Annotated in this window: 113 protein-coding genes and 2 tRNA genes (1 of these 115 only partly in view); 68 read left to right on the top strand and 47 right to left on the bottom strand. The window is 69.8% G+C overall.

What is annotated here, in order from left to right; all coding sequences use genetic code 11:
- Positions 1-424, top strand: partial view of a dihydroxy-acid dehydratase gene (locus tag H976_RS0118775; protein WP_027862800.1) — the 3' portion only. 1,292 nt of this gene lie to the left of the window's left edge; 424 of the gene's 1,716 nt are visible here — the last part of the coding sequence; its start codon lies off the left edge, out of view; it ends in the stop codon at positions 422-424.
- Between the two features lie 25 nt (positions 425-449).
- On the opposite strand, the gene H976_RS0118770 is transcribed toward H976_RS0118775, so the two are convergent.
- Together H976_RS0118770 and H976_RS0118765 are read right to left on the bottom strand one after the other, a co-directional pair.
- Positions 450-1,478, bottom strand: a complete 1,029-nt coding sequence (locus H976_RS0118770) for a LacI family DNA-binding transcriptional regulator (protein WP_027862799.1) — start codon at positions 1,476-1,478, stop codon at positions 450-452.
- A gap of 26 nt (positions 1,479-1,504) precedes the next feature.
- A complete protein-coding gene (locus H976_RS0118765) occupies positions 1,505-3,910 on the bottom strand; it encodes a glycoside hydrolase family 3 N-terminal domain-containing protein (RefSeq protein WP_027862798.1) in 2,406 nt (801 codons plus the stop codon).
- A gap of 346 nt (positions 3,911-4,256) precedes the next feature.
- On the opposite strand from H976_RS0118765, the gene H976_RS0118760 reads away from it, so the two are divergent.
- Genes H976_RS0118760 through H976_RS0118750 form a run of 3 tightly spaced genes read left to right on the top strand, consistent with a single transcriptional unit; the run spans position 4,257 to position 7,427 of the window.
- Positions 4,257-5,603, top strand: coding sequence for an extracellular solute-binding protein (locus H976_RS0118760; RefSeq protein ID WP_027862797.1), 1,347 nt, complete (start codon positions 4,257-4,259; stop codon positions 5,601-5,603).
- Positions 5,600-6,526: a carbohydrate ABC transporter permease gene (locus H976_RS0118755; protein WP_027862796.1), complete on the top strand. Its 927-nt coding sequence runs from the start codon at positions 5,600-5,602 to the stop codon at positions 6,524-6,526. Before H976_RS0118760 ends, H976_RS0118755 begins: the two co-directional genes overlap by 4 nt.
- Before the next feature lies 1 nt (position 6,527).
- Positions 6,528-7,427: a carbohydrate ABC transporter permease gene (locus H976_RS0118750; RefSeq protein ID WP_027862795.1), complete on the top strand. Its 900-nt coding sequence runs from the start codon at positions 6,528-6,530 to the stop codon at positions 7,425-7,427.
- Positions 7,428-7,442: 15 nt separating this feature from the next.
- Here H976_RS0118750 and H976_RS0118745 read toward each other — a convergent pair whose 3' ends face one another.
- Positions 7,443-8,459: a LacI family DNA-binding transcriptional regulator gene (locus tag H976_RS0118745; RefSeq protein ID WP_027862794.1), complete on the bottom strand. Its 1,017-nt coding sequence runs from the start codon at positions 8,457-8,459 to the stop codon at positions 7,443-7,445.
- Positions 8,460-8,514: 55 nt separating this feature from the next.
- Positions 8,515-9,894, bottom strand: coding sequence for a GH1 family beta-glucosidase (locus H976_RS0118740; protein ID WP_036227345.1), 1,380 nt, complete (start codon positions 9,892-9,894; stop codon positions 8,515-8,517).
- Positions 9,895-9,985: 91 nt separating this feature from the next.
- On the opposite strand from H976_RS0118740, the gene H976_RS0118735 reads away from it, so the two are divergent.
- Positions 9,986-10,558 (top strand): HD domain-containing protein, encoded by a 573-nt coding sequence (locus H976_RS0118735; protein WP_027862792.1) that lies wholly within the window; start codon positions 9,986-9,988, stop codon positions 10,556-10,558.
- A 10-nt stretch (positions 10,559-10,568) separates the two neighbouring features.
- Here the strand turns inward: H976_RS0118735 and H976_RS0118730 are convergent, their stop codons facing one another.
- Complete coding sequence (locus H976_RS0118730) at positions 10,569-10,778, bottom strand: hypothetical protein (protein ID WP_027862791.1); 210 nt, start codon at positions 10,776-10,778, stop codon at positions 10,569-10,571.
- A gap of 151 nt (positions 10,779-10,929) precedes the next feature.
- On the opposite strand from H976_RS0118730, the gene H976_RS0118725 reads away from it, so the two are divergent.
- From H976_RS0118725 to H976_RS0118680, 10 genes are all read left to right on the top strand, one after another.
- Complete coding sequence (locus H976_RS0118725; protein WP_027862790.1) at positions 10,930-11,916, top strand: LacI family DNA-binding transcriptional regulator; 987 nt, start codon at positions 10,930-10,932, stop codon at positions 11,914-11,916.
- Between the two features lie 82 nt (positions 11,917-11,998).
- Complete coding sequence (gene araB, locus H976_RS0118720; RefSeq protein WP_036227342.1) at positions 11,999-13,651, top strand: ribulokinase; 1,653 nt, start codon at positions 11,999-12,001, stop codon at positions 13,649-13,651.
- Positions 13,648-14,337: an L-ribulose-5-phosphate 4-epimerase gene (locus tag H976_RS0118715; RefSeq protein WP_027862788.1), complete on the top strand. Its 690-nt coding sequence runs from the start codon at positions 13,648-13,650 to the stop codon at positions 14,335-14,337. Before araB ends, H976_RS0118715 begins: the two co-directional genes overlap by 4 nt.
- Positions 14,334-15,827 (top strand): L-arabinose isomerase, encoded by a 1,494-nt coding sequence (gene araA / locus H976_RS0118710; protein WP_027862787.1) that lies wholly within the window; start codon positions 14,334-14,336, stop codon positions 15,825-15,827. The genes H976_RS0118715 and araA overlap by 4 nt, the downstream gene beginning before the upstream one ends.
- A gap of 124 nt (positions 15,828-15,951) precedes the next feature.
- Complete coding sequence (locus H976_RS27260; protein ID WP_196804142.1) at positions 15,952-17,121, top strand: sugar ABC transporter substrate-binding protein; 1,170 nt, start codon at positions 15,952-15,954, stop codon at positions 17,119-17,121.
- A gap of 6 nt (positions 17,122-17,127) precedes the next feature.
- Entirely contained in the window at positions 17,128-18,225 is a 1,098-nt protein-coding gene (locus tag H976_RS0118700) for an ABC transporter permease (protein ID WP_081683025.1), read from the top strand.
- Positions 18,218-18,997, top strand: a complete 780-nt coding sequence (locus tag H976_RS0118695; RefSeq protein ID WP_027862785.1) for an ATP-binding cassette domain-containing protein — start codon at positions 18,218-18,220, stop codon at positions 18,995-18,997. The genes H976_RS0118700 and H976_RS0118695 overlap by 8 nt, the downstream gene beginning before the upstream one ends.
- 28 nt (positions 18,998-19,025) lie before the next feature.
- A complete protein-coding gene (locus H976_RS27255; protein WP_081683024.1) occupies positions 19,026-19,445 on the top strand; it encodes a PaaI family thioesterase in 420 nt (139 codons plus the stop codon).
- Between the two features lie 29 nt (positions 19,446-19,474).
- Positions 19,475-20,587, top strand: coding sequence for a DNA glycosylase AlkZ-like family protein (locus H976_RS0118685; RefSeq protein ID WP_027862784.1), 1,113 nt, complete (start codon positions 19,475-19,477; stop codon positions 20,585-20,587).
- A 10-nt stretch (positions 20,588-20,597) separates the two neighbouring features.
- The gene (locus H976_RS0118680) at positions 20,598-21,059 is read left to right on the top strand and encodes a DUF4440 domain-containing protein (protein ID WP_027862783.1); all 462 of its coding nucleotides are present in this window, start codon (positions 20,598-20,600) and stop codon (positions 21,057-21,059) included.
- A 48-nt stretch (positions 21,060-21,107) separates the two neighbouring features.
- Here H976_RS0118680 and H976_RS0118675 read toward each other — a convergent pair whose 3' ends face one another.
- A complete protein-coding gene (locus H976_RS0118675) occupies positions 21,108-21,494 on the bottom strand; it encodes an SRPBCC domain-containing protein (RefSeq protein ID WP_036227339.1) in 387 nt (128 codons plus the stop codon).
- Positions 21,495-21,498: 4 nt separating this feature from the next.
- Positions 21,499-24,597 carry an AAA family ATPase gene (locus tag H976_RS0118670; RefSeq protein ID WP_027862781.1) on the bottom strand — a complete coding sequence of 1,033 codons (3,099 nt, stop codon included), beginning with the start codon at positions 24,595-24,597 and terminating at the stop codon, positions 21,499-21,501.
- 107 nt (positions 24,598-24,704) lie between these two features.
- On the opposite strand from H976_RS0118670, the gene H976_RS0118665 reads away from it, so the two are divergent.
- Entirely contained in the window at positions 24,705-25,802 is a 1,098-nt protein-coding gene (locus H976_RS0118665; RefSeq protein WP_231388985.1) for a class I SAM-dependent methyltransferase, read from the top strand.
- Positions 25,803-25,814: 12 nt separating this feature from the next.
- Entirely contained in the window at positions 25,815-26,174 is a 360-nt protein-coding gene (locus H976_RS0118660; protein ID WP_027862779.1) for a nuclear transport factor 2 family protein, read from the top strand.
- Positions 26,175-26,207: 33 nt separating this feature from the next.
- Here H976_RS0118660 and H976_RS0118655 read toward each other — a convergent pair whose 3' ends face one another.
- Complete coding sequence (locus H976_RS0118655; protein WP_231388984.1) at positions 26,208-27,128, bottom strand: LysR family transcriptional regulator; 921 nt, start codon at positions 27,126-27,128, stop codon at positions 26,208-26,210.
- A gap of 74 nt (positions 27,129-27,202) precedes the next feature.
- On the opposite strand from H976_RS0118655, the gene H976_RS27250 reads away from it, so the two are divergent.
- Together H976_RS27250 and H976_RS0118645 are read left to right on the top strand one after the other, a co-directional pair.
- A complete protein-coding gene (locus H976_RS27250) occupies positions 27,203-28,189 on the top strand; it encodes a DMT family transporter (RefSeq protein WP_231388983.1) in 987 nt (328 codons plus the stop codon).
- Positions 28,190-28,251: 62 nt separating this feature from the next.
- Positions 28,252-28,989 (top strand): excalibur calcium-binding domain-containing protein, encoded by a 738-nt coding sequence (locus tag H976_RS0118645; RefSeq protein WP_081683022.1) that lies wholly within the window; start codon positions 28,252-28,254, stop codon positions 28,987-28,989.
- An 8-nt stretch (positions 28,990-28,997) separates the two neighbouring features.
- On the opposite strand, the gene H976_RS27245 is transcribed toward H976_RS0118645, so the two are convergent.
- On the bottom strand, positions 28,998-30,443 hold the full coding sequence (locus tag H976_RS27245; RefSeq protein ID WP_036227334.1) for an MFS transporter: 1,446 nt from the start codon (positions 30,441-30,443) through the stop codon (positions 28,998-29,000).
- A gap of 123 nt (positions 30,444-30,566) precedes the next feature.
- Between H976_RS27245 and H976_RS0118635 the strand changes: the two genes are divergently transcribed.
- The 3 genes from H976_RS0118635 (at position 30,567) to H976_RS0118625 (ending at position 32,893) form a co-directional block, all read left to right on the top strand.
- Positions 30,567-30,983 (top strand): HIT family protein, encoded by a 417-nt coding sequence (locus H976_RS0118635; protein WP_027862776.1) that lies wholly within the window; start codon positions 30,567-30,569, stop codon positions 30,981-30,983.
- A 48-nt stretch (positions 30,984-31,031) separates the two neighbouring features.
- Positions 31,032-31,790 (top strand): glucose 1-dehydrogenase, encoded by a 759-nt coding sequence (locus H976_RS0118630; RefSeq protein WP_027862775.1) that lies wholly within the window; start codon positions 31,032-31,034, stop codon positions 31,788-31,790.
- Between the two features lie 74 nt (positions 31,791-31,864).
- Positions 31,865-32,893: a DUF3048 domain-containing protein gene (locus tag H976_RS0118625; RefSeq protein ID WP_081683021.1), complete on the top strand. Its 1,029-nt coding sequence runs from the start codon at positions 31,865-31,867 to the stop codon at positions 32,891-32,893.
- Between the two features lie 21 nt (positions 32,894-32,914).
- Here the strand turns inward: H976_RS0118625 and H976_RS0118620 are convergent, their stop codons facing one another.
- A complete protein-coding gene (locus H976_RS0118620; protein ID WP_027862773.1) occupies positions 32,915-33,616 on the bottom strand; it encodes a TetR/AcrR family transcriptional regulator in 702 nt (233 codons plus the stop codon).
- A gap of 132 nt (positions 33,617-33,748) precedes the next feature.
- Here H976_RS0118620 and H976_RS0118615 point away from each other — a divergent pair, with 132 nt between their 5' ends.
- From H976_RS0118615 to H976_RS0118600, 4 genes are all read left to right on the top strand, one after another.
- Positions 33,749-34,294, top strand: a complete 546-nt coding sequence (locus H976_RS0118615; RefSeq protein WP_027862772.1) for a hypothetical protein — start codon at positions 33,749-33,751, stop codon at positions 34,292-34,294.
- 110 nt (positions 34,295-34,404) lie between these two features.
- Complete coding sequence (locus tag H976_RS0118610) at positions 34,405-34,674, top strand: DUF3039 domain-containing protein (protein ID WP_027862771.1); 270 nt, start codon at positions 34,405-34,407, stop codon at positions 34,672-34,674.
- Complete coding sequence (locus H976_RS27240; RefSeq protein ID WP_036227331.1) at positions 34,671-35,642, top strand: zinc metalloprotease; 972 nt, start codon at positions 34,671-34,673, stop codon at positions 35,640-35,642. Before H976_RS0118610 ends, H976_RS27240 begins: the two co-directional genes overlap by 4 nt.
- A 114-nt stretch (positions 35,643-35,756) precedes the next feature.
- On the top strand, positions 35,757-37,442 hold the full coding sequence (locus H976_RS0118600; protein ID WP_231388988.1) for a DEAD/DEAH box helicase: 1,686 nt from the start codon (positions 35,757-35,759) through the stop codon (positions 37,440-37,442).
- Here H976_RS0118600 and H976_RS0118595 read toward each other — a convergent pair.
- A complete protein-coding gene (locus H976_RS0118595) occupies positions 37,439-38,458 on the bottom strand; it encodes a 1-aminocyclopropane-1-carboxylate deaminase (protein WP_027862769.1) in 1,020 nt (339 codons plus the stop codon). The two genes, H976_RS0118600 and H976_RS0118595, sit on opposite strands and share 4 nt — an antisense overlap.
- Positions 38,459-38,470: 12 nt before the next feature.
- The gene (locus tag H976_RS0118590; RefSeq protein WP_027862768.1) at positions 38,471-38,947 is read right to left on the bottom strand and encodes an Lrp/AsnC family transcriptional regulator; all 477 of its coding nucleotides are present in this window, start codon (positions 38,945-38,947) and stop codon (positions 38,471-38,473) included.
- 81 nt (positions 38,948-39,028) lie between these two features.
- Here H976_RS0118590 and hppD point away from each other — a divergent pair, with 81 nt between their 5' ends.
- Entirely contained in the window at positions 39,029-40,225 is a 1,197-nt protein-coding gene (gene hppD / locus H976_RS0118585; RefSeq protein WP_027862767.1) for a 4-hydroxyphenylpyruvate dioxygenase, read from the top strand.
- Between the two features lie 70 nt (positions 40,226-40,295).
- Here the strand turns inward: hppD and H976_RS0118580 are convergent, their stop codons facing one another.
- Positions 40,296-40,949 (bottom strand): slipin family protein, encoded by a 654-nt coding sequence (locus tag H976_RS0118580; RefSeq protein ID WP_027862766.1) that lies wholly within the window; start codon positions 40,947-40,949, stop codon positions 40,296-40,298.
- A 360-nt stretch (positions 40,950-41,309) separates the two neighbouring features.
- Here H976_RS0118580 and H976_RS0118575 point away from each other — a divergent pair, with 360 nt between their 5' ends.
- Positions 41,310-42,011: an RDD family protein gene (locus tag H976_RS0118575; RefSeq protein ID WP_081683020.1), complete on the top strand. Its 702-nt coding sequence runs from the start codon at positions 41,310-41,312 to the stop codon at positions 42,009-42,011.
- A 9-nt stretch (positions 42,012-42,020) separates the two neighbouring features.
- On the opposite strand, the gene H976_RS0118570 is transcribed toward H976_RS0118575, so the two are convergent.
- Complete coding sequence (locus H976_RS0118570; protein ID WP_081683019.1) at positions 42,021-43,313, bottom strand: MFS transporter; 1,293 nt, start codon at positions 43,311-43,313, stop codon at positions 42,021-42,023.
- 15 nt (positions 43,314-43,328) lie between these two features.
- Positions 43,329-43,751, bottom strand: coding sequence for a MarR family winged helix-turn-helix transcriptional regulator (locus H976_RS0118565; protein ID WP_027862763.1), 423 nt, complete (start codon positions 43,749-43,751; stop codon positions 43,329-43,331).
- A 187-nt stretch (positions 43,752-43,938) separates the two neighbouring features.
- Here H976_RS0118565 and H976_RS0118560 point away from each other — a divergent pair, with 187 nt between their 5' ends.
- Genes H976_RS0118560 through H976_RS0118540 form a run of 5 tightly spaced genes read left to right on the top strand, consistent with a single transcriptional unit; the run spans position 43,939 to position 49,237 of the window.
- Positions 43,939-44,763, top strand: coding sequence for an SDR family oxidoreductase (locus tag H976_RS0118560; protein ID WP_051277031.1), 825 nt, complete (start codon positions 43,939-43,941; stop codon positions 44,761-44,763).
- 25 nt (positions 44,764-44,788) lie between these two features.
- The gene (locus H976_RS0118555) at positions 44,789-46,159 is read left to right on the top strand and encodes an FAD-binding oxidoreductase (RefSeq protein WP_027862761.1); all 1,371 of its coding nucleotides are present in this window, start codon (positions 44,789-44,791) and stop codon (positions 46,157-46,159) included.
- A gap of 1 nt (position 46,160) precedes the next feature.
- A complete protein-coding gene (locus H976_RS0118550) occupies positions 46,161-46,601 on the top strand; it encodes an ester cyclase (RefSeq protein WP_027862760.1) in 441 nt (146 codons plus the stop codon).
- 6 nt (positions 46,602-46,607) lie between these two features.
- A complete protein-coding gene (locus H976_RS0118545) occupies positions 46,608-47,867 on the top strand; it encodes a hypothetical protein (protein WP_027862759.1) in 1,260 nt (419 codons plus the stop codon).
- The gene (locus H976_RS0118540; RefSeq protein WP_027862758.1) at positions 47,849-49,237 is read left to right on the top strand and encodes a Dyp-type peroxidase; all 1,389 of its coding nucleotides are present in this window, start codon (positions 47,849-47,851) and stop codon (positions 49,235-49,237) included. The genes H976_RS0118545 and H976_RS0118540 overlap by 19 nt, the downstream gene beginning before the upstream one ends.
- Position 49,238: 1 nt before the next feature.
- Here the strand turns inward: H976_RS0118540 and H976_RS0118535 are convergent, their stop codons facing one another.
- Positions 49,239-49,508: a DUF4873 domain-containing protein gene (locus H976_RS0118535; RefSeq protein ID WP_036227327.1), complete on the bottom strand. Its 270-nt coding sequence runs from the start codon at positions 49,506-49,508 to the stop codon at positions 49,239-49,241.
- Entirely contained in the window at positions 49,508-50,215 is a 708-nt protein-coding gene (locus tag H976_RS27235) for a TetR/AcrR family transcriptional regulator (protein ID WP_051277029.1), read from the bottom strand. The genes H976_RS0118535 and H976_RS27235 overlap by 1 nt, the downstream gene beginning before the upstream one ends.
- A gap of 66 nt (positions 50,216-50,281) precedes the next feature.
- Between H976_RS27235 and H976_RS0118525 the strand changes: the two genes are divergently transcribed.
- Both H976_RS0118525 and H976_RS29060 read left to right on the top strand, forming a co-directional pair.
- Positions 50,282-51,154 (top strand): diiron oxygenase, encoded by an 873-nt coding sequence (locus tag H976_RS0118525; RefSeq protein ID WP_231388982.1) that lies wholly within the window; start codon positions 50,282-50,284, stop codon positions 51,152-51,154.
- A gap of 19 nt (positions 51,155-51,173) precedes the next feature.
- Entirely contained in the window at positions 51,174-51,818 is a 645-nt protein-coding gene (locus H976_RS29060) for a GNAT family N-acetyltransferase (protein ID WP_051277027.1), read from the top strand.
- Here H976_RS29060 and fahA read toward each other — a convergent pair.
- Both fahA and H976_RS27225 read right to left on the bottom strand, forming a co-directional pair.
- Positions 51,803-53,035: a fumarylacetoacetase gene (gene fahA, locus H976_RS0118515; RefSeq protein ID WP_036227324.1), complete on the bottom strand. Its 1,233-nt coding sequence runs from the start codon at positions 53,033-53,035 to the stop codon at positions 51,803-51,805. The two genes, H976_RS29060 and fahA, sit on opposite strands and share 16 nt — an antisense overlap.
- Positions 53,032-53,949, bottom strand: coding sequence for a hypothetical protein (locus H976_RS27225; RefSeq protein ID WP_036227322.1), 918 nt, complete (start codon positions 53,947-53,949; stop codon positions 53,032-53,034). The genes fahA and H976_RS27225 overlap by 4 nt, the downstream gene beginning before the upstream one ends.
- Before the next feature lie 38 nt (positions 53,950-53,987).
- On the opposite strand from H976_RS27225, the gene H976_RS0118505 reads away from it, so the two are divergent.
- Genes H976_RS0118505 through H976_RS0118495 form a run of 3 tightly spaced genes read left to right on the top strand, consistent with a single transcriptional unit; the run spans position 53,988 to position 57,429 of the window.
- Positions 53,988-55,217, top strand: a complete 1,230-nt coding sequence (locus tag H976_RS0118505; protein ID WP_027862754.1) for a homogentisate 1,2-dioxygenase — start codon at positions 53,988-53,990, stop codon at positions 55,215-55,217.
- 8 nt (positions 55,218-55,225) lie between these two features.
- The gene (locus tag H976_RS27220) at positions 55,226-55,762 is read left to right on the top strand and encodes a DUF1697 domain-containing protein (RefSeq protein ID WP_036227321.1); all 537 of its coding nucleotides are present in this window, start codon (positions 55,226-55,228) and stop codon (positions 55,760-55,762) included.
- On the top strand, positions 55,759-57,429 hold the full coding sequence (locus H976_RS0118495; RefSeq protein ID WP_027862753.1) for an alpha-amylase family glycosyl hydrolase: 1,671 nt from the start codon (positions 55,759-55,761) through the stop codon (positions 57,427-57,429). Before H976_RS27220 ends, H976_RS0118495 begins: the two co-directional genes overlap by 4 nt.
- Here the strand turns inward: H976_RS0118495 and H976_RS27215 are convergent.
- Positions 57,397-58,425, bottom strand: a complete 1,029-nt coding sequence (locus tag H976_RS27215) for a LacI family DNA-binding transcriptional regulator (RefSeq protein WP_255337328.1) — start codon at positions 58,423-58,425, stop codon at positions 57,397-57,399. The genes H976_RS0118495 and H976_RS27215 overlap by 33 nt on opposite strands.
- Positions 58,426-58,745: 320 nt before the next feature.
- Here H976_RS27215 and H976_RS0118485 point away from each other — a divergent pair, with 320 nt between their 5' ends.
- Genes H976_RS0118485 through H976_RS0118470 form a run of 4 tightly spaced genes read left to right on the top strand, consistent with a single transcriptional unit; the run spans position 58,746 to position 62,982 of the window.
- Positions 58,746-60,020 carry an ABC transporter substrate-binding protein gene (locus H976_RS0118485; protein ID WP_196804141.1) on the top strand — a complete coding sequence of 425 codons (1,275 nt, stop codon included), beginning with the start codon at positions 58,746-58,748 and terminating at the stop codon, positions 60,018-60,020.
- Positions 60,017-60,925 carry a carbohydrate ABC transporter permease gene (locus H976_RS0118480; protein WP_051277025.1) on the top strand — a complete coding sequence of 303 codons (909 nt, stop codon included), beginning with the start codon at positions 60,017-60,019 and terminating at the stop codon, positions 60,923-60,925. The genes H976_RS0118485 and H976_RS0118480 overlap by 4 nt, the downstream gene beginning before the upstream one ends.
- A gap of 4 nt (positions 60,926-60,929) precedes the next feature.
- Positions 60,930-61,769 (top strand): carbohydrate ABC transporter permease, encoded by an 840-nt coding sequence (locus H976_RS0118475; protein WP_027862750.1) that lies wholly within the window; start codon positions 60,930-60,932, stop codon positions 61,767-61,769.
- Between the two features lie 31 nt (positions 61,770-61,800).
- Positions 61,801-62,982, top strand: coding sequence for an ABC transporter ATP-binding protein (locus H976_RS0118470; RefSeq protein ID WP_027862749.1), 1,182 nt, complete (start codon positions 61,801-61,803; stop codon positions 62,980-62,982).
- Between the two features lie 12 nt (positions 62,983-62,994).
- Here H976_RS0118470 and H976_RS0118465 read toward each other — a convergent pair whose 3' ends face one another.
- Both H976_RS0118465 and H976_RS0118460 read right to left on the bottom strand, forming a co-directional pair.
- Positions 62,995-63,876 (bottom strand): ParB/RepB/Spo0J family partition protein, encoded by an 882-nt coding sequence (locus H976_RS0118465; protein ID WP_036227313.1) that lies wholly within the window; start codon positions 63,874-63,876, stop codon positions 62,995-62,997.
- Positions 63,877-63,895: 19 nt separating this feature from the next.
- Positions 63,896-64,567: a metallophosphoesterase gene (locus tag H976_RS0118460; RefSeq protein WP_027862747.1), complete on the bottom strand. Its 672-nt coding sequence runs from the start codon at positions 64,565-64,567 to the stop codon at positions 63,896-63,898.
- Positions 64,568-64,643: 76 nt separating this feature from the next.
- Here H976_RS0118460 and H976_RS0118455 point away from each other — a divergent pair, with 76 nt between their 5' ends.
- From H976_RS0118455 to H976_RS0118445, 3 genes are read left to right on the top strand one after another with little or no spacing between them, the layout of a single operon-like run.
- Positions 64,644-66,179 (top strand): acyl-CoA synthetase, encoded by a 1,536-nt coding sequence (locus H976_RS0118455; RefSeq protein WP_027862746.1) that lies wholly within the window; start codon positions 64,644-64,646, stop codon positions 66,177-66,179.
- Entirely contained in the window at positions 66,176-66,946 is a 771-nt protein-coding gene (locus H976_RS0118450) for an enoyl-CoA hydratase-related protein (protein WP_027862745.1), read from the top strand. The genes H976_RS0118455 and H976_RS0118450 overlap by 4 nt, the downstream gene beginning before the upstream one ends.
- 19 nt (positions 66,947-66,965) lie before the next feature.
- Positions 66,966-67,802, top strand: a complete 837-nt coding sequence (locus H976_RS0118445; protein ID WP_051277023.1) for a DMT family transporter — start codon at positions 66,966-66,968, stop codon at positions 67,800-67,802.
- 10 nt (positions 67,803-67,812) lie between these two features.
- Here the strand turns inward: H976_RS0118445 and H976_RS0118440 are convergent, their stop codons facing one another.
- From H976_RS0118440 to H976_RS0118420, 5 genes are all read right to left on the bottom strand, one after another.
- Positions 67,813-68,286, bottom strand: a complete 474-nt coding sequence (locus H976_RS0118440) for a DNA polymerase ligase N-terminal domain-containing protein (protein ID WP_027862743.1) — start codon at positions 68,284-68,286, stop codon at positions 67,813-67,815.
- Positions 68,283-69,872 carry a BTAD domain-containing putative transcriptional regulator gene (locus H976_RS0118435; protein WP_027862742.1) on the bottom strand — a complete coding sequence of 530 codons (1,590 nt, stop codon included), beginning with the start codon at positions 69,870-69,872 and terminating at the stop codon, positions 68,283-68,285. The genes H976_RS0118440 and H976_RS0118435 overlap by 4 nt, the downstream gene beginning before the upstream one ends.
- A gap of 14 nt (positions 69,873-69,886) precedes the next feature.
- Positions 69,887-70,465, bottom strand: coding sequence for a GNAT family N-acetyltransferase (locus H976_RS0118430; protein WP_027862741.1), 579 nt, complete (start codon positions 70,463-70,465; stop codon positions 69,887-69,889).
- Positions 70,466-70,531: 66 nt separating this feature from the next.
- Positions 70,532-71,107, bottom strand: coding sequence for a nicotinamidase (locus tag H976_RS0118425; RefSeq protein ID WP_027862740.1), 576 nt, complete (start codon positions 71,105-71,107; stop codon positions 70,532-70,534).
- 9 nt (positions 71,108-71,116) lie between these two features.
- Positions 71,117-72,427, bottom strand: coding sequence for a nicotinate phosphoribosyltransferase (locus H976_RS0118420; RefSeq protein ID WP_036227311.1), 1,311 nt, complete (start codon positions 72,425-72,427; stop codon positions 71,117-71,119).
- A 34-nt stretch (positions 72,428-72,461) separates the two neighbouring features.
- On the opposite strand from H976_RS0118420, the gene clpS reads away from it, so the two are divergent.
- A complete protein-coding gene (gene clpS, locus H976_RS0118415; RefSeq protein WP_027862738.1) occupies positions 72,462-72,755 on the top strand; it encodes an ATP-dependent Clp protease adapter ClpS in 294 nt (97 codons plus the stop codon).
- A complete protein-coding gene (locus H976_RS30145) occupies positions 72,752-73,330 on the top strand; it encodes a DUF2017 domain-containing protein (RefSeq protein WP_027862737.1) in 579 nt (192 codons plus the stop codon). Before clpS ends, H976_RS30145 begins: the two co-directional genes overlap by 4 nt.
- Here H976_RS30145 and H976_RS0118405 read toward each other — a convergent pair.
- Complete coding sequence (locus tag H976_RS0118405) at positions 73,327-74,934, bottom strand: SulP family inorganic anion transporter (protein WP_155918508.1); 1,608 nt, start codon at positions 74,932-74,934, stop codon at positions 73,327-73,329. The two genes, H976_RS30145 and H976_RS0118405, sit on opposite strands and share 4 nt — an antisense overlap.
- A 68-nt stretch (positions 74,935-75,002) precedes the next feature.
- Complete coding sequence (locus tag H976_RS0118400; protein ID WP_027862735.1) at positions 75,003-75,344, bottom strand: helix-turn-helix transcriptional regulator; 342 nt, start codon at positions 75,342-75,344, stop codon at positions 75,003-75,005.
- Between the two features lie 117 nt (positions 75,345-75,461).
- On the opposite strand from H976_RS0118400, the gene H976_RS0118395 reads away from it, so the two are divergent.
- From H976_RS0118395 to rdgB, 11 genes are all read left to right on the top strand, one after another.
- The gene (locus tag H976_RS0118395) at positions 75,462-75,887 is read left to right on the top strand and encodes a Mov34/MPN/PAD-1 family protein (protein ID WP_027862734.1); all 426 of its coding nucleotides are present in this window, start codon (positions 75,462-75,464) and stop codon (positions 75,885-75,887) included.
- Positions 75,888-75,892: 5 nt separating this feature from the next.
- A complete protein-coding gene (locus H976_RS0118390; RefSeq protein ID WP_027862733.1) occupies positions 75,893-76,177 on the top strand; it encodes a MoaD family protein in 285 nt (94 codons plus the stop codon).
- A complete protein-coding gene (locus H976_RS0118385) occupies positions 76,177-77,127 on the top strand; it encodes a PLP-dependent cysteine synthase family protein (protein ID WP_027862732.1) in 951 nt (316 codons plus the stop codon). Before H976_RS0118390 ends, H976_RS0118385 begins: the two co-directional genes overlap by 1 nt.
- The gene (locus H976_RS0118380) at positions 77,124-77,486 is read left to right on the top strand and encodes a hypothetical protein (protein WP_051277020.1); all 363 of its coding nucleotides are present in this window, start codon (positions 77,124-77,126) and stop codon (positions 77,484-77,486) included. The genes H976_RS0118385 and H976_RS0118380 overlap by 4 nt, the downstream gene beginning before the upstream one ends.
- On the top strand, positions 77,479-77,904 hold the full coding sequence (locus tag H976_RS0118375; RefSeq protein WP_027862730.1) for a hypothetical protein: 426 nt from the start codon (positions 77,479-77,481) through the stop codon (positions 77,902-77,904). The genes H976_RS0118380 and H976_RS0118375 overlap by 8 nt, the downstream gene beginning before the upstream one ends.
- 54 nt (positions 77,905-77,958) lie before the next feature.
- Positions 77,959-78,774: a glutamate racemase gene (gene murI / locus H976_RS27210; protein WP_036227307.1), complete on the top strand. Its 816-nt coding sequence runs from the start codon at positions 77,959-77,961 to the stop codon at positions 78,772-78,774.
- Positions 78,771-79,529 (top strand): MBL fold metallo-hydrolase, encoded by a 759-nt coding sequence (locus tag H976_RS0118365; RefSeq protein ID WP_027862729.1) that lies wholly within the window; start codon positions 78,771-78,773, stop codon positions 79,527-79,529. Before murI ends, H976_RS0118365 begins: the two co-directional genes overlap by 4 nt.
- 65 nt (positions 79,530-79,594) lie before the next feature.
- Positions 79,595-80,509 (top strand): ABC transporter ATP-binding protein, encoded by a 915-nt coding sequence (locus H976_RS0118360; protein WP_027862728.1) that lies wholly within the window; start codon positions 79,595-79,597, stop codon positions 80,507-80,509.
- Complete coding sequence (locus H976_RS0118355) at positions 80,506-81,291, top strand: ABC transporter permease (RefSeq protein WP_027862727.1); 786 nt, start codon at positions 80,506-80,508, stop codon at positions 81,289-81,291. The genes H976_RS0118360 and H976_RS0118355 overlap by 4 nt, the downstream gene beginning before the upstream one ends.
- Before the next feature lie 41 nt (positions 81,292-81,332).
- The gene (gene rph / locus H976_RS0118350; protein ID WP_027862726.1) at positions 81,333-82,058 is read left to right on the top strand and encodes a ribonuclease PH; all 726 of its coding nucleotides are present in this window, start codon (positions 81,333-81,335) and stop codon (positions 82,056-82,058) included.
- Positions 82,051-82,662: an RdgB/HAM1 family non-canonical purine NTP pyrophosphatase gene (gene rdgB / locus H976_RS0118345; protein WP_027862725.1), complete on the top strand. Its 612-nt coding sequence runs from the start codon at positions 82,051-82,053 to the stop codon at positions 82,660-82,662. Before rph ends, rdgB begins: the two co-directional genes overlap by 8 nt.
- Positions 82,663-82,667: 5 nt before the next feature.
- On the opposite strand, the gene H976_RS0118340 is transcribed toward rdgB, so the two are convergent.
- Together H976_RS0118340 and bcp are read right to left on the bottom strand one after the other, a co-directional pair.
- Positions 82,668-82,741, bottom strand: a tRNA-Leu gene (locus H976_RS0118340).
- A gap of 31 nt (positions 82,742-82,772) precedes the next feature.
- On the bottom strand, positions 82,773-83,261 hold the full coding sequence (bcp, locus tag H976_RS0118335; protein ID WP_027862724.1) for a thioredoxin-dependent thiol peroxidase: 489 nt from the start codon (positions 83,259-83,261) through the stop codon (positions 82,773-82,775).
- Positions 83,262-83,369: 108 nt separating this feature from the next.
- On the opposite strand from bcp, the gene H976_RS0118330 reads away from it, so the two are divergent.
- Positions 83,370-83,615 (top strand): DUF3618 domain-containing protein, encoded by a 246-nt coding sequence (locus H976_RS0118330; RefSeq protein WP_027862723.1) that lies wholly within the window; start codon positions 83,370-83,372, stop codon positions 83,613-83,615.
- Positions 83,616-83,671: 56 nt separating this feature from the next.
- Entirely contained in the window at positions 83,672-83,971 is a 300-nt protein-coding gene (locus tag H976_RS0118325) for a co-chaperone GroES (RefSeq protein ID WP_051277042.1), read from the top strand.
- Here H976_RS0118325 and H976_RS29055 read toward each other — a convergent pair.
- From H976_RS29055 to H976_RS0118310, 3 genes are all read right to left on the bottom strand, one after another.
- Positions 83,968-86,082 carry an ATP-binding protein gene (locus H976_RS29055; protein WP_051277017.1) on the bottom strand — a complete coding sequence of 705 codons (2,115 nt, stop codon included), beginning with the start codon at positions 86,080-86,082 and terminating at the stop codon, positions 83,968-83,970. The genes H976_RS0118325 and H976_RS29055 overlap by 4 nt on opposite strands.
- A gap of 142 nt (positions 86,083-86,224) precedes the next feature.
- Positions 86,225-88,267, bottom strand: coding sequence for an ATP-binding protein (locus H976_RS0118315; RefSeq protein WP_027862721.1), 2,043 nt, complete (start codon positions 88,265-88,267; stop codon positions 86,225-86,227).
- Positions 88,268-88,452: 185 nt separating this feature from the next.
- Positions 88,453-88,809, bottom strand: coding sequence for a hypothetical protein (locus H976_RS0118310; RefSeq protein ID WP_027862720.1), 357 nt, complete (start codon positions 88,807-88,809; stop codon positions 88,453-88,455).
- Positions 88,810-88,941: 132 nt separating this feature from the next.
- Between H976_RS0118310 and H976_RS27200 the strand changes: the two genes are divergently transcribed.
- The gene (locus tag H976_RS27200) at positions 88,942-89,340 is read left to right on the top strand and encodes a nuclear transport factor 2 family protein (protein WP_051277015.1); all 399 of its coding nucleotides are present in this window, start codon (positions 88,942-88,944) and stop codon (positions 89,338-89,340) included.
- A 352-nt stretch (positions 89,341-89,692) separates the two neighbouring features.
- Here H976_RS27200 and H976_RS0118300 read toward each other — a convergent pair whose 3' ends face one another.
- The 4 genes from H976_RS0118300 to H976_RS27190 all read right to left on the bottom strand — a co-directional run bounded on the left by H976_RS0118300 (position 89,693) and on the right by H976_RS27190 (position 93,289).
- Entirely contained in the window at positions 89,693-91,000 is a 1,308-nt protein-coding gene (locus H976_RS0118300; RefSeq protein WP_027862719.1) for an HNH endonuclease signature motif containing protein, read from the bottom strand.
- 813 nt (positions 91,001-91,813) lie between these two features.
- The gene (locus H976_RS0118295) at positions 91,814-92,272 is read right to left on the bottom strand and encodes an SRPBCC family protein (protein WP_155918506.1); all 459 of its coding nucleotides are present in this window, start codon (positions 92,270-92,272) and stop codon (positions 91,814-91,816) included.
- Between the two features lie 15 nt (positions 92,273-92,287).
- Positions 92,288-92,695 carry a hypothetical protein gene (locus H976_RS27195; RefSeq protein ID WP_051277013.1) on the bottom strand — a complete coding sequence of 136 codons (408 nt, stop codon included), beginning with the start codon at positions 92,693-92,695 and terminating at the stop codon, positions 92,288-92,290.
- Positions 92,696-92,770: 75 nt separating this feature from the next.
- On the bottom strand, positions 92,771-93,289 hold the full coding sequence (locus H976_RS27190) for a potassium channel family protein (RefSeq protein WP_051277011.1): 519 nt from the start codon (positions 93,287-93,289) through the stop codon (positions 92,771-92,773).
- 106 nt (positions 93,290-93,395) lie between these two features.
- Here H976_RS27190 and H976_RS0118280 point away from each other — a divergent pair, with 106 nt between their 5' ends.
- The gene (locus H976_RS0118280) at positions 93,396-94,373 is read left to right on the top strand and encodes a YhjD/YihY/BrkB family envelope integrity protein (protein ID WP_027862717.1); all 978 of its coding nucleotides are present in this window, start codon (positions 93,396-93,398) and stop codon (positions 94,371-94,373) included.
- Here H976_RS0118280 and H976_RS27185 read toward each other — a convergent pair.
- The 6 genes from H976_RS27185 to H976_RS0118250 form a co-directional block, all read right to left on the bottom strand.
- Positions 94,282-95,640, bottom strand: coding sequence for a hypothetical protein (locus H976_RS27185; RefSeq protein WP_051277010.1), 1,359 nt, complete (start codon positions 95,638-95,640; stop codon positions 94,282-94,284). The genes H976_RS0118280 and H976_RS27185 overlap by 92 nt on opposite strands.
- A complete protein-coding gene (locus tag H976_RS0118270) occupies positions 95,637-96,257 on the bottom strand; it encodes an HdeD family acid-resistance protein (RefSeq protein ID WP_027862716.1) in 621 nt (206 codons plus the stop codon). The genes H976_RS27185 and H976_RS0118270 overlap by 4 nt, the downstream gene beginning before the upstream one ends.
- A gap of 113 nt (positions 96,258-96,370) precedes the next feature.
- Positions 96,371-99,031 carry a LuxR C-terminal-related transcriptional regulator gene (locus tag H976_RS30960; RefSeq protein WP_255337327.1) on the bottom strand — a complete coding sequence of 887 codons (2,661 nt, stop codon included), beginning with the start codon at positions 99,029-99,031 and terminating at the stop codon, positions 96,371-96,373.
- 202 nt (positions 99,032-99,233) lie between these two features.
- Positions 99,234-99,650, bottom strand: coding sequence for a hypothetical protein (locus tag H976_RS0118260; protein WP_027862714.1), 417 nt, complete (start codon positions 99,648-99,650; stop codon positions 99,234-99,236).
- 104 nt (positions 99,651-99,754) lie between these two features.
- Positions 99,755-100,267: a DUF1269 domain-containing protein gene (locus tag H976_RS0118255; RefSeq protein ID WP_027862713.1), complete on the bottom strand. Its 513-nt coding sequence runs from the start codon at positions 100,265-100,267 to the stop codon at positions 99,755-99,757.
- A gap of 41 nt (positions 100,268-100,308) precedes the next feature.
- On the bottom strand, positions 100,309-100,800 hold the full coding sequence (locus tag H976_RS0118250; RefSeq protein WP_027862712.1) for a DUF1269 domain-containing protein: 492 nt from the start codon (positions 100,798-100,800) through the stop codon (positions 100,309-100,311).
- A 227-nt stretch (positions 100,801-101,027) separates the two neighbouring features.
- On the opposite strand from H976_RS0118250, the gene H976_RS0118245 reads away from it, so the two are divergent.
- Positions 101,028-101,231, top strand: a complete 204-nt coding sequence (locus H976_RS0118245; protein ID WP_155918503.1) for a hypothetical protein — start codon at positions 101,028-101,030, stop codon at positions 101,229-101,231.
- 21 nt (positions 101,232-101,252) lie between these two features.
- Here H976_RS0118245 and H976_RS27180 read toward each other — a convergent pair whose 3' ends face one another.
- Entirely contained in the window at positions 101,253-102,371 is a 1,119-nt protein-coding gene (locus H976_RS27180) for an AI-2E family transporter (RefSeq protein WP_051277009.1), read from the bottom strand.
- A 126-nt stretch (positions 102,372-102,497) separates the two neighbouring features.
- On the opposite strand from H976_RS27180, the gene cls reads away from it, so the two are divergent.
- Entirely contained in the window at positions 102,498-103,982 is a 1,485-nt protein-coding gene (gene cls / locus H976_RS0118235; RefSeq protein WP_231388981.1) for a cardiolipin synthase, read from the top strand.
- Here cls and H976_RS27175 read toward each other — a convergent pair.
- Positions 103,954-104,955, bottom strand: coding sequence for a lysylphosphatidylglycerol synthase transmembrane domain-containing protein (locus tag H976_RS27175; RefSeq protein ID WP_051277008.1), 1,002 nt, complete (start codon positions 104,953-104,955; stop codon positions 103,954-103,956). The two genes, cls and H976_RS27175, sit on opposite strands and share 29 nt — an antisense overlap.
- Before the next feature lie 223 nt (positions 104,956-105,178).
- Between H976_RS27175 and H976_RS0118225 the strand changes: the two genes are divergently transcribed.
- From H976_RS0118225 to H976_RS0118215, 3 genes are all read left to right on the top strand, one after another.
- Complete coding sequence (locus tag H976_RS0118225; RefSeq protein ID WP_027862709.1) at positions 105,179-106,702, top strand: hypothetical protein; 1,524 nt, start codon at positions 105,179-105,181, stop codon at positions 106,700-106,702.
- A 179-nt stretch (positions 106,703-106,881) separates the two neighbouring features.
- On the top strand, positions 106,882-108,423 hold the full coding sequence (locus H976_RS0118220) for a hypothetical protein (RefSeq protein WP_027862708.1): 1,542 nt from the start codon (positions 106,882-106,884) through the stop codon (positions 108,421-108,423).
- Positions 108,424-108,655: 232 nt separating this feature from the next.
- Positions 108,656-109,258 carry a hypothetical protein gene (locus H976_RS0118215; RefSeq protein WP_027862707.1) on the top strand — a complete coding sequence of 201 codons (603 nt, stop codon included), beginning with the start codon at positions 108,656-108,658 and terminating at the stop codon, positions 109,256-109,258.
- 42 nt (positions 109,259-109,300) lie between these two features.
- Here the strand turns inward: H976_RS0118215 and H976_RS0118210 are convergent.
- Positions 109,301-109,373: transfer RNA gene (locus H976_RS0118210), tRNA-Lys, on the bottom strand.
- Positions 109,374-109,511: 138 nt separating this feature from the next.
- On the opposite strand from H976_RS0118210, the gene H976_RS0118205 reads away from it, so the two are divergent.
- Positions 109,512-110,498, top strand: a complete 987-nt coding sequence (locus H976_RS0118205; protein ID WP_027862706.1) for a pirin family protein — start codon at positions 109,512-109,514, stop codon at positions 110,496-110,498.
- Positions 110,499-110,919 lie beyond the last annotated feature (421 nt).

Genomic DNA, 110,919 nt, shown 5'->3' with positions numbered 1-110,919 from the left:
CGGGTGCGGGCCACGCGGCTATCCCGGCATGCCCGAGGTCGCCAACCTGCCGCTGCCCAAGAAGCTGCTCGAGTCCGGAGTCCGCGACATGGTGCGCATCTGCGACGGCCGGATGAGCGGCACGGCGTACGGCACGGTCGTGCTGCACGTCTCGCCCGAGGCTGCGGCCGGGGGACCGCTGGGCCTGATCCGCACCGGCGACGTCATCGTCCTCGACGTGGCCGACCGGCGACTCGATGTCGAGCTGTCCGACGAGGAGCTCGCCGCGCGCACGCCGGCCGAGGAGGCAACCGCTGCCTTCGCTGCTCCGACACGCGGCTGGGAGCGCCTCTACGTCGACACCGTGCTCCAGGCCGACACCGGCGCCGACCTCGACTTCCTCGTCGGGTCCAGCGGGGACGCCGTGTCCCGCGAGTCGCACTGAGTGAGCACGGGCGGCGTCGTTCCGCTCAGGGGGCAGCAGCGGTCGAGGAGCGTACGACGAGCTCGGTGGCCAGCTCGACGTGGTTGGAGTCGATCTTCTCGCCCGCGACCAGTCGCAGGACCGTGCGCAGCGCGACGGCGCCCATCTCCTGCAACGGCTGACGCACCGTGGTGAGTGGCGGCGAGGCGATGCGCGCGATCTCGGTGTCGTCGAACCCGACGATGCTGAGGTCGTCGGGCACGGCGAGCCCGACCGACCGGGCCGCCTCGATGGCCCCGCACGCCAGCTCGTCGCTGGCGGCGAAGATCGCGGTCGGTCGATCCGGGAGCGACAGCAGTCGCGGCGCCCCGCGCAGGCCGTTCTCGTAGAGGAAGTCCTCGGTGCTGTGCACGTACTCCTCGGGCAGCCCGACCCCGGCCCCCTCGAGGGCCGAGCGGAAGCCGGCCAGCCTGGCCAGGCTGCACTCCGCCGCGGCGCGCCCGCCGAGGTAGGCGATGCGCCGGTGCCCGAGGTCGACGAGGTGCCGGGCCGCAGCCTGGCCGCCTCGGAAGTTGGTCGACCCGACGCTGACGATGTCGGGCGAGGGCACGTTCATCGGGTCGATCACGACCAACGGCAGCCGGAGCCGCGCCAGGGCCTGGATCTCGTCGTACCCGAGCTCGTCGGTCACCGCGATCACCGCCCGGCGGCCGTTCACCGCGAGGTTGCGGGCCCAGGTGGACGCCTCGATGCGAGCCGATGGTCGCTGGTCGACCGACTTCACCCCGACGGTGACGGCGACTCCGAGATGGGCGGCGGCGACGGCGACGCCCTGGACGATCTCGGCGGAGTAGGACCCGATCTTCCCGCGCAGCGTCAGCTCGATGGTCGGGTGCCGCTCGATGGTCTTCAGCCGACCGCCGTAGTCGTGGGCACGGAGCATCTCCTGCACCCGGGCCCGGGTCGCCGGGGCGACGTCGCGCCGGCCATTGAGCACCTTCGAGACGGTGGCGACGGACACGCCCGCCGACGCGGCCACGGTGGCCAGCGTGGTGCGGGGCTCTGTCGTCGACATCTCGTGTCCTCTCACGTGCCGGGTGCCTAGTCTGTCGGTCGGTGCTCGACCCGCACCGGGGTGTCCATGCGACGGTCGTGGCCGACGACGCGGGTGGCGCCGGTGAGCTGGACCGGGACCCGGGCAACCTCGTCGGCGGCCGAGGTGCCGACGACGAGCTGGATCTCGCCCGTCTCCACGATCCGGTCCATCGCGGGGTCGGTGTAGGCCGTGCGGTCGGCGTGAACGTCGAAGACGACCTCGGCCGAACCCCCAGTCTCGAGGTGGACCCGGGCGAAGCCGACCAGCTGCCGCACCGGCCTGGCCACCCGTGCGACGGGGTCGTGCAGGTAGAGCTGGACGACCTCGTCGCCGGCCCGGTCGCCGGTGTTCGTCACGACCACACTGAGCTCCACCGCCTCGTCGGTGCCGATCTCCGCGGCGCTGGCGTGCACCTCGTCCAATCGGAAGGAGGTGTACGACGCGCCGTACCCGAAGGGGTAGAGCGGGGTCGAGTCGACCGTGGTGATGCCGGCACTCTCGACGCCGCCCAGGGGCGGCTGCAGGTAGGTGCTGGGCTGTCCGCCGGCCCGGCGGGGGAGCTGCACCGGCAGCTTGCTGCCGGGACACAGCCGTCCGGAGAGTACGCCGGCGATGGCGGGTCCGCCCTCCTCTCCGGGGAAGAACGACTGCACCAGACCGGCGAGGCGTTCGTGCAGCGTGCCCAGCGCGTAGGGACGGCCCGAGACCACGACCAGCACCACGGGCGTCCCGGTGGCGAGCAGCTCCTCGACCAGGTCGGCCTGCACTCCCGGCAGGCGGAGGTCCTCCGCGTCGCAGCCTTCGCCCGAGGACCCGTGGCCGAACAGACCGGCGAGGTCACCGACGAAGGCCACGCAGAGGTCGGCGTCGCGTGCGGCCGCCACCGCTGCCGCGAAGCCGCTGCGGTCCTCGCCCATCACGGCACACCCGGCCGCGTGGACGACCTCCACGTCGTCGAGCTCGGCGCGCAGGGCGTCGAGCGCGGTCGGGACCTCGATGCCCAGGCCGGCCCGTGGGTGGCGCGGGAGCACGTGGGTGGGGAAGGCGTAGCAGCCCATGAACGTCAGGGCGTCGTCGGAGGTCGGACCGACCACCGCGATCTTCTGCGGCAGCGGCCGCGACTCGCTCCGGATCGGCAGGGCGGTGCCGGCCTCGAGCAGGACGACCGAGCGCTCGGCCACCTCGCGGGCCAGCTCACGGTTGTCCGCGGAGTCGAGCTCGACCCCGGCGGCGTTGGCGACCGACGCCTCGGGGGTCCAGCCGGCGTCGAGCAGGCCGAGCTGTGCCTTGGCGAGCAGCGCCCGACGGGCGGCCCGGTCGACGAACGACTCGTCGAGAGCTCCCGACCGGACGAGCTCGACCAATCCGTCGCCGTACCCGAGCGTGTCCGGCAGCTCGACGTCGATCCCTGCCTCGAGGGCCAGTGCGCCGGCCTCGGCCGGGCCGGGCGCGACCCGGTGCATCGAGGCCAGGAACGGGACGGCCCAGTAGTCGGAGACGACCGTGCCCTCGAAGCCCCACTCCTCGCGCAGCACCTCGGTGAGCAGCCAGGGGTTGGCACCGGCCGGGACGCCGTCCACGTCGGAGTAGGAGTTCATCACCGACCCGACACCGCCGATCGCGACGGCCATCTCGAAGGAGGGCAGGATGACGTCGCGCAGCTCACGGGGGCCCATCGACACCGGTCCGTGGTTGCGGGCGGCGCGCGAGGCGGAGTAGCCGGCGAAGTGCTTGAGGGTCGCGATCACGCCGGCCGACTGCAGGCCCTGGACGTAGGCCGTGCCGAGTGATGCCACCAGGTAGGGGTCCTCGCCGATCGTCTCCTCGACCCGGCCCCACCGGTAGTCCCGGACCACGTCGAGCACGGGAGAGAGTCCCTGGTGCACGCCCAGGGCAGCCATGTCACGGCCGATGGTCGCGGCCATCCGGCGGACCAGCTCGGGGTCCCAGGTGGCGCCCCACGCGATGGCGGCCGGGTAGACCGTGGCGCCGTACGCCGTGAAGCCGGTCAGGCACTCCTCGTGCACGAGGGCCGGGATGTCGAACCGGGAGTTCTCGATGACGATGCGCTGCTGGTGGACCAGCTCCTCGGCGCCCTCGGTCACGCTGACCGGTTCACTGCCGTAGACCCGGGTCAGGTGTCCCAGGCCGTGCCGGCTGGCCTCGGCGAGCGGCACCGTCCCGGACGCCGCGAAGACGTCCTGCATCGGCGCCACCTGCAGGTCGCTGCCCTCCACGCCAGGCTCCCCGGCCAGGTTGTTGCCGACCCACCGGCTACCGAGCTGGCCGACCTTCTCCTCCAGGGTCATGGCTCCCAGGAGCAGCTCCACCCGCTCCGGGAGGGGCCGCGTCTCGTCCTGCCACGGCCGGTCGGAACCGGGGTCGAACTCGGTCGCGGGCTGTTCGGTCACGGGTCCTCCTGACGTCGATCGCCGCCCGACAGATACCGAAACAATTTTCGAGATGCCCGAAAGTACGGGGCGACGCAGGGGCACACTACCGCCCCTCCAGCCCCTTGGAAATGGCTGCGCCTGAGCAACTGATCCACGCTCTCGTCACGGAATGAAAACGTTTGCATGTGACGCTTGACACTCTCCGGAGACCGGCCTAGCCTCCCTTCAACTTGACCTTGCCCGGACCGAAACTTGTTTCGACCCGTTGCTCTCGCCGAGTGGTCGCCCACCGATGTGGCGACGCGTCGCACACGACGAGCCGTGGTGGTCGCGGCCGTCGACGTGGAGGTGAATGATGGAACCGATGAACACGTCCCGCCGCAATTTCCTTCAGCTCGTCGGCCTCGGTGTCCCGGTGAGCGTGGCCCTCGCGGCCTGTGGGGGCGAACCAAGCCAGACCGGTGCCGGAGGCGGGTCAGGTGGCGGCAAGGGAGTCGCGTCGTACTGGACTCTCTCGGGCAAGCCCCAGGAGGACATCCGCAAGGACACGATCGCGCGCTTCAACAAGGCCAACCCGAAGTCCAAGATCGACATCACGCTCTTCGCCAACGACGCCTACAAGCAGAAGGTGAAGACCGCGATCGGTGCCGGCAAGGCCCCGACGATGATCTGGGGCTGGGGCGGCGGTGGCCTGAAGAGCTACGTCGACGCCGACCAGGTGGTCGACCTGACCAGCTGGTTCGACGAGAACCCGGACCTGAAGGAGAAGCGGTTCCCGTCCACGCTGGGGGCGGCCACGGTCGACGGCAAGCTGTACGCCGTACCCATCGAGACCGTCACGCCGATCGTCCTGTACTGGAACAAGAAGATCTTCGACCAGGTCGGTGCCGAGCCCCCGCAGTCGTGGGGCGACATCATGGACCTCGTCCCGAAGTTCAACGCCAAGGGGATCGCTCCCTTCTCGCTGGCCGGGCAGTCGCTGTGGACCAACATGATGTGGCTGGAGTTCCTCTTCGACCGCATCGGCGGTCCGGACGTCTTCCAGGCCGTCTTCGACGGCGAGAAGAACGCCTGGAGCAACCCGGCGGCGCTGAAGGCACTCGGCGAGGTGCAGAAGCTCGTCAAGGCCAACGGCTTCCAGAAGGGCTTCCAGTCCACGGTCGCCGACCAGAACGCCGACCAGGCGCTGCTGTTCACCGGCAAGGCCGCGATGATGCTGCACGGCGCGTGGACCTACGGATCGATGAAGGCCGATGGCGGTGACTTCGTCACCGGTGGCAATCTTGGCTACATGAACTTCCCGTCGGTCGACGGAGGCAAGGGCGATCCCTCGGACACCGTGGGCAACCCCGGCCAGTACGTCTCGATCTCGTCGAAGGCCAGCAAGGAGGCGCAGGACGCCGCCAAGAAGCTGCTGACGACGACGATGCTGGACGACACCGAGGTCCAGAAGTGGATCGACAACGGCAACATCGCGGTGGTGAAGAGCGCGGGCGACCTGATCTCCGGTGTCTCCGACGCCAACGACAAGGCGTGGCTGCAGTTCGTCTACGACACCTCGAGCAAGGCCTCGGTCTTCGCCCAGTCGTGGGACCAGGCGCTGCCCCCGTCGCAGGCCACCCCGCTGCTGGACAACATCGGCAAGCTGTTCCAGATGGACATCTCGCCCCAGCAGTTCGCCGACAACATGAACAAGACCATCGGCACATGACGACCGACGCTGCCCCGCTCGCGCCCCCCCGACCAAGTTCTCGGGGTGCGCGGGCGGGGCAGAGCGGGTCGGTGGCCTGGATGGCCTTGCCCGCCCTGGCGATCTTCCTCGGCTTCGCGGTCCTTCCGCTCCTCGGAGTGCTGGCGCTGAGCTTCACCAAGTGGGACGGGCTCGGCGCGATCCACCCGATCGGCATCGGCAACTGGAGCTCGGTGCTCGCCGACCCGAGTCTGTTCCACTCCCTGTGGGTCACCTTCGAGGTGATGCTGTTCTCCTGGCTGGTGCAGACCCCGATCGCCCTGCTGCTGGGCGTCTTCATGGCCGGCCAGCACCGCTACCGAGCCGTGCTCGCGGTCTTCTACTTCGTCCCGCTGCTGCTCAGCGCGGCCGCGATCGCGGTCACCTTCAAGGCGCTGCTGGATCCCAACTTCGGCCTCGGCCCCGGGCTGCACTCCGACCTGCTGACCCAGAACTGGCTGGGCGACCCGGTGCTCGCCATGGGGGTGATCATCTTCATCGTCTCCTGGCAGTTCATCCCGTTCCACGCACTGATCTACCAAGGCGCCGTACGCCAGATCCCGTCGTCGCTCTACGAGGCAGCGGCCCTCGACGGGGCCGGCCGGATGCGCACCTTCTTCAGCATCACCCTGCCCCAGCTGAAGTACACGGTGATCACCTCCTCGACGCTCATGGTCGTCGGGTCGCTGACCTTCTTCGACCTGATCTTCGTGCTGACGGCCGGGGGGCCCGGGGACTCCACGAGGGTCCTCGCCCTGGAGATGTACCGCCGCGGCTTCGGGGCCAACCAGATGGGGCCGGCCAGCGTGCTCGCCGTGATCCTCGTCCTGGTCGGCCTGGTGATCGCCCTCGGCCTCCGCAGGCTGGGCGGCAACGCCGACGAGAGCCAGCTGGAAGGAGTCTGAGATGACCGCCCTCCTCGGCGCCACGACCGACACCCAGCCCCAGCAGGCCACGCCCCCCGCCTCGCATCCCGTGGGGCGTGGGTGGTCCAGGCACAACTGGCTGGCCGGGCTGGCCGGGTGGTTCTGGCTGGCCGTGGTGCTGATCCCGCTCTACTGGATCGTGATCACCAGCTTCAAGGCGCAGAGCGACTACTACCAGCAGAACGCCTTCGCCCCGCCGGGCGACCCGACGCTGGCCAACTACCGCCTGGTGCTCGAGAACGACTTCGTGCGCTACTTCTTCAACAGCGTCCTGGTGGCGGTCGGTACGACGGTCCCGACCGTGATCTTTTCCCTGATGGCGGCCTACGCCATCGTCCGTGGTGCGCACAGCCGGTGGTTGAGACGGGTCCAGGGACTGTTCCTGATGGGCCTCGCGATCCCGCTGCAGGCGGCGATCATCCCGATCTACCTGGTGATCATCAAGCTCGGTCTCTACGACAGCCTGCCCGCCATCGCGATCCCGTCGATCGCCTTCGCCATCCCGCTGGCGGTGCTGGTGCTGAGCAACTTCCTGCGCGACGTCCCTCGTGACCTCTTCGAGTCGATGCGGCTCGACGGGGCGACCGAGTGGACCATGCTCTGGCGACTCGCCTTTCCGTTGACCAGACCGGCGATGGTCACGGTGGCCGTCTACACCGGCGTCACCGTGTGGAACGGCTTCCTGCTGCCCCTGGTGCTCACGCAGAGCCCCACCGAACGGACCATGCCGCTGGCGGTGTGGAGCTTCCAGGGCCAGTTCCAGGTCAACGTCCCGGCAGTGCTGGCCTCGGTCGTGCTCAGCACCGTGCCCATCGTGGTGCTCTACACGATCGGCCGCCGCCAGCTGGTCAGTGGACTCAGCGAGGGCTTCAGCAAGTAGCCAGCGGCGTCGAGGTCAGCCGACTCGTGCCGTCGTACCCCGCACGATGAGCTGGGTCGGCACGATCGTCTCGACCGGCCGGAGCGGTGTCTCGGAGTGCAGCGCGTCGAGCAGCATCCGCGCGCCGAGGCGGCCGAGCTCCGGAGCCGGCTGGGCCATCGTGGTGAGGTCGAAGTACTCCGAGAGCTCGTGGTTGTCGATGCCGATCACCGAGATGTCGCCGGGGACGTCCAGCCCCGCTTCGCGAATGGCCTGGGCCGCGCCGATGGCCATCTCGTCCGAGCCGGCGAAGATGGCCGTGGGCCGGGTGCTCGCGGACAGCAGCAGCCGGCAGGCCGTCAGTCCGCCCAGTGCGGTGAAGTCGCCGGTCACCTCCCAGTCGGGCTCGATCGGCAGGCCTGCTTCCTGCATCGCCATCCGGTAGCCGGCCAGCCGGTCCCCGGGCGCGGAGAAGCCGAGACCGGCGTGCTCCGGGTCGGGCACGCCGCCGAGGTGGGCGATGCGGGTGTGCCCGAGCCCGACCAGGTGGCGGACGGCGGTGGCCGCGGTCTCCACGTCGTCGATGCGCACGCTCGACCAGCCGGGCACGGCCCCGCCGACCACGACGGTGGGTGACCCGGTCCGGTCCAGGGCCTCGACCTCCTCCGGCGTCGGGCGCAGCGCCAGCACCATCACGGCGTCGACCCGCTTGCTGAGCAGATGGGTGGAGAACAGGCGCTTCCGGGCGGCCGGGTCCGCGACGACGCTGTAGAGCAGCAGGTCGTAGCCCTCCTCGCGCAGCAGCTCCTCCGCGCCGTGCACGATCGAGCCGAAGAACCACCGCGTCACATTCGGTACGACGACACCGATCGCCCGGGTCTGGCCACTGGCGAGCGAAGCAGCGTGGGGCGAGGCGACGTACCCCATCCGTCCGGCGACCTCGAGCACCCGCTCCCGGGTGTCGGGGGAGACCCGCGGGAGTCCACGCAACGCTCGCGACACCGTCGCCGTGGAGACGCCGACCTCGCGGGCGACGTCCTTGATCCCGGTCATGGGCAACAACTCTCTCAGGCGGGGGTGACGGCGCACCCTACCGCGCAGATTTCGTTCAGCGCCCCCGTCGACGGACGAGGTCCGCGAACCAGTGGTAGGACCGCTTCGGCGTACGCCGCAGGTCGTCGCGGTCGACGCTGACCAGCCCGAAGGTCTTGGTGTAGCCGTGCGACCACTCGAAGTTGTCCATCAGCGTCCACACCAGCCAGCCGCGTACGTCGGCTCCCGCGTCCCGGGCGGCGTCGATGGCGGCCAGGTGTGACTCGAGGTAGTCGATCCGGTCGGCGTCGTCGATGCTGCCGTCCGGGAGCACCGTCTTGTCGACGTAGGCCGCGCCGTTCTCGGTCACCACCAGGGGCAGGCCGGTGCGGTGATGGGTGTCGACGAGCAGCCGCTCGAGGCTGTCGGCGTCGACCTCCCAGTCCATGTCAGTGCGCGGGTGGCGCGGCGCGAAACGGAAGTCCTCGACCCCGGGGAAGGCAGCGAGGTCGCCGTCTCCTCCGGTGTCGTCGGACACCAACTCTTCCGTGGCCTGCGCCACCCGCGCGGGGGTGTAGTAGTTGACGCCGAGCCAGTCGGCGGAGCCGTGCACGAGGTCGAGGTCACCGGGACGGACCAGCTCGGGGTCTGCGAGGACGGGCGCGACGCGCAGGGTCCCGGCGTCGTACTCCCCGTCGACGAGGGGGCCGAGCCACACCCGGTTGCGGATGGCGTCGACGCCGTCCGCAGCATCGGCGGCCGCCTCTGTCTCGGCCAGCACCGGGGTCAGGTTGAGGACGATGCCGACGCTCTCGGCTCCGCCCTCGTGCATCCGTGCCGCCGCGAGGCCGTGGCCGAGCATCAGGTGGTGAGCGGCACGGTGGGCCTCGCCGCCGACCTGCTTGCCGGGGGCGTGCCGGCCCGATCCGTAGCCGAGGTAGGCCGAGCACCACGGTTCGTTGAGGGTGGCCCAGAGCCGCACCCGGTCGCCGAGCCGGTCGTGCACGGCCACGGCGTAGTCGGCGAACCGCTCCGCGGTGTCGCGCACCAGCCAGCCGCCGAGGTCCTCGAGCGACTGCGGGAGGTCCCAGTGGTAGAGCGTCGCCATCGGCGTGACGCCACGCTCCAGCAGCCCGTCGACCAGTCGCTCGTAGTAGTCGAGTCCGAGCTTGTTCACCTCGGACCCGCCGTCGGGCACGATCCGCGGCCAGGACAGGGAGAACCGGTACCAGCGGACACCGAGCCCGGTGACGAGCTCGATGTCCGGTCCCGGGTCGGGGTAGGACGCGCACGCCACGGACCCGTCGGACCCGTCGTCGACGGCACCGGGACGCTGGGTGAAGGTGTCCCAGATCGACGGCGCCTTGCCGTCGGCGTGCGGAGCCCCCTCGATCTGGTACGACGCGGTGGCGACCCCGAACGCCAGCCGGGAGCCGTCCGGTAGCGCGTGTCTCATGGGCTCATGTAAGCGTTTACACAGGCTGCTGTCAACAGCAGCCGGTCAGCAGACCGGTCACGACGGTGGACGGGCAGGCAGGATGGGTCGCATGGAGCCCCCCACGGACGAGGTCGTGACCTTCACGGCGATGCAGGACGGTACGGCGGAGGACTACCGGCTGCTCGACCGGATCGACGCCGAGCAGCTGCAGTCGTTCCCCGACCGGGTGCTGGGCTGGCTGCTGACCATGGAGGACTCGGCGGGCTACCAGGTCACCCGCCTCGAGCACTCCCTCCAGGCTGCGACCCGGGCGCACCGGGCCGGTGAGGACGAGGAGACCGTGGTCTGCGCACTGCTGCACGACATCGGCGACCATCTCGCGCCGGCCAACCACTCGGAGGTGGCGGCAGCAGTGCTCCGCCCCTACGTCAGCGAGAAGAACTACTGGATGGTCAAGCACCACGGGGTGTTCCAGGGCTACTACTACTTCCACCACGTCGGCCTGGACCGGAACGCACGGGACCGGTGGCGCGACCACCCCTACTACCAGGCCACGGTCGACTTCTGTGCCGACTACGACCAGTGCTCCTTCGACCCGGCGTACGACTCAGAGCTGTTGAGCTTCTTCGAGCCGATGGTGCGCCGGGTCCTGGACGAGCGCCGGCGCGGCTCGTGGGCGTGACCAGCCGCGATCAGTGATGACGTGAACGGCGATCGTGCTTGGACTGGGCCCGGCGACGTTTCCGCTCCTTGCGCTGGGCACTGCCCGAGGGTGTGCGCGACGCACCCGCCGCACCGCGAGGCACGGGCGACTCGGCCATCCGCTTCGTCCGCTGGTTGCGGACGAGCACCGCGACCACGAGCAGGACCGCGATCGCGGCAAAGATCAGGATGTAGAACATCGTGCTCTCCGTTCGCCGTGCGTGAGTTCCACCGGCCAGTATCCACTGCTGCCGCCATCGCGAGGCGCTGAGGAATACTGACCGCATGGTTGCCTCCACCCCCACGGATGGCGGACGGTCCGATGCCCGGCGTCCGCAGAGGGCGCCGGCGATGACCGATGTCGCCCGGTTGGCAGGGGTCTCGCACCAGACCGTCTCCCGGGTGCTCAACGACCACCCGAACGTCCGCGAGACGACTCGACTGCGCGTCCAGGCGGCGATGGCCGAGCTGGCCTACCGGCCCAACCGCGCGGCTCGCGCGCTGGTCACCGGCGCCACCCAGACCATCGGTGTGGTGACCCAGGCGACTCCCTTGTTCGGACCGGCACGGCTCCGCACGGCCCTGGAGCTGGCGGCTTCCGATGCCGGGCTCGACGTCTCCACCGTCAGCGTACGCAGCGTCGACCGGGCATCGGTGGCCGCTGCCGTCGAACGCCACCTCGACCAGCGCGTCGACGGCATCGTCGTGATCGTGCCCGTCCCGTCGGCACAGGCGGCGCTCGACGACCTCGACACCGACGTGCCGGTGGTCGCGATCGACGGTGACCCCTCCCGCATCTCGGGCCTGGTCACGGTCGACCAGGTCGAAGGCGCACGGCTCGCCACCCAGCTGCTGCTCGACGCCGGCCACGACACGGTCTGGCACGTGTCCGGACCCTCGGACTGGTTCGACAGCGCCGGCCGGGTGGAGGGGTGGCGCACCGCGCTCGAGAAGGCTGGACGCGAGGTGCCGCCCGTCATCGCGGCGGACTGGACCTCCGAGTCGGGTTACCGCGCGGGACAGATGCTGGCGAGGATGCCCGAGGTCTCCGCGGTGTTCGCCGCCAACGATCACCTGGCCCTCGGCATCATGAAGGCGCTGCGAGACCTGGGCCACGAGGTGCCCGAGCGGCTCAGCCTCGTCGGGTTCGACGACATCCCCGAGGCGGCGTACCTGACCCCTCCGCTGACCACCATCCGCCCGGACTTCGCCGAGGTCGCCCATCGCGCGGTCGACGCCATCGTCAGCTGGCGTGCCCACGGCGGCGCGGCGCCCCAGGTGCCCGCGGTGCCGCCCACCCTGGTGGTGCGCGAGAGCGTCGGGCCGCCGCGTCGCTGAGCGGCTGATCCGGGCGCTCGATTCCCTTTCGGAGACAGAGCGGGGGTGTTAGCGTTCACAATCATGCGCAAAGGAGACACGCGTGGATCGCGCTGAGAGCGACCCCGCGGAGTACGTCGTGGGGGTCGACTTCGGCACCCTCTCCGGTCGCGCCGTCGTCGTGCGCGTGCATGACGGCGAGGAGCTGGCCGACGCGGTGATCGAGTACCCGCACGGCGTGCTGGACGACGCGCTGCCCGACGGCACGCCGCTCTCGGCGGACTGGGCACTGCAGGTCCCGGAGGACTATCGGGGGGTGCTCCGGGAGGCGGTGCCGACAGCACTCCGCGAAGCCGGCGTGCCGCCGGGCGACGTCGTGGGCATCGCCATCGACTTCACCGCCTGCACCATGGTGCCGACCCTGGCGGACGGCACGCCCCTCAACGAGGTCCCTGGTCTGGAGAGCCGCCCGCACGCCTACACCAAGCTGTGGAAGCACCATGCCGCCCAGCCGCAGGCCGACCGGATCAACCGTGTCGCCGAGGAGCGCGGTGAGTGGTGGCTGCCTCGCTACGGCGGCCTGATCAGCTCGGAGTGGGAGTTCGCGAAGGGACTGGAGATCTTCGAGGAGGACCACGAGGTCTACGACCGGATGGACCGCTTCGTCGAGGCGGCCGACTGGATCGTGTGGCAGCTGTGCGGCAGCTACGTGCGCAACGCCTGCTCGGCCGGCTACAAGGGCCTCCTGCAGGAGGGCCAGTACCCCGCCGCAGACTTCCTCGACGAGCTGGCGGTCGGCTTCGGCGACTTCGTCAAGGACAAGCTCGAGCAGCCGATCGGTCAGCTCGGGGACCGGGCCGGCGCCCTCACCGCCGAAGCAGCAGGGTGGACCGGCCTGCCCGAGGGCATCGCAGTCGCCGTCGGCAACGTCGACGCGCACGTCACGGCACCGGCGGTCCGCGCCGTCGAGCCGGGCCAGATGGTCGCGATCATGGGCACCTCCACCTGCCACGTCATGAACGCCGAGGTGCTGCGCGAGGTCCCGGGCATGTGCGGGGTGGTCGACGGCGGCATCGTCGCGCGGCGCTACGGCTACGAGGCCGGTCAGAGCGGCGTCGGCGACATCTTCGCGTGGTTCGTCCGCACCTGCGTCCCCGAGTCGTACGCCGTCGCGGCTCGCGAAGCGGGAGAGACCCTGCACGAGCACCTGACCCGGCTGGCGGAGAGCCAGGCGGTCGGAGCGCACGGGCTGGTGGCGCTGGACTGGCACTCGGGCAACCGGTCGGTCCTGGTCGATCACCAGCTCTCCGGCCTCGTGGTCGGTCTGACGCTGGCGACTCCGCCCGAGGACATCTACCGGGCCCTGATGGAGGCCACTGCGTTCGGGATGCGCGTCATCGTCGAGACCTTCGACGCCGCCGGCGTCCCGGTCACCGACCTGGTCGTCGCCGGCGGCCTCACCAAGAACCGCTTCCTCATGCAGCTGTACAGCGACGTGCTGCGACGGCCGCTGTCCGTCGCAGGCTCGGCCCAGGCACCCGCGCTCGGGTCGGCCATCCACGCCGCCGTCGCGGCCGGTTGCTACGCCGACGTCCCGGAGGCTGCGGCTGCGATGGGCAGCGTCCACCGGGACGCCTACCTACCTGACGCAGAGCGGGCCACGGCCTACGACGAGCTGTTCGCGATCTACCAGGAGCTGCACGACCACTTCGGTCGGACCACGTCCCTGATGCGCCGGCTGAAGGCACTGCGATGACCGTCTCCGGGGATGTCGCCCGCACGCTGCGTGAGCTGCGCGAGGAGGTCTGTGCACTGCACGCCGAGCTGCCCCGCTACGGACTGGTGGTCTGGACGGCCGGCAACGTCTCGGCGCGGGTGCCCGGTGCGGACCTGCTGGTCATCAAGCCCTCCGGTGTGCCGTACGACGACCTCACGCCGGAGAACATGGTGGTCTGCGACCTCGAGGGGACTGTCGTCGAGGGCGACCACGCCCCGTCGTCGGACACCCAGGCCCAGGCGTACGTCTACCGCAACCGTCCCGCCATCGGGGGCGTCGTGCACACGCACTCGCCCTACGCCACCGCATGGGCCGCCCGCGCCGAGCCCGTTCCCTGCGTGCTGACGATGTGCGCGGACGAGTTCGGTGGGGAGATCCCGGTCGGGCCGCTGGCGGTCATCGGGGACGACTCGATCGGACGCGGCATCGTCGAGACCCTCGACGGCGGCCGCTCGTCGGCGGTGCTGATGCAGAACCACGGGGTCTTCGCGGTCGGCCGCACGGCTCGCGACGCCGTCAAGGCGGCCGTGATGTGCGAGGACGTCGCCCGCACCACCCATCTGGCCCGTCAGCTCGGGGAGCCGACGCCGATCCCCGCGGAGCTGGCAGCGCAGCTGTTCGAGCGCTACCAGAACGTCTACGGGCAACGAGAGGACCGATCATGACTGCCGAGCTGTGGTTCCTCACCGGCAGCCAGGGCCTGTACGGCCAGGAGACGCTCGACCAGGTGGCCGAGCAGTCCCGCGACATCGCCGCCCGGCTCGACGCCAAGGCCGACGTACCGGTCCGGGTGGTGTGGAAGCCGGTGCTGCTCGACGCCGAGGCGATCCATCGCCGGATGCTGGAGGCCGATGCTGCGCCCGAGTGCATCGGCGTCATCGCCTGGATGCACACCTTCTCCCCGGCGAAGATGTGGATCGCTGGACTCAACGCACTGACCAAGCCACTGCTGCACCTGCACACCCAGGCCGGGATGGAGCTCCCCTGGAGCACCATCGACATGGACTTCATGAACCTGAACCAGGCCGCGCACGGCGATCGCGAGTTCGGTTACATCCAGTCCCGCCTCGGCATCCCACGCAAGACGGTCGCCGGTCACGTCGACTCTCCGTCGGTCGCGCGCCGGGTCGGCGAGTGGGCCCGTGCCGCGATGGGCGCGGCCGAGCTCCGCACCCTGCGGCTCGCCCGGTTCGGGGACAACATGCGCGACGTCGCCGTGACCGAGGGCGACAAGGTGCAGGCGCAGGCCACGTTCGGCGTCTCGGTCAACACCTACGCCGTCAACGACCTCGTCGCCGAGGTCGACGCCACCAGTGACGCCGACGTCGACGAGCTGGTGGCGCAGTACGCCGATCTCTACGACGTCGCGGTCGAGCTCCTGCCCGGAGGCGAACGCCACGACTCGCTCCGCTACGGCGCCCGCATCGAGCTGGGGCTGCGCGCGTTCCTGGAGCGGGGTCGTTTCGGTGCGTTCACGACCAACTTCGAGGACCTCGGCGGGCTGCGGCAGCTGCCCGGCCTGGCGGTGCAACGGCTGATGGCGGACGGCTACGGGTTCGGGGGAGAGGGCGACTGGAAGACCGCCGTCCTGCTGCGCACCATGAAGACCATGGCGCTCGGCCTCCCCGGCGGCACCAGCTTCATGGAGGACTACACCTACCACCTCGTCCCAGGTGAGGAGCGGATCCTCGGAGCGCACATGCTCGAGGTCTGCCCGAGCATCACGAACGCCGTACCGACGCTGGAGATCCACCCGCTCTCGATCGGCGCCCGGGAGGACCCCGTCCGGCTCCGGTTCCTCGCCGATGCCGGAGCGGGCTTCGTCGCGGGCATGTCCGACCTGGGCGACCGCTTCCGGATCACGGTCAACGAGATCGAGGTGGTCGAGCCCGACCACGCCCTGCCCCGCCTGCCCGTCGCGTGCGCGGTGTGGAAGCCCCATCCGTCGTTGGCGACCTCCGCCGAGGCCTGGCTGATGGCCGGGGGGCCGCACCACACGGTGCTCACCACGGCCCTGCCGCGGGGGGCGCTGGAGGACCTGGCCACCATCGTCGGCGTCGAGCTCGTCGTCATCGACGGCGACAGCACGATCGCGTCGGTCACGCGCGAGCTGCGCTGGAACGCTGCCTACCACCGACTGGCCGCGCCTCTCTGAAACCGGGGAGAGCGGCGCGCCCGGGATGCGTGTGACGGTTGACACAGCCAGTTGTGAGCGATAACAATCGAACGGTGGCAGAGGGTTCGCCTCGGCCATCCTCCACCGGACACGGGAGTGCGAGATGCGCGCTGGGAACGATTTCGATGCAGCAGGCGAGGGGTCGAAGAGCCGGCCCGCCGACTCAGACCTCGCAGAGCAGGCGCTCGACGAGCTGGAGTGGCGAGACGCCCGCCGCTCCGCCACCGATCGCGGACCGAAGTTCACGATGGCGCGTCGCGCGGCCCTGGCCGGCGGCGGCGCCGGGCTGGCGTCCATGCTGCTGGCTGCCTGCAGCTCGAGCAACGACAAGGCCTCGGCCTCCTCGCCGAGCGGGACGTTCGGGTCCTCGAAGAAGCTGAAGTTCGTCTTCGTCAACCACGTGACGACCAACCCGTTCTTCGTGCCGACCCGCTACGGCGCCCAGGACGCCTGCGACCTGCTCGGCTGCGAGTACCAGTGGACCGGATCGGAGAACAGCAACGTCAACGAGATGGTCAACGCCATGAGCACCGCCATCACGGGCGGCGCCGACGGCATCGCGGTGGCGCTCGTCGACAACAAGGCGTTCAACTCGCCGACCGACTCCGCGATCAAGGCCGGCATCCCGGTGGTGGGCTACAACGCCGACGCCGAGGACAACGGCCGGCTGGCCTACATCGGTCAGGACCTGTTCGCGTCCGGCCAGGAGATGGGCAAGCGCATCGTCGAGCTGGTGGGCGACGGCGACGTCGCGCTGTTCATCGCGACGCCGGGATCGACCAACCTCCAGCCGCGCATCGACGGCGCGCTGTCGGTGCTGAAGGGCCACAGCGGGATCAAGACCAGCACCGTGGCCACCGGCGCTGCGCTGCCGGCCGAGCTGTCCACGATCGACTCCTACGTCACCGGACACAGCGGTGTGAAGGGTCTGTTCGCCGTTGACGCGGGAAGCACCCAGGGCGTGGCGCAGGTGATGCAGAAGCACTCACTGCGCGGCAAGGGCGTGAAGGGTGGGGGCTACGACATCACCCCGACGACGCAGAAGCTGCTCGCTGCCGACCAGATCGACTTCACCATCGACCAGCAGCCCTACCTGCAGGGCTTCCTACCGGTGCTCGAGCTCTACCTGTACGCCGTGTCGAAGACGCTGACGGGCATGGCCGACGTCAACACCGGCCTGAAGTTCCTCGACAAGGACACCGTGAAGCCCTACAACAGCACGAAGTCCCGCTACGAGGGCACGTCGAAGGCCGCCGGCGTCTCGAAGGCCTGACCGTCCGTGACGACGGACGTCGACACTCCCCGCCCAGAGAGACAGACGGGCGGTAGCCGGGCCGGGAGCAGCCTGCGCCGGCTGCTGACCTTGCGCGAAGGCAGCATCGTGGTGGTCACGATCCTCGCGATCGTCTACTTCTCGGTGCTCAACGAGCACTTCATGACCACCGCCAACCTCAAGAACCTGCTGCCGTACTTCGCGCCCTTCGCGATCCTGGCGGTGGGCGAGGTCATGTTGATGGTCGCCGGCGAGATCGACCTGTCGATCGGTTCGGTCTATCTGTTCACGCCGTTCATGTTCTACGAGTTCCACGAGCTAGGGCTGTCGCTCGTCATCTGCCTCGTCGCCTCGCTGCTGTGTGCCGGCGCGGTGGGCATGCTCAACGGCTTCCTCACCGCAGTGGTCGGCATCTCCTCGTTCATCGTCACCCTCGGCACGTTGCTCGGCGTGGGCGGTCTGACCCTGATCATCTCCAACGCAGCACCGGTCGACATGCCCGGCGCCGAGGTCACCTCCAAGACCGTGCAGGTGACCCACGTGGTCAACGGCCACAAGATCACCCTCCCCGAGCAGGTCAACTCGGTCGGCGGCTTCGCCCGGGTCTTCGGCGCCGGCGTCTACTCCGAGCTGTTCTGGGCGCTGCTGGTCGTGGTGGTGATGCACGTGGTGCTCACCCGCAGCCGCTGGGGGATGTACACCATCGCCGTCGGTGGCAACCGTCACGGCGCTGCCGAGGCGGGCATCAAGGTACGCCGGATCATGATCCGCAACTTCATCCTGTGCGCGGTGCTGGCCGGCTTCGTCGGGATCCTGGAGGCGACGCGGGCGAGCACCGTCACGCCGGACACGGCAGGTGCCGCGGAGACGATGTTCAGGGCCGTCTCGGCCGCCGTGATCGGTGGCACGCTGCTCGCGGGCGGGGAGGGCACGGTCATCGGTGCCCTGTTCGGTGCGCTGTTCCTCGGTGTCCTGCGCGACGGCCTGACGCTGGAGGGCGTCAGCGCCGACTACCTCGACTTCATCCTCGGTATCGCGATCCTGCTCGCGATGTGCATCAACGTCTACGTCGGCCGCGTCCGGAAGGGGAGCGGGCATGGCTGAGGACCTCGCGGACGACGTCCTGCGCGTCGAGAACGTCTCCAAGCGGTTCGGTGCCGTGACCGCCCTGCGCGACATCAACCTGCACCTGCGCAAGGGCGAGGTGCTGGGGCTGCTCGGCGACAACGGAGCCGGCAAGTCGACCCTGATGAAGATCATCGCCGGATTCCAGAACGCCGACTCCGGGCGGATCGTGGTCAAGGGCGAGGAGGTGACCTTCCGCGACGTGGACCACGCCCGCTCGCTGGGCATCGACTGCGTCTACCAGGACCTCGCGCTGGTCAACGAGCTCGACGTGGTGCAGAACATGTTCCTCAAGCGCGAGCTGGTCTCCCGCCCGGTGCCACTGCTCGCGCGCCGGAAGATGCGTCGCCTCACCCGCGAGGCACTGGACCAGATCGGCATCAACATCCCGCGACTCGACGTACCGGTGGCGCGACTGTCCGGCGGGCAACGGCAGGCCATTGCCGTGGCCCGCACGGTCACCTCCGAGGCCGACATCATCCTGCTCGACGAGCCCTTGGCCGCCATGGGCGCCAAGGAGGGAGCCATGATCCTCGACCTCGTGCAGAAGCTGCGCGAGGAGGGCAACGTCTCGATCATCATGATCGCCCACAACTACGTGCACGTGCTGCAGTCGTGTGACCGGGTGAACCTGATCCAGGGCGGGCAGATCACCTTCGACAAGCCGACGCCGGAGACCTCGGTGGAGGAGCTGAACGAGATCGTGGTCGAGGAGTACCGCCGGGCCCGCCGTGCGGCCCACGCCGACTGACCCCGGTCCACCGTGAGAGTGTCGGCGCATGACCGAGCCGGGTAGCGCGTCCCCTGATCCGCACGGGGACGGACCGACGCCGGGACCGTTCTCGGCCCTGCTCGGGTTCCGTTACATAAGTGTCGATGCCGACGAGGCGGTCGTGGAGGCCGACCCCGGCCCGGAGCACTGCAACGGCAGCGGCATCGTGCACGGCGGATTCATCGCCTCGCTGCTCGACACCACCACTGGATGGGCCGTGCACGCCCGCGTGTCGGAGGGGATTGCGGCGCCGCACGTGCAGCTGAGTGTCCAGTACGTCCGGGCCGCGGTGCCCGGATCGCCGCTGGTGTGCAGAGCGCGGTGCCTCCACGTGGGCAAGCGGATCGGCTCGACCGAGGCCGAGCTGACGCAGGGCGGGGTCATCGTGGCCAAGGCCTCCGGCACGCACGCCGTGCTCTCGCGCTGATCGTCGGCACGCCCGCCTACGCTGCCGCCATGGTCGAGGTCCATCAGCTCTCCCGGCGCGACGCGCGCCGCATCGCCGTCCAGGCCCAGCTGCTCACACGGCAGCGACCGACCGACCTGGTCGAGACGGTGCGGCAGCTCTCGCTGCTCCAGATCGAGCCCACCAGCGCAGTCGCACCGAGCGCCGAGCTGGTGCTGTGGAGCCGGCTCGGTTCGTCCTTCGACGCCCACGAGCTCTGGGACGCCGTCGACGAGCAACGGCTGATCGAGGTGCACCAGTCGCTGCGCGCACCCGAGGACATCGTGCTCATCCGGGCCGAGATGGACCACTGGCGGAACCGCGAGGAGCTGTCCGGTTGGGAGCGGTCGGTCACGGAGTGGGTGTTCGCCAACAACGACTGCCGGCGCGAGATCCTCGAGCGCCTCCGGGCCGACGGGCCGCTGCCGAGCAGCGAGCTCCCCGACACCTGCGTGGTGCCGTGGAAGTCGTCGGGATGGAACGACAACCGCAACCTGCGGATGATGCTCGACCAGCTCGTCCGGCGGGGCGAGGTGGCGGCGGCAGGCGGGACCGGGCGCGACCGGCTCTGGGACCTCGCCGACCGCATCTACCCCGACGACCCGGTGCCCTCACTCGAGGAGGCCGAGCGGTTGCGCAACGAGCGTCGGCTCCACTCGCTCGGCATCGCCCGGGCCCGCACCACCAAGCTGCCCTTCGAGCCGGTCGACGTGGGGGAGACCGGCGAGCAGGCCGTGGTCGAGGGCGTCCGAGGCACCTGGCAGGTGGATCCTGCCTACCTGGCCCAACCGTTCGCGGGCCGGGCCGCGTTGCTCTCCCCGTTCGACCGGTTGCTGGCCGATCGCAAGCGGATGGCCGAGCTGTTCGACTACGACTACATCCTCGAGATGTACAAGCCGGAGGCCAAGCGGCGATGGGGCTACTACGCCCTGCCGATCCTCTACGGTGACCGGCTCGTCGGGAAGCTCGACGCCAGGGCCGACCGGGCCGCGGGTGTGCTCGAGGTGTCCGCCATCCATCAGGACGAGCCGTTCGGCAAGGCGATGTCAGCCGCGGTGGACCGCGAGATCGAGGACCTGGCTCGCTGGCTCGACGTCGAGGTCGTGCGGCTCGACCAGGGGTAGATTCCGAGGCATGCCGCGAGGAGACGTCACCGACCAGGAGCTCGCCGAGCTGGTCCAGCGCGTGGCCGACTCTGCTTCGGCCTTCATCAGCGGTGACATGACGACGTACGCCGAGCTGGTGCCGCACGGCGACGACTTCACCCTGATGGCGCCGTTCGGCGGTGAGACCAGGCGAGGGTTCGACGGCTCACCCGAGGCGCTCGAGGAGATGTCGCGCTACTTCACGGAGGGAGAGTGCGAGCTCGAGGTCGAGGCGTCGTACACCTCCGGTGACCTGGTCGTGCTGGTCGTGGTCGAGCGACAGCACGGTGTGGTCGGTGGGGTGGGGGACCAGGACTGGTCGTTGCGCGTCACCATGGTCTGGCGCCGGAGCGAACGAGGCTGGGAGCAGGTGCACCGCCACGCGGATCCGCTGGTGCATCCGATCGACCTCGAGCAGGTCTCCGCGCTGGCCGCCGGATCATCTGGCTGACCCCCCGAGAGAGGGTGCCCGCGCTTCTTGCGGGCACCGTTGCCCAGACTACCCGGCTGCGAGGCGCGCGAGGGCCGTCATCGAGATCTCGATCAGGTCCCGTTGGGTGTCGAGCCGGTGACTCTCCTGCTCAGGGATCTCGACGTGCACGTCGATGTCGGTCTCCTCGCCCGCCGGGCGCAGCTCCCAGGTGTAGATCAGGTCAGAGACCAGACAGGAGATCGTCACGCGCCCGGGAGTCGACGTGGCGGCAAGCCGCTGGTCCATGGGGAAGTCGGGATATCCCTCGGGCCACATCGTGTAGACGTCGGACGGACCGTCTTGCACGGTGGCCACGCCGCACCACCACTCGGGGAAGCGCGACGGGTCGTGCAACAGCTTCCAGACCTCCTCGACGGGGGCGGACGCGTGGGCCGTCAGGCTGAACTCGGGCACGGCGTCACCTCGGGGGGACGGTCGGGGCGGGAAGAGTACGGCGCACCTCGTCGATGCGGGCCAGCTCGCGGGCCGGCTCCACCAGCCCGACCACCGGTGGCCGGCCGAGGTCGACGAGATTGGCCAGGTAACCATCGGCCGTCGACGCCTGGGTCGAAGTCTTCGACCCGAGCACCCGGTGCCAGGCCTCGACCGACTCCTCCAGTCGGCGCTCGACCTCCGCCAGGTCGCCCCTGACCAGGCCGATCAAGGCCTGCACGAAGGCGACCCGCGGCACCAGGGACCATGGTTGGTCGGCGCGGCCCACCGGTTCGAGGACCGCTTGACGCAGGGCGGCGGCGGCAGCATCGGCGTCACCCGAGAGGGCCAGTGCCTCGGCCAGCCGCAGCGCTGCCCCGGGTCGGCTCACCGGCGCACGGTGCTCCAGCGCCTGGGCGAGCAGGCCGGCCGCGTCGGCGTATCTCCCGGCGGCGAGAGCCACGAGTCCTGCGTCGTGCGCCGCGGTCGCGGCCAGCTCAGTCGACTCGAGCCGCTCGGCCAGGTGCTGCATCTGCTCGACGGTCTCGGCCGCCTCGTCGTACCGTCCCAGCCTGGCCAGGACGTGCGCGCGGGTCGCCAGGCTGCCCTGCAGGATCGACGGAACCGACTGCGTCGCCGTCACCGCCCGGTCCGCCAGCTCGAGTGCGCCCTCGAGGTCACCGAGCAGGGTGCGGACGCAGGCAGCATGGGTCAGGATCGCGTAGGCCCGGTCGGGGAGTCGGGCCGAGACGGCCTGCGGCGCCGCGGCCAACGCGACCTCCACCGCGTCGGCGAACCGGCCCTGCCGGATCAGTCCCTGCATGCGGGTCTCGACGATGTCGGAGCCGGTGATCGCGTCCGGGGTGCCGTCCAGCAGGCCCTCGGCCGACCGGAGCAGCTCCTCGTAGAGCCGGCCCTCGCCGGCGACCGCATCGCTCCAGGCGAGGCCGAGCAGGCACTCGACCCGCAGGCTCGGGGATGCGTCGTCAGGCAACAGGCTCTCGGCGGTGCCGTAGGCGCGCCTGGCGGCCTCGGGGCGGCAGAGCACGGAGCGGAACTGTCGCCCGCGACGAGACCAGGCGGACGCCAGCTCGTGCTCGGGCAGCAGGGCGAGCGCTCGCTCCCAGGCGGCCTCGGTCTCGGCAGGCCGCCCGACCCAGGCGCAGACCTCCTCCAGGTCGAGCCAGAGCTGCCCGTCGTCGGCGTCGAGCGCCGTGGCACGTGTCAGGAACTCCACGGCGGCCTCCAGCGCACCCATCGCCCGGGCGTCCTTGGCCGCGGCCGCCAGTGCCTGTGCCGCCTCACGCTCCCGGCCCGCCGCCTCGAGATGCCGGGCCACGTCGGCGTGCTGGTCCGGGTCGACCACCGAGACGAGCCGGTCGTGCCAGCGGGCGACGTTGCGGACCTCTGTGTACACCGCCTCGCGGAGCAGGTCGTGCCGGAAGCCGAGTCGGCCGCTGCGTCGTGCGAGCAGACCCTCCGCCGTCGCTGCGTCCTCAGCCGTGTCGATCCCGGCGATGTCGAGGCGCTCGAGCTCGGCCGGGGTGAGCGGCCGGGCGGCCACGGCCAGCGCGTGGACCAGGTCGGTCGCCACCTGTGACAGGCGCCCGGTCGATGCCCTGACCGCCAGGCGCAGGTTGGCCGGCGGACCCGCCTCTCCCGCGGCCACCGCTCGAGCCGACTCGACCGCCAGCAAGGGATTTCCTTCGGACGACGCGACCACCTTCTCGACTGCAGCCTGGTCGAGGTGGTGCAGTGAGGTGGCTATGGCGGCGACGGCTCGGTCGTCGATCGGCGCGAGGCGGAGATGCGTGACGGGCACGCCGCGTCTAGAGAGGTCAGCGAGCATCGCGTCGAGCTCCGGACTGGGTACGCCGTGCCGCTGGGTGAGCACGAGCAACAGGGGCAACCGAGCGATGCGACGACCGATGTGCCCGGTCAGACGCAGGCTGGCCCGGTCGGCGCGGTGGGCGTCGTCGAGGACGAGCATGATCGGGCGGTCGGCGCAGGACCACTCGACGAGCCTCAGCACCGACTCGAAGACCCTCAGTCGTTCCAGCTCGGGTGCGGTCACGGTCGACGGCGAACCCGGGTGTCCAAGAGTCGCCCCGAGCTCGCCGGAGAGCCGGTTCAGCTCGAGGGGCCACGTGGCGGTCGCGGCCACCGGCGCGGCGGTCTCGACGAGTCCGTGGCACAGTTCCAGCCAGGCACCGAACGGCGTCTGCCCGGCGACGTCGACCCCGACCGCGACGCTGCTGCGACCGCCGGTCGCCTCCACGCGGCGGAGGAGCTCGCCGACCAGGCTCGACTTGCCGATGCCGGCCTCGCCCGAGATGAGCACGACCTGCCCGGTCCCGCGGGCCGCCGATCTCCACGTCGACGCGAGGGTCGTCACCTCGTCGGCACGCCCGAACAGGCGCGGCTGCACCGCGCCCCACCGGCCGGCCCGCGCCTCCGCCTGGACGGCCCGGGTCGGGGGAGAGGGACGCACCCCGAGATCGGTGCGAAGACGCTCGCTGAACTCACGGGAGGCCACCACCGCGGTGGCTCGGTCGCCGGCGAGGAGCAGCCTCCGCAGGAGGGCCCGATGTGCTCCTTCGTCGTACGGCGCCTGCCGGCAGACCTGGTGGGAGATCCGGACCGCCGTCGCCACCTCGCCTTCTCGCTCGGCGGACTCGGCCCGCTCCACCAGTCGTCGTACGACGGCCTCCCGGTGCTGCTCGCGGGCCTCGCGGACCCAGTCGTCCTCGAAGCCGGGCAACAGCTCGGCGTCCTCGTCCGCGTCCTCGTCCGCGTCGATCCAGGCGCCGTCCGCGAGCCCGATCCGCGACCGGGTCGACTCCAGCCACGGGGCAGCGGCCCCCCAGGCCCGGTGGACCGACCACACGGCGGTCCGGAGGTTGGCGCGGGCCCGATCAGGCGCTGCGTCTGGCCACAGCTGCGAGGCCGCCACGCTGCGGTCGTGCAGGCCCGGGTTCAGCGCCAGCCAGCCGACCAGGGCGCGGGCCCGCTCGCTCGTCGGCATCGCCACCGCGTCGCCGTCGAGCTCCGCCTCCATCCGGCCGAGGACCCGCAGCCGAAGCATGGAACTCAGCGTAGACCCGGGTCAACGGGCGTTGACGCTGCTTTGACGCAGGGCCGACGGGGGCTGCGGAGCCTGGTGCGACCACCACCGAACGAAGGAGAAGCACCATGACCGACACCATGTCCACCCACGGGCCGACGACGTCCCGCGACGTCGATCCCGACCGGCTCGACGCATTCCTGGGCGGGGTCATCGGGGACGTCGGCGCGACGCTCAGCGCCGGCCTCGTCGTCATCGGCGACCGCCTCGGTCTCTACGCCGCCATGCGGGGCGGGGACCCGGTGAGCACCGACGCGCTGGCCCGTCGTACCGGCACCTCGGCCGTCTATCTGGCGCCCTGGCTGGCCAACCAGGCTGCCGGCGGCTACGTGGAGTACGACGCCGCGACGCAGACGTGGTCGATGACCCCGGAGCAGGAGGCGACGCTGGCCGATCCCGACAGCCCTGCCTTCTTCGTCGGCAGCATGGAGCTGGCGCTCGGCGTGCTCCGCGACGTGCCCGAGCTCGAGCAGCGGTTCCGCACCGGCAACGGCTTCGGGTGGCACGAGCACGACGGCGACCTGTTCACCGGCACCGAGCGGTTCTTCCGCCCCGGCTACGTGGCCAACCTCGTCGCCGAGTGGCTGCCCGCTCTCCACGGCGTGGTGCCCAAGCTCGAGTCTGGCGCCGAGGTCGTCGACGTCGGGTGCGGCCACGGGGTCTCGACCGTCCTGATGGCGCAGGCCTTCCCCGCCTCCCGCTTCGTCGGGATCGACTATCACGAGGCGTCGATCGTCGTGGCCCGTCGTCGCGCCGAGGAGGCAGGGGTGTCCGACCGGATCAGCTTCGAGGTCGCCGACGCGGGCGAGCTGCCCGCCGGCCACGCCGACCTCGTCACCATGTTCGACTGCCTGCACGACATGGGCGACCCCGATGGTGCTGCCCGCGCCGCCCGCCGGGCGCTCTCCGACGACGGCACGTTCATGGTCGTCGAACCGATGGCGGGCGACCACGTCGAGGACAACCTGCACCCGGTCGGACGCGTGTTCTACGGCGCCTCGACCCTGGTCTGCACGCCGTCATCGCTGGCCCAGCCCGGCCAACGCGCCCTCGGCGCGCAGGCCGGCCCCACCGTGCTGACCTCACTGCTCCGTGACTCCGGCTTCGGCCGCGTCCGGGTCGCCACCACCTCACCCGTCAACCTCATCCTCGAAGCCCGTCCCTGAAGGAGAACTGCCATGTCCACCACCCACACCGCCACCGACGTCGCCGCACTGGCCCGTGCCATCGAGGCGCGGGACGCGGAGAGCATCACCGCCCGGTACGCCGCCGACGCCACCCTGACGCTGCTCGACCGGGACCACCCGCCGTCCAGCCCGCAGGTGCTCACCGGTCGCGACCAGATCGGCGACTACTACCGCGACATCTGCGGCCGCAACATCGACCACCAGGTCCGGGACGCGGTGAGCACCGCCACCGGCCTGGCGTTCACCCAGCACTGCCGTTACCCCGACGGCGGACGGGTGGTCTGCACGACCGTGGCCACCGTGCACGACGGCCTCATCGTCAGCCAGACCGGCGTCCAGGTCTGGGACTGACCTCACGACGACGACCGCTCTCGGGAGCGGTGGTCAGTCCATGTCCGCGTAGAGACGGACCGCGACCCCGGCACTCGTCAGGCGATCGAGGAGGACGCGCAGGGGCGGCCAGTCCTCGCGCCCGAGCCGCGTCACGGCGTACGCCGTCATCACGACCGCCGGATCGGCCAGGGGCAGCACCCGCACCCCATCACCGGTCGGCCGGGCGAGCGGCAGCAGGCCGACGCCATGACCGGCGACGATCAGGTCCTCCACCAGGTCGAGGCTGTCGATCTGGTGGCTGATGTGGGGCTGGAACCCATGCATCGACGCCAGCGTGCGCACGGCGTCGATGTCTGCGGTGTTGCGGGAGTTCACGATCCACGGTCGCTCACCCCAGATGGCGAGGTCGGCCGGGTCGTCACCTTCAGGTGCTTCGTCGGACGGCACGCCGAGCCCCCACGGCGTGCTCCACAGCGTCCGGGCCACCAGCGTCGGACCGGGGGAGGCCGGAGCCAGGTTGTAGTCATAGGTCAGCGCGACGTCGAGGTCGTCCTCGGCCAGCAGGGCGAAGGCCTCGAGCGGCTCGTACTCGTGGATCACGATCTCCACCCGGGGATGCTCCTCGCCGAGGGCGGCGACCACCGGCAGCAACGAGGCCCGGATGGCCGTCGCGAAGCCACCGACCCGGAGCACGCCCGCCGGCTCGGCCTCCGGGTCGAGGTCGAGTCGTGCGGCTTCGACGGCGGCCAGGATGGTGACGGCATGGTCGGCGAGGCGATGGCCGGCCGGGGTGAGTCGGACGCGACGGCCGTCGGGTTCCACCAGTGCCGCCCCGACCTCGCGCGCCAGGGCGGCGATCTGCTGGGAGACGGTCGACGTGGTCAGTCCGTGGGTCTCGGCCACGGCTCGCATCGAGCCGAGCCGGGAGAGCTCGAGGAGCAGGTGCAGCCGGCGTACGTCCACGCCGGGCATTGTCCATGAATGTCGAACGGTACGTCCGCTGAATTCACGTGGACGCGAACGGTTTCGACGACTTCACTGGAGTCATGACCACCGCGACACCCACCCCGATGCCCACCCTCAGCCGAGCCCGCACCGGCGCCCTGATGGCGATGGGTTCGATGCTCTGCGTCCAGGTAGGACTGGCGGTATCGGTCGGGCTGATCGACCAGGTCGGCGCCGAGGGTGCGGCCTGGCTGCGGCTGGTCTGGGCGGGCGTGCTGATGCTCGCCATCGGTCGCCCGCGGCGTTCGGACTTCACCCGCTCGGGTCTCGTCGCCAGCGTGCTCCTCGGCATCGTCATCGCCGGCATGACGCTGCTGTTCATGGCGGCGGTCGCGCGGCTGCCTCTCGGCACGGCCAGCGCCCTGGAGTTCCTCGGGCCGCTCGGGGTCGCCGTGGCTCGCGGTCACGCAGGCCGGTTCGTCTGGCCGCCGATCGCCGGGGTCGGCGTGCTCCTGCTGACCGAGCCGTGGGCCGGTACGGCGGACCCCGTCGGTGTCGCCCTCGCGCTGGGTGCGGCGGCCTGCTGGGCGGCGTACATCCTGCTCACCCAGCGGGTCGGCGACGAGGTCGCCGGCGTCACCGGCCTGGCCGTCTCGATGCCGGTCGCAGCCGTGGTCGCGTCGCTAGCCGTCGGCCCGGACGCCATCGGGCAGATGACGCGGGAGCTGTGGCTGATCGGGCTCGGCCTGGCGGTCCTGCTGCCGGTGGTCCCGTTCACCCTCGAGCTGCTGGCGCTGCGCCGACTGAACACCGCCGCCTTCGGCACCCTGATGAGCCTCGAACCGGCCATCGCCCTGGTGATCGGGCTGGTGCTGCTCGGCCAGGTCCCGGGGGTGTTCGCGATCCTGGGCATCGGGTTCGTGGTGACCGCCGGGATCGGGGCCGAGCGGACCGGAGGCCGCGAGGTAGCGCCGAGTAATACCTCAGCCCCACTTCTGCAACACCCGGGACGAACTGGTGTAGATCACCAGACGGACCTTGCCGACAAATCGGACGGAGCGGTTTTCACCGGTGCTTCCCGGGACTAAAAACACTGAATCGGGCGTACGGGATATGGGGATTCCGAGCGCACTTCAGGACCGGGGGCACGATGCGGACGACGCGACGTTGGGTGGCGCTGGCCATGGTGGCCGGGTGGTTCGCAGCAGCTGTGCTGTTGGCCTCGCCCGCCTCGGCCGACGTGAACTGCTCGGACCTCGGGTCGCGGACCGCCGCCCAGACCTACTTCGACGGCCGCACCAGCGACCTCGACCACCTCGACGGCGACGGTGACGGCCAGGCCTGCGAGGCGAGCTCCCCGCATGCCGGGGGCACGTGGACGCTGATCCTGCTGGGGGTCCTGTTCGCCGCCGGACTGGCGCGCTACACCACGTCGACCAAGGACGCCGAGGAGCAGAGCGTCGCGGCGCCGGCACCGGTCGAGACCGTGAGCGTGGGTGCTCCTCTGATCGTCGAGCAGGCCGTCGGCGCCGTTGCCCCTGTGCAGCGCCGGCTGAGCCTGGTCAAGGTCGCCGTCACCGGTTCGGTGACCGAGCTGGCCCGAGCGCTCCGGATGGTGAAGTACGGCGAGCGGATGACCGTGCTCGAGCAGCATGCCGCCGCACACGGTGCGTCCCCCCGCGACGTGCTCGACGCCCTCGCCCACAGCACCAGCGACCTCGAGCTGCAGGGCTGGGCCCTGGCCGGCTACGACCCGCCCTGGACGGTCCGCGTCATGCGCTGCTCCTGCGTGGACGGCCTGCGCAACTTCCAGCTGAGCACCGCCGACGACGGCAGCCGCTACTGGGCCTGCGCGAGCTGCCACCAGCCGGTGAGCACCACGCCCTGAGCGCGAGCTCAGGCGGCCCGGGCCGGGACCGGCTGCCGCTCCTGCTCGCGGCGACGGACGACCGGGATCGTGGCAGCGATGGCGACTCCGACGAACGCAGCGGCGGCGCCGACGACGAAGCACAGCTGGAAGGCGCCTTGGGTGGGCAGCTCGAAGGCACCGATCTTCGTGGTCGAGCTGGTGAGCAGCGCCGCCATCACCGCGGCAGCCACGCTGGTGCCGATCGAGCGCATCAGTCCGTTGATGCCGACCGCCGACGCGGCCTCGGTCATCGGCACCGAGTCGAGGATGAGCGTCGGCATCGCGGCGTACCCGATCCCGACACCGGCCGACGCCACGCAGGAGGCGAGGAGCAGCTGCCACGGGGCGTCCATCAGCTCACGCGCGACGAGGTAGCCGAGCCCGAGGACGCCGGCACCGATCATCAGGGTCAGCTTGGGACCGATCCGGGTCATCAACCGGCTGGAGACCGGGGCGAAGACGAGCATCATCAGGCCGCCCGGCGCCATCCACAGCCCGGCCTGCAGCATGGTCTGCCCGAGCCCGAAGCCGGTGGCCTCCGGGATCTGCAGCAGCTGGGGGACGACGATCGCCTGCGCCATCATGCCGAAACCGACGGCGATGGCGGCGAGGTTGGTGAGCAGGACCGGCCGTTGCACGGTGACCCGCAGGTCGCACAGCGGATCCGTCGTACGCAGCTCGTAGACGGCCCAGGCCATCAGCACGACCACGCCACCCGCGAGCAGGCCGACGGTGCGGCCCTGGTCCCAGCCCCACTCGTTGCCCTTGGAGATGGCGATCAGGACGCCCAGCAGCCCGATCGCCAGCCCGACTGCGCCGACGACGTCGAAGCGACCGCCGTGCGCGTCGTGCACGTGCGGGACCAGCAACGCGACGCTGAGCACCATCAGCGCGGCCAGGCCCACGGACATCCAGAACAGCGCGTGCCAATTGAAGTCCTCGGCGACCCAGGCCGACAGCGGCAGGCCGATGGCTCCGCCCACACCGAGGGTGGCGCTCATCGAGGCGATCGCGGTGTTGGTCATCGCCGGTGGCGTCACCTCGCGCATCAGTGAGATGCCGACGGGGATGAAGCCCATGGCCAGGCCCTGCAGCACCCGGCCACTGAGCATCGGCAGCAGGGAGTCGGAGAGCGCACAGATCAGCGAGCCCACGACCAGCAGCGCCGAGCTGCCGACCAGCACCCGCTGCTTGCCGAACATGTCGGCCAGCCGACCGGCGATGGGCATCGCCACCGCGCCGCCGAGCAGGGTGGCGGTCACGACCCAGGACGCGTTGGCGGGGGAGGTGTGCAGCAGCCGCGGGAGCTCGGTCTGGATCGGGATGACCAGCGTCTGCATCAGAGCGGCGCTCATGCCGCCGAAGCACAGGACGATGACCGTCAGCCGGGCCGACGCAGGGGGCTGCGTCTCGGTGGTCGGGTTCGAGCTCACGAGGGTCCTTCCGGATCCGGGAAAATCGTTGCGTACGTCAACGATATGGCCTCGACCCTGGCGGCGCGACCGCTTCTGCTGTGACGTACGCCGCACCCGGCCGCGCGCGTCTAGGGTGCCGCCATGAGTGCAGACTGCCTCTTCTGTGCGATCGCCGCGGGCGAGACCGACGCCGCCATCGTGTGGAGCGACGACGAGTTCGTCGCCTTCCTCGACATCCGACCGCTGTTCAAGGGGCACACCCTGCTCGTCCCGCGCGAGCACGTCGTCACGTTGCCGGACCTGCCGGCCGCGTTGCGGGACCCGTTCCTGGCCGCGGCCCAGCGGCTCGCCAGTGCCATGGTCTCCGGGCTCGGGGCCCAGGGGTCGTTCGTGGCCATGAACAACATCGTGTCGCAGTCGGTCCCGCACCTGCACTGCCACGTGGTGCCGCGGACCAAGGGCGACGGGTTGCGCGGGTTCTTCTGGCCGCGCACGAAGTACGCCGACACCGCCGATCGGGACTCCTGGGCCGGGCGGATCAGCGCAGCGTTAGATTGACCGGCGGCCAGTAGGTCGACACAGCCAGAGCACAGAGAGGACGACGACATGGGTCGTTACGACGGACGGGTGGCCATCGTCACCGGTGCAGCACGAGGCATCGGGGCCGGCATCGCCAAGCGCTTCGCCGAGGAGGGCGCCGCCGTGGCGGTCCTGGACCTCGACGAGGAGCAAGCAGTCGCCGCGGCCAAGGCGCTGGGCGGCACCGCTCCCGCCATCGGCGTGGGCTGCAACGTCTCCGACGCAGCCTCGGTCGATGCGGCCGTCGCGCGAGTCCTCGAAGAGCTCGGCGGCGTGCACATCCTGGTCAACAACGCGGGCATCACCCGCGACAACCTGCTCTTCAAGCTCTCCGAGGACGACTGGGACTCGGTGATGGGCGTGCACCTCAAGGGTGCGTTCCTGATGAGCAAGGCCGTGCAGAAGACCTTCGTCGACCAGAAGTACGGCAAGATCCTCGGACTCTCGAGCGTCTCGGCCAACGGCAACCGCGGCCAGGCCAACTACTCCGCTGCCAAGGCCGGCGTCCAGGGCTTCACCCGCACCCTCGCCCTCGAGCTCGGCAAGTTCGGCGTGAACGTCAACGCCATCGCGCCGGGCTTCATCGCGACCGAGATGACCGACGACACTGCGCGTCGGCTCGGGGTGGAGGTCGAGGAGTTCCGCAAGATGAACGCCGAGGCCAACCCGGTCAAGCGGGTGGGTCATCCCGAGGACATCGCCGCTGCCGCTGCGTTCCTGTGCAGTGACGAGGCGTCGTACATCACGGGTCAGACGCTGTACGTCGATGGTGGCGCCAAGATCTGATAACACACTGAATTACTCGTCAACATGCGCGGGCCCTGCCGGAATCGCAGGGCCCGCTTTGTCATGCTGGCCGCATGTCGTCACCCTTCCCGCGACCCACTCGACTCGTCGCCGTGGCTGCGGCGTTCGCGCTGAGCCTGACGCTCGCCGCCTGCGGAGGCGGTGACGACAAGTCGGGCTCCGGGACGCCGGACTCGCAGCCGGTCTCCGGTGGCACCAAGCTGGCGGCGCTCTGGCCGTTGACGGGTGAGCCCGTGACCGGGGCCACGCCTCAGCGTCCCGTGCTGGTCACCAAGATCGACAACAGCTCGGCCAGCCGTCCGCAGGTCGGGCTCAGCAAGGCCGACCTGGTCACCGAGGAACTCGTCGAGGGCGGCATCACCCGCCTCGCGGTCTTCTACTACCAGCGCCTGCCCGGGACGGCCGGGCCGGTGCGTTCGATGCGCGCCTCCGACATCGGCATCGTCAAGCCCGCCCACGCCGACATCGTCGCCAGCGGCGCCGCCCCGCCCACCCTGCGCCGGCTGAAGGCCAACGACATCACCTTCTACGACGGCGGTGGCCCCGGCTACTACCGCGACTCGAGCCGGATCGCGCCGCACAACCTGATGGTGCACATGAAGGAGCTGGCTGCGTCCCTGAAGGACAAGAAGGCGGTCGTCCCGGCCAGCTACCTGCCCTGGGGCAAGGACTCCGACTTCACGGGAGTCGCCAAGGCGACCAAGATCAACGCGACGTTCAGCCGTTCCTCGACCACCTCGTGGAGCTTCGAGGGGGGCAAGTACGTCAACACCAACAGCAACGCCGCCGACGGAGACCGCTTCAAGCCCGACAACGTCCTCGTCCTGCGGGTGCGAGAGGGCGACGCAGGCTACCTCGACCCGGCCGGCAACAAGGTCCCCGAGACCCTCTACTTCGGCAAGGGACCGGCCCTGCTGTTCCACAACGGCCAGCTGGTGCGCGGCACCTGGACGAAGAAGTCGCGCAAGCACCCGGTCACCCTGAGCACTGCTGCCGGCCCCCTGAAGGTGCCGGCCGGACACACCTGGATCGAGCTGGTGCCGATCGACAAGGACGGCGGAAGGGTCACCTTCCAGAAGTAGGCGATCGTCGGCCGGGACTGCTCAGTCCTGCGCAGCCTCGGCCTCGACGGGGTCGGTCAGCGTGATGCCCTGCTCGGCGAGCGAGCGGATGCCCTCGAGGATGAACAGGATCGCGGCCTCGATGCGTACGACGGCCTGCTTCGGGTCGTCGGCGGTGGAGACGCTCTCGCCGGCGGCAGACATGGCACCGAAGAAGATCCGGCTGAAGGTCTGCTTCATCGCGTCGTCGAGCTCGTAGGTCGACGCCTCGAGCACCGAGCCGACGATGTCCTGGACGATGCCGTAGCTGGAGCGCTCCTCCTGCTCGCGGAACCTCTCGTAGCCGAGGATCGCCGGCCCGTCCTGGATCACGACCCGCTGGTAGACGGGATCCTGGACGATCTCCAGGAACTCGCGCAGGCCGGCCCGCGCCTTCTCCCACGGGTCGGTCGCGCCCTTGAGGGCGGACTTGATCTTCCTCGAGGCATCGTCCTCCACGCTCGCGAAGACCGCCTCGAAGACACCCTGCTTGCCGCTGAAGTGGTGGTAGAGCGCGCCCTTGGTGACGCGGGCACCGGCCACGATGGCATCGAGGCTGGTGCCGCCGTACCCGTGCTCGCTGAACTGCGCCGTGGCCACCTCCACCAGGGCGCGCTTGGTGGAGGCGGAGTACTGCTGCCGACGCGAGGCACCGGGCACCTTGGGGAGGCTGGTGAGCAGCTTCTCGGCGTGGGACCTCGGCATCCCACCACTCTAGGGCGGGCGCGGCGCCGGTGTGGGTCACGTCACGCAGCCCGGTGTTGGTGTCGGGGCCACCCACTACATACTCTGAGTACGTACTAGCGGTATGTGAACCATTCACGAGAGGTGCAGACCATGAGTTGGACCGCCTTCCACAGTCGCGGGGAGACCCTCCACGCTGTCGTCGACGCCGCGAACGCCAACCGCGACGGGATCCTGCCGATGCAGGTGCCCGGCGTGACCGAGAACTTCACCGACGAGATCGACCTGGTCGGTGCGCTGCTGCTGAAGTGGCACGCCCGACTGTCCGGCAACATCGAACGCGCCCTGGTGCGTGAGCCCATGGACCTCGAAGCCGCCGTCGCCGCGGCCTGGCGGACCACCGCCGAGCAGCTGCCCGGCGTACGTCTCGTCGTCGACCGGTGCACCCAGTGGCCCCAGACGCCCGAGATGGAACAGGCCATGGAGCGGGCCCGCGAGCGGGAGTGGGTCCGGCTGGCCACCGCCGCCGGACTCGCCAGTTCCCAGAGCCCGGCCGCGGTCGCGGCCGGACGACGGGTCGAGGCGCTGGCTCGCGAGGGACTCTCCTCCGAGCTGCAGCCCGACGACCCCGAGCCGGCCGTCGCGCCGCGCTCGACCGAGTCGTTCGTCGACCGGATCAAGGCGGTACTGGCCGCCTGATCCCTCGAGCTGACGAACCCCAGGCCCACGGGCATGCGGCCCTCCCTCCGCATCCCTCCCTCCCACCCCGGCCTGGGGTTCGTCATGTCCAGCGGAGTTACCATGCACCGGTGAGCAGCCAACAGTCAGCGGGGTTCGGGACCCGGGTCCTGGAGGACACGCGTCTCGACGAGAGCACCCAGACCACCGACAACGGTGACCACGAACGTCTGTCCCACTACGTGCCCAAGGACAAGCTGACCGAGGCCATGGTCAACGGCACGCCGGTGGTGGCGCTGTGTGGCAAGGTGTGGGTCCCCAGCCGGGACCCCCAGAAGTTCCCGGTCTGCCCTGAGTGCAAGGAGATCTGGGAAACCATGCGTGAAGGGGATTCCGAGTGAGGCTGTTCCAGCGTGCCGCACTGTCCGTGCTGGCCCTGGCCCTCGTCGGCCTGCCTGCTGCCGTCTCGAGTCCCTCGGTGGCCGCGGTCAGCGGTGCGGCTGTGACCGGGGTGCCCTGCCTGAAGAACACCGCGGCGACGGCGCGGGCCGAGGCGCCGAAGTGGCGTCGCTACGCCGACACCTCAGCGGTCACGGCCAAGGACCTGGCCGCACTCCCTGCTGCGGAGACACGGCGTTCAGTCGTGAACCGCGAGGTGCGTCCGTCGCTGGCGGCCCGCATCACCCTGCCGGTCTACGTGCACGTCATCAAGGGCAAGCACCGGGGCGAGAAGAACCCTGCCGGCCGGACCCGCGTACGCCAGCTGATCGCGACCCTCAACGGAGGGATGGCCGGTGTGCAGAGCGGCTACAGCACCCCGCTGCGCTACCGCTTCGCCCTCAAGCATGTCGACTACACCAAGAACGACGCGTGGTACCACGCCTACCTGTTCGGCAAGCGCGACGTGCAGGCCAAGCGCAAGCTGCACCGCGGCGGTCCGCGCACCCTGAACCTCTACATCAGCGGCGGCGGTCCGAGGGGCACGCCCATCCTCGGCTGGGCCCGGTTCCCGTGGCAGTACGCCGCTGCGCCCAAGCTGGACAGCGTCAGCGTCAACGTGGCCGGCATGCGTGGCGGCTCCGCCCGCGGCTACAACCTCGGTGACACGGTGATCCACGAGACCGGCCACTGGCTCGGGCTCTACCACACCTTCCAGGGTGGCTGCGGCGGTGGCGGCGACCTGGTGGCCGACACCCAGGCCGAGGCCGAGCCGAGCTTCGGGTGCGACGTCTCGCGGGACACGTGCCCGGCGGACCCGGGCCACGACCCGGTGCACAACTTCATGGACTACTCACTCGACGCCTGCATGATGCTGTTCACTCCCGGCCAGGTCCAGCGCATCGACGCAGCGTTCGCGAAGTGGCGGTAGGGCTTGCCTGACGGACCTCCTCCGCCCCGCTCCCTGCAGACCGAACTCGCTCCACCCGCTCTCGACCTCCCGCCGGCGTACCCCGACCGGGCGGCCTGGGGGACGGCGACGCGGCTGCGCGCGTGGCAGACAGCGGCGTTGACGGCGTACTTCGAGGACAACCCCCGCGACTTCCTGGCGGTCGCAACCCCCGGCGCGGGCAAGACGACGTTCGCCCTCTCGGTCGCCTCCGAGCTGCTCTCGAGGCGGGTGGTCGACCGGATCACGGTGGTCGCGCCTACCGAGCACCTCAAGACCCAGTGGGCCGAGGCGGCCGCCAAGGTCGGCATCCCGCTCGACCCGAGCTACTCGGCCAAGGGCCGCAGCAGCAGCGAGTTCGTCGGTGTCGCGATGACGTACGCCGGCGTGGCCGCCAACCCGCTGGCGCACCGGATCCGCACCGAACGGTTCAACACCCTGGTGATCCTCGACGAGGTGCACCATGCCGGCGACGCCCTGAGCTGGGGCGAGGCGGTCCGGGAGGCGTTCGAGCCCGCTCGTCGGCGGCTCGCCCTGACCGGCACGCCGTTCCGCTCCGACATCAACCCGATCCCGTTCGTGACCTACGCACCCGATGGTGACGGTGTGCCGCGGTCGGTCCCCGACTTCACCTACGGCTACGCGCACGCACTGGCCGACCACGTCGTCCGTCCGGTGCTGTTCATGGCCTACAGCGGGCAGATGCAGTGGCGCACGCGAGCCGGTGACGAGGTGGCGGCTCGTCTGGGCGAACCGCTGACCAAGGACATGACCGCGCACGCGCTGCGCACCGCACTGGACCCGAAGGGCGCCTGGATCCCCTCGGTGCTCGAGGCCGCGGACCGTCGCCTTTCGGAGGTGCGCCGGCACGTCCCCGACGCCGGTGGCCTGGTGATCGCCACCGACCAGGAGTCCGCCCGCGCCTACGCCCAGGTGCTGGCCCAGGTGTCGGGGGAGAAGCCGACGGTCGTGCTGTCGGACGAGAAGGCGGCCTCGAAGAAGATCGCGACGTTCACCGACGACGGATCACGCTGGATGGTGGCCGTGCGGATGGTCTCCGAAGGTGTCGACGTCCCGCGGCTGGCTGTCGGGGTCTACGCGACGACCACGTCGACGCCGCTGTTCTTCGCCCAGGCCATCGGCCGCTTCGTGCGTGCGCGCAAACGCGGGGAGACGGCGTCGATCTTCGTGCCGTCGGTGCCGCTGCTGCTGGCCCATGCCTCGGAGATGGAGGTGGAGCGCGATCACGTGCTCGGTCGGAAGATCACCGACGAGGACGACATCTTCGCCGCCGAGGACGACCTGCTTGCTCGAGCCCAGGCCGGCGAAGGGGCCAGCGACGAGGAGCTCGGCAGCTTCGAGGCGATGGGCTCGGAGGCGCGCTTCGACCGGGTGCTGTACGACGGTGGCGAGTTCGGCCACGAGGGGGAGGTGCACGTCGGGTCGGAGGAGGAGATGGACTTCCTCGGGATCCCCGGCCTGCTCGAGCCCGACCAGGTCCGCGACCTGCTCCGTCACCGGCAGAGCGAGCGCGCGGCCCGTCGTACTCCTGCGCCGGAGGCCGACGCCGACCGCCCGACCACCACCCACGAGCAGCTGGCCGTGATGCGCCGCGAGCTCAACGGACTGGTCGCGGCGTGGTACCACCGCACCGGCCAGCCGCACGGCGTCACCCACGCCGCGCTGCGCAAGGAGTGCGGCGGCCCGGCCGCCGCGGCCGCCACTGCTGCCCAGCTCGCGAAGCGGATCGACCTGCTGCGCGAGTGGGCGACCCGGGGCTAGTCGAAGATGCCCGAGTAGGCGTTCAGTGCGGGCTGACCGCCGAGGTGGGCGTAGAGCACCGTCGAGTCGCGGCCGATCTCGCCGCTGGTGACGAGGTCCACCAGCCCGGCCATCGACTTCCCCTCGTAGACGGGGTCGATGATCATCGCTTCCAGCCGACCCGACAGCCGGATCGCCTCGATCGTCGACTCGACCGGGATGCCGTAGAGGTCACCGGCCCATCCCTCCAGCACGGTGATCTCGTCGTCGCGCAGGTCGCGTCCGAGCTCGATGAGTGCGGCGGTGTTGCGCGCGATCCGCCCCACCTGGTCGCGCGTCTTCTCGAGGGTCGCCGACGCGTCGATCCCGAGCACCCGGCGCGGTCGGCCGGTCAGGTCCTCCAGCGCGGCGAACCCGGCGATCATCCCGGCATGGGTCGAGCCGGTGACGGTGCAGACGACGATGGTGTCGAAGAAGACGCCGAGCTGCTCCTCCTGTGCGGCGACCTCGAAGGCCCAGTTGGCGAAGCCGAGTCCACCGAGCGGGTGCTCGGAGGCGCCGGCCGAGATGGGGTACGGCGTGCCGCCGGAGGCCTCGACCTCGGCGATCGCCTCCTCCCACGACTGGCGGATGCCGATGTCGAAGCCGTGCGGGTCGAGCCGTACGTCGGCGCCCATGATCCGCGAGAGCAGGATGTTGCCGACCTTGTCGTTGACCGGGTCGTCCCAGTCGACCCACTTCTCCTGCACCAGCCGGCACTTCAGGCCGAGGTGTGCGGCAACGGCCGCGACCTGGCGGGTGTGGTTGGACTGGTAGCCGCCGATCGAGACGAGGGTGTCGGCGCCCTTGGCCAGCGCGTCGGGAACGATGTACTCCAGCTTGCGGGTCTTGTTGCCGCCGTACGCCAGGCCCGAGCTGACGTCCTCGCGCTTGGCCCACACCGAAGCGCCACCGAGGTGGGCGGTCAGCCGCTCGAGCGGGTGGACCGGGCTCGGGCCGAACGTCAGTGGGTGTCGGGGGAACTCCTGCAGCCTCATGGGGTCAGCCTGTCACCCGGCGACCACCGACCCGAGCAGCGGCAGCACCCGGTGGGGCACCTGGGTCTCCAGGGCGATCACCGTCGAGCAGCGGGTGATGCCGTCGTGGCCGAGCACGCGGTCGATGACGCGCTGCAGGTCCGTGTTGGAGCGGGCGACCACCCGGCACCACATGTCGCCGGGGCCGGTGATGGTGCAGGCCTCGAGGAGCTCGGGGATGGTCGCCAGGTGCCGGCCGACGGCGTCGTGCCCGCCGATCCCACCCGGCCCCTGGCGGATCTCGAGGGTCAGGAAGGCCGTCACCGGGTGGTCCAGCGCCGCCGGCTCGAGCTGCGGTCCCCAGCCCGAGACGACACCGCTGGACTGGAGCCGGTCGAGCCGGGCCTGCACGGTGCCGCGCGCCACCCCGAGGCGCCGTGAGGCCTCGAGCACGCCGACGCGTGGCTCGGCGGCGAAGAGTTCGAGCAGGGTGCGGTCGAGCTGGTCCATGATCGGGCTCCCGGGTGTGCAAGTTGTCCAGTGTGTCGACGCTGCGTTGCACACATTGTCTCCCATGGCGATCCTTGGCGCATGACCTCCCTGACTCCCGAAGAGATTCGTGCCGACCTGACCCTCGACCAGCTCAAGCAGCTGGTCGGCCTCGTAGAGTACGACGAGGAGCGCGACGTCTTCCCGGTGACCGGATGGGACGCGATCGTCTTCGTCGTGGGCAACGCCACCCAGACCGCGCACTACTACCAGTCGGCCTGGGGCATGGAGCTGGTCGCCTACTCCGGTCCGGAGAACGGCAACCGTGACCACAAGTCGTTCGTGCTGCGCTCCGGCTCGATCCGGTTCGTGATCAACGGTGCCGTCGACCCCGACAGCGACCTGGCCGACCACCACCGTCGCCACGGTGACGGCGTCGTCGACATCGCCCTCGAGGTCCCCGACGTCGACCGGTGCATCGCCCAGGCACGCACGGCCGGTGCGACCGTCGTACGCGAGCCGGAGGACATCACCGACGAGCACGGCACCATCCGGATCGCCGCCATCGCGACGTACGGCGAGACGCGGCACACCTTGGTCGACCGGTCCCGCTACGACGGCCCCTACCTGCCGGGCTACGTCGCTGCCGAGTCGACCTGGGTCAAGCGCGAGGGCGAGCCCAAGCGACTCTTCCAGGCCCTCGACCACATCGTCGGCAACGTCGAGCTGGGCCACATGGACGAGTGGGTGGAGTTCTACAACAAGGTCATGGGCTTCACCAACATGGCGGAGTTCATCGGCGACGACATCGCGACCGACTACTCGGCGCTGATGAGCAAGGTCGTCGCGAGCGGCAACCACCGCGTGAAGTTCCCGCTCAACGAGCCGGCCATCGCCAAGAAGCGCTCGCAGATCGACGAGTATCTCGACTTCTACCGCGGCGCCGGCGCCCAGCACCTCGCCGTCGCCACCAACGACATCCTGGCCTCGGTCGACGCGCTGCGCGCCAACGGCGTGGAGTTCCTCAACACGCCGGACTCCTACTACGAGGACCCCGAGCTCCGTGCCCGCATCGGCAACGTGCGCGCCCCGATCGAGGAGCTGCAGAAGCGCGGCATCCTGGTCGACCGCGACGAGGACGGCTACCTGTTGCAGATCTTCACCAAGCCGCTCGGCGACCGCCCCACGGTCTTCTTCGAGCTGATCGAGCGCCACGGCTCCCTCGGCTTCGGCAAGGGCAACTTCAAGGCCCTGTTCGAGGCCATCGAGCGCGAGCAGGACGCCCGGGGGAATCTCTGAGTCTCGATAGTCCAGTACGAAAAGCCGCTGCATCGCGAAGATGCAGCGGCTTTTCGTTCTGGACTATCCGTCAGCTGAGCTTCACCCTCGCCCCGGGAGGCAGGGCCTCCACCAGGCGCTGGCGGGCCAGTGCGGGGTGCTCGTCGAGCAGCTTGGCGCCGTTGGCCAGTGACCGCAGGGCCGCGGTCTCGGCCCGGGCCGCCTCCAGCTTCGCCTGCCCGCGGGTGCGGGCGGTCGCCAGCTCGGCGTACGCCGCACGCAGCTCGGGCGGCAGGATCACGTCCTTGACCACCACCTCGCGTACGGCGACACCGACCTGCGCCCCGGCAGTGCCGGCTGCCTCGGTGAGGGAGAGCCCCACCGGACCGCGTGCCTGCCGGACGAGCTCGGTGACCTCGTAACCGGCCACCGCCTCACGCAGCGCCACCTGGACGGCCAGGTAGACGATGTCGAACGGCTCGCGGCTCACCTCGACGAACAGCCGCGGCTGGGCGACCGCCCAGCGGATCGCCGCGGTGATGCGCAGGGTGACGCCCTCGGAGGTCAGCACGTCCTGCGGAGCGAGCGTGCTGATGCGCTCCGCGATCCAGACCGGTCGGTACTCGGTCCGCTTGCGCGAGCGCGGACGGTGACGACCCGGCCCCAGCTCACGGGTGAAGGCACCGTCGACGTACTCGAGGACTCGCTCCTCGAGGCTGACGTGCAGGGTGCGGTAGATGGACATGGCTGACCTCCTTTCGTCTCGTGTCGACCGTGTCCGGGATGGCTGTGTGAAGTTGTTCCGTCGCATGACCGAGTGGACGGGCGGTGACACGTGAGCTCGCGGGGCGTCGACCGTCGTACGGACCGGCCGGGCCACGGGCGACCCCACGCTGCTGCCACCGCCCGCCCACCCGTGTGAAGGGGACTCGAACCCCGGCGCTGTGCGGGCGCATTGCCGTGCCTCGTGGCGGTGGGAGATGCGACGCGTGGAACCGGCTGTGGTGACTGCCCACCGGCCACTTCTCTCCCGGCGAGAAGGGTAGGAGAGCAGGGGCCAGCAGGGCCACCGGTTTTCGCTCCGGGCGTGTGGGACGCTTCCCACATGTCCCATCCACCCGGCTGGTACGCCGACCCGCAGTCGCCGCCCGGCTATGCGCCCGGGGTGCGTTGGTGGGACGGACAGCAGTGGACCGATCTCGCCCATCCTTCGGTGAATCCGACGGTGCCCCCGCAAGCTCCGTCGTCGAAGCACAGCACCCCCGATGGTGAGCCGCTCGCCGGCTGGGGGATCCGTTTCGGCGCCTACCTGATCGACGCCGTCATCGTCTCCCTCGTCGCCGCGATCGTCGGCGCGCCGTTCGTGGCCAGGATCGTCAACGCCTACGGCGATCTGTTCCGCGACACCATCCACGCGGCCGAGACCGGGTCGGCGCGACCGAACCAGATGGACGTCTACGGCGAGATCTGGCTGCCGCTGATCGGGATCGTCCTCGTCTCGATCGTGCTGAACTTCATCTACCAGGTCGGCTTCCTGCGGTGGCGCGCGGCGACGCCCGGCAAGCTGATGCTCGGACTGCGGGTGCGGCTGCGCGAGCAGCCCGGCCCCCTGGCGTGGGACACCATCCTGCGGCGCTGGGTCTCCCAGTTCGGTCCCAACCTGCTCAGCCTGGTGCCGTTCATCGGGCTGATCGCCGGCCTCTACCCGTGGGTCGACGGGCTCTGGCCCCTGTGGGACGAGCGCCGCCAGGCCCTGCACGACAAGTTCGCCCGGACGAACGTCGTGCGGACCCGGCGCAACGCCTGACCACTCGGGTCAGTCGAGGTCGCCCACCAGCACGGCCTCGGCCTCGTTCTCGGCCCCCTTGTCGGCATCGTCCACGGTGTCGCTCTCGTGCCGGGTGGTCCGCGAGACCACGCGCGCTCCCGCGACCAGGATCAGCACGCCGACGAAGACGCTGGCGGCGCCGAACCAGAACGGTGCGTGCACGTGCACGTCGGGCGCCTCGCCGAACAGCTTCAGTGCGACGTACGGACCGATGGCGCCGCCGCAGAACCGCACGAAGGAGTACGCCGCGGACGCGACCGGACGCTCGACCGGTGCGGCACCCATCACGGCCTCGGTGATCAGGGTGTTGTTGTTCCCGATGAACGCACCGGAGGCGATGATGCCGATCGTCACGACGGTCGGGTGGTCGGCCCAGATCGCCATCACGGTGAGGTCGGCGGTGAACAGCACCAGCGTCGCGATGATCGCCGGCACGGTGCCGATCGCGCGCTGGACGATCGGTGCGACCACCACCGAGACCAGGGCCACGAGCAGACCCCAGCCGAAGTAGATCCAGCCGATCTCGATGATGCCGGACTCGGGTAGTGCGAACGGTCCGGCGGCCAGGATCGTGAAGAACCCGATGTTGTAGAAGATCGCCGTCAGTGCGAGCAGGAGCAGCGGCTTGTGCTTGAGCGCCCGGAACGGGTCGGCCAGAGAGGTACGCCGGCCCGTCGGGGGAGTGCTCGGCAGGAAGAAGGTCGTCGCGACCAGCGCGATGATCATCAGGCAGGAGACACCGAAGAACGGCGCCCGCCAGGAGTGCTCACCGAGCACGCCGCCGATGAGCGGACCGGACGCGATGCCGATGCCCAGCGCCGCCTCGAACAGGATGATCGCCTGGCGGGTCGAGCCGCGGGCCGACATCACGATGGTGGCCAGGGCGGTCGCCACGAACAGGGCGTTGCCCAGGCCCCACCCGGCGCGGAACCCGACGATCGCGCCGACCGAGTTCGACGACCCGGCCAGGGCGGCGAACACGATGATCAGCACCAGGCCGGAGAGCAGGGTGCGCTTGGGGCCGATCCTGCTGGAGACCACGCCGGTGACCAGCATCGCGACGCCCATGATGGCCATGTAGCTGGTGAACATCAGCGAGACCTGGCTGGGTGTCGCCTGGAGCTGGGCGGCGATCGACTTCAGGATGGGGTCGACCAGGCCGATCCCCATGAACGCGATGACGCACGCGAAGGCGACGGCCCAGACGGCCCGTGGTTGCTTGGTCGGGGTCCCTGCCTCGATGGGAGCGGAGCGAGCATCGTGGTGGGGTGACTTGTGCATGACTTCCTTTGCTTGCTAGTCGTGATGGAGGACGTCGGTGAGCACCGCCACGGCGGTGGCCAACTCCTCCTCGGTGTGTCCGGATGCGTCGATCCGCTCGGCCACGAGGGCGGCGTTGCGGCGGCGTACCGAGATGAGCATCTGGCGACCCGCGGTCGTCATCGAGACCACCGAGGAGCGGGCGTCGTCGGGATGCGGCGTGCGCTGCACCCATCCGCGCTCGACGAGCGCGTTGACGTGGCCCGTCATGGTCGGCTGGCTGCACCGGTCGGCCTGCGCCATCGCGCCGACGGTGCTCGGACCGAGCTCGTCGAGCAGGCTGAGCAGCCGGGTGGTCGCGGTCGGTACGTCGTGATGGTTGCGGCGTACCTCCCGCACCAGCCGGGCACTGAGGACGACGAGGTCGTTGCTCAGCTGTCGAACGCGTTGGTTGCTCACGTCCACCATATTACATAGGCAACCTATGGAAGTCGAAGCAGATGGGGCCACGTCGTATCAGGACTGGTCCAGATAGCTCTTGGCAGAAGAGGGCGATTCGTTGACACGCCGCGGATACCGGACGAGCGTGGATGGGTCGTCGCGGAGGTGCGTCGTGGGCAGCAGCACGAGAGCGACGGGGACAGGAATGTCTTCGATCCGGGCTCGGTTGCGCTCTCGATCGCCGCGCCTCTCCCTCCCCGGCAGCACCTGCCTGGTCACCGGCGCCTCGGGCGGCCTGGGTGCGACCATCGCCCGCCGCCTGCACCGCGAGGGCGCTCGTCTCGTGGTCAGCGGCCGACGGGTCGACGAGCTGACCTCCCTGGCAGCAGAGCTCGGCGACGGGACCGCGGTCGTGGCGGCCGACCTGGCCCGGCTCGAGGACGTACGCCGGTTGGCCCGCGACTCCGGGGGCGTCGACATCCTGGTCGCCAACGCCGGCCTCCCGGCCAACGGCGAGCTGGCCGACCTGAGCGTGGACGACATCGCCCGGGCGGTGGACATCAACGTCCGCTCGACCCTCGTGCTGACGCGGCTGCTGGTGCCGAGGATGCTCGACCAGGGGGCGGGGCACGTGCTGCTCATCGGGTCGCTGGCGGGACTGGCGCCGACTCCTCGCTCGTCGGTCTACAACGCCAGCAAGTTCGCGCTCCGAGGCTTCGGGCACGCGTTGCGCGAGGAGCTGCGTGGCACCGGCGTCGGCGTGTCCCTGGTGAGTCCGACCTTCGTGTCAGACACCGGCATGTGGGCCGACACCGGCGTCCGTGCCGCCCACCGCGAGGCCACTCCCGGGCAGGTGGCGGAGGCGTGTGTCTCGGCCATCAGGAAGAACCGTGCCGAGGTGCTGGTCGCGCCTCCCGACCAGCGGCTCGGCGTACGCCTGGCCGGGCTGTTTCCCGAGCTGATGCAGCCGGCTCTCCGATCGTCGGTCGTGCCTCCCGAGGCCGTGGCCGCGCAGAAGTCCAAGAGATGACACCACTTCGAAAGTCAGGTCCCAGATGAGTACAGCAACCTTGAAGAACTGGTTCGGAGGCATCACCTCCTCGCCGCACACTGTGGTCGAGGTGACCAGCGTCCAGCAGATCGTGGACATCGTGAAGGACACCGAGCGCTATCCGTCGCCGGTTCGAGCGATCGGTTCGAACCACTCGACCACTCCCTGCGGGACCGCCGACGACGGCACCGTGATCATCACCCGCAAGATGGACAAGATCCTGTCCTACGGCGAGGACACCGTCACCGTGCAGGCCGGGGCGCTCTACATCGACGTCAACCAGGAGCTGGTCAAGCGAGGCAAGCAGTTCTACGTCAACGTCGAGCTCGGCAACCTGACCATCGGCAGCGCCTGCTGCGGCGGCACCAAGGACGCCTCGATGCCCGGCGAGTTCGGCCAGATCGCGTCGTACGCCGTCGGCATCAAGATGGTGCTGCCCAACGGCGACCTGTTCGAGGTCGACGAGAGCGACCCGGAGCTGCTCCAGCTCGCACGATCGAGCTACGGGCTGTTCGGTGTCGTCTACGAGGCCACCTTCCGGGTACGCGAGCTGGCCGCGATGGAGGTGCACCACGAGAAGTTCACCCTCGACGAGTTCGCCCGCCAGCTGCCCGAGCTCCGGACCCGCGACGAGTCGATGATGCTCTACATCAACCCGTTCAAGGACACGATCACCGTGGAGTTCCGCCGCTACCACGGGGCGAGCTCGGCGGGAGACCTGAGCACGTGGCAGTGGAAGCTGCGCAACCAGGTGTGGAGCCACTTCGCGCCGCTGTGGGGACACAACGTCAGTCGACTGTTCCCGTCGAAGTGGGTCCGCTCGGCCCTGACCGACTTCTACAACGGGCTGATCGTGCTCGCGCTGACCAAGGTGATCAAGGGCAAGGCGACGTTGCCGATCGCCCAGCAGATCCGCTACCCGGAGGTCTCCGGCAACGACCGCTACCTGTTCAGCATCTGGGCCTTTCCGGAGGAGCGCTACATCGAGTGCCTCCGGGCCTACTACGACCTGTCCAAGGAGCACTACGCGCGCACCGGCTACCGCATCGACCTGCTCAGCGTCGGCTACCGCATCCTGGCCGACCAGAGCTCGCTGTTCTCCTACAGCTTCAACGGCACGGTGATCACCTTCGACCCCGTCTCGACGGGCACGCTCGGCTGGGACGCCTTCCTGCGCGAGTACAACTCGCTGTGCAGCGACCTCGGCGGCACCCCGCTGTTCAACCAGACCAACCTGCTGACCCGCGACCAGGTCGTGCACGCGTTCGGTGAGCGCGTCGACCGGTTCGAGAAGCAGCGCCGCCACTACGACCCGTCGAACCGGCTGCTGAACAACTACTTCGCCGAGCTGCTCGGTTCACTGGACGGTGACTGAGATGGCCGAGATGACCCTCGAGGAGGTCAAGGCCGTCGCGACGAGCTACTTCGAGCAGCTCACCAACAAGCAGGACGTGGGGTACGTCGACACGCTGTTCACCGACGACATCGCCTTCTACGACCCGGCGATCGTGCCGGACGGTGAGGCCCACGGGCACGCCGAGGTGAAGCAGTTCTTCTCGGTGTTCTTCAAGGTCTTCCCCGACGTCCACTTCGAGATCGACGACTTCTTCGCCGAGGGCAACAAGGTCGCCATCCGGTTCACGTGGACCGGCACGCACAAGACCGAGTTCCTGGGGATTGAGCTCAAGGAGCGGCACGTGTCGGTGCCCGGCATCGACATCTTCCACATCGAGGACGGCAAGATCGCCGAGGTCCGGGTGGCGTTCGACAGGGGACACCTGATCGAACAGCTCGGCGGCATCCACCACCCGTTCTGATCCGACATGACCCACCAGGTCGCGTTGACGTTCAGTGCCCGGGTGCTCCCCGGGCGCCGGGAAGCACTCGAACGCCTCCTGGGCGTGATGGCCGAGGACCCGGACGGCAACCGGGTGATCCCGTTCGCCCGGCTGCCGCTGACCCACTTCGCGCGGGTGCTCCTGCTCGAGCCGCAAGCCGATGAGGACGAGCCGACCGTGATCGTCACCCTCGACTGCGACGCGACGGTGGGGGAGCGCCTCGACGACCTCGTCCAGGTCGCCGGCGCCGGTCTCGACGAGCTGTTCGGTGCCTGCGCCGACTATCCCGACGTACCCACACCGGACCGGAGACTGGCCTACCTCCGCGCGCACCTGCGCGACTCACGGGTCTTCTACGTGCATGCGGTGGGGCGGACGCTGCCGCAGATCCGCGACGAGGCGCGCCTGCGCCAGGCCCTGGAGGACCACCTCGACACCCAGGTCGACCAGCTCGCCGGCCTCACTCCCGCCGAGGTGCGCGACGCCATCCGTTCCCACGTCGCCTCCGAGCCCACGCTGGCCTGGGCCCTCGCACCGGCGCCACAGCCGGCACTGGTGTGGCGGCTCAGGGAGAAGCTGCACAAGATCGCGGTGCCGGCGCTGCTGGTGGTCACCCTGCCGATCGGCATCCCGGCGGCCATCGTCTGGGCGCTGATGCTCCGGTGGCACGAGCGGGTCGACGCCTTCCCGGAGATCGAGCCCGACCCAGAGCGGCTGCGTGAGCTCGGCGACGCGGAGGACTTCCTCGTGCAGAACGCCTTCACCAGCCGTGCCCCCATCCGGCCCGGGGGCTTCTGGAAGCTGACCTCGCGGCTGACCGAGCTCGTCGGCGACTACACCGCCCGGCACGTCTTCACCACGGGCAGCCTCTCCGGCCTCACCACCGTGCACTTCGCGCGCTTCATGCGGGTCGACCCCGACGAGCAGGTGCTGTTCACCAGCTACTACGACGGAAGCCTGGAGAGCTACAACAACGACTTCGTCGACCAGGTCGCCTGGGTGCTCAACACCGTCTTCGGCCAGCAGGCCGACTATCCGCGCACCCGCTGGATGGTCCACGACGGTGCGCACAACGAGCGCTGGTTCAAGAACTTCATCCGCGGCCACCAGGTCCCGACGCAGGTCTGGTACTCGGCCTACCCCGACCTGGCCGCCGTGACGATCGACCAGAACGCCAGGCTCCGTGCGGGCCTGAGCGGTGAGCTCGAGGGAGAGGAGCTGGACGCATGGCTGCGAATCCTCTGACGAAGCGCACCCGGGTGGACACCGACGACGTGCAGGGTCTGGTCCTCCAGGGCTTCGGCAAGCACCGTGCCGCGGCGTACCTGGTGCTCGAGGTCATCGACGGTGCCGGCGCGCGGTCGTGGCTGTCCTCGTTGCTGCCCGAGATCACGCTCGGCGAGGCGCGGCCGAGCGGCGTCGCGCGGAACCTCGCGCTGACCTCGTCGGGCCTGGCCAAGCTCGGCCTCCCACCGGCGACGCTGTCCGGGTTCTCCCTGGAGTTCCTCGAGGGGATGACCAGCGCCCACCGGAGCAGACTCCTCGGTGACGAGGGAGCAGCAGCACCCGTGCGCTGGGAGTGGGGGGCGCCGGGCGGACCCGAGGTCGACGTGCTCCTCCTCGTCTTCGCGCCCGACACGGATGCGCTGACGGCAGCGCTCGAGCGCCATCGCGCCGACCTGACCGGGAGCGGACTGCGCGAGGTCGCGACCCTCGACACGGAGGACATCGGCCGCGGTGAGCACTTCGGCTTCCGGGACGGGCTCTCGCAACCGACGATGTCGGGCGTCGGTCGCGCAGGTCCGCAGCGGCACACGGTCGCGCCGGGGGAGTTCCTGCTCGGCTACCTCAACGAGCACGGCCAGTACCCGCGCTCACCGCAGGTGACCGGCGCCGACGACCTCGACTTCGGGCGCAACGGCAGCTATCTCGTGCTGCGCACGCTGGTGCAGGACGTGGCGGGTTTCTGGCGCTACGTCGACCGGGCGACCCGAAGACCCGATGGCAGCCCCGACCCCGAGGCGCGTACGGCGCTGGCGGCCCGGATGGTCGGACGGTGGCCCAGCGGTGCGCCGTTGACGCTGTCCCCCGAGGTGGACCGATCCGAGCTGGCCGAGCAGAACGACTTCGGGTACGACGCCGACGACCGTGACGGGATGCGGTGCCCGGTCGGAGCACACGTGCGGCGTACCAACCCTCGTGACTCGTTGCCGCCGAAGCCGGGGACCGAGGCCTCGACCGACGTCGGCAAGAGGCACCGGCTGCTTCGGCGTGGCCGGCCGTTCGGGCCACCGATCGCACCCGATGCGGCCCTCGACGAGGGCTCCGCTCAGCCGGCAGACCGCGGGCTGCACTTCCTGGCCCTGTGCTCGGACATCGCCCGGCAGTTCGAGTTCATCTCGCACACCTGGGCGATGAACCCCGCCTTCGCCGGGTTGCTGGACGACGCCGACCCGCTCCTGGGTGGGCACTCCTCGCGGGGCACGTCGTTCACCGTGCAGGGTGTGCCGGTGCGCCGCCGCCACCAGGGGGTGCCGGCGTTCGTGACCCCGCGGGGCGGCGCCTACTTCTTCCTGCCCGGGGGTCGCGCCCTGCGCCACCTCGCCGGGTCGTGAGTCAGAAGGGCGGGCGCCCGGTGCCGGCTATCCGGTAGCGGCCCCACGGGTCGACGTCGGAGAGCCGGCCCTTGGCCTGGCCGTGCGGGGTGACCAGGGTGACGGTGCTGCCCGAGGAGTGCTCGGCGTCCAGTCGTTCGTCGGCGGCGATCCGGCCCCACCAGTGGAAGCGACCGTCGATCGGCTCGAAGTGTCCGCGCAGGAGCACCTCCACCTCGGTCTCGGCGATCCGTGCCGGTCCGTCGTACTGCTCCTCGGGCTCGTGCACCATCACGCCTTCCTCCCCGGCAGCAGGCTGAGCCGGCCCGTCGCGTCGATGCGGACGCCGTTCTCGCGGGCGATCCCCTCGAAGGCGTTCCAGATGAACGAGCTCAGGTGGCGGGACACGGCCGCCTTGCTCATCGTCTGTCGGCGCAGCCACCACTCGCCGGTGGAGAGCCCGAACCCGAGGACGCCGTAGGCCCAGGGCTCGGCGCCGGAGGCGTCCACCCCGAGCTCGGACAGGGCGTCGTTGAGGGTGCGGGCGAAGGCGGCGGCGATCATCTCCTTGCCGTCGGCGAACGGGTCCTGGTTGTTCGGGTGGTCCACGAGCAGGAAGAAGACGTTGGGGTGCCGCGCGATCAGGGTGAGGTAGTGGGTGCAGGCGCGCTCGACGCGGGCGCGCACCGGCCGGTCACCGAGCAGGGTCGGCACGATCGCCTGCACGACCTCGTCGGCGCCCCAGTGCCCGACGGCGCGGTAGAGGTCGTCCTTGTCGGAGAAGTAGCGGTAGAGCACCGGCTTGCTGACGCCGGCGGACGCCGCGATGTCGGCGATGCTCGCCGACGGGCCGTGCTCGTCGATCGCTGCCACGGCAGCCTCCACGAGCTCGGCGCGACGGGCTTCTCGGTGACTGTCCCAGCGGGTGTTCCGGCCGTCGTCGGTCGGACCGTTGCTGACCCTGTTTCCCCGAACGGGGTCCTTGACGAGGCGAGGCATGTGATCCACAGTAGCCGATAACCGTTACTGAAAGTAACAGTTACTGCGATGCCCAGGAGGCCGACCTTGACCGCCACCGCCGAGCGCCTGCTCAAGTCCTCAGCGCGCCAGTCCTACGACCCCGAGGTCGACATCGACTGGAGCGCGCCGGTCGACCCGAGCCTGTGGGGGATGCAGCCCGAGCGGATGTCGCTCTACGGCACCGAGCTGTGGGACGGCCTCACGAAGGAGCAGCGGATCACCCTCTCCCAGCACGAGGTCGCGTCGATCGCGAGCGTCGGACTCTGGTTCGAGCTGCTGCTGATGCAGATGATGCTGCGGGACCTGTACGACGACGACCCGACCGGCGCGCACATGCACTACGCCCTCACCGAGGTGGCCGACGAGTGCCGTCACTCGACGATGTTCGGCAAGTCGATCGCGCACTTCGGTGTCCCGGCGTACGGCCCGCCGCGCAAGATCCACCGCCTCGGCCGCCTGTTCACCCACGTCGTCCGCGGTCCTAGCTCCTACGCGTCCATCCTGGTCGCCGAGGAGATCCTGGACACCTGGCAGCGCGAGCTGATGAAGGACGAGCGCGTGCAGCCGATCACGCGGATGGTGGCCCGGATCCACGTGCTCGAGGAGGCCCGGCACATGACCTTCGCCCGCGACGAGGTGCGTCGACAGCTCGAGGGCCTCTCGAGGGCCCAGCTGGTCGTGCAGCAGAACCTCACCGCGCAGACGTGTCTGATGGTGGCCCGGTCGCTGGTGAACCCGAAGGTCTACGCCTCCGTCGGGATCGACCCCCGCGATGGCCGCCGCGCGGCGCTGGGCAACCCGCACTACCGGGCGACGATGCAGTGGATGGGCGAGAAGCCTCTCGCCTTCCTGCGTGAGAACGGCCTGCTGCCGGAGAACCAGGAACGCGTGTGGAGGGCCTCGCTGCTGCTGGGCTGAGGGGTGTACTGATGGGGACGTGGGAGCCTGGCCGGTGGGGGAGTACGTCGACGGTTGGGTCGACGGCTGGACGCGATCACGCGAGGCGCCGCGACCCGACCCGGTCGACGGCGGGTGGTACGTCGCCACGCGCAGTGCGACCGAGCACGGCCGGTTCGTGCTCAGCGACCCGACTCCCGAACGTCTCGCCGGGATCGTGGAGCAGGAGCACCCGCCGCGCACCGGTGTGAAGCTCCCCGGCGATCCGGACGAGTGGCTGCCCAGGTTCCGCGAGGGCTGGGAGCCCGACCACGCCGGTTGGTTCATGACCCGCGCGCTCGGTCACCCGCCCGGCCGACAGCCACCGACGGGCTACGAGGTCGCTGTCGACGCACAGCCCCGGCTCGTGGTGGCGCGGGTGCTGGCTCCCGAGGGCAACGAGGTGGCGAGTGGTCGGATGGGCCTCGGTGCGTCGTACGCCGTCGCCGACCAGATCGTCACCGACGAACGCCATCGTCGCCTCGGTCTCGGCACCGTCGTGATGGCCGCCCTCGAACGCTACGCCGTCGAGGCCGGACTCGACCGGGCCGTGCTCGGTGCGACCGATGACGGGCGCGCCCTCTACGAACGACTCGGCTGGGACGTCGGAGCGCCCCTGACCGCGGTCTACTACCGGCCGGCCTGACTCGCTGGGAGGACGGTGCCGGTGACCTCGCCGAGCGCGATCCGGCCACCGAGAGCGCCTGGTGCGGTGGCACGCAGGGTGACCGTGTCGCCGTCCTCGAGGAAGGTCCGGCCGCTGGTCGTCGGCGTGGCGAAGGGCTCCTTGCCGCCCCAGCTCAGCTCGAGCAACGAACCGCGCTGGTCGCGCTCGTCGCCGCTGATGGTGCCACTGGCGAAGAGGTCTCCGACGCGCAGCGAGGCGCCGTTCACCGTCATGTGCGCGAGCATCTGCGCGGGCGACCAGTACATCGCGGCGTACGGCGGCCGGCTCACCACCTCCCCGTTGAGCACGACCTCGAAGTCGATGTCGTAGCCGGCCGGCTCCTGCACGCGGAGGTACTCCAGCGGCTCCGGGTCCTGCCCCGGCAGCTCGACCCGGGCGGCCGTCAGCGCGGCCAGCGGGGTGACCCACGGACTGATCGAGGTGGCGAACGACTTGCCGAGGAACGGCCCGAGGGGCACGTACTCCCAGGCCTGGATGTCGCGCGCCGACCAGTCGTTGAGCGGCGTCACCCCGAACACGTGATCGGTGAAGGCCGAGGTCGGCACCGGTTCACCGAGCTGCGTCGCGCCACCGACGACGAAGCCGAGCTCGGCCTCGATGTCGAGGCGCCTGCTCGGGCCGTACGACGGAACGCCACCCGACTCCGGCCGCTGACCGCTCGGTCGGCGTACGTCGGTGCCGGAGACCACCACCGTCCCGGCACGACCGTGGTAGCCGATCGGCAGGTGCTTCCAGTTCGGCGTCAGCGCCTCCCCATCGGGACGGAAGATCCTCCCGACGTTGGTCGCGTGCTGTTCCGAGCAGTAGAAGTCGACGTAGTCCGCGACCTCGAACGGCCGGTGCATGGTGACCTCGTCGATCGGCACCAGCAGCGGCTCGACCCGCGGCTGGTGCACATCGTTGCCGAGCACCTCGACCAGCCACTCGCGGGCGATGTCCCAGACGGTGCGGCCCATGGCCAGGAACTCGTCCAGCCCCGCCTGTGCCCAGACCGGGGCGAGGTGCGGCCCCTCGCCGGCGTCGCCGCCCAGAGCGGCGACGGCCGAGGCCTCCATCACGAAGTCACCGATGCGTACGCCGACCCGGGGGTCGGTGCCTGGGGTGGAGAAGACGCCGTACGGGAGGTTGTCGAGGTCGTACGCCGAGCCGGCCGCTCCGGTCACCCAGCCCCTCATCCGGGGTCCCCGGCGGAGCGCGAGCGCAGCGAGTGGTCCGTTGGGGTGGTTAGCAGCCCCAGCTCGACGAGGTCCTCGTGGGCGTCGAGCACGCTGCACGACCCGAACGAGGTGAACCAGCGTCTGGTGCGCGCCGCCTCGTCAGGATCGGCGGAGAGCCGCTCGGCCACCGCGGCACCCTCGGTCTCGTCGAGCACCCGCGCCACGTCGTCCGGGGTGCCGCCGTCGAGCGAGGCCCGTGTCGCCAGCAGGACGTTGAGGAAGCCGTGGTGCTCGAACCCGGTCTGCTCGTCGCGGTGCCGCACCGCGTTGTGCAGCCCGGCCGTGCACTTGAACGGGAGCTCGCGGTCGAGGGCCGCTTCGATGCAGCCGGCCAGCTGACGTGAGCTCGGGAACAGGTCTGCCGTGGCGCCGCCGGTGCGGAACTTGAGGTGGATCTCGCGGGCCGCGAGCTCGTCGAGGGCGGCCAGCCAGCCGTGAGAGGGGCTGCCTGGTGGGACCGGCGGCTCCGCGAACACGACCACGTCGTCGAGCTGGGCGCCCAACGAGTCCACCACCTGGATCAGGCGCTGCGCGTTGTGGGCCAGGTCCTCCTCGTCGCGCAGCGCGAACTCGACCGCCCGCAGCGACAGGCCCTCCGAGCGGGACACCCAGGTGACCGCCGGCTCGATGGCACCGGCGCCGCCGGTGACGACGAGGTTGACACCAAGCTCGGTCGAGCCGGCGACCTCGGGGAGGCAGGCGGCCAGGTCCGCGACCTTCACGTCGCTGACCACGAAGCCGCCGACCAGGTCGGCGTACTCCTCGTCGCGGTGGTCGACGTGGTCGGCGACGGCTTGCTCCAGCGGCGCGTTGCCCGGCGGGAAGATCGCGGCGTCGTCCACGAAGCTGGTCAGGTAGGCAGGAATCGACACGGTTGCCACGCTAGATCACAAGGCGAGAGGGTGAAGCCGTGGCTTACTACCGACATGTGGGAGACATCCCGCGCACCAGGCACACGGCGTTCCGCGACGACCAGGGGGCGCTGCGCTACGAGGAGCTGATGGGGGAGGAGGGCTTCTCCTCCGACTCCTCGCTGCTCTACCACCGCGGCGTCCCCTCGGCCATCGTCGACAGCCAGCCGTGGGAGCTGCCCGACCTCACCACCACCCCGAACCACCCGCTGAAGCCGCGCCACCTCAAGCTGCACGACCTCCCGGCGGGTGGTGACCCGGTCACGGGGCGGCGACTGGTGATGGGCAACGGCGACGTGCGGATCAGCTACGTCGTGAGCGACACGACCTCGCCGTACTACCGCAACGCCGTGGGCGACGAGTGTGTCTACGTCGAGTCCGGCTCCGGCTCCGTCGAGACGATCTTCGGGTCACTGGACTACCGCACCGGCGACTACGTCCTGGTCCCTCGCGCCACCACCCACCGCTGGCTGCCGAGTGACATCGACGGCGAGGTGTCGCGTCTCTACGCCATCGAGGCCAACAGCCACATCGCGCCGCCCAAGCGCTACCTCTCCCGCTTCGGTCAGTTCCTCGAGCACGCGCCGTACTGCGAACGAGACCTGCACGGACCGACGGAGCCGCTCGTCGAGGACGGCACCGACGTCGAGGTCCTGGTCAAGCACCGCGGCAACGGACCGTCGGGCCTCGTCGGGTCCCGGCTGACGTACGCCACCCACCCGCTCGACGTGGTCGGCTGGGACGGGTGCCTCTACCCCTACACCTTCAACGTCGAGGACTTCATGCCGATCACCGGCAAGGTGCACCAGCCGCCGCCCGTGCACCAGGTGTTCGAGGGCTACAACTTCGTGGTCTGCAACTTCTGCCCGCGCAAGGTCGACTACCACGAGCAGTCGATCCCGGTGCCCTACTACCACTCCAACGTCGACTCCGACGAGGTGATGTTCTACGTCGGCGGTGACTACGAGGCGCGCAAGGGCTCGGGCATCGACATCGGCTCGATCTCGATCCACCCCGGCGGTCACGCGCACGGCCCGCAGCCGAGCGCGATCGAGGCCTCGATCGGGGTGGAGTACTTCGACGAGCTGGCGGTCATGGTGGACACCTTCCGGCCGCTCGAGCTCGGGGAAGCGGGGATGGCGGTCGAGGACCCCGCCTACGCCTGGACCTGGGCCGGACGCGGACCCGACAACGACGACGGTGGTCCGGCCGTCTTCTCCAACTCCTGAGGACCGGCGTGCCGACCTTCATCGCGTTCCTGCGCGCCGTCAACGTGGGCAAGCGCAAGTACGCCATGGCCGAGCTCCGCGACGCGCTGACCGCCGCCGGGTTCGAGGAGGTGGAGACCCACATCCAGACCGGCAACGTGCTCTTCCGCACCAGCCTCCGCTCGCGGGCGAAGGTCGTCGCCGCGCTGGAGAAGACGATGCTCGCCGACCGCGGCTTCGAGGTGCCGGTCGTGCTGATGACGCCCCAGGAGCTCAGTGAGCTGTACGACGAGGCCTGTGACTTCGCGGGGGGCAAGAAGCTCCAGGGCCACTACCTCAGCCTGCTCGCCGGTCCGCCCACCAAGGCAGGAAAGGCTGCTCTCGAGGAGCGGTCCGGCGACGGCGAGGAGGTGCGGGTCGGCCAGCGCGCCGTACACCTGATGCTGAGCACGCGGCCCTACCACGAGGCAACGACGGGCAACGCCGAGGTGGAGCGTCACCTCGGCGTGGCCACCACCCGTAACCTGACCGTCATCACGAAGCTGGCCGAGAAGTGGGGTTCATGAGCGAGAAGACCAACGCCACCGCCTGGTGGCGCGACGCCGTCATCTACCAGATCTACCCACGGTCGTGGGCCGATGCCGACGGGGACGGGATGGGCGACCTGCCCGGCATCACTGCGCGGCTGCCGCACCTGGTCGACCTCGGGGTCGACGCCGTCTGGCTCTCGCCCTTCTACACCTCTCCGCAGCACGACGCGGGGTACGACGTCGCCGACTACCGCGACGTCGACCCCCGGTTCGGGAAGCTGGCCGACGCCGACACGATGATCGCCCGGGCCCACGAGCTCGGGCTGCGGGTGCTCGTCGACCTGGTGCCCAACCACTCCTCCAGCGAGCACCCCTGGTTCAAGGAGGCACTCGCCTCCGCGCCCGGGAGCGCCGCGCGGGCACGCTACGTGTTCCGGGACGGCCGCGGTGAGCACGGCGAGGAGCCGCCGAACAACTGGCTCAGCGTCTTCGGCGGCCCGGGCTGGACCCGCGTCACCGAGGCCGACGGCGAGCCCGGCCAGTGGTACCTCCACCTCTTCGACGTGACCCAGCCCGACTTCGACTGGAGCAACCCCGAGGTCGGGGACGAGATGGAGTCGGTGCTCAGGTTCTGGCTGGACCGAGGTGTCGACGGCTTCCGCATCGACGTCGCCCACGGCCTGGTCAAGGCCGACGGACTTCCCGATGCGACCCACTCCTACGCCGACTCCAAGCGCACCGACGACCTGCCGATGTGGGACCAGCCCGGGGTGCACGACATCTACCGTCGCTGGCGCAAGGTCACCGACTCCTACGCCGTGGAGGGCGAGGACGCCGACCGCATCCTCTGCGCCGAGGCGTGGGTGCTGCCGGTGGAGTCGCTGGCCCGCTACGTGCGCGGCGACGAGCTGCACCAGTCGTTCAACTTCGGCTTCCTGATGGCACCCTGGATCGCCAAGGAGATGCGCGCGGAGATCACCGAGTCGCTGGCAGCGGTGGCGCCGTACGCCGCACCGCAGACGTGGGTCCTCTCCAACCACGACGTGGTCCGGCACGCCTCGCGGCTGGGCTACGCACCGCAACCGGGTCCGCTCCGGATGCCGGGGATCGGGGCCGACGACCCGCAGCCGGACGCCGAGCTGGGCCTGCGTCGTGCCCGGGCCGCCACCACCACGATGCTCGCCCTGCCGGGTTCGGCCTACCTCTACCAGGGCGAGGAGCTCGGCCTGCCCGAGGCGACCGAGCTGCCCGACGAGCTGCGTCAGGACCCGACGTGGGAGCGATCCGGCCACACCAACCGCGGTCGTGACGGCTGCCGGGTGCCGATCCCCTGGGAGGGTGGCGACCCGTCGTACGGCTTCGGGCCGTCGGAGAAGTCGTGGCTGCCCCAGCCCGAGGTGTTCGGCGAGCTCGCCGTGGCGCGTCAGCAGGGAGTGCCCGGATCGACGCTCGAGCTCTACCGGACCCTGCTCGGGCTGCGGCGCGAGCACCGGCTGGGCCGTGGAGAGCTGACGTGGCTGGACCTCGGCGAGGACGTCGTGGCCTTCGAGGTGACGACCGAGACCGGTGCGCCGGTGCGCCTGATCGCCAACGTGGGCGGACCGAACGTGCCGTTGCCGGCCGACGCCGAGGTGCTGGTCTGCAGCCAGGACGTCGACCTCGCCGATGGCCTACCGGCGGACTGCGCGGCGTGGCTTCGCTGACTTCCGTGGCGCCCTGATCTCTCCCGATCCACGCTTGACCAGTGTCGTCGGGACCACCTCGATGCTCGCAGGGGCCTGGTCCCCGTCGAGCCTGGCCAGGAGTCGGTCGAAGGCGTTCGCGCCGATGGTGTGGGTGTCCTGCCGCACCACGGTCACCCTCGGTTCCACGAACTCGCCGATGGCGACCTCGTCGAAGCCGACGAGCGCCACCGTCCCGGACAGCGACAGCTGCTGGAGCGCCACCACGGCCCCGGTGCAGATCACGTTGCGCGCGGCGAAGATCGCGGTGGGCGGGTCGTCGAGGCCGAGCACCTCGTGCGTGGCCCGGGTGGCGTCCTCGGTCGTGCGCAGGTCCATCCGCTCAAGGGCAGGGTCCTGGCCGATGCGGGAGGCGCGCAGCGCCATCCGGTAGCCGTCCCGTCGCTCCGCCGCGGTGGCAATGCTCTCGCTGTCGCCCAGGAAGGCGATGCGCCGGTGCCCGTGCGCGATCAGGTGGCCGACTGCCTCCGCGGCGCCCCCCTGGTTGTCGGCCACGACCGCATCGATCTCCGTGACCAGGGGCCGACGGTCGACGGCGACCACGGCGAGGCCGGAGGCCCGGTCGGTGTCGAGGTAGTCCTGGTGTCGGCTGGCGGGCATCAGGATCAGGCCGTCGATGCGACGGGCCACGAGCCCGTGGGCGGTCTCCCGCTCCCGCTCGGCGTCCTCGTCGATGCTCGACGCGATCACCACCACGCCCTCGGCTCGCGCCCGGTCCTCGATCGCCCGCAGCACGGCGCCGCAGAACTCGTTGCTCAGGTCCTGCACCAGCACGCCGATCGACGCCGTGCGGTGTCCGCGTCGCAGGTGACTGGCGGTGAGGTTGTGCCGGTACCCGAGCTCGGTGACCGCCGCGGTCACCCTCCGAACCAGCTCGTCGGTCACCCCGGCCTCGTCGTTGACGACGCGCGAAACCGTTTTCACAGAGACCCCCGCCCGGGACGCGACGTCGCGCATGGTGGCGCGGCCCGGCCCCGTGGGCCGTTCCGGTGAGGTTCGTCGGCTGTTCATGTGTGCCGTTCCTCGTCGCGAGTTGCTGCGGACAACGATGTCATCCTTCTGGTGTGATGCTTGACACACTCCCATGGAACAAGCAACCTGTTGGTCGGACAACGTTGTCATCCCGTGACCACACGAAGCACAGGAGTCACACAGCGTCGGCCGGAGTCAGGGGCTCTCGCCCGTTGCGCAGTTCCCTATTGCGGTACTACGTTCAATCACAGATGTGACTCACGTCACCAACCAGGGCCGGTCCGGGTCGGAGGAGACAGCAGCGCATGAGAGCACGGACAACACGCAGGATCCGAAAGCTGACGGCCCTCATCGGGACGGGTGTGATTGCCTGCGGCACCCTCGTGGCCTGTGGCGGCGAGAGCGGCACTCCGACCATCAACGTCTACGGCAGCACCTCGGACGCCGGCTTCGACAAGATCCTCAACGACTGCAACAAGGACGCCGCCGGCAAGTACAAGATCGTCCCGAACCTGATCCCCAGCGACGCCGACAGCCAGCGCGAGCAGTTCGTCCGTCGCCTCGCCGCCCACGACGACGGCATGGATGTCCTGGGCATGGACGTCACCTGGACCGCCGAGTTCGCAGAGGCCGGCTGGATCCGTGAGCTCACCGGTGCCAAGAAGGAAGCGGCCAGTGCCGGAGTCCTCCAGCCGCCGCTCGACACGGCCACCTGGAAGGACAAGCTCTACGCGATTCCGCGCAGCACCAACGTGCAGCTGCTCTGGTACCGCAAGTCCCTGGTGCCCACCGCGCCAAAGACGTGGGACGACGTGATCGCCGACAGCAAGAAGCTCAAGTCGGAGGGCAAGCCCTACGTCATCGGCATCACGGCTGCTCAGTACGAGGGCTACGTCGTCGGCTTCAACACGATCCTCTCCTCGCTCGGCGGCACCCTGGTCAACGACACCAGCACGAAGGTCACCGTCGACGACAAGACGGTGAAGGCGCTGAGCATCCTGCACGACCTCGCCACCGACGGCCTGGCCAGCAAGTCGCTGTCGAACAGCCAGGAGCCCGAGGTGTTCGCCCAGCTGCAGAACGGCGAGGCCGCGTTCATCATGAACTGGCCCTACGTGCAGAGCGCCATGAACGCCGCGGACAAGAAGGTCGCCGCCGACCTCGGCGTGAGCAGGCTCCCCGAGTTCGCCCCGGGTGAGCAGTCGCGGGCCACGCTGGGTGGGCTCAACTACGCGATCAGCAAGTACAGCAAGCACCCCGACCTCGCCTTCGACGCGGCCATGTGCCTGCGCGACGAGAAGCACCAGCTCGACGGTGCCCTCAGCCCGGCCGGCAACGTGCCCGTCCTGGAAAGCGTCTTCCAGAAACCCGAGTTCCAGAAGGCCTACCCGTTCTACCCCGACATCCTGGCCGAGCTGAAGACCGCGGTCCCGCGGCCGGTCACCCCGCTCTACCAGAACATCTCCACCATCGTGTCCACCACGTTGTCGCCCCCGGCATCGATCGACCCGGAGAAGACCGCGGACAAGCTCAAGTCCTCCATCCAGGACGCCATTGACGGAAAGGGGATTCTGCCGTGAGCGTCATCACGAAGCAGGACGAGGGCGTCGAGATCGCGAAGCGGCGCGCCAGCGAGGGCAAGCGCGCCGAGCAGAGGCTGGGCATGATGCTGTGCGCCCCGGCCGTGATCGTGATGCTCGCCGTGGCCGCCTACCCGATCCTCTACGCCATCTACCTGTCGTTCTTCAAGGCAGACCTGCGCACGCCCGACGCCAACGAGTTCATCTGGCTGAGCAACTACGTCACGGTGCTGAGCAGCTCCATCTGGTGGACGGCGTTCGGTGTCACGATCTTCCTCACCGTTGTCGGTGCCACGCTCGAGCTGGCGCTGGGCATGCTGCTGGCCATCGTGATGCACCGCACGATCATCGGTCGCGGGCTGGTACGCACCTCGGCTCTGGTCCCCTACGCGATCGTCACCGTGGTCGCGGCGTTCTCGTGGAGGTTTGCGTGGACCCAGGGTCTCGGTTGGTTGGCCGGTGACAATGCACCACTCACCGAGCGGTGGCCGTCGCTGTGGATCATCCTCCTGGCCGAGGTCTGGAAGACGGTCCCGTTCATGGCGTTGCTGCTGATGGCGGGCCTGGCCCTGGTGCCAGAAGACCTGCTCAAGGCGGCTTCGATGGACGGCGCGAATCCGTGGCAGCGGTTCTGGCGGATCACGGTGCCGCTGATCAAGCCGGCGATCCTCGTCGCGCTGCTGTTCAGGACCCTGGATGCCTTCCGAATATTCGACAACATCTACGTGCTCACCAGCGGAGCGAATAAGACGGCGTCGGTCTCGATCGTCGCCTACGACAACCTGATCAGAGGACTCAACCTCGGCATCGGGTCGACCATGGCCGTGCTGATCTTCCTGACCACCGCGATCATCGCGTTCATCTTCGTCAAGCTCTTCGGCGCTGCTGCGCCGGGACAGGAGTAGCTCGATGGCTGCCATGACCGAGTCCCCGCGCGCCAAGTTCGGATGGGGCCTGGCCAACGTCCTGGTGCTGGTCTACGCCTTCGTCCCGATCATCTGGATCATCTCGCTGTCGTTGAAGGGTGGGGACACCCTCAACGACGGCAAGTACCTGCCGGCCAACCCGACCAGCGAGGCGTACTCCACGATCTTCCAGAACGACGACTTCGTGCGCTCGCTGATCAACTCGATCGGCATCTGCCTGATCTCGACGTTCATCGCCCTCGTGCTCGGCACCATGGCGGCGTACGCCATCGCCCGGCTGGACTTCCCGGGCAAGCGAACCATCGTGGCGATGTCGCTGCTGGTCTCGATGTTCCCGCAGATCGCGCTGGTCACGCCGCTGTTCAAGATCGAGACCGCGATCCACATCTTCGACACCTGGCCCGGCCTGATCATCCCCTACATCACCTTCGCGCTGCCGCTGACGATCTACACCCTGTCCGCGTTCTTCCGTGAGATCCCGTGGGAGCTGGAGAAGGCCGCCAAGATGGACGGCGCCACGCCGTACCAGGCCTTCCGCAAGGTGATCACGCCGCTGGCCATGCCGGGCGTCTTCACGACCGCGATCCTCGCGTTCATCGCCTGCTGGAACGACTTCCTGTTCGCGATCTCGCTGACCTCCACCAACCGGGCGCGCACCGTGCCGGCGGCGATGTCCTACTTCACCGGCGCCACCACGTTCGAGAAGCCGGTGGCCGCCATCGCGGCAGCCGCCGTCGTGATCACCATCCCCATCATCATCTTCGTCCTGTTCTTCCAGCGTCGGATCGTCGCTGGCCTCACATCGGGAGCGGTCAAGGGCTGAGGCCCTCGACCATCACAGAAGGAGCAACCTCGTGGCAGAAATCGTTTTGGACCACGTCGTCAAGCGCTATCCCGACGGGGCACTGGCTGTCGACGACTTCAACCTGACCATCGCGGACGGCGAGTTCATCATCCTCGTCGGACCGTCCGGGTGCGGGAAGTCGACCCTGCTCAACATGGTCGCGGGCCTCGAGGACATCACCAAGGGCGAGCTGAGCATCGACGGCACCGTGGTGAACGACAAGGCGCCCAAGGACCGCGACATCGCGATGGTGTTCCAGTCCTACGCGCTCTACCCGCACATGACCGTGGGCGAGAACATGGCTTTCCCGCTCGTGCTGGCCGGAGTCGACAAGGCGACCATCAAGCAAAAGGTCGACGAGGCCGCCACGATGCTGGAGCTGACGAACCACCTGGACCGCAAGCCGGCCAACCTCTCGGGCGGTCAGCGCCAACGAGTGGCCATGGGACGCGCCATCGTGCGCAGTCCCAAGGCGTTCCTGATGGACGAGCCGCTGTCGAACCTCGACGCCAAGCTCCGTGTGCAGATGCGCACCCAGGTCGCCCGGATCCAGAAGACCCTCGCCACCACGACGCTCTACGTCACCCACGACCAGACCGAGGCCATGACGCTCGGCGACCGGGTCGTCGTGATGCGTGGCGGCCTTGTGCAGCAGGTCGGATCCCCGACGGACCTCTACGAGAATCCCCGCAACCTGTTCGTCGCCGGGTTCATCGGCAGCCCGGCGATGAACTTCATCCCGGCGACCATCGAGGGCGACTCGCTGAACAGTGGCCTGGGCACCATCCCCATGCCCGACGGCATCCGTCGCGCGGTGGAGCACAGCAAGGGCAAGGAAGTCATCGTCGGGCTCCGACCTGAGCACTTCGAGGACGCCGCCCTGGTCGGAGACGCACCGGGAGCGAAATTCACGGTGCCGATCGACCTGGTGGAGTCGATGGGTTCCGACATCTACGCCTACTTCGCCGTCCGTGGCACCGCGCACTCCGGCGACCTCGACGACCTGGCCAAGGACACCGGCCAGGACATGGTCGGTGAGGGCACCCAGGTGACGGCCCGACTCGACGCGGCAGCCAACGTGCATCCCGGACAGCAGGCCGAGCTGTGGGTCAACACCTCGAAGATGCACGTCTTCGACGTCGAGACCGGCGCCAACCTGACCTCGGGCGAGGCAGCGGGCGTCAGCGCCTGACCGCGGGTTCGGTCAGGCGGTGACCGACCCGCCGGCGCTCGGCCGGCGGCGTCGGGAGCTGCTCGCGACCAGCTGCATCACGTCGCGGTTCCAGTCGTGCTCGCGGATCAGCCGGTAGCGTTCGGCGGCGACCCGGATGTAGGCGTCGGCACCCGTCTCGTCACGCCCGCGTACGCCGGCCTCCTCGATCATCTCGAGCACCGGCGTGTACTCCTCGTCGAACCAGCGCCGCGCCATCGCCTGCTTGTCGAAGTAGGCACCTTCCTGGTGCATCAGGCGGCAGGCCCACGCCTCGATCATCTCGGCCAGCCGGTGGTAGTCGTGCGGGTCGGTGCAGTTGATCGCGGCCCGGCGCCCGTCGGTCAGGGGCACCCGGGTGAGGAAGCGGAGTCCCCAGTTCTTGCCCTCGAGGTCGCGCCGCCCGCCGATCCCCTCGGTGTCGAGGACGGTCTCGATCTCGGTGACGTGGGCCTCGATCTCGCGAGCTCCCTGGGCGCGGGCCACCGAGACCCGGTGGTGGCCGTCGATGACGAAGTAGAGGTTGCCGAGCTTGTAGACGTCGATCGGCGGCAGGTACTCGCCCATCCGGGTCTTCTCGGCCAGCCGCTGCCAGCGCTGGCGGCTGCGGTCAGAGGTCGGGCGGAAGCGGCGGTCGAAGTCCTTGACCTTGTCGACCGAGCCGACGATCTGGTCGAGCGGGATGACCTGGACGCCCAACGAGTGCTCGCCGCGACGACCGAGGGCGTCCACGACGTCGCCGAACGACAGGGTCTCGGTGATGGCGTCGGCGTCGCTGCGCATCCAGCTGGCCAGCTTGGACAGGGTCTGGTGCCGGCGTACGCGCAGGAAGTCGTACTCGGCATCCACCCGGGGGGAACCGGTGTCTCTCACCATGGCTCCATTCTCCCTGCGCTCAGGCAGTGTTCGCTGCCACCCGGGAGACCTTGGGCGTGACGTCCAACACCTTCCACGGGATGACGTTGCGGATGGTGGTGGGACCGACGTGCCGATCGGGCATCGTCTGGCCGTACGGGTGGATGTGTCCGTGCAGGTGCCAGGTCGGCTCGAGCCGCTCGATCACGCGGTGCAGCGCCTCGATGCCGACGTGCGGGCCGTCCTCCCCGTCACCCAGTCCCAGCGGTGGCGCGTGGGTCAGCAGCACGTCGACCGGGCGTCCTGACCGAGCGCGCCGCAGCAGCCGGCTGGCGCGCCGTTGGTACTGGCGCTGGGTGTACTGGTGCGGTCCGGGGCGGTACTTCACACAGCCACCCAGCCCGGCGATGCGAAGTCCGGCGGCCTCGATGACCTGTTGGTCGGCGTTCAGCACGCCGTGCGGCCGGGGCGCTTCGCACGGCATGCCGTCCCGGGTCCACATGCCGCTGCGGCCCCGCTTGGCGTCGGCGATCTCCGGGTCGTGGTTGCCCGGAACGAACACCATGGGCGCATCGACGCTGGAAGCGATCCACTCGAGGTAGTCCCAGGGGAGGTCGCCGGCGGCGAGCACGAGACCGGGGGAGAGGTCACGCAGCGTGCGCTCCTGGAGGTAGGAGGCCACCTCGTCGGCGACCACGAGCACGTTGACCATCTCTCGACACTAACGTGGGCGCCGCCATCACGCACGCGACGTTGACAGTGAAACTGTCAACGTCTTGGATGGCTGCATGTTCCCCGGTACCTGGGCCCAGCGCACTCCCGACAAGCCGGCCCTGGTGATCGCCGAGACGGGACGGACCACCACCTATGCCGAGCTCGACGAGCGCAGTCTCCGGCTCGCACACGTGCTCGCCGATGCCGGGTTGCGCGTCGGTGACGTGGTGGCGATGGTCAGCGACAACGCCCCCGAGGCCTACGAGGTCTACTGGGCCGCGCTGCGCTCGGGGCTGTACATCACCGCCGTCAACCACCACCTCTCTGCGCCGGAGGCGGCCTACATCGTCGACGACTGCGGGGCCAAGGCCCTCGTCGTGTCGGGGGCCAAGGCCGAGCTGGTCGAGGCGATGGCCGACCTGGTCGACGTGCCGGTGCGGCTGGCCTTCGGCGGGACGGTCCCTGGCTGCACGTCCTACGACGAAGCGCTGGCGTCCGCGAGCACCGAACCCCTGGCCGACCAGCCGCACGGTGACGACTTCCTGTACTCCTCGGGGACCACCGGCCGGCCCAAGGGGATCAAGCTGCCGCTGCAGCCGATCAAGGTCGACGAGCCCGGCTACCCCTACGTGACGATCTTCGGGGCCCTGTTCTCCTACGGCGAGGACACCGTCTACCTCTCGCCGGCGCCGGTCTACCACGCAGCACCGCTGCGCTACACCGGCGTGATCCAGGCGCTGGGCGGCACGGTCGTGCTGATGCAGCGCTTCGAGCCCGAGAACTTCCTCTCGGCGATCCAGGAGTACGCCGTCACCGACACGCAGGTGGTGCCGACCATGTTCGTGCGGCTGCTCAAGCTGCCGGAGGAGGTGCGGGCGTCGTACGACACCTCGAGCCTGCGGACGGTCGTGCACGCAGCGGCGCCGTGCCCGGTCGAGGTCAAGCAGCAGGTGATGGAGTGGCTGGGCCCGATCGTGCACGAGTACTACGCCAGCACCGAGGCCAACGGTGCCACCTACGTCGGACCCGATGACTGGCTCGCCCACCCCGGGACGGTCGGCCGGTCCCTGCTCGGCACTCCGCGGATCTGCGACCCGGAGGGCAAGGAGGCGCCGGCCGGCGAGGTCGGGACGATCTACTTCGAGCGCGATGACGAGCCGTTCACCTACCACGGCGACGCCGACCGGACAGCTGCCACCCGGCACCCCGAGCACCCGTTCTGGTCGACGGTCGGCGACCTCGGCTACCTCGACGACGAGGGCTACCTCTACCTCACCGACCGCAAGGCGTTCATGATCATCAGTGGCGGGGTGAACATCTACCCCCAGGAGATCGAGGACCTGTTCAGCCTGCACCCGGCGGTGCTCGACATCGCCGTGATCGGTGTTCCCGACGACGACATGGGGGAGCGGGTGGTGGCCTTCGTCCAGCCGGCTCCTGGGGCTGGCGCCGACCTGGCGGCCGAGCTGACGGCGTACGCCTGGGAGCGGATCGCGCACTTCAAGGTACCCCGCGAGTTCATCGTCACCGACGACCTGCCGCGCACGCCGACCGGCAAGCTGGTCAAGCAACGGCTGCGCGACCGCTACGCCGCAGAGGTGACGGCGTGAGCGACCTCGAGGTCCGGCTGGACGACGGCGCGCTCTGGCTGACCCTGAACCGGCCCGAACAGTTCAACGCCCTCACCGGCGAGATGGTGCTCGCCCTGATCGAGCAGCTGCGTGGGGCCACTACACGTGACGACGTCCGGGTCGTCGTCCTCACCGGGGCCGGGGCCGCCTTCTCGGCCGGCGCCGACCTGGGCGGTGAGAACGCGCAGGAGAACTACGACGCGGGCTCCGTCGACGGAGCCAACCTGCTGATCCGCGCCATCCTCGATCTCGACAAGCCGGTGGTGTGTGGGCTGAACGGCATCGCCGCCGGCGTCGGCATGTCGACCGCCCTGGCCTGTGACCTGGTGGTGGCAACGGAGTCGGCAGCCCTGACGCTGGCCTTCACCAAGATCGGGCTGATGCCCGACGGGGGCGCCACCGCGACCGTGGCCGCGTCGGTCGGACGCGCCCGCGCGATGCGACTGGCCCTGCTCTCCGACCTGCTCACCGCCCAGGAGGCGTACGCCGCCGGCCTGGTCACGCACGTGTTCGCCGACGACGCCTACGCCGAGCAGCTCGGCAAGATCGTCGGCCGGCTCTCCCGCGGCGCCCCGCTCGCCTTCGCCGCGACCAAGAAGGCCGTCAACGCCGCGACCCTCGGCGGTCTCGACGGCGCCTTCCAGCGCGAACGGGCGGGCCAGTCGGTGCTGCTCCGCACCGAGGACGTCGCCGAGGGGATGAAGGCCTTCACCGAGAAGCGGCGGGCGCAGTTCCGGGGCCGCTGAGTCGGGTACTCACCCGGACGTGCAGCTGGGAACACTCTTCGGGCTGGGCGCAGCCCTCGCGTTCGGGCTGTGCGACTTCGTGGCCGGGATCGCCTCCCGCTGGATCAGCTTCTGGTGGGTCACCCTGGCCAGCCTGGGCGCGTCCGTCGCCGGGGCCTGGGTGATCGTGGCCGTCCGCGGTGACGGTGCAGCGGATCAGGACGCGCTCGGCTGGGGTGTCGCCGCGGGTGTCGGTGCCGCCGTGGGAGCGACCGCGCTGTACCGCGGCTACGGGCACGGGCAGATGGCCGTCGCCGGACCGTTGTCGGCAGTGGGAGCGGCGGCGTTGCCCGCGGTGGTCGGAGCACTGCTGGGTGACCGGCTTCCCGCCTACGGGATCGTCGGCGTGGTGCTCGCCCTGCCGGCGATCTGGATGATGGCCGGCGGTGGGGAGGGCGCCGACTCGGTGCGTGCCGGGGTGCCGGGCGGGTTGCTCTCGGGTGCCGGGTTCGCGCTCGAGTTCGTCGGCCTCGAGCGCGCAGGTGGCGGGTCGGGCCTGCTACCGGTGGCGATCTCGCAGACGACGGCCATGGTGCTCGTTGCGCTGGTGGTGGCGACGGTGCACCCGCCGTGGCGGCGGAGCTCGCGCGCCTTCTCACTCGCCGTCCTCGCCGGGCTGCTGAGCCTGGTGGCCACGGCTGCCTACTTCGGAGCCGCGCACGAAGGCATGTTGACCGTTGCCGCCGTGCTGGCCTCCGTCTACCCCGGAGTGACGGTGGCGCTCGCAGCGGTGTTCCTGCACGAGCGACCGGGACGTCGTCAGCTGCTGGGGCTGGCCCTGGGAGCCGTGGCCGTCGTCCTCATCGCCACGTCCTGATCGGTCAGGCTCAGTCGCGCTCGAGCTCGTCGTTGGTGAGCCCGCTCACGACCGAGCGGGCGTGGTCCTCCGGGTCCCACCCGTCCACGGCATGCTCGTCGCGCTTGTGCAGGAGCAACCACTGCTCCCGGCCGGAGGCGTCGAGGTCGGTGCGGATGAGCACGAAGCGGCCACGCAGCTTCTCGCCGTACACCTCCGCGTGCAGCTCGCCGGCCTCCACCTCCGAGGCCGGGTCGTCGGTCTTGTAGGGCTCCCAGGTGCCGCGGTCCCAGATGATCACGTCCCCTCGGCCGAGCACTCCCTCGACCTCGGCGTGCTCGAGGCCGTGGTCGTCGACATGGATCGCGAGGCGGCGTACGTCGGGATCGAGGGTGGGTCCCTTCGGCACCGCCCAGGACGCGAGCACGCCGTCGATCTCGAACCGCACGTCGTAGTGCCGCGCGGTCGCGCGGTGCAGCTGTACGACGAACAGCCGCTCGGTCACGCGTGCTTCCTGACGTGCTCGACGACAGCGTTCTCGATGACGTCGAGGTCGGCGGCATCCGGAAGGTGCACTCGACCCTCCAGGGCGATGAGCCTCGCGTGGGGCAGCCCGTCGACCAGCTGCTGGGCTCCACGGAAGCCGATCAACCGGTCGTTGCGGTAGTGCACGACCAGGGCAGGGGCCTCGATCGAGGCCAGCTTGTCGCTGACGTCCTGCCGGTACATGTCCTCGAGGTAGTCGGCCGCCACCCCGGGTGATGCGGAGTCACGGAAGACCTTGGCCAGGTGCCACTCGCCCTCGGTGCTGATGCCGGGCCGGTAGAGGTCGGCGAGGATCCTGGACCCGACACCCCAGTGCGTGCGCGCGATGTCGACGACGTGCTCACGCAGCGTCACGTCGGGGAACGTCTTCGGTGCGCTGGCGAAGGTGCCGAAGAGGACCAGGGAGTCGACCCACTCGGGGTGCTCGTGCGCCAGGGTCACCGCGATCGGACCGGCGGCGGACATGGCCAGCAGCGACACCGGGGGACCGACGGCCCGCACGACGTCCGCGAGCTCGGCCACACTCGCCTCCAGCCCGTAGTCCTCGACCGGTCCCGGCGACAGCCCGGTGCCGGCTCGGTCGAACAAGGTGATCGAGAGGTCTCCGGTCAGCCGCTCGAGGAGGGAGGATCGCGGATCACGCCCCGACGCGATCACGTCCAGGCTGGAGATCCAGCCGAGGATGACGACCACCTTGGGGCCAGAGCCGGTGGTCGCGTAGGCGACGGTGTGCCCGGCCGCCGCCCGGAGGTAGCGCACCTGCATCCCGGCGAGCCGGTGCTGGCCCGGCCGCTCGGCAGTCCGTGCGGACGTCGACGACGGACCCCTGAGCACGGCCAGCTGGGCCTCCACCAGCGCCGAGGAGGGTTCCAGGCCGAGCTCGTCGGCCAGCTCCCGGCGATAGTCCTGGTACTGCTCGAGCGCCTCGGCCGCCCGGCCCTCCGCGTGCAGCGCCCGCATCAGCACGATCCTCGCCTGCTCGCGCAGTGCGTGCTCGGCCACGAAGGGCTGCATCACCGTGATGGCCTCGGCCGCCCGCCCCGAGTCGAGCAGTGCCACGGCGTACCTCTCGACCGCGACGCGCTGCAGCTCCTCGAGCCGGAGCACCTCCAACCCCGCGATGTCGGAGTCGCCGAGGTCGCCGTACGGTCGGCCGCGCCAGAGTCGCAGCGCCTCGCTCAGGGTCTCCGCGGCCTCGGCCGACGCCTCGTCACGTGCCCGCTCGACCAGGCCCTCGAAGACGTCGACGTCGACCTCGCCGGGCTGGAGGTCGAGCAGGTAGCCGTGCTCGCGGGTGAGCAGGAGGTCGCGGCAGCCGAGCTGGTCGAGGCTGGCGCGGAGCTTGAAGACCACGCTGTGCAGTGCGGCTGCCGGGTTCTCCGGTGGGTCGTCGAAGAGCAGGTCGACCAGTCGGTCCACGGAGACCACCTGCCCGCGGCGTGCGACGAGGGCAGCGAGCAGTGCGGGCTGACGCGTGCCGGGCAGTACGACGACCCGGCCGTCGGTGTCGACGAGTGAGACCTCGCCGAGGACGCGCACCAGCATGGAACCTCCCACGCTCATTGTGCCTCCGCGACCACTCCGAGCAGCGCGCACCGGTCGACCCGGGCCGGGTCGGGCAGGTGCAGCGTTCCCTGACCCTCGAGCACACCGTCGACCACCTGCAGGGTCAGCCCCACGCGACGCAGGAGTCGCACGGAGGCGTGGTTGGCGGGGTCCACGGTGGCCGCGACGGCGCTGAAGCCGTTGGCCCACGCCAGCGTCACGACGGTGTCCAGCAGGATGCCACCGAGGCCCTGGCCGTGCCAGTGGTCGACCACTTCGAGCGCGACGTCGACCGTGCGGCGGTCGTAGGCGGCATATCGGCCGATGCCGACGGGCTCGGCGTCGATCGTGACGAGCCAGGCGACGTGGTCGCGGTGCCCCACCTCGGTGAGCCGCTGGAGCACGCGATCGGGCAGGTACGGCATCCCGGTCAGGTAGCGGCGCGCCCGGGAGAGCTCCGACATCCCGGCGAACACCTCGAGCACCGGCTCACTCTCGCCGGCGCGCAGGGGACGGAGCGCGGCCACCTGGCCGTCGTCGAGGGTCACCTCGACGTGGTCGGGCCAGATCTGGGCTGCGGGCTGGGCGGACATGGTTCCTCCTGGGTGCGAATGACACGCCCAGAGTCCCCGCAGCCCCTTCCCCCAGCCTTCCTCGGCTCAGCTCACCTCGACGCCGGCCTCGCGCATCTCCACGAGCGCGCGCTCGGTCGATTCCGGGGCCACGCCCGCGCAGAGGTCGAGCAGCAGCCGGGTGGCGAAGCCGGTGCCGACCGCGTCGAGAGCGGTGGCACGGACGCAGTGATCGGTGGCGATGCCGCACACGTCGACGCGCGACACGTCGTGTGCCCGCAGCCAGTCGGCGAGCGAGGTGCCGTGGTGGTCGGCGCCCTCGAACCCGGAGTACGCCGCCTGGTGCTCGCCCTTGAGGAAGATCGCGTCGAAGGGCTGCGGATCGAGGTTGGGGTGGAAGGCCTCGCCGTCGGTGCCGACCTTGCAGTGCACCGGCCAGCTGTCCACGAAGTCGGGTTCCTTCGACCAGTGCGCGCCGGGGTCGATGTGGTGGTCCTTGGTGGCTACCACGACGTCGTACGCCGGCGCCTTGGGGTCCTGGCGGGTCCAGTGGTGGAGCAGGGCGGCGATGTCGCTCGCGACCTGGGCGCCACCGGTGACCGGCAGCGAACCGCCCTCGCAGAAGTCGTTCTGGACGTCGACGACGATGAGCGCCTGCTTCATGGCAGGAGGCTACTCGTAGCCCTCGAAGTGCGTCTCGATCACCGGCTCGCCCTTGGAGAGCTGGCGAGCGACGAGGGGGAGCTCGGCGCGGGAGCGCTGGTGACGCTCGCGGGCGTCCTCGAGGGACTCGCGCCCGACGACCTTGCCGTTGCGGACCAGCGGGACCAGCACGGTGCGGTCGTCACCGTCGTTCTCGACCGGTCGCCCGACGCCGAGGATCTCGGCCTGGGCGGTGCCGTCGGGGGAGAGGCGGCGCAAGGCGTACTTGCGGCCGCCGACCGAGATCTTGTCCTTGCTCTTCTTGGCGACGCCCACCAGCTCGTCGCTCGAGTCCTCGCGAGCGACGAGCTTGTAGACGAACCCGCACGTCGGGTGCCCGCTGCCCGTGACCAGCTGGGTCCCGACGCCGTAGCCGTCGACCGGGGCCGCCGACAGCCCGGCGATCGCGAACTCGTCGAGGTCGGAGGTGACGATGATGCGTGTCTTGGTGGCGCCGAGCTCGTCGAGCTGGGCTCGCACCCGATAGGCAAGCACCGCGAGGTCGCCGGAGTCGATGCGGACAGCGCCGAGGTCAGGACCCGCGATCTCGACGCCGATGCGGACGGCCTCGGCGATGTCGAAGGTGTCGACCAGCAGGGTGGTGCCCTTGCCGAGCGAGTGCACCTGTGCACGGAAGGCATCGGTCTCGGTGTCGTGCACCAGCACGAAGGAGTGTGCGCTCGTGCCGGCCGTGGGGATGCCGTACTCCAGGCGCGCGCGGAGGTTGGAGGTGGCGGTGAAGCCGGCGACGTACGCCGCCCGCGCGGCTGCGACCGCCGCCCACTCATGAGTACGCCGTGACCCCATCTCGATGACGGGCCGCTCGCCCGCCGCCCAGGTCATCCGGGAGGCGGCCGAGGCGATCGCCGAGTCGTGGTTGTAGATCGACAGCAGCACCGTCTCGAGGAGCACGGCGTCGGCGAAGGTGGACTCGACGACCATCAGCGGCGAGTAGGGGAAGTAGGTCTCGCCCTCGGGGTAGCCCCAGATGTCGCCGCCGAAGCGGTAGTCGGCGAGGTAGTCGAGCGTCGGCTCGTCGACGATCTGCTGCGAGCGGAGCATCTCGAGCTCGTCGTCACCGAAGCGGAACGACTCGATCGCGTCCAGCGCGCGGCCGACCCCGGCGACGACGCCGTAGCGACGTCCCGCAGGCAACCGACGGGGAAAGAGCTCGAAGACCGAGCGCCGGTGCGCGGCTCCGGAGTCGATGGCGGCCTGCAGCATGGTCAGCTCGTACTGGTCGGTCAGCAGCGCCGTCGACCTGCCCGTGGAGGTGCTCACAGCGACACTGTATTGATGTGAGCACAATAGGGCCGTGTCCACCTCTCCGGTCGAGCTCGACGAGCCCGAGGTCGATGACGTCACCTCGCTGGCGCGGCCCTGGGTGACGATCGTCTGGAACGACCCGGTGAACCTGATGTCCTACGTCACCTTCGTCTTCCAGCAGTACTTCGGCTACTCCAAGTCCAAGGCGACCAAGCTGATGATGGAGGTCCACGTCGACGGTCGCTCGGTGGTCTCGACGGGGAGTCGCGAGGAGATGGAGCGCGACGTACAGGCCATGCACGAGTACGGCCTCTGGGCCACCATGCAGAAGGCCGACGCATGACCGGCTTCAAGTGGCACCGTCGCAGTGGGGCCAGCGTGGCGACCTTCACCGCCTTCGAGGCTGACCTGCTCCGGTCACTGGCCGGGCAGCTGATCGAGCTGCTGCGCAACGAGTCGGCCACCTCCCGGCCGCAGGGGGACGCGCTGGAGGACCTGCTCGACTTCTCCGGTCCCACCACCGAGCCCGATGATCCCGTGCTGGCGCGGTTGTTCCCGACGGCGTACCCAGATGACGAGGAGGCGGCCGGCGACTTCCGCCGCTTCACCGAGAGCAGCCTGCGCGACGGCAAGGCCGGCGCCGCTGCCGCGATCATCGACACCCTCGAGGAGGCCGGACTCCCACCTGAACCGGAGGACGGCCTGTTCATCGACGTCGAGCTCGACCCGCAGGCGGCGATGACCTGGATGCGCTCCTTCACCGACATGCGCCTGGCCATCGCCACCCGCCTCGGCGTCGAGGAGGGCGACGAGGAGTACTGGGCCTCCCTCCCTGACGACGACCCCCGAGCCCAGGTCCACGACATCTACGACTGGCTCGGCTTCCTCCAGGAGACCCTGGTCCAGTCGGTCCACTAGACGCCGTGCGGCGTCCGGGAGACGTGGAGGCGCGCGTGGGCGATGGCCTTCGGGGTCGAGTCGAAGAGGTGACCCTCGTGGGCGAGCGTCGTGTAGACGCCGAGGGCGCCGAGCACTCCGTGGTGTCCCTCGCGTACGCCGGACAGCAGGACGGTGATGCCGTGCTGCTCGAGCTGCGCGATCGTGTCGCGGAGGACGGAGGCTCCGGTGGCGTCCACGGTGGCAACCCCTGACATCCGCAAGATGACGACGCGTACGTCGCTCAGGGTGCTCAGCTCGATGAGAGCGCGGTGGGCGGCCGCGAAGAAGAGTGAACCCTCCAGCCGGTAGGCCACGATGTGCTCGTCGAGCAGGGCGTGCTCCTCGGCATCGTGGTCAGCGTGGTCCTCGTCGACGACCGGGCGCTGCTCGAGCACGGAGGACCGGGCCACCTGCCGCAGCGCGAGAGCGCCGGCCGCCACGACGCCGAGCACCACGGCCGTGATCAGGTCGAAGGCGACCGTGGCGATCGCCGTACCGATCAGGACCGCCGCGTCGCCGCGGCCGGCTCGCAGCAGAGCGCGAAGAGAGCCCACCTCGATCATCCGGATGGCGGTCGCGATCAGGATCCCGGCCAGTGCGGCCAGCGGGATCCGGCTGACCAGGGGAGTGAGCAGGAGGATCACGGTCAGGAGGAACAACGAGTGCACCACGGCGGAGAGCCGTGACCGGGCCCCGCTGCGGACGTTGACGGCTGTCCTCGCGATCGCAGCGGTGGCGGGGATGCCTCCGAAGATCGGACTGGCGAGGTTGGCCATGCCCTGCCCGAAGAGCTCGCGGTCGGGGTCGTGCCGCTCCGAGACGCTCATGGCGTCGGCCACGCTCGCGGACAGCAGGCTCTCCAGCGCAGCGAGGACTGCCACGGCCAGGGCTGGCAGCAACAGGTTCTGCAGGTGGTCCCAGGGGATGTCCGGCAGGTGCGGAGTCGGCACCCGCGAGGGGAGTACGCCGATCCGGGCGATGTCGAGGTGCAGCCCCTCCGAGACGACGGTGGCGAGCAGGACGGCGACGAGCGAGCCGGGCACTCCCGGACGCACCCGCGCGGTCAGCCACATCACGGCGATGACTCCCAGCGTCACAGCCGGTGCCCACCACTGCGGCGCCGTCCACCAGGACTGGACACCGGACCAGGCGGTGGTCAGCACCGTGTCGCCGGACCCCGTCACGCCGAGGGCCGCGGACACCTGCTGCAACGCGATGATGACCGCGATGCCGACGGTGAACCCCTCGATCACGGGCAGTGGGATGAAGCGGACGTACCCGCCGAGCCCGGCCACGGCCATCACGATCAGCATCAAGCCGGCGAGCAGGCCCACGACCAGCACGCCGCTGCGGCCGTACGTGGCCACGATCGGGATCAGCACGACGGTCATCGCGCCGGTGGGACCACTGATCTGCAGGTGGCTGCCGCCGAACAGTGCTGCCACGACTCCGGCGACGATGGCGGTGACCAGACCCGCCGCAGCACCCAGTCCCGAGGTGATCCCGAAGCCGAGTGCGAGTGGCAGGGCCACCACCCCGACGGTGAGACCGGCGACCAGGTCACGCCGTGGGGCGCGACCCATCTCCTGAAGGTCGCGACGACTCGGCGCGAGCGCTGTGGCACGCGCACGCACCCAGGCCCTCGAGGTGCTCACGCCTTTCGCGCAGGATGACGGGTGATCTCGTCGACCAGTGCCGAACCAGAGGAGTGCTTGGTGGCCAGGATCTGCCGGGCCACGAGCAGGAGGTCGCGGACCTCGGGCAGGGCGAGGGAGTAGATCACCTCGCCACCCACGCGCCGCTGGGTCACCAACCCGGCGTGGCGCAGGACGGACAGCTGCTGGGAGAGGTTGCTCGGCTCGATCTCGATGCGGGCGAGCAGGTCGTGGACGGGCCGATCCTCGTCGGCGAGAAGCTCGAGCACGCGAATCCGGGCAGGGTGCCCGAGCGAACGGAAGAACTCGGCCTTGGCCTGGTACAGCGGCACGGGCACGCTCTGGTCCCTTCTGGACTTGATGACTTGAAGAATACTTCAGGTTATCAGATCGGTGCGTTGCCGCCCTTCGGTCCCGTGCGGTGGTCGTACGGCGGCTCACCTACCCTTGAGCCCGTGCTCACCATCTCCTCTGCGGTCCGGGACGCGATCGTCGCGCACGCCAAGCGGGACCATCCCGACGAGGCGTGCGGAGTCGTCGCGGGACCAGAGGGCAGCGACCGCGCGGAGCGGTTCGTGGAGATGATCAACGCGGCCGGCTCGCCGACCTTCTACGAGTTCGACTCGATGGAGCTCTTCCGGCTCTACAAGGAGATGGACGAGCGCGACGAGGAGCCGGTGGTGATCTACCACTCGCACACGGCCACCGAGGCCTATCCGAGCCGCACCGACATCGGCCTGGCGAGCGAGCCGGGAGCGCACTACGTGCTGGTCAGCACACGTGAGCACGGGAATAGTGAGGGGCCCGTGGAGTTCAGGTCCTACAGAATCATCGACGGCGAGGTGACCGAAGAAGAGGTCACCGTCACGGAAGAGAGTTGAGACCCATGGCCATCGAGGTCCGTATCCCCACCATCCTCCGCACCTACACGGGCGGGGAGAAGGCGGTCGAGGCATCGGGGTCGACGCTCAGCGAGCTCATCGACGACCTGGAGAGCAACCACCCGGGCATCAAGGAGCGCCTGATCGAGGCCAAGGACGGGCAGAGCGACCTGCGCCGGTTCGTGAACCTCTACGTCAACGACGAGGACGTCCGCTTCACCGGTGGCCTTGGCACCGAGCTCTCCGACGGCGACCAGGTCGTCGTGCTCCCCGCAGTCGCGGGCGGCTGATGACCCGCTACGACAACCTCCTCGACTCGGTCGGCGGCACCCCGCTGGTGGGGTTGCCGAGCCTGTCGCCCTCGCCCGACGTACGCCTCTGGGCCAAGCTCGAGGACCGCAACCCGACCGGCTCCATCAAGGACCGGCCGGCGCTGAAGATGATCGAGCAGGCGGAGAAGGACGGCGTCCTCCGCCCGGGCTGCACCATCCTCGAGCCGACCAGCGGCAACACCGGCATCTCGCTGGCGATGGCCGCCAAGCTCAAGGGCTACCGCCTCGTCTGCGTGATGCCGGAGAACACCTCCGAGGAGCGCCGCCAGCTGCTGCGCATGTGGGGTGCCGAGATCGTCTCCTCGCCCGCGGCCGGCGGCTCCAACGAGGCCGTACGACGCGCCAAGCAGGTCGCCGAGGAGCACCCCGACTGGGTGATGCTCTACCAGTACGGCAACGAGGCCAACGCGCTCTCCCACGAGGAGGGCACCGGCCCGGAGATCCTCGCCGACCTCCCCGAGGTCACCCACTTCGTCGGCGGGCTGGGTACGACGGGCACCCTGATGGGCGTCAGTCGCTTCTTCCGCGCACACAAACCTGGGGTGAAGATCGTCGCCGCCGAGCCGAGGTACGGCGAGCTCGTCTACGGGCTGCGCAACCTCGACGAGGGCTTCGTCCCGGAGCTGTACGACGAGTCGCTGATCGACTCGCGCTTCTCGGTCGGCCCGCGTGACGCCGTACGCCGGGTCCGCGAGCTGCTCGAGCAGGAGGGCATCTTCGCCGGCATCTCCACCGGCGCCATCCTGCACGCCGCCCTGGGCCAGGCCGCCAAGGCGGTCAAGGCCGGCGAGCGGGCCGACATCGCCTTCGTGGTCTGCGACGGCGGCTGGAAGTACCTCTCCACCGGCGCTTACGAGGGCACGGTCGACGAGGCGGAGGACCGCCTCGAGGGTCAGCTCTGGGCATGATCCCCCTCCAGATCGCGCTGACCGCGCTGTGCCTGATCAGCGCCCTGTGGCTGGTCGTGCTGATCGTCCGCGACCGGACCCCGGACCACCTCCTGCTGAACCTGATGGCGGTGATCGAGGTCGGGCTGGTCGTGCACCTCGTGCTCGGCATCGTGCGAGTGTTCACCGAAGCAAAGGTCGATGTTGCCGAGTGGGAGTACATCGGCTACCTGATCGGCGCCGCCCTGTTCATCCCGGTCGGGGTGGTGTGGTCCTCGGGGGAGAAGACCCGCGGCGGCACCGGCGTACTGCTGGTCACCGTGCTGCTCGTCCCGTTCATGTTCGTCCGCCTCGCCGACATCTGGGCCGGCGGTGCCTGACCGCGGGTCGGCCGGCACCGGCCGTGGCTTCGGGCGGGTGCTGGTGTTCGTCTACGGCGTCTTCGCCTTCGCGGCCACCGGGCGCTCGACGTTGCAGCTGACGACCAAGGCCTCGGACGCGCCGCTGCCCTACACCCTGAGCGCCGTGGCCGCCGTGATCTACATCGTCGCCACCTTCGCGCTGGCCACCAACCGCCGGAGGCTGGCCCTGGTCACCGTCGGCATCGAGCTCGTCGGCGTACTCACCGTGGGGCTGTTGACCAGTGCCCTCGAGCCCCAGGACTTCCAGGACACCACCGTCTGGTCGGACTTCGGGGCGGGCTACGGCTTCGTCCCGCTCGTGCTCCCCTTCGTGGGTCTGTGGTGGCTGTGGCGCCAGGGTCGTCGTGAGGCAATCGTGACCGAAGAGTCGGCGTGACCTGAGTCGCTATTGATCCCGGATCGAGGGGTGCTGCGTCTAGCCTGTGGGATTGTGACTGATGCGCCGATCGGGATCTTCGACTCGGGCTTCGGCGGACTGACCGTCGCCCGTGCCGTCATGGACCAGCTGCCCCACGAGGCAGTGGTCTACCTCGGCGACACCGCACGCCAGCCCTACGGTCCCAAGCCGATCGGCGAGGTCCGGGAGTACGCCCTCGAGTGCCTCGACCACCTCGTCGACCAGGGCGTCAAGGCGCTGGTCATCGCCTGCAACTCCGCGAGTGCCGCGATGCTGCGCGACGCCAGGGAGCGCTACGACGTGCCGGTGGTCGAGGTGATCCTGCCGGCCACCCGACGTGCTGTGGCGGCCACGCGCAGCGGCCGGATCGGCGTGATCTGCACCCGGGCCACCGCGCAGTCCCTCGCCTACGAGGACGCGTTCGCCGCCGCTCCGCACATCGAGCTGACCACCCAGGTCTGTCCCCGCTTCGTCGACCTCGTCGAGCAGGGCGTGACGAGCGGACCGGAGCTGCAGGCCGTCGCGCACGAGTACCTCGACCCGCTCACCGAGGCCGGCGTCGACACCCTCATCCTCGGCTGCACCCACTACCCGCTGCTGACCGGCGTGATCTCGCTGGTGATGGGCGACGGGGTCACCCTGGTGAGCAGCGCCGAGGAGTGCGCCAAGGACGTCTACCGGATGCTCGTGCAGCACGGCATCGAGCGCGACGGCCACGACCGACCCGTGCACCGCTTCCTGACCACGGGTCAGCCCGAGGAGTTCGCCACCCACGGCCGCCGTTTCCTGGGCCCCGAGCTCGAGGCCGTCACGCAGTACGCCGGCGGCGGCTGGGTGGTCCCTGCATGAGGCTCACTGTCATCGGCAACTCCGGTTCCTACCCCGGCCCCGAGTCCTCGGCCAGCTGCTACCTGCTCGAGGAGGAGCACCTCGGCCGCACCTGGCGGATCCTCCTCGACCTCGGCAGCGGCGCGCTGGGCTCCCTGCAGCGCCACACCGACGCCCGGACGATCGACGGCGTCTTCCTCTCCCACCTGCACGCCGACCACTGCCTCGACCTGTGCGGCTACTACGTGATGCGCAAGTACCACCCCGAGGGCGCGCTGCCGAAGATCCCGGTGCACGGCCCCGCCGACACCGCCCGGCGGATGGCCAAGGCCTACGACCTCGACGAGGACCCGGGGATGAACGAGGAGTTCGACTTCGTCCCCTACGCCAACACCGCGCTCGAGTTCGGGCCGTTCACGGTGACGGCGCGCGAGGTGGTGCACCCGGTCACGGCGTACGCGCTCCGCGTGGAGGCGGGCGGCCGCACGCTCGCCTACTCCGGCGACAGCGGGGTGTGCCCCGGGCTCGACGACACGGCACGCGACGCCGACCTGTTCCTGTGCGAGGCCTCGTTCCTCGAGGGCGCGCCCAACCCGCCCGACCTGCACCTGACCGGCGCCGAGGCCGGTCGCACCGCCGCCGGTGCCGGTGCCCAGCGGCTGCTGCTCACCCACATCCCGCCGTGGCACGACCCGCAGGTCGTGCTGGGCGAGGCGGCGTCGGAGTACGACGGCAAGGTCGAGCTCGCGACTGCCGGCACGTCGTACGACGTCTAGATCTTCACAAATTCGACGCATCGCGGTCCCATAAATCGGTTGCCGCCTCGGGCATAGTGGGCCGGGTGATTACGCTCGAGAACGTCACGAAACGCTACGGCGCGTTCACCGCCGTCGACGATGTCTCCTTCACCGCGCAGCCGGGACGGGTGACCGGCTTCCTCGGGCCCAACGGGGCCGGCAAGTCGACCAGCATGCGCGTGATGGTGGGGCTGACTCCACCCAATGGTGGCCGGGCCACCATCGGCGGCCACCTCTACTCCCAGATCCCCAACCCGGCCCGGCACGTCGGCGTGCTGCTCGACGCCTCCGCCCAGCACGCCGGTCGCACCGGTCGCGAGGTGCTGCGCATCAGCGCCGACACCATGGGAGTCGGACCCAAGCGGGTCGAGGAGATGCTCGAGCTGGTCGGGCTCTCCGGCAACGAGGCCAAGCGCCGGGTGCGCAACTACTCCCTCGGCATGCGGCAGCGCCTCGGCATCGCCAACGCGTTCCTCGGCGACCCGTCGGTGCTGATCCTCGACGAGCCGGTCAACGGCCTCGACCCGGCCGGCATCCACTGGATGCGCGGACTGCTGCGCCAGTTCGCCTCGCAGGGCGGCACGGTGCTGTTGTCCTCGCACCTCCTGCACGAGGTCGAGATGATCGCCGACGACATGATCCTGATCGGGCGCGGCAAGATCGTCGCCCAGGGCACCAAGGCCGAGCTGCTCCAGACCCGCGGCACCTACGTGAAGCCGGAGGATCCCGCGGCGCTGCTCCAGGCCCTCCAGGGCGCCGGCGTCGAGGCCATCCCCTCCGGCGACGGCGGGTTCCGCTCCGAGGCCGAGCCGATCGACATCGGCCGCGCCGCCGCAGCTGCGGGCGTCGTACTCATCGAGCTGAAACCGGCGGAAGGCGCCGGCCTGGAGGAGATGTTCCTCCAGCTCACCTCCGACGACGCCCGCGAGAGCATCACCGCCCAAGGAGTCCAGGTATGAACGTCGCCACCCCGCACGGATCCGTCGCTCCCGGCACCCTCGACCTGACCGCCGACAAGCCGGTTCCCTTCGGCCGGTTGGTCAAGGTCGAGCTCCGCAAGATGCTCGACACCCGCGCCGGTCTGTGGCTGCTGATCTCGATCGTGCTGCTCACCGGCCTCGTGCTGGTCATCTTCCTGATCAACGCCGACGACAAGTCCTTCGTCAACGCCATGCAGGCCACGGCCACGCCCCAAGGGATCCTGCTGCCCGTGCTCGGCATCCTGCTGGTCACCTCGGAGTGGAGTCAACGCACGGCCATGGTGACCTTCACCCTCGAGCCGCACCGAGGCAAGGTGCTGTGGTCGAAGGTGACGGCGGCCGTCCTCCTCGGTCTGGCGGCCGTGGTGCTCGCCCTGGTCGTGGCGTCCGCGGTGACGGCAGTCGGCGGAACCTCCGACGCCTGGCACGACGCCAGCCTGCAACTGGTCCTCCAGTACGTCGTCCTCCAGCTGCTCTCGGTGCTCGGCGGCCTGGTCTTCGGCCTGCTGTTCCTCAACACGGCCGCCGCCATCGTCACCAGCTATGCGTTGCCCATCGCGTTCTCGATCATCACCTCGCTGGTGAGCTCCTTCCACAAGGTGCAGCCCTGGGTCGACCCCGGTACGGCGCAGACGCCTCTGCAGAGTGGCGAGATCCTCAGCGGCAAGGAGTGGTCGCACGTCATCGTGACCAGCCTCATCTGGGTGGTGCTCCCGTTCGCGATCGGCATGTGGAGGGTGCTGCGCGCCGAGGTGAAGTAGGCGCGGCCGTTCACCTCACCTGCCGTCGATAAGGTCGGGCCATGACTTCCCGCACCGACGGTCGCGCCGACGACGAGCTCCGCCCGGTCACGCTCACCCGCCACTGGCAGGACCACCCGGCCGGCTCCGTGCTGGTCGAGTTCGGCCGCACCCGCGTGCTGTGCGCGGCCTCGGCCTCCGAAGGGGTCCCGCGCTGGCGCAAGGGCTCGGGTCTGGGCTGGGTGACAGCGGAGTACGCCATGCTCCCGTCGGCCACCAACACCCGCTCGGACCGCGAGTCGGTCAAGGGCCGCATCGGTGGCCGCACCCACGAGATCTCGCGCCTGGTCGGCCGGTCCCTGCGCGCGGTGATCGACTACCGGGCGCTCGGGGAGAACACGATCGTGCTCGACTGCGACGTGCTCCAGGCCGACGGCGGCACCCGCACCGCGGCCATCACGGGGGCCTACGTCGCCCTGGCCGATGCCGTCGCCCACCTGAAGGGCCAGGGTGCCCTTGCCGGCGACCCGCTGACCGGCTCGGTCGCGGCGATCTCGGTCGGCATCATCGACGGCGTGCCCCGCCTCGACCTGCCCTACGAGGAGGACGTGCGCGCCCAGACCGACATGAACGTCGTGATGACGGGGGAGGGGTCGTTCGTCGAGGTGCAGGGCACCGCCGAGGGGGCGGCGTTCAACCGTGCCGAGCTGGACGCCCTGCTGGCGCTGGCCGAGAAGGGCTGCGCCGACCTGACCCGGATCCAGCGGGAGGCCCTGGCCGTTGACTGAGGTCTTCCTTGCCTCGCGCAACCCCAAGAAGATCGAGGAGATGCGCCGCATCCTCGATCGACACCTGCCCGGGATCGTCGTACTCGGGCTCGATGACGTGGCGTCCTACGACGAGCCCGTCGAGGACGAGGCCACCTTCGAGGGCAATGCGTTGCTCAAGGCGCGGGCCGGGCTGGCGGCGACCGGTCTCCCGTCGCTGGCCGACGACAGCGGGCTGTGCGTCGACGCGCTCAACGGGATGCCCGGGGTGCTCTCCGCCCGGTGGGCCGGCCGGGCCAAGGACGACCACGCCAACAACCTGCTGCTGCTCGAGCAGCTGACCGACGTACCCGACGAGCGCCGTGGCGCGCAGTTCCGCTGCGTCGTCGCGCTGTGCCACCCCGACGGCGAGGAACGGCTCGCCCCCGGCGCCATGCCCGGGCGCGTGATCCGCGAGCTGCGCGGCAGCGGCGGCTTCGGCTACGACGTGCTCTTCGTCCCAGACGACCAGGACGGCGAGTTCACCTCGGCCGAGATGACCGCCGAGGCCAAGGACCTGATCTCCCACCGCGGCCACTCGCTGCGGGCCATCGCCCCGTCGGTCGTGGAGCTTCTCGGCTCCTGAGGGAGTACGCCCGGCGAGACTCGAACTCGCACTGGCCAGGACCTAAACCTGGTGCCTCTACCAATTGGGCTACGGGCGCGCGGCCGCCAGTCTAGGGTCCGCTGGGGCGCTCAGGCGGCGCTGTCGAGGCCCAGGTCGCGACGCAGCTTGGCGACGTGGCCGGTGGCCTTGACGTTGTACTGCGCCACCGCCACCTTGCCGTCCTCGTCGACCACGATGGTGGAGCGGATCACGCCCTGGACGGTCTTGCCGTAGAGCTTCTTCTCCCCGAACGCGCCGTACGCCGTCATCACCGACCGGTCCTCGTCCGCGGCCAGCGTGATCGTGAGGGAGTCTCGCTCGCGGAACTTGGCCAGCTTGGCCGGCTTGTCCGGCGAGATGCCGATGACCTCGTAGCCGGCGCCCTGCAACGAGTCGAGAGAGTCGGTGAAGTCGCAGGCCTGGGTGGTGCAGCCGGGGGTCATCGCGGCCGGGTAGAAGTAGACGATCACCTTGCGGCCGCGGAGTCCCGACAGCGAGACCTCCTCGCCGGTGTCGGTGGGCAGCGTGAAGTCGGGGGCGGTGTCGCCGGGGGAAAGACGGGCGGGCTGGTCGCTCACAGGGGATCGCTCCTTGTCGGGCTGGGAACGCGACGACCGTACCGCGCTCCCGGATTGATAACCTCCTCACCTGAAGCGCCCGACCAGCCCCGACAGGAGCCAAGGACCGTGTCCGACCAGGTGACGACCCTCGAGAGCGAGATCGAGCAGACCCGCGAGCACCTCGGTGCCACCATCGACCAGCTGCTCTACCGGGCCAGCCCCAAGACCATCGCCCGACGCGAGATCGCCTCGATCCGCGGCTTCTTCGTCGACCCGAGCGGTTCGCCGCGCACCGAGAACATCCTCAAGGTCGCAGGCGGTGTCGCCGGCGTCGTCGCGTTCTTCGTGGTCGTGCGCAAGATCGTCGCGTGAGCAAGCGCAGCGTCGCCGAGGTCACCGAGCCGACGGGTGAGAAGACCCCGATCCAGATGCTGCACGACCGGGTGCTCGTCGCGGTGGACCTGGACCCGGGAGAGCGCCGTTCCAGCGGCGGCATCCTGATCCCGGCGACCGCGGCCATGGGCGGCCGACGACTGTCCTGGTGCCGGGTCGTGGCCGTCGGGCCGCACGTGCGCACCGTCGAGCTCGGCGACCGGGTGCTCTTCGACCCCGACGAGAAGGCCGAGGTCGAGGTCACCGGGGAGCTGTACGTCGTGCTGCGCGAACGCGACATCCACGCCGTCGCGGCTGATCGCCTCGGTGACGCCCAGACGGGGCTCTACCTCTAGCGCCGTACCTCGGAGTCGTTGCGGTGCTTGGGCCGTTCGGCGGGCACGGGCGTCACGCGGTCGACGGGTGCGCCGTCCCGCGAACCGATCAGCGGCACCGTGAACCAGAACGTGGTGCCCTCTCCCGGGGCCGACTGGAACCTGACCTCGCCGTGGTGTGCCTCGGCGATGGAGCGCACGATGTTCAGTCCGAGCCCGGTGCCCTGGATGGCGTGCTCGGTGGCGAGGGAGGACCGGAAGAACTTCTGGAACAGCCGTCCCTGCTCCTCCAGCGGGATCCCCATGCCGGTGTCGTGGACGCAGAGCTCGGCCACGTCACCGATCGTGCGGAGGGTGACGTCCACCTCGCCGCCGGCGTCGGTGAACTTGACCGCGTTGCTGACCAGGTTCAGCACGAGTCGTTCGAGATAGGCCTGGTCGCCCTCCAGCAGCACCGGCTCGGCCGGCAGGTTCACGTGCAGCGAGACCCGACCCTTGTGTGCGGAGTGTGCGACCTCGTCGGTGGCCACGCGTACGGCGCTGCGCAGGTCGACCTCGATGCGCTCGAGGGCGAGGTTGCCGTCCTCGACCCGCGCCATCGTGAGCAGGTCCTCGACCAGCGTCAGCAGCCGCTCGCCGTTGCGGTCGATTCGCTCGACGAGCTGTTGCTGGTCGACGGTGAGGTTCTCCGACATGTCCTCGGCCAACAGCTCGGTGTAGCCGACGATGCTGGTCAACGGGGTGCGCAGCTCGTGACTCACCGCCGACACGAACTCGCCCTTGGCGCGGTCGAGGTCGAGCATCCGCTGGTTGGTCTCGCGCTCCTTGTCCAGCGCGAACACCAGGGCCTGCTCGGCCGCACGCCGGTCCGTGACGTCGCGGACGACGCTGAGGAAGCTGACCGGGTTGCTGTCGACACCGCGGACCGCCGTCACGCTGACCGAGACGGTCAGCCGGCTGCCGTCCTTGCGCACATAGGTCCAGTCACGGGTGTCCTGGTCGGCGCCCTGCGCGACCGGGTGGGTCACCACGTCGTAGCCGGGCGTGAGACGAAGCTTCTGGGCCCGGGCGAGGATCTCGCGGCTCTCGTGGAAGGGCATCGGGGTGGTGCGGCCGACGATGTCCGCGGAGGAGTAGCCGAGCAGCTGTTCGGCGCCGGGGCTGAACCAGGTGATGATGCCCTCGAGGTCGGTGGCGATGAACGCCGTACCGCTGGCCGAGTCGAGCAGCTGGCCGAGCTGCACCTCGTTGTTGCGGATCTTCCGCAACGAGTCGCGCAGGTGGATCATCGCGACCGAGAACGCGACCGCGGTGATCGCGCTGATCGCGACGAAGCTCTGGGCGCTCGCGGCGATGTCGGTGACCGAGGCCTGCCCGGTGATGTCCTTGAACGGGCCGCGGCCCATCGTGGTGAGGGCAGCCAGGCCGAGCGTCACGCCGAGCAGCTCGAGGTTCGCCCACCGGCTGGTGAACCGTGCGGCCGCCCACATCAGGAGAGGCAGCAGGAGGAAGGCGACCGGTTGGGACGGGTCGGCCGCGATGCAGGCGAGGGCGCCGAGGGCGAGCAGGGCCAGGTGGGCCATCACCTCCAGCACTCGCGGCTGCGCCTTGTGGCGGGACTGGCGCAGGAAGAGCGGCAGCAGCACGGCCTGGGCACCCATGTGGGTGACGGCGATCCAGAGCATCGGTCGCCACAGCTCGTGCTCGCCGCTGAGGCCGATGGTGCCGGCCGTGACGACGCCGGCCGCCCAGGCGCCGAGGGTGATGGCGATCAACCAGCGGAAGTAGTCCGTCCACGAGCGCAGCTCTGGACGATCGACCTCGAAGCCGGTGAGCCACCAGAGCACGATGACGGCCTCGATGGTGTTCGCCACCGCAAACCCGACGGCGAACACGGGCTCGCGGCCGGCCACGAGTGAGGCGACGAGGACGATGAGGAAGACCACCGGCAGGAGCAGGCGGGTGTGGCGGCGTGGTGCCGTCACCAGCATCGCCGTGGTCAGTGCGGTGGCCGGCCACCACCTCGCGACCAGGAGCGGATCGGGCGAATGGCGCAGTGCGTAGACGGCAACCGCCAGCGACGACGCAGCAAGACCAGCCGTCATCACGCCGGTCGATCGTGAGCCGTGCACGGACAGGTCCTTGTCGTTCGCCGTCGGGTCATGACAGGCCGCCCGAGCGAGCGACTCGTCTGTGCTGACGGTAGGCCAGATACATGGACCGATGGGTAGAAATACCCTAATTCGGACTTGTGTCGTCAGGCGGGAGGAGTGCTCACAACGACGCGAGCGCGCCGTACCCCTCCTCGTCGAACTGCACGGTGAAGGTGGAGCCCTCTCCCGGGTTCGACCGGGCGCTGATCCGGGCGCCGTGCAGCTGGGCGATGCTGCGGGCGATCGAGAGTCCGAGCCCGCTGCCGCTGACGGCCTCGGTCTGCGCGTGGGTGGTGCGGTAGAAGCGGTTGAACAGCAGCGAGCGCTCCTCCTCGGGGAAGCCCACTCCGGTGTCCTGGACCTCGATCGACGCGCGCGGACCCTCGGCACGCACGCGCAGGGTGATGTGGCCGCCGTCCGGGGTGAACTTCACCGCGTTGGTGGCCAGGTTGGAGACCATCCGCTCGAGGTGCTCCTCGTCGCCGAGGACGACGACCGGCTCGATCGGGAGGTCGACGTCGAGGCGCTGGCCGCGCTCGGTCGCGTCGAGGTGCACCCTCTCGCCGGAGCGCCGGATCACTTCGCGCAGGTCGACCGGTTGCTTGATCATCTGCACGTCCAGCGACTCCAGGCTGGAGAGCGTGAGCAGGTTGTCGATCAGCTCGAGCAGCCGGTGGCTGTTGGAGTCGATGCGGCCGAGTGCCTCGTGCTGCGCATCCGAGGTCTCGCCGTACGCCCCGTCGAGGAGCAGCTCGAGGTAGCCGACGATGTTGGTGATCGGGGTCCGGAGCTCATGGCTGACGCTGGAGACGAACGCGTCCTTCGTGCGGTCGATCTCGGTGAGGTGGGCCACGGCGCGACGCTCGGTCTGCAGGGCTCCCTCGAGGGCGCTCTGTGCGCGCACCCGCTCGGTGATGTCCTCGGCGGTGCTGAGGTAGCCGACAGCCGTGCCGCCCTTGTCGGTCATCTTCGCCAGCACCATCGACATCGTGCGGACCTGGCCGTCCTTGCGGATGTAGCGCCAGTCCCGCGGCCCGATCTCCGGCTGCGCGCTGTGCAGGGCGACGTCGCGCAGGGTCGCGGGTACGCCGAGATCGGCGGCCTGTTTCGCGATCTCCTCCTCGGAGTGGAACATGTCGGCCCGTCTGCCGAGCAGCTCCTCCTCGGTCCAGCCCAGGAGCGCCTCGGCTCCGGGGTTGAACAGGGTGATCAGGCCGTGCTCGTCGGTCTCGATGATGGCCATGCCGGTCGCCCCGGACACGATGCGGCTCAACCGCTCGCGCTCGCTGACGACCTCGGCCGCGCTCTGACGCGAACGGGCCACCACTGTCGCGAACGGGAGGCAGACCAGTGCACAACCCAGCAGGAAGGCGATCTGGGGTCCGCTCTGGAGCTCGGGGGAGCGTTGCTGGAGCACGTCGAGATCCCGGAACGGTCCCCGGTCGAGCTGGATGAGGGTGCTCGCGAGGGTGGCCACCACGACCAGCTGCCAGAGCGCCTCGCGCATCGGTGCTCGCAGGGCGCCCCAGGCGATCAGCGGCAGCACGAAGAAGACCATGCCGGGGGCGTTGACCGAGATGAACGCTCCGAGCGTGACGACGACCGTGAAGGCCCAGCGGAGCCAGGTCTCGGCCCGGCCGCTCTCGCCCGGGTGGCGGAACTCCTCCATGAACAGCGACAGCACGATCAGCTGGGAGGCCAGGTGGGAGCCGAACGCCATCGCCAGCACCTCCCACGGCACGCCGAACCCGGCGATCCCGGCCGTGAGGGCGAACAACACGCCGCCGGTCGCCGCGCCCACCAGTGCAGCGAGCGTGAACCGCGCGAGGTCGAGGTCGTCGTTGAGGCGACGGCCGTAGCCCCACCGGACGGTCAGCACCTGGACGGTGACGAGACCCTCGACGACGATCGCGACGGCGTACCCGCCAGAGACGCCGAGGGAGTACCCGCCCAGGACGAAGGTGGCGAGGGCGAGCACCAGGAAGGCGCCGGCGAGATAGGGCGCCGCCCGCCGTCCGGCGTACACCAGGACGCCGGAGACCAGACCGACCGGCCACATGCCGCCGATGTGCGTGCCGGCCGGGGCGGAGAGCACGGCTCCCAGCCCGAGAGCTGCCGTGAGCAGCATCAAGCCCGCGACGCGTGCACGCGGCGTGGTCGCCACCGGTTCTCCTGTCACAGGGAAGGGGGTGATGCGGCTCTCACTAGACCAGTTTTGGCCCACGGATGCAGGCATTGTCGAAGATTCGTCGCCGGGTGTCGCGCGGCCTGTGAACGGCCTTCACCGGGCAAGCAGAACGGCCGGGCGCCCGAGGCGTCCGGCCGTTGCTGGAGTGCTGTGCGGTGTGGTCAGACCTCGTCGCGCCGCGCGCGCTCCGACTCCACGTCCACATCGGGGTCGATGCGGTCGGCCTCACGCAGGTGGTCCTCCTGCTGGGCGCGCGTCATGTCGTACGACGTGCGCTCAGCCTCGGCGTGGGCCTCGAGCTTGTCGGCCTGGGCACGCACCCGGTCGGCCTCCGCCTGCGCCTCGCGCGCCCGCGCCTCCTGGACTGCCGTGGTCGCCCCCGTCGCGGCGGCGTCCGAGCGCAGCTCACTGGCCCGCTCGCGCGCAACCTGGTCCTTCTTCCGCTTCAGCGCTGCACTGATCAGCACGGCCGCGATGAGCACGACCAGGATGATCACGATGATGACAACCCACTTCATGGTTTCTCCCTGATTGCGGCGCCTGCACTGCACAGGCGCCTGGTCCCTCCTGGAACCTTTACCCGGGCTGATCCGCGGACAAACGGGACGGTCTCGCCGGAAGCTGTCCTAGGCTTCTCGGGAGGTGCTCGCATGAACGACTTCCTGGACGCTCTCGGACTCGCGTTCAACTCCCACGACCCCCAACAGCTGGCCGCTCTGTTCGCCGAGGACTACCGCAGCGTCCAGCCGGCCCACCCGGGCCGCGAGTTCGTCGGCCGACCCCAAGTCCTCGAGAACTGGACCGCGGTGTTCGACGGCGTCCCCGACTTCGCCGCCACCCTCGTCGGCGGCGCCCAGGACGGCGACGCCGTCTGGAGCGAGTGGTCGTGGTCGGGCACCCACGCCGACGGCACCGGCTTCGCGATGAGCGGCGTGATCGTCGCCGTACTGCGCAGCGGGCTCATCGCCGAGGGCCGCCTGTTCATGGAACCTGTCGACCAGAAGGAGACGAGCATCGACGAAGCCGTCAAGGAGCTGTACCAGCCGTAGGGCTGGCGTGGCTTCCGGTCGCCTGGCAGGTCCCGTGGTTGTGCGGGGAGCGTCAGCGAGCGTCTCGAGACCACGGGGTCTGCTCTGTGGCCACGGCCGTGGCGGAGGCGGAGGTGGGCGAGTGTCTGCGCGTGCGTTTCCTGGTGGTGCTTCCGGGCCCGCTCGGTTTGGTCGGGGCTCCGGGTTGACGGGGTACGTGGTCGATCTCCGCTGTGGTTGCGGTGGCGTCCCGGCGCCTTCGGTCGGCGTGCGGTCGCTCGGCTCGAGATCCTGGGGTTGCGGCCGTGGTTCGGGGAGGTTTTCGTCTCACGGCATGGGTGTGGCCCCGGCTGGGGCTGGCCGGGGTGGCGGATCAGTTGGTTCGTCGCGGTGGTCGCCGGGAGATGGACGGGACTTCGTACTGGTGTCCGGTGGGTGCGGTCCAGATGTAGGTGCCGTCGTCTCGACGTTTGTAGTCCCAGGAGGTGAAGGTCTTCATCCGGTGATGCGTCCTACAGAGAGGCGCGAGATTGAGCGGGTTGGTTTGGCCGGGGGGTCCGCCGTCGGCGATGGGGATGTAGGTGGTGATGTGGTCGAGGTCGCAGGACCGGGAGTCGCGGATGCAGCCGGGGAAGACGCAGTAGGCGTCGCGCAGCATGCAGAGCTCCCGCATCGCACTGGGTGGGTCGTGCTGGTCGACCGCGGTGGAGGCGGTGGTGTCGTTGAGGTGGAGGACGGGTCGGACGATGACCTTTCCGCCGACGGCTGCATACCGGGTGAGCCAGTCGGTGAGGAGCTGGTCGGTGGCCGCACCGAGCTTCTCGATCGACACTGCACCGGGCTGGTCGGGATCGAGGTGCACGTAGAGGTTCACCGCGCCGAGAACGCTGCCCGGGCTGGGTGCGGCGCCTTCGCGGCCGGACATCAGGTCGAGGGCGTACTGGGGGTCGGCCAGGATCCCGACCGCCCGGGCTCGGCGAACGTCTAGTTGGTCGGTGTCGCCGAGGCTCCTGAGTTCGCCGGCGATCCGGCCGACGGTCTGGTCGAGCAACAAGGCGTCGGGGGTGTCCAGGGTCATCACCACGTCGGTGGTGGCCGGGTTGCCGCGGTGGCGTAGCCACACTCCGCGTCGGGCGAGCTCCTCCTCCTCGTCGGCCACAGCGCGGTCGGGGTCGAAGTACAGCCGTGCCTCCTGGACGAGGCGGGCGGCGTCGACCAGTCCGATCTTCGAGGGGGTGGCGGAGATGAGCCGGTCGGCGAACGCCACTGCTTCTGGTGAGAGGTCGTGGGTCTCCCGGGAGATGGCCCGGGCTCGCCACACCGGGATCTGACCGTCGAGCACGAGCTCCCAGAGCCGGGGAAGGCGATAGACGAGCTCCAGGGCATCGGCCATCCGCTGCTTGGCCGCCTCCAGGGAGATGCCGAGGGCGGCCGCGAAGGACGCCGGCGCGAACTCATCGACCAGCGGCGCACCCGGACCAGCCAGCGGCGCGCGAGATGCGGTGGCGAAGATGCCGTGGTCGTCTTCCCAGCCCGCCGGGGACTCATCACGACAGGGGTACAGAAGTGCCCAGTGGATCGCCATGTAGAGCTGTTCGACTTCACATTGGTGGGCCAGCGCGCGGGCTGCCTGGACACGGTCGATCACCTCGGCTGCGGTGAGAGTGGTGGTGGTGTCCATGGAGAAACTCTAGACGGCGGCACCGACAGTTTCGCCCAGAGATTCGAAGGTGTGGAGAACTCTTCTGACCCCCACCGAATGCCAAGCAAACCGTGACGGACGCACTGCCAGAACCCCGACCGCCGCAACCACAGGATCTGGACCCCCGCGGCCGGAAGGCGGACAGAGGCATCCGGGACGCCACCGCTACCCCACGCCGACGGAAACCACGACTCTCGTTGACCCAGACCGGCCGACCAGCCCGAGTGGTCTCGACTATCCGCTCGCTTCGCTCGCTGCTCGACCACCTTGCACGCTGGGGGGGGCGCACAGTGAGGGGTGGTTTCGAGACGCTCGCTGGCGCTCGCTCCTCAACCACCGAATGCCAAGCAAACCGTGACGGACCCACTGCCAGAACCCAGCGACCCCAACCACAGGATCTGGACCCCCGCGGCCGGAACCCGAACAAAGGCATCGGGACGCCACCGCAACCCCACGCCCACGGGAACCACGACTCTCGTCAACACGACCGACCGACCAACCCGAGTGGTCTCGACTGTCCGCTCGCTTCGCTCGCTGCTCGACCACCTTGTCCGTCGCGGCCGATGCGGGAGTGGGTGGTTTCGAGACGCTCGCTGGCGCTCGCTACTCGACCACCGAATGCCAAGCAAACCGTGACGGACCCACTTCCCGAACCCAGCGACCGCAACCACAGGATCTGAACCCCCGCCGCCGGAACGCGAACAGAGGCGTCGGGACGCCACCGCAACCCCCGCCCACGGAAACCACGACTCTCGCTGACCCTGAGCGACCGACCAGCCCGAGCGGTCTCAACTACCCGCTCGCGTCGCCCTCGACGAGCTCGGCCAGGCGGTCGAGCGACTCCTGCCAGCCGGCCTCGTTGTCCTCGGGGCGGACGGCCGCCGGCAGTCCCTCGTGTACGGCGGTGAGGTCGGTGCCTCCATGGGCGTCGGTGAGCGTGATGGTGATCGTCATGGGGCCGGCGAGGTCGGGGTCGTCGGTCTCGAACTCGTCGATCTCGACGACCCGCTCGTCGGCGACCAGCTCGGCGAACCGGCCTCGGTAGGTGTCGGTGTGGGCACTGCTCTTGCCGGCCCGATCAGGGGCGTCGTAGGTCAGCGAGATGCGGAACGACTCCCCGTCGAACTCGTGCACCTCGCTGGTCATGCTGCGCGGCACCTTCCACCGAGCGATGTCCGCGGGGTCGATGAGGGCGGCGTACACCCGCGAGCGCGGTGCCTTGAAGTGCCGGTGGGCCTTCGTCGTCGACATCAACCCATGATGCCCCTAGTGCAGCTGCGGCCGGCGCAGGGTGACGCCGGGTTGTGGGGAGCCGGCCGAGTGCGACCGCCGCTCCTGCAGGAGTACGACGGCACCGGCGATGATCGCGACCACCTCGGCACCGGCGGCCGTCCAGACGGCCCAACCGGTCCACTGCTCGTGGAGACCGAACAGCCCCCAGCTCGCGGAGATGATGAACGCCCCGAGCGTCGAGAGTCCGAAGCCGACGGCGAGCAGCGGCGGCAGCCAGTGTCGCCAGACGACGAGCAGGACGGCGATCACGACGCCGCCGATCGCATTGGTCATGAACGCAGGTCCGATCTTGTCCAGGTCACGGAACCCGTCGAACCACAGCTTCAGGTGCACGTACGCCGAGACCAGCACGGCGAGTGCGGTGAGGAGGCGCATCCTCATGGCTTCTCCCTTTCGTGGATGGGTCTCGCGGGAGCAAGGCCTCATCAGGGGAAACGGGGGGAGGGCCCGCGCGGTTCACCTCGCGGGAGGTTCCTGCGTTCGCCGCTCCGCGACTCGTGCCTGTACGACGGCCCGGATGCGCGTGGTCAGGAAGGTCGCCGTGGTCGCGACGAACACCACGTTGAACACCATCTGGATGAGCACGAGTCCGCGAGCGATCTGTCCGGTCGCGTGCACGTCGCCGGTGCCGATCGTGGTCAGGTTGTTCATCACGAAGTACAGCGAGTCCACGCGGGTGTGCAACCCGGCGACCTGGCCGGGATCACGGCGCTCCAGCACGTAGAAGGCGTAGGCGAAGACGACGACCACCAGGAGGATCCCGATGATCAGGCCGTCGATCTTCCGGGTGGTGTCGTTGAGCTGCAGGCGAAGCTGGCGCACCATCAGCACGGCCAGGCCGACCAGGACGAGGACCGCGAGCACGACCCGTGCCACCGCGTCGCGCATGGCGTGGCCGGACACCGGTACCACGAAGTAGAGGGTCACGATGAGGATGAGGACGCCCGACAGCCTCAGCCAGCGCACCCAGCCCATGCCTGCCTCCGTCCGGTAGACCGCTCAAGGGTGCCCGCATCCGCGGGAGGTCGGGTTCACCCGGAGCGGGTGATCGCCGACGGGCGGGGAGCCGAGACTCTGGACCATGCGCGTCGCTGACCTCCGGGCAGCGTTCGGACGGACGGTCGGACGCGCCCGTGCACTGGCCTACCGGATCCTCGACACCGTCCCGCCCGTCCGACGGACCGTCGACGAGCTGGTCAGGGTGGAGATCGTCGACCGCGCCATGGTCATCGGCGCCCAGGCCCTGCTCGCGCTGCTGCCGCTGCTGATCGTGCTGGCCTCCTTCCTGCCACACGAGGCCATCGCCCTCGCGGTCGATCGGTTCGAGGACGTCCTCGGCATCACCGGTGGGGGTCACGCCGCGGTCCAGGAGGGCGTGTCCAGCGTCGAGGGCTCAGGAGGCACCGGCATCGACGCCGAAGCGGTGCGCAGGACGACCGGCATCATCGGCATCCTGATCACGTTGTTCTCGGCCACCAGCTTCTCGCGGGCGATCCAGCGGATGTACGAGCGCGTGTGGCAGCTCGAGCACCGGGGTGGCGTCGTGGGCCGTCGTCGTTGCCTCTCGTGGCTGTTCGGCTGGCTGATCGCCTCCCAGCTGATCGCGGGAGTCACCTGGGTGGAGAAGGCGCTCGACATCCCCGTCCTCGAGCCGCTGTGGTTCCTGCTGGCAGCGGCGCTCAACAGTGTGATCTGGTGGTGGTCGATGCGGGTGCTGCTGTTCAGCCGGGTGCCGTGGCGCGAGCTCGCGTTCCCCGCTGCTGTCACGGGCACGGCGCTGACCATCTACACCGGCGGATCCAGCATCGTGATGCCGACGTACGTCGCCCAGAGCGCCCGGCAGTTCGGGACGCTCGGCCTGGTCCTGGCCGTGGCGACCTGGCTGGTGGGCTTCGCCGGCGTCATGGTGGTCACCGCGACGGTGGGCCGGGTCGTCGCCGAGGACCAGATGATCCGCGCGTTCGCGACTAGGTGGGTACGTCGGTTGCGGCCGGCTCCGGCGACCTCGCCAGCAGCTCCACGACCAGAAGCACGACCGCCGCGACCACCAGCAGCGTGATCGTGTAGCCGCCGGTGGGATGGGCCGCCATCACGTAGAGGACCACGACCAGGCCGAGCACGACACCGCGGATCGCACCCCGGTAGCGACCGAGCATGAGGCCGAAGGGGCCGGTGTTCAGGCCGGCGCGGTCGGAGCCGTGCCGGACGACGTCGAGTGCGCGCGACGTGCCGCGTCGTACGGACACGGGGGCCGGCTCGGGGCCGCTCACCCAGGCCACGAACGCGACCGCGAGGAACAGCACGAGCAGTGCGCGGAGGTTGAGCCGGATGAACCAGACCAACTGGTCGAAGATCGCAGCGGCGGCATCCGAGGGCAGCCGGTCGGTGGGGATGGCATCGAGATAGACGATGCGGGACAGGTTGAGTGCTGCCCCCAGGACGAGCATCGAAGCGGCCACCGCCAGCGCCCCTACCATCAGCGTACGGCGGTGCCGGCGCGACAGCGCGACCGCCGCGGCAAGGAAGAGCAGGGCCAGGATCGGCAGCGTCGTCGAGGACGCGCTGAGCAGCCGGAACCCGGTCTGCGCCCTGGCCAGGTCGGCGGACTCGAAGAGCGTGAACGTCGCGGTGATCGTCGGCAGCCGCTCGGCCAACGTGAACCCACGGTCGACCAGACGTGCCTTGACGGTGTTGATCAGCACGGCCAGGTTGAGCTGCACCGCGTTGCCCTTCACCTCGACGGCGTCGCCGGTCTTCCCGGTCAGCACGGCGACCATCTGCGTGTGCGCCTCGCGGTTGGCCTGTTCCCAGGCCGCGGCGAACTCCTCGGACCGGACCAGCTTGGTGACCTGGGTGTGCACGAAGTTGTCGATGCCGTTGTCCAGGGCCGGGAGCAGCGCCCCGAGGCTCTCGGCGGCTCGCGGTGGCAGGCCGCGTTGGGCGAGGGCGTCCACCGCCTCCTGCGTGATCTCGTGCACGTTGAGCCGGCTCGTGATGGCGTCGCTGATCCGCGTGATGACGACGTCCTGGACGGCGGGGTCGTCGGCCAGGGGGGCGACGGTCTGCACGTAGCGGTCGGTGTCCGACATCGCGTCGTGCGCCCAGGTCGCGACGACGGCCAGCGGTGCCAGTACGGCGGCCAGGAGCACGCACACGCCGACGATGATCTTGCGCCACCACTGGGACCGCGGTTCGGCCGACTTCGCGGCGGCGTCCGGCGGATCCTCGTGGTCGAGGGCGGCCGCCAGACGGTCGACCTCGGCCCGAAGCCGCTCGACCTCGGTCTGCGCCGACCGATCGCCGTCGGGATCACTGGTGGAGGTCATGACACGGGGTGCACGGAGTGGATGTGCTCGGTGCGCAGTCGCAGGGCGCCGACGATGACGATGAACCCGTAGCCGAGCAGCCACACGCACGTGACGATGACGAGGAAGCCCAGGGACACCTTCGGGTTGGCGACCAGGAAGATGCCGGCGCCGATGCTGACGACTCCCTTCACGATGTCCCAGATGCGCGAGCCGGGCGTACTCGGCAGGAAGGCACCCACGAGGTCGCCGAGGCCGACGACGATCCAGAAGATGCCGATCAGGATGCCGATCACCTTGAGGGTCTGGATCGGGTCGGTCAGGCACAGCACCCCGATGACGACGGCCAGGACTCCGGTCAGGCCGACGACCCACCGACGGTTCCGGTCGTACGACGCCGAGCCCAGCGCCAGGAACATCTGGACGCTGCCCATCAGGATCAGCTGGATCGCCAGCAGGATGGCGAGCACCTTGAGCGTCTCGCCGGGCCAGGCGGCCAATACCGCGCCGATGGCGAACGTGAGCACGCCGTAGGCCAGCACCAGGCCCCAGTGCTCGGCGAGCGTGGTCGTCCTGGTCTCCGTGACGAACTCCAGGCCCGGGTCGTCATGGCCGCGACTTCCGGTGTGCTCGCTCATGCCGTTCTCCTGACGTGCTCGATCGACCCGCAGGACGGATGCGCCTTCATGGTGGCGCCGGGCTCGTCGGTGCTACCTCGCCCGAATCGGGTGGCTCCGCCTGGGGCGCGGCCTCAGAGGAGGTGCAGGTTGCGCGCGACGGCGAGCGCCTCGCTGCGACGGGTGACTGCGAGCTTGCCGTAGAGGCTCGAGACGTGCGTCTTCACGGTGTTCTCCGAGACGAAGAGCTCGGCCGCGATGTCGGCGTACGTCGCCCCGCGGGCCAGCTCGTTGAGCACCTCCCGCTCGCGGGCGCTCAAGGACGGGCGCACGGTCGGGTCGGTCGCCTGCGTGCGCTCACGCGGGGTCGCGGTCATCGGAGCGAAGATCGAGGCGATGTCGGGCCGACCCTTCGCGGCGGCGGCGATCTCGTGGATCCACGACGTCGGTGTCTCCTTCTCGAGCCGCTCGAGCAGGGTCTCCATCGGCGTGCCCTGCCGGCTCCACCCCAGGAACGGCACCGCGTTGCGGCGTACCTCGGTCAGCGTGGCGGCATCCCGGAGTCGTGTGATCGCGTCGTCGTGGTGACCGAGCACGTCGAGCAGCTGCGCCTCGCAGGTCAGTGCCAGCGCTCGGCTGGCCGGCTGCGAGTAGGTGACATCCTCCTGCGCCGCGGCGAACGCCTGGACCGCGCCCTTCCGGTCGCTCTCCAGCTCGAGCCGGAGCCCGGTCAGCAGCTGTGCCTCACCACGGGCGCCCAGCGAGACGAGCTCCTCGGCCCAGGACCGCAACGCCTGCGGGTCACCCGCCAGGCTGGCCAGGAACCCGCGCTCGAGCACCAGTACGACGCGCAGGTGCTCCGGCATCGGGAACCAGGTGGGGGGCACCTCGAGGATCTGCTCGGCGGCCGAGACCGATCCCGCCATCAGGGCCAGCCGGGCGTCGCGCAGCCGGGCCCAGAACCGGCCGACCGGATCACCGATGTGGAGCGGCATGGCCGCCTCCGCAGCTGCGTCGGGCACGACCTGCCCGGCCGGCCACGGGACGTCGCACAGCATCGCGAGCTGGCGCGCCAGCTCGACCCGCGCGCCGACGTAGACGGTGCGGCCGATCGGCAGCTGCTGCAGCACGTCGTTGGCGATCTCGATGCAGGCACTCTCCCGTCCCTGCATGTACAGCGTGAGGGCGAGGTGGGACAGGCTGGCCGCCGTCAACGCGGTCAGCCCGCGAGCACGGCTCAGGGAGACTGCCGTGGTCAGGTTGACCTCAGCCTCGGTGAGGTCACCGAGCCAGGCCTGGGCCATGCCGAGCTCGGCGACCAGGAGCGGCAGCAACGGCTCCGGTTCGCTGGTGCGCATGTGCGCCAGGACCACCTTGCGGGCATGGCCGATGGCGGCCACCACGGGCTCGGCACCCATCCGGGCGCGGAGCAGCCGGGCACAGGCGATGCGGGGGCACAGTGCGTCGCGATGCTCGGCCTCCTTGGAGTCGGCCACCACCCGGTCCAGCCAGTGGCCGGCGCCGCTGGCGTCGTTGCCGAGCCACCGTTCGAGTCCGAGCACGAACCACGTGTCGGGGGCCGACTCGACGATGTCGGGGTGCGCCCGGGTGAAGGCGGCGATCGTGGAGCCGTGGCCCCGCGTCAGGATGGTGATGCCCTCCTCGGCCAGTACCCGGGCGGCTTCCTCGGGCTCGTTGGCCGAGACGAGGCGACCGAAGGCGCGTTCGGTCTCACCCCTGGCCAGGTCGAGGCGGACCGCGCGCAGGATGGTGGCCTGCGCCTGGGCGACGTCGACGCCCCCGGCGACCAGCCGTCGCCGTACTGCCTCGATCAGGAGTGGGTGGATGCGGTAGCGCGAGGAGTCCGGGGTCGACGGGTCGGCGGGTAGCTGCGTGACCAGCAGCCCGGTCGCCTCGAGGTTGGCCAGGACCTCGCCGGCCCGCGGGTCGTGGGAGAGGTGTGCCGCCTGGTCGGTGGTGACCACCTCCTCGTTCGCCACGCACAGCAGGAGGTGGCGCTCGCGCGGCTGGAGGGCGGCGAACACCTCACTCGCGAGTCGATCGGCGATGCTCGCGTCGCCCCTGACGTAGCGACGCGCGGTCGTCACCGCATCCGGGGTGGCTGCGATGGCCCGCGACGCGAGCACGACGGCCGCGACCCAGCCGTTGGAGTGGTCGACGACCGACCGGATGACCTCCGGATGGTCGGTGCGGGCGTGCTCAACCACGAGCGGGATGCACTCCTCGTCGCCCATCCGGAGGATGTCCCCGCGCAGGATCGAGAAGTCACCCATCAGCTCGGGCACGAGCCGGGTGAGCGGGAGGTCCCAGCGCGACAGCAGGATGAGTCGCAGGCTCTCCGGGGTGTTGACCAGCCGGTTGTCCAGCAACCGCTGGGTGGCGGTCGGCAGCTGGTGGGCATCGTCGACCACCAGCAGGCGCGCCTCGGACGGGTCACCCTCGGCCAGGTCGGTGAGCAGCTGCTCCATGCGTGCGGGAGACCAGGTCACGTCGGCGTGGATCCACGTCGTCTGTGCTGCCCGGCCGGTCGTCCGCAGCCAGCCCGCCACTCCGAGCGTCTTGCCGGCTCCGACCGGCGCGACCACGAGCGTCACCCCGCTCGCCGTCACGTCCTCGAGCCGGCTCCACAGGCGCGCACGAGGGACGTAGACGCGCGGGAGCCGAGGGACCGCCGACTCCGTCTCCTCGGCGCGTTGCTCGGGAAGACGGGCTGCCTTCTTGGAGCGTGGCGGCGACGACACGGACTTCTTGCGCACCGCAGGCTTTTCCGGCATGGCCGCTCTCCCGTCGTGGACCGAAAACGGCAACCTGCGAGGACCCCTCCAGCTCCGCGGCCGCCCGAGTCGGTCATGGATCGATCTGCACCGCAGGGGAGGGGCATCCGGCCCCCCTCCTACTGTCGACCGTAGGGACGTCGCTGACCGGCCGCGTCACCCTCAGGGGGTGAGCGGAGCCTGGTCCGCCGGTTCTCCGGGCTCAGTCGTTGGCGAGGATGGAGCAGAGCGCCCAGATCACGAAGATGTCGAAGGCGAGGATGGTGATCGACCAGAAGGGGTAGTACGGCATGAACGCGAAGCTGCTCAGCGCGCTGAGGAACGCGATCGCGATGCCGACGGCGTTCGCCCAGGTCTGCTGCGCGAGGATGCCGATGCCCGTGGCGATGGCGACCACGCCCAGGATCAGGTGGATCCAGCCCCACGTGGTCAGGTCGAACTGGTAGGCGTACTTGATGCCGCGCACGTAGACCTCGTCGTCGGCGATCGCGGCGATGCCCTGCAGGGCCTGGAAGGCCCCCAGCGTGGCCAGCATGACGCCGGCGAAGGCGGCGCCACCGAGCGCCCACGCGCCCTTGGTGGAGTTCTCGTAGTCCCGGTGTGACGATGTTGTGCTCATCTGGTCCTCCTACGTCGGGCGTACGACGGTTCCCGGGGGATCGGGTTGTTGCCAGAAGATAGGAGTCGGGCCACACGGGCGGGATCACCCGGAATGGGCCAATGTCAGCGCTTGCGGACCGGGGGAGTCTTGGCGCGCTTGATCGCCGATGCGAGCACTTCGGGAGCGTCCTGGCTGAGCTCGGCGTGGATGAGCACCGAGTCACGCCGGTCGAGGAACGGGCGGACGGCGTCGAGATCCACGTCGCTGGCGAGCACGATGAGTGCCGACGTACCCGGCGCGAGCGCGGCCTTGACCTCCTCGAGCAGGGAGCGGTCGACCCCGGTCCCGCGGAGCCGGTGCGCGACCGCGCCGATCGCAGCACCGGCCGCGGCGCCGGCCACCGGGGCCAGCACCACCATGCCGATGAGCCCGCCGAGCAGGGTGCCCTTGCCTGCTGCTGCCGTCGTCGCGTGCCGCAGCTGGCCGATCCGCGGCTGGGACTCCTCCTTCAGCCAGGTGACCGTGATGGCGTCGTGCACCCGCAACGCCCCTTGTTGCTCGAGGTCCTTCAGGCGCACCCCGCCCGCGTCTGCCCCCATGGGGGTGTCGTAGCGCCACACGGTCAGGCTGGGCATGGTGGTCCGTTCTCGGAGGTCTGGCGCGCGACGCCGCCGACTCAGTCGGCGAACACGTCCCGGAGCGCTGCTTCCTGCTCGGTGCTGAGGTTGGTGAACAGAAGCTCGGCGGGTCGCAGGCCGGAGAAGGCGGCATGGACCTTGTCGATCACCGTGTCGGAGGAGAGCACGAACAGGGCCGAGGTTCCCGGCGTGACCTGGTCCCGGACCTTGTTGATGAAGCTGTCGTCGATCCCGACGTCGTTGAGCGAGCCGGCCATGGCTCCGGTCGCAGCCCCGATGGCTGCCCCCAGGAGCGGCATGAAGAAGATCATCCCGAACAGCAACCCCCAGAAGGAGCCGCCCAGCGCTCCTGCCCCCGTGGTGCTGGGCGCGAGCTGGCGCGTCCTCGGCTTCTTCTTGCCCCGCTCCCAGGTCACCGTGGCCGCGTCATGGAGCACCAGGAGGTCCTGCCGCGCCAGCTCCTGCAACGTGCGCGACGCCTCGTCCGCCCCTTCGGGGCTGTCGAACCTCCAGACTGTCAGTGTCGCCATGGCGCCAGACTCGATGCCCCGCGAGTCGCCGGCCTCACCCGAATCCCGTGAATGCGCAGAGGGCGCGACACAACCGATGGATCGGCGGCCGGGCTCGCCCGAATCCGGTGAGGCGTCGGGCGGAGCGCTCGGCCTACGTTCTGGTCCTCCACCAGGTAGAGAGGAGTGACCGTGAGTTCCGTCGTCCGTCACTTCCACGGCAACGAAACGGTGCGGCCGTGATGCCCATGACCAGGATGCTCATCCGGGTGGACGGCGAGCTCACCGACGAGCTGGTGAGCGCCTTCCCGCACCTCACGACCAGGACACATCGCGCCCAGACCACGCTGGTGGGCGACATGACCGACCAGGAGGAGCTGCAGGGGGTCCTGAACCTCCTGAACTCGCTCGGCATCGACGTCGTGGAGATCGTGACGATCCCGGAGGACTGACCGGCCTCCACGGCCGGCAGGTCAGGTTGCCGGGGCTCGCGGTCGCCGTCGCGTCTTCTTGGGCTTGGCAATCAGGTCGCTGTTCGCCACCAGCCGCAGCACCCACCGGCTGTCCGGATCGGCGTCGACCAGGATGGCTCGCACGAGCAGGCTCAGCGGGATGGCCAGCACGGCGCCCAACGGCCCGAGCACCCAGGCCCAGAAGACCAGCGAGATGAAGGTCAGGGTCGTCGAGAGGCCCACGGCGTCACCGACCACCTGTGGCTGGATCACCGACTGGATGACGATGTTGAGAGCGCAGTAGACGGCGATCACCGCGAGCATCATCCCCGGCCCGCCTTCGAGCAGGCCCAGGATCGCCGGCGGGATCAAGCCGATCACGAAGCCGATGTTCGGGATGTAGTTGGTCAGGAAGGCCAACAGTCCCCAGACCCCGGGCGCGGGTACGCCGATGAGGGCGAGGGCAAGGGTGTCGAGCACGGCGACGATCAACCCGAACACCGTCGAGACGATCAGGTAGCTGCGGGTGGCGTGAGCGAAGGTCTCCATCGCGCCGATCAGCGCGGGACGAGCCTCGCGGGCCGCCGTGAGATGACGGGGGAACTGGCTGCCGTCGATCGTCATGAACAGGATCAGCGTGAGGATGAACACCAGGTTCCCCACGAGGTCCAGCGCGCCGTTGAGGATCCCGGTGATGATGCTGGTGAGCTTGCTCCAGTCGAAGGAGCTCGCGATGTCCTGCAGCTCCCTGGAGCTGACCCCCAGCTTGTCCAGCGCGTCGGTCAGGTTCTTGATCTGGGCGTTGAACTCGTCCTCGTACTGGGGCAGCAGATGGGCGAACCGCGCGGTCGCGACGATCATGCAGATCGCCAGGACCACGACCATCAGGTAGACGAAGAGCAGGCACAGCAGCGATGCCAGCCAGCTGGGCATGTGCCGGTCCATCCACCGACGCATCGGGTACGACGCGATGGTCAGCACCAGTGCGAGGAAGGCCGGTCCCACCAGCCCGCTCGCGCCCCTGAGCCCCGCGATGATCACAGTCGCAGCCGCGAAGCTCAACAGCACGATGAAGGCACGGGGCAGTACCCGGGCGGCCTCCGGGGCCGCGGGCGGGACTTCAGCGGGAGAAGAGGACACGTGACTCCTTGCTCCGGTTGCCTCGGGCGCGTGACCGGCCCCGCTCATGGTCGCGTCCGGCCTCGTCTCCGGGGCTCACCCGTCTCGGGTGACGCTGCAGCGCCGCGCGCCTCCTAGCGTGCAGGGGTGTCGGAGGGTGCAGCGTGGCTTGCCGGGCTGCTTGCTGCAGCCCTGGTTCTGGCGAACATCGTCATCTGTGTGCTGGCCCTCGGGGTGCTGCCCGGCAACCGGAAGCCCTCGACCGCGATGGCCTGGTTGATCCTGATCCTGGCCGTGCCGTACCTCGGCATCGTCGCCTTCCTGCTGTTCGGCAGCACCAGCGTCGGACGCAAGCGCCGCGCCTGGCAGAGCGAGGTGAACGCACGCGTGCTCGAGGCGGTATCGGGTCAGCAGGAGGACCCCCCGCGGTCGGACGGGGTCCGCCACAACGTCGACGACCTGACCCGGCTCAACCAGCGGCTCGGTGCGCTGCCGATGGCCGCAGGCAACAGCGTCGAGCTCTTCCCCGACTACGACGGATCGATCGCGGCCATGTGTGCCGAGATCGAGGGCGCCCAGCGCTTCGTGCACGTGCAGTTCTACATCTCCTCGTGGGACGACCGGACCTCGGACTTCTTCGAGGCGATGGCGGCTGCCGCAGAGCGTGGGGTCGACGTCCGGTTCCTGTTCGACCACCTCGGCTCGCGCGGCATCCCGGGCTACAAGCAGTTCAAGGAACGGCTCGACGCGACCAAGGTCCGGTGGGCACCGATGCTGCCGATCGCTCCGCTCAAGGGTGAGGTACGACGACCCGACCTGCGCAACCACCGCAAGATCCTCGTGGTCGACGGACGGGTCGGGTTCATGGGCTCGCAGAACCTGATCGAGCCGGGCTACGACAAGCCGAAGAACCACAAGGCCGGTCGCGAGTGGGTCGAGCTGATGACGCGGGTCACCGGTCCCGTCGTACGCCAGCTCAACGTGGTGTTCGCGACCGACTGGCGGGCCGAGACCCTCGAGGACCTCACGCCCACCCTCGAAGCGGTCCCGCCGGCCCCGGCCCGACGAGACGCCGTGCGCGACGTGTCCTGCCAGGTGGTGCCGAGCGGTCCCGGGTTCGTCACGGAGAACAACCTCCGGCTGTTCAACTCGATGATCTACCGCGCTCGTCGTCGGCTGTCGCTGACCAGTCCCTACTTCGTCCCGGACGAGTCGCTGCTGTACGCCGTGACGACCGCGGCCCAGCGGGGCGTCGACGTGGAGCTGTTCGTGTCGGCGGAGGCCGACCAGTTCATGGTGGCCCACGCGCAGCGCTCCTACTACGCGGCCCTGCTCGAGGCCGGTGTGCGGATCTGGCTCTATCCCTCACCGTTCGTGCTGCACGCCAAGCACTTCACCGTCGACGAGGACCTCGCCGTCATCGGGTCGTCGAACATGGACTACCGCTCGTTCGCCCTGAACTACGAGGTGGTGATGATGATGACCAGCTCGGCCGTCGTACGACGGATGCGGGCGGTGCAGGACGAGTACCGGTCCCTCTCCACCGAGCTGACCCTCGAGGAGTGGCGCTCCCGGGGTCGGGGAGCGACGTACGTCGACAACGTCATGCGCCTGACCGCTGCCCTGCAGTGAAGCGCCACCCCGTCCAGGCCAGGACGCCCAGGGGGATCGGCAGCCAGAACGAGAACAACCGGTAGAGCAGCGTGCCGAGCACGGCCTGGTCGCTGCTGACTCCGGCGAGGACCAGGATCGAGGTCAGCCCGGCCTCGACGAACCCGACGCCGCCGGGAGTGACCGGCACCAGCGCCAGGGCGAGCGAGAGCACGTAGGCGAGCAGCACCATCGACGGCCGGGCGCGACCGCCGACGGCGTACACCGCGGCCACCAGCGCCGAGTAGTCGAGCATCCGGTTGCCGGCGGCGGCGCCCAGGGCGCGTCCCCAGTGACCGGCGAACGCCGCGGCCACGGCGTCGCGCTGGGCCACCACCCGCTCGGCCACCGCGGAGGCTGACACGTGCGGTCGGACCAGGTGGACGGCCCGGCCTGCAGTGCGGCCGATGACGCCGACGAACGAGTCCCAGTGCAGCAGGGCCAGCCCGACCAGCACGAGCATGACAGCGACGACCAGTGAGACCACGAGCCCGAGCTGGAGCTGCCTGGCCGGCGGCGGCCTGATGATCACGGCCGGCACCGTGAGGATCGGCAGTGCGAGCAGCATGCCGGTCGTCAGGAGGCCGACGCTGCCGAGGGCGGCGCCGACCTTTCCGGGCTGGTGGCCTGCACGCACCAGCATCGAGGCCTGTACGACGGTCCCGGTCGCGGCACCTCCCGGGAGCACGCAGCCGGTGGCCAGGCCGGCGAGCTGCGCGCTACCGACCGTCGTCCACGGGGTGCCGGGGAGCAGGGTGCGGACCAAAACCCAGAGGCACGACCAGCCGCCGACCACCAGGACGACCAGCACCCCGAACCACAGCGGGCGCACGTCGCGGAGCGAGGGCCACTCGCCGAGCAGGGCGACCACGCTCGGCGCCACGACGTAGACGCCGATCGCTGTCACCAGCAACCCGACGGCGCGGGGCCCCCAGCGACGTACCAGGTGCCACACGATCGCCTCCCGGGCCGCCCGTCGGACGCCTCGAACGCTAGGCACCCGGGTGCGAGCAGCCCTCACCCGGATCGGGGGAGCGCTCCCCGGGCACCGTGGACGATCCACCATGCGGACTTTATGTACCTGTATAAGTCTTTTGAGAGACAAATACTAAATGTCCGATTAGTCTTAATAACTAACCCGTGGTGGGAGATCGTGGAGGTCAGTGGTGGGACGTCTCATGCGTGGCTTGGTCTGCGCTCTCGTCTGCGCCCTCGCGCTCGTTGCCCTCGGCAGCAGCCCGTCCGAGGCGCGCGGACTCAAGAAGGTCAGCAAGATAGCTCGCGTGGGCCAGGACTGGTACCACGGCAAGCTCAAGGTCTCCTGGAGGGGCGTCAAGGGCGTCACCTACCAGTGGCGCTACGCCCCGTCGCCGAGCGCGCTGGTCAGGACCCGTCCGCTGTGGTCCGGCACCGCTCGCGGCAGCTACACCCGCCCGCTCGACCGCGGCAAGGCCTGGTTCTTCCAGGTCCGCGCCTACAAGAAGGGCATGGTCGGTCCCTGGTCGGCGACCCGGCAGCTGCGGTTCCTGAACCGCTGGCCGAACACGCCCACGGTCACCGGCACCCGACTTCCCGGTGCCGTGCAGTGGAACTGGCCGACCTCGGCCAACGCCTCGCGCTACCGCGTCCGTTGGTCCCCGGCCTGGTACGGCGGCTGGCCCGGCGACGCGACGTACACGACAACGGGCTGGCTCCCGCAGACGGCCCGCAGCTCGACGTACACGCTGCCGACGACCCCGCAGCCCGGTGACGGGATGCTCGCGGTGGCCTACGCCAACCCGATCTTCGGTCAGGTCCAGGCCCAGAACCAGTTCATCACCAACGGCTCCGGCATGCACATCTCGACGTGGGTCCCGATCTGGGCGAAGGCGCCGGTGCCCGCCGCCGGCGACGCGGTCCGGTTCGGCACCTACAACGTCATGCTGAACCCCTCGGGGACGCGTGCCACGGCAGCCGCGCAGAACATCGGCTCGCACGGTCTCACCGTGGTGGCCCTGCAGGAGGCCAACGACAACACGGCCACGGCCCTGGTGAGGGCACTCGGGAGCTCGATCTGGGCCGCCGTACCGACGTCCTCGAACAGCCAGCAGATCCTGTACCGCAAGGACAAGTTCAACCTGCTGGGCCAGGGGAGCTACCTCGTCGACAACCCGCGAGACCCTGCCAACAAGGTGGTCACGCCCTGGGCGCGCTTGTCCTCCAAGACCCCCGTGAGTGCAGGTAGCCAGGCCTTCTTCGTCTCCTCGGTGCACTTCACCGAAAACGCCAGCAAGACCGCGGTGCAGAAGAACGCCGACACCGGGGACGCCGCTCGTCAGGCGATGGCCGCACTCAGCCAGGTCGACTACGCCGACGAGCCGCTGATCGTCGCGGGCGACATGCGCTACGGCCGCGAGCCCTGGGGCGACGTCCCCGGGCAGGTGCCGGCGCAGCCGACCTTCGTCCGTGGCGGTTACTACGACGCGATGGCAGCCCAGTCGATGAGCGGGTACACCTACTCGACGTACAACTCCACCGACGGCAACCCCTCGGCGCGACAGGTGCCCAACGCGGCGGGTCTCGGACCGCGCTCGGACTACATCCTGATGAAGGGGATCGTCGGTTCGAAGTCGTACGTCAACGTCACCAACTGGAGCTACGGCGGCACCGTGCCGTCGGACCACAACCTCGTCTACAGCGACATCCTGGTGCCGACCAACTAGCTGCCGCACACTTCGCCCGATTCGGGTGACCTGCCCGCTTCGGGCGGGAGGCAACCTGTCCACAACCTGACACCGCACGTCTCGGCTCTTGGGACAACGTGCGTGAGGGTCCTCGCCGTGGGATCGGGCCCGACGGGATCACCGGCACGTTCGCGTGGTGGAGGTCTCGGAGGTGTGCGATGGATCACTCGTGGCGATCACTGGCAGTCGGCGCTGCCCTCGGCAGCCTCGCGCTGACGGGGCTGGTCTCGGCTCCGTCCGAAGCGCGGGGCCTGAGCCGGATCGGCGCCATGGCCCGAGTGGGCGAGGACTGGTACCACGCCAGGCTCAAGGTCTCCTGGAAGCCGATCCGGGTGCCCGGCATCCGGTACCAGCTCCGCTACGCCTCGACGAAGTCGGCCCTCGCCCGCTCCCGGGCCAGGTGGAGCGGCACCGCGCACAGCGCCTACACCCAGCCACTGGGGCGCGGTAGCGCGTGGTTGTTCCAGGTCCGGGCCTACCGCAACGGCGTGGTGGGGCCGTGGTCTCGCACCTGGCGGTTCGGCTTCGCCAACCGACGCGCCGGTGTGCCCGTGGTCACGGCCGGAGGCCTGGTGGGCGCGGTGCGGTTCAGCTGGAACTACGTGCCCAACGCATCGCGGTACCGGGTGCGGTGGTCGCCGGCGTACTACGGGAGCTGGCCGGGTGCCGCGACGTACACGAGCGCCGGCTGGCTCAACCAGTACACGCGCAGTGCGACCCACCAAGTCCCGGCGACGCCTCGTCCCGGTGACGGCATGCTCGCCGTGCCCTACGCCAACCCCGTCTTCGCTCGGGTGATCGCCGACAACGCCTACTTCACGACCGGCTGGTCCTCGAGCGTGTCGAGGTGGGTGCCGGGCTGGCCGACCCCTCCCGCCCCCAAGCGGGGTGATCCCGTGCGCCTCGGCACCTACAACGTGATGCTGAAGCCGACCGGTGCTCGCGCCCGGTCGGTCGCGCGCAACATCAGCAGCCACGGGGTGACGGTGGTGGCGCTGCAGGAGGCCAACGACGCGACCGGGGCTTCGGTGCTCGGCTACCTCGGCGGTCCGTGGCGCCTGGTGGACACCGCGTCGAACAACCAGCAGATCCTCTACCGCAGCGACCTGTTCACCCTCCTCGGCTCCGGCGCCTACAGCGTCACGAATCCGCACAAGCCGAACCTGCCGCTCGTGACCCCGTGGGCACGGCTGATCGCCGTCAAGAAGATCAGTGCCAGCAGCGAGTCCTTCTACCTGACCTCGGTGCACTACGTCGAGGAGCCGACCAGGACCCGGCTGCAGACGAACGCCGACACCGCCCTCGATGCCCGCCAGACGATGGCCGCCATGAACGCCGCCGACAAGGTCGGTGCCCCGATCATCATCGCCGGCGACCTGCGCTACGGACGAGAGCCGTACGGCGACGTGGCCGGGTACGTACCCGCGCAGCCGACCCTCGTCCGGGCCGGTTACTACGACGCGATGGCCACCCGGACGCGGTACGGCCACACCTACTCCACCGTCAACAACGTCAACGGGGTCCGTAGCGCGCGGCAGGTGCCGAACGCCTCGGGCGTGGGCCCGCGCTCGGACTACATCATGATGAAGGGCATCGTCGGCTCGAAGAGCTACGCCAACATCTACAACTGGACCGACAACGGGTCGGTGCCTTCTGACCACAACCTGATCTACAGCGACCTCATGGTGCCGCCGAGGTGAGGGCGGCAACTAGTCCAGCCCACCTGTCCTGACCGCACTTCTCACGCTCGTGCCGCAGAAAGCTGCCCGCAGACCGGACCAGTTTCGACCCGGACAACTCGGCCATATGCGAAACGGACCCCGGCCGCCTATGCTCCGGAGGCAACGCCAGACCCGCCCTCGCCCTCGGTTCCGTGCCCGAGTCGGATCTGGCAGCGGATGCCCACCGCAGCCCTGGTCGAGGAAGGTCGTCATGTCGTTGGAACCACCGGGGGAGGGGCGCGACGTCGACGCGATCCTGTACAGCCCCTATCCGGACCAGGAGCTGCTGCGGATCCCCGCGCCCCGTCGGGAGGACCAGAGCGCGGAAGGCGTCGAGCCAGCTGTTCGCACCACTGCTGAGGCGTTCGCACTGGCGGTAGCCTCCGCGGCGGCCGCAGCGGCCCGCACCCGAAGGGACCGGACCACGGCCGCCGACCTGGCGGCCGTGGCGGTGGCGCGAGAGGCAGCGCGGACCGCCCGACGCGTCCAGATCCGTGCGGACGTGGCCGCGGCCCAGGTGCAGCAAGCCGCGGCCGTCGCCCTCGAGGGGCTGGCCGACGACGGGCTCGAGGACGGCGGCGCGGCGGCACAGCTCGCGGGCACCGTGGAAGCGGCCGCCCTGGCGACAGCCGAGGACACGGCCCTCGCCGCCAGGATCGTCGCCAGTGCCGTGACTGCCGCTGCAGCCCAGGTGGCCCGGATGGTGCTGGTCTCGGACGAGGCCTTCGCGCTCGAGGTTGCCAGGGCTGCCGAAGTCCTTCAGGAGCTGACCACGCTCATGACCGGCGGCCGGCCGCAGGGCGCCGCGACATGAAAAACCCCTGCCAGCGTCTCCGCCGGTCAGGGGCTGCTTCGGTGCGCCATCAGGGACTCGAACCCCGAACCCGCTGATTAAGAGTCAGCTGCTCTGCCAATTGAGCTAATGGCGCGAGCGCGTTGAAGCGACTGGAACCTTAGCAGTCAGCCCGGGCCGGACGAAATCGAGATCGGGTGCTCCCGGCCACGCGGGAACATTGAACGTTCAATCAGTGTTGAGCGTCATACTCGACCCAAACCGGAGGTGCGCGATGCCTGCTGTGACCGTGGACGACCTGACCGTCCTTGACCGACTCAAGACGCCCGGACTCGGCGACACCGTGCGTCCGGTCAAGCAGCTGATCGACGCGCCGAAGGGCTACGAGGGCGAGGGATTCCCGGTACGCCGTGCCTTCGCCGGCGTCGACCTCCGCGACCTCGACCCGTTCGTGCACATGGACCAGATGGGTGAGGTCGAGTACGCACCCGGCGAGCCCAAGGGCACGTCGTGGCACCCGCACCGCGGCTTCGAGACGGTCACCTACATCATCGACGGCACCTTCGACCACCAGGACAGCCACGGTGGCGGCGGCACCATCACCAACGGCGACACCCAGTGGATGACGGCCGGCAGCGGGCTGCTGCACATCGAGGCCCCGCCGGAGTGGATGGTGCAGCAGGGCGGCCTGTTCCACGGGATCCAGCTCTGGGTGAACCTCCCGCGCGACGCCAAGTGGAGCGCGCCGAAGTACCAGGACATCCGCAGCGGGCAGGTGGGACTGGCCACGTCGGCGGACGCGGGCGCGTTGGTGCGCGTGATCGCGGGCGACCTCGGCTCCACGATGGGCCCCGGTTCGACGTACACCCCGATGACGATGGTGCACGCGACCGTCGAGCCCGGCGCTCGCCTCGACCTTCCCTGGGAGGTCGACTACAACGCGCTCGTCTACGTGCTCTCGGGCGAGGGCACCGTCGGCGACGAAGGCGCTCCGGTGCGGATGGGCAACCTCGCCGTCCTCGGTGCGGGTGACTTCGTGACCGTGCGGGCCGCCGGCAGCCAGGACAGTCGTACGCCGGCCCTGGACGTGCTCGTCCTCGGCGGGCAGCCGATCCGCGAGCCGGTCGCCTGGGCCGGACCGTTCGTGATGAACACCAAGGCCGAGGTCCTCACGGCGTTCGAGGACTTCCAGAAGGGTCGCCTCGGCACCATCCCGAGCGTGCACAACGCTCCGACGACGCTGACCACGACCGAGGACTGACCCGACAACGGCCCTCCCCGTCGTACGGGGAGGGCCGCTGTGCATGGAGCGGTTTTCCTAGGCCGCAAGACTTCCGGCTCTGCCGGGCGGCGTACAGAACATCTGCGGTTCAGAAACGTGAACTGCACAGAACCGCAGGCGCCGCGTTCAGTGCTCGTGTCACGTCAGGGCCCGCCCGAGCGAGCATGACTCAACCACCGGACACGAAACGAAACGGACCGCAGGCCGCACGTGCGGCCTACGGTCCGTCTCCGTCTGGGGTGAGTAACGGGACTTGAACCCGCGACATCCGCCACCACGTTGGGCAGAGTCTCGGCCCCGGGGGCCTGCCCGAGCGAGCATGACTCAACCACCGGACACGACACGAAACGGACCGCAGGCCGCACATGCGGCCTACGGTCCGTCTCCGTCTGGGGTGAGT

The organism is Marmoricola sp. URHB0036 (genome assembly GCF_000426045.1).
Taxonomy (GTDB): Bacteria; Actinomycetota; Actinomycetes; order Propionibacteriales; family Nocardioidaceae; genus Marmoricola.
The sequence above is the reverse complement of the archived record's forward strand: the minus strand, read 5'-3'. Positions and strand labels throughout refer to the sequence as shown.

What these genes read in the sequence shown, in the direction of transcription:
- H976_RS0118770 (WP_027862799.1), bottom strand. Translation starts at nt 1,478, where the DNA reads ATGTCGACGACAGAGCCCCGCACCACGCTGGCCACCGTGGCCGCGTCG.
- H976_RS0118760 (WP_027862797.1), top strand. Translation starts at nt 4,257, where the DNA reads ATGAACACGTCCCGCCGCAATTTCCTTCAGCTCGTCGGCCTCGGTGTC.
- H976_RS0118755 (WP_027862796.1), top strand. Translation starts at nt 5,600, where the DNA reads ATGACGACCGACGCTGCCCCGCTCGCGCCCCCCCGACCAAGTTCTCGG.
- H976_RS0118750 (WP_027862795.1), top strand. Translation starts at nt 6,528, where the DNA reads ATGACCGCCCTCCTCGGCGCCACGACCGACACCCAGCCCCAGCAGGCC.
- H976_RS0118745 (WP_027862794.1), bottom strand. Translation starts at nt 8,459, where the DNA reads ATGACCGGGATCAAGGACGTCGCCCGCGAGGTCGGCGTCTCCACGGCG.
- H976_RS0118740 (WP_036227345.1), bottom strand. Translation starts at nt 9,894, where the DNA reads ATGAGACACGCGCTACCGGACGGCTCCCGGCTGGCGTTCGGGGTCGCC.
- H976_RS0118735 (WP_027862792.1), top strand. Translation starts at nt 9,986, where the DNA reads ATGGAGCCCCCCACGGACGAGGTCGTGACCTTCACGGCGATGCAGGAC.
- H976_RS0118730 (WP_027862791.1), bottom strand. Translation starts at nt 10,778, where the DNA reads ATGTTCTACATCCTGATCTTTGCCGCGATCGCGGTCCTGCTCGTGGTC.
- H976_RS0118725 (WP_027862790.1), top strand. Translation starts at nt 10,930, where the DNA reads ATGACCGATGTCGCCCGGTTGGCAGGGGTCTCGCACCAGACCGTCTCC.
- H976_RS0118715 (WP_027862788.1), top strand. Translation starts at nt 13,648, where the DNA reads ATGACCGTCTCCGGGGATGTCGCCCGCACGCTGCGTGAGCTGCGCGAG.
- araA (WP_027862787.1), top strand. Translation starts at nt 14,334, where the DNA reads ATGACTGCCGAGCTGTGGTTCCTCACCGGCAGCCAGGGCCTGTACGGC.
- H976_RS27260 (WP_196804142.1), top strand. Translation starts at nt 15,952, where the DNA reads ATGCGCGCTGGGAACGATTTCGATGCAGCAGGCGAGGGGTCGAAGAGC.
- H976_RS0118695 (WP_027862785.1), top strand. Translation starts at nt 18,218, where the DNA reads ATGGCTGAGGACCTCGCGGACGACGTCCTGCGCGTCGAGAACGTCTCC.
- H976_RS27255 (WP_081683024.1), top strand. Translation starts at nt 19,026, where the DNA reads ATGACCGAGCCGGGTAGCGCGTCCCCTGATCCGCACGGGGACGGACCG.
- H976_RS0118685 (WP_027862784.1), top strand. Translation starts at nt 19,475, where the DNA reads ATGGTCGAGGTCCATCAGCTCTCCCGGCGCGACGCGCGCCGCATCGCC.
- H976_RS0118680 (WP_027862783.1), top strand. Translation starts at nt 20,598, where the DNA reads ATGCCGCGAGGAGACGTCACCGACCAGGAGCTCGCCGAGCTGGTCCAG.
- H976_RS0118670 (WP_027862781.1), bottom strand. Translation starts at nt 24,597, where the DNA reads ATGCTTCGGCTGCGGGTCCTCGGCCGGATGGAGGCGGAGCTCGACGGC.
- H976_RS0118665 (WP_231388985.1), top strand. Translation starts at nt 24,705, where the DNA reads ATGACCGACACCATGTCCACCCACGGGCCGACGACGTCCCGCGACGTC.
- H976_RS0118660 (WP_027862779.1), top strand. Translation starts at nt 25,815, where the DNA reads ATGTCCACCACCCACACCGCCACCGACGTCGCCGCACTGGCCCGTGCC.
- H976_RS0118655 (WP_231388984.1), bottom strand. Translation starts at nt 27,128, where the DNA reads ATGCCCGGCGTGGACGTACGCCGGCTGCACCTGCTCCTCGAGCTCTCC.
- H976_RS27250 (WP_231388983.1), top strand. Translation starts at nt 27,203, where the DNA reads ATGACCACCGCGACACCCACCCCGATGCCCACCCTCAGCCGAGCCCGC.
- H976_RS0118645 (WP_081683022.1), top strand. Translation starts at nt 28,252, where the DNA reads ATGCGGACGACGCGACGTTGGGTGGCGCTGGCCATGGTGGCCGGGTGG.
- H976_RS0118635 (WP_027862776.1), top strand. Translation starts at nt 30,567, where the DNA reads ATGAGTGCAGACTGCCTCTTCTGTGCGATCGCCGCGGGCGAGACCGAC.
- H976_RS0118630 (WP_027862775.1), top strand. Translation starts at nt 31,032, where the DNA reads ATGGGTCGTTACGACGGACGGGTGGCCATCGTCACCGGTGCAGCACGA.
- H976_RS0118625 (WP_081683021.1), top strand. Translation starts at nt 31,865, where the DNA reads ATGTCGTCACCCTTCCCGCGACCCACTCGACTCGTCGCCGTGGCTGCG.
- H976_RS0118620 (WP_027862773.1), bottom strand. Translation starts at nt 33,616, where the DNA reads ATGCCGAGGTCCCACGCCGAGAAGCTGCTCACCAGCCTCCCCAAGGTG.
- H976_RS0118615 (WP_027862772.1), top strand. Translation starts at nt 33,749, where the DNA reads ATGAGTTGGACCGCCTTCCACAGTCGCGGGGAGACCCTCCACGCTGTC.
- H976_RS0118595 (WP_027862769.1), bottom strand. Translation starts at nt 38,458, where the DNA reads ATGAGGCTGCAGGAGTTCCCCCGACACCCACTGACGTTCGGCCCGAGC.
- H976_RS0118590 (WP_027862768.1), bottom strand. Translation starts at nt 38,947, where the DNA reads ATGGACCAGCTCGACCGCACCCTGCTCGAACTCTTCGCCGCCGAGCCA.
- hppD (WP_027862767.1), top strand. Translation starts at nt 39,029, where the DNA reads ATGACCTCCCTGACTCCCGAAGAGATTCGTGCCGACCTGACCCTCGAC.
- H976_RS0118580 (WP_027862766.1), bottom strand. Translation starts at nt 40,949, where the DNA reads ATGTCCATCTACCGCACCCTGCACGTCAGCCTCGAGGAGCGAGTCCTC.
- H976_RS0118575 (WP_081683020.1), top strand. Translation starts at nt 41,310, where the DNA reads ATGTCCCATCCACCCGGCTGGTACGCCGACCCGCAGTCGCCGCCCGGC.
- H976_RS0118570 (WP_081683019.1), bottom strand. Translation starts at nt 43,313, where the DNA reads ATGCACAAGTCACCCCACCACGATGCTCGCTCCGCTCCCATCGAGGCA.
- H976_RS0118560 (WP_051277031.1), top strand. Translation starts at nt 43,939, where the DNA reads ATGTCTTCGATCCGGGCTCGGTTGCGCTCTCGATCGCCGCGCCTCTCC.
- H976_RS0118555 (WP_027862761.1), top strand. Translation starts at nt 44,789, where the DNA reads ATGAGTACAGCAACCTTGAAGAACTGGTTCGGAGGCATCACCTCCTCG.
- H976_RS0118550 (WP_027862760.1), top strand. Translation starts at nt 46,161, where the DNA reads ATGGCCGAGATGACCCTCGAGGAGGTCAAGGCCGTCGCGACGAGCTAC.
- H976_RS0118545 (WP_027862759.1), top strand. Translation starts at nt 46,608, where the DNA reads ATGACCCACCAGGTCGCGTTGACGTTCAGTGCCCGGGTGCTCCCCGGG.
- H976_RS0118540 (WP_027862758.1), top strand. Translation starts at nt 47,849, where the DNA reads ATGGCTGCGAATCCTCTGACGAAGCGCACCCGGGTGGACACCGACGAC.
- H976_RS0118535 (WP_036227327.1), bottom strand. Translation starts at nt 49,508, where the DNA reads ATGGTGCACGAGCCCGAGGAGCAGTACGACGGACCGGCACGGATCGCC.
- H976_RS27235 (WP_051277029.1), bottom strand. Translation starts at nt 50,215, where the DNA reads ATGCCTCGCCTCGTCAAGGACCCCGTTCGGGGAAACAGGGTCAGCAAC.
- fahA (WP_036227324.1), bottom strand. Translation starts at nt 53,035, where the DNA reads ATGAGGGGCTGGGTGACCGGAGCGGCCGGCTCGGCGTACGACCTCGAC.
- H976_RS0118495 (WP_027862753.1), top strand. Translation starts at nt 55,759, where the DNA reads ATGAGCGAGAAGACCAACGCCACCGCCTGGTGGCGCGACGCCGTCATC.
- H976_RS27215 (WP_255337328.1), bottom strand. Translation starts at nt 58,425, where the DNA reads ATGCGCGACGTCGCGTCCCGGGCGGGGGTCTCTGTGAAAACGGTTTCG.
- H976_RS0118485 (WP_196804141.1), top strand. Translation starts at nt 58,746, where the DNA reads ATGAGAGCACGGACAACACGCAGGATCCGAAAGCTGACGGCCCTCATC.
- H976_RS0118475 (WP_027862750.1), top strand. Translation starts at nt 60,930, where the DNA reads ATGGCTGCCATGACCGAGTCCCCGCGCGCCAAGTTCGGATGGGGCCTG.
- H976_RS0118465 (WP_036227313.1), bottom strand. Translation starts at nt 63,876, where the DNA reads ATGGTGAGAGACACCGGTTCCCCCCGGGTGGATGCCGAGTACGACTTC.
- H976_RS0118460 (WP_027862747.1), bottom strand. Translation starts at nt 64,567, where the DNA reads ATGGTCAACGTGCTCGTGGTCGCCGACGAGGTGGCCTCCTACCTCCAG.
- H976_RS0118455 (WP_027862746.1), top strand. Translation starts at nt 64,644, where the DNA reads ATGTTCCCCGGTACCTGGGCCCAGCGCACTCCCGACAAGCCGGCCCTG.
- H976_RS0118435 (WP_027862742.1), bottom strand. Translation starts at nt 69,872, where the DNA reads ATGCTGGTGCGCGTCCTCGGCGAGGTCTCACTCGTCGACACCGACGGC.
- H976_RS0118430 (WP_027862741.1), bottom strand. Translation starts at nt 70,465, where the DNA reads ATGTCCGCCCAGCCCGCAGCCCAGATCTGGCCCGACCACGTCGAGGTG.
- H976_RS0118425 (WP_027862740.1), bottom strand. Translation starts at nt 71,107, where the DNA reads ATGAAGCAGGCGCTCATCGTCGTCGACGTCCAGAACGACTTCTGCGAG.
- H976_RS30145 (WP_027862737.1), top strand. Translation starts at nt 72,752, where the DNA reads ATGACCGGCTTCAAGTGGCACCGTCGCAGTGGGGCCAGCGTGGCGACC.
- H976_RS0118405 (WP_155918508.1), bottom strand. Translation starts at nt 74,934, where the DNA reads ATGGGTCGCGCCCCACGGCGTGACCTGGTCGCCGGTCTCACCGTCGGG.
- H976_RS0118390 (WP_027862733.1), top strand. Translation starts at nt 75,893, where the DNA reads ATGGCCATCGAGGTCCGTATCCCCACCATCCTCCGCACCTACACGGGC.
- H976_RS0118385 (WP_027862732.1), top strand. Translation starts at nt 76,177, where the DNA reads ATGACCCGCTACGACAACCTCCTCGACTCGGTCGGCGGCACCCCGCTG.
- H976_RS0118380 (WP_051277020.1), top strand. Translation starts at nt 77,124, where the DNA reads ATGATCCCCCTCCAGATCGCGCTGACCGCGCTGTGCCTGATCAGCGCC.
- H976_RS0118365 (WP_027862729.1), top strand. Translation starts at nt 78,771, where the DNA reads ATGAGGCTCACTGTCATCGGCAACTCCGGTTCCTACCCCGGCCCCGAG.
- H976_RS0118355 (WP_027862727.1), top strand. Translation starts at nt 80,506, where the DNA reads ATGAACGTCGCCACCCCGCACGGATCCGTCGCTCCCGGCACCCTCGAC.
- rph (WP_027862726.1), top strand. Translation starts at nt 81,333, where the DNA reads ATGACTTCCCGCACCGACGGTCGCGCCGACGACGAGCTCCGCCCGGTC.
- H976_RS0118325 (WP_051277042.1), top strand. Translation starts at nt 83,672, where the DNA reads ATGCTGCACGACCGGGTGCTCGTCGCGGTGGACCTGGACCCGGGAGAG.
- H976_RS0118310 (WP_027862720.1), bottom strand. Translation starts at nt 88,809, where the DNA reads ATGAAGTGGGTTGTCATCATCGTGATCATCCTGGTCGTGCTCATCGCG.
- H976_RS27200 (WP_051277015.1), top strand. Translation starts at nt 88,942, where the DNA reads ATGAACGACTTCCTGGACGCTCTCGGACTCGCGTTCAACTCCCACGAC.
- H976_RS0118300 (WP_027862719.1), bottom strand. Translation starts at nt 91,000, where the DNA reads ATGGACACCACCACCACTCTCACCGCAGCCGAGGTGATCGACCGTGTC.
- H976_RS0118295 (WP_155918506.1), bottom strand. Translation starts at nt 92,272, where the DNA reads ATGTCGACGACGAAGGCCCACCGGCACTTCAAGGCACCGCGCTCGCGG.
- H976_RS27195 (WP_051277013.1), bottom strand. Translation starts at nt 92,695, where the DNA reads ATGAGGATGCGCCTCCTCACCGCACTCGCCGTGCTGGTCTCGGCGTAC.
- H976_RS27190 (WP_051277011.1), bottom strand. Translation starts at nt 93,289, where the DNA reads ATGGGCTGGGTGCGCTGGCTGAGGCTGTCGGGCGTCCTCATCCTCATC.
- H976_RS0118280 (WP_027862717.1), top strand. Translation starts at nt 93,396, where the DNA reads ATGCGCGTCGCTGACCTCCGGGCAGCGTTCGGACGGACGGTCGGACGC.
- H976_RS27185 (WP_051277010.1), bottom strand. Translation starts at nt 95,640, where the DNA reads ATGACCTCCACCAGTGATCCCGACGGCGATCGGTCGGCGCAGACCGAG.
- H976_RS0118270 (WP_027862716.1), bottom strand. Translation starts at nt 96,257, where the DNA reads ATGAGCGAGCACACCGGAAGTCGCGGCCATGACGACCCGGGCCTGGAG.
- H976_RS30960 (WP_255337327.1), bottom strand. Translation starts at nt 99,031, where the DNA reads ATGCCGGAAAAGCCTGCGGTGCGCAAGAAGTCCGTGTCGTCGCCGCCA.
- H976_RS0118260 (WP_027862714.1), bottom strand. Translation starts at nt 99,650, where the DNA reads ATGAGCACAACATCGTCACACCGGGACTACGAGAACTCCACCAAGGGC.
- H976_RS0118255 (WP_027862713.1), bottom strand. Translation starts at nt 100,267, where the DNA reads ATGCCCAGCCTGACCGTGTGGCGCTACGACACCCCCATGGGGGCAGAC.
- H976_RS0118250 (WP_027862712.1), bottom strand. Translation starts at nt 100,800, where the DNA reads ATGGCGACACTGACAGTCTGGAGGTTCGACAGCCCCGAAGGGGCGGAC.
- H976_RS0118245 (WP_155918503.1), top strand. Translation starts at nt 101,028, where the DNA reads ATGACCAGGATGCTCATCCGGGTGGACGGCGAGCTCACCGACGAGCTG.
- H976_RS0118225 (WP_027862709.1), top strand. Translation starts at nt 105,179, where the DNA reads ATGCGTGGCTTGGTCTGCGCTCTCGTCTGCGCCCTCGCGCTCGTTGCC.
- H976_RS0118220 (WP_027862708.1), top strand. Translation starts at nt 106,882, where the DNA reads ATGGATCACTCGTGGCGATCACTGGCAGTCGGCGCTGCCCTCGGCAGC.
- H976_RS0118215 (WP_027862707.1), top strand. Translation starts at nt 108,656, where the DNA reads ATGTCGTTGGAACCACCGGGGGAGGGGCGCGACGTCGACGCGATCCTG.
- H976_RS0118205 (WP_027862706.1), top strand. Translation starts at nt 109,512, where the DNA reads ATGCCTGCTGTGACCGTGGACGACCTGACCGTCCTTGACCGACTCAAG.